Genomic DNA, 111,420 nt, shown 5'->3' on the forward strand with positions numbered 1-111,420 from the left:
GGACGTTCATCTGGTCTCTCCTTGGAACACTGAAGCTTCGCAACCTCAGCTTCCTCGGTTCAGACCAGATGGACAACCTCCTGACAGACCACAGCTAGGCCGTTCTTACCCTCCCCTGGAGGGGCCCTCCAGGGGAGGATGGGCACCTTTGATGCGGCATCGGTCCGGTCTACTCTCATAAGGAAACAGGGAGGCACATGACCGCCGTCAAACCATTCCGCATCGCCATCAGCGACGACGTCCTCACTGACCTCAAATCGCGCCTCGCTCGCACGCGCTGGCCGGAGGCCGAGCTGGTCGACGACTGGAGCCAGGGCGCGCCGCTGAAGTGGATCCGGGAGATCTGCGCCTATTGGGCCAACGACTACGACTGGCGCGCCCACGAGGCGAAGCTCAACCGCTTCGCGCAGTTCACCACCGAGATCGACGGGCTCGACATCCACTTCATCCACGTGCGCTCCAAGGAGCCGTCGGCGCTGCCGCTGATCATCACCCATGGCTGGCCCGGCTCGATCGTCGAATTCCAGAAGGTGATCGCGCCGCTGGTCGACCCCGCCGCGCATGGCGGCAATTCCGCCGATGCGTTCCACGTCGTCTGTCCCTCGCTGCCGGGCTTCGGCTTCTCGGCCAAACCCAAAGAGATCGGCTGGGGCGTCGACCGCATCGCCGCGGCCTGGGCGAAGCTGATGGAGCGGCTCGGCTATACCAGCTACGGCGCGCAAGGCGGCGACTGGGGCTCGGCGGTGACGACATCGCTCGGCGCGCAGGACCCGGCGCATTGCGCCGGCATCCACATCACGCTGTCCTTCAACTCGCCGCCGCGGATCGAGGGCGAGCCGACGGCCGAAGAGAAGCGCGCGCTGGCCGGCCTCAAGCATTATGTCGATCTCGACTCCGGCTATTCCAAGCAGCAATCGACGCGCCCGCAGACGCTCGGCTATGGCCTTACGGATTCGCCGAGCGGGCAGGCGGCCTGGATCCTGGAAAAATTCTGGGCCTGGACCGATTGCAACGGCCATCCCGAGAACATCTTCAGCAAGGACGAGCTGCTCGACAACGTCATGCTCTATTGGGCGACGGAGACGGCGACCTCCTCGGGGCGGCTCTACTGGGAGAGTTTCGGCAAGCGCCGCACCACGCCTGTCGTCAAGGTGCCGACCGGCGTTGCCGCGTTCCCCAAGGAGATCATCACGCCGGTGCGGCGCTGGATGGAGCCGAACTTCCCCAACATCACCCATTGGAGCGAGATGGAGAAGGGCGGCCACTTTGCCGCGTTCGAGCAGCCGGAGCTGTTCGTGCGTGACGTCAGGAAGTTCTTTGCGACGGTGCGGTAGCCTCCATCGTCATGCCCGGGCTTGTCCCGGGCATCCATGGCCTTAAACTGACTGACCAAGCAAGAAGAACGTGGATGGCCGGGACGAGCCCGGCCATGACGGAGTTGCTGGGAAACGCCAAGCCATGCTGACCGAAGCCAAGACCTACGACGAACTCGTCCGCAACTTCCGCTGGGACATTCCCGCGCGCTTCAACATTGCGGAAGCGTGCTGTGATCGCCATGCTGACGGCACCGGCCGGCTCGCGCTGATCTATGTCGACGACAACGGCGCGACCAGCCGCACTTCTTTCGACGAGGTTGCGGACATGTCGCGTCGCTTCGCCAATGTGCTGAAGGCGGATGGCCTTTTGCGTGGCGACCGTGTCGCGGTGTTCCTGTCGCAATCGCTGGAACTGCCGATTGCGCATATGGCGGCGTTCCGCTCCGGCCTGATCTCGATCCCGCTGTTCGCGCTGTTTGGCGAGGATGCGCTGGAATTCCGTCTGTCGAATTCGCAAGCGAGAGCCATCATCACCGATGAGGCGGGCTGGGAGAAGCTCACGAAGATCCGCGATCGGTTGCCCTATTTGCAGGACATCTATGTCACGAGCAGCGCCGTCCACGCCGGCGCAAAGCCGTTCTGGTCAGCGATCGAAGCCGCATCCGAGGACTTCGCGACCGTCGACACCTCCGCGGATGACCCCGCGCTGATCATCTACACCTCGGGCACGACAGGTAACCCGAAGGGTGCGCTGCATGCGCATCGCGTCGTGCTCGGCCATCTGCCGAACGTCGAGATGTGTCACAACTTCCTGCCGCGGCCCGGCGATCTCATGTGGACGCCGGCGGATTGGGCGTGGATCGGCGGCCTCGTCAACGGCCTGCTCGCGTTCTGGTATCACGGCATCCCGCTGGTCGGCCATCGTGCGCGAAAGTTCGAGCCGCAGGCAGCGATGCAGATGATGGCCGATCTCGGCGTCCGCAACGTCTTCCTGCCGCCGACCGCGCTCAAGCTGATGCGGCAGGCCGGCGTGAAGCACGCGGGCGTCAAGCTGCGCAGCATCTTCACCGGCGGGGAATCGCTCGGCGGCGAGCTGCTCGGCTGGGTGCGCGAGACCTTCGGCATCGACGCGCATGAAGTGTTCGGCCAGACCGAGTGCAATCTCGTGATCGGCAGCAACTCCAATTTGTTTCCGATCCGCCCGGGTTCGATGGGCAAGGCGACGCCGGGCTTCGACGTCCGCATCGTCAACGACAAGGGCGAGGAATTGCCGCGCGGCCAGCGCGGCATCATCGGCGTGCGCCAGCCATGCCCCGTCACCATGCTCGAATATTGGCGCAATCCGGAGGCGACGGCGAAGAAATATGCCGGCGCGTTTCTGCTGACCGGCGATCTCGGCGTGCAGGACGAAGACGGCTATTTCTGGTACGTCAGTCGCGAGGACGACGTCATCACCACCGCCGGCTATCGCGTCGGTCCCTCCGAGATCGAGCACACGCTGATGAAGCATCCGTCGGTGGCGATGGCGGCGGTGGTCGGCATCCCCGATCCGATCCGCACCGAATCGATCAAGGCCTGGATCGTGCTGCGGCCCGACTTTACCGGCACCGACGCGCTCGCCCGCGAGATCCAGGAGTTCGTCAAGGTCCAGCTCGCCGCGCACGAATATCCGCGTTTCGTCGAATTCGCCGAGACGCTGCCGATGACGGCGACGGGCAAGGTGCTGCGGCGCGAGCTGCGCGCGAGAGGTTAGCTTCCTGACCATGGCAAAGGCATCTCAAGCCGCGGGACTTCACCGCGCCGCGCTCGACCAGCTGCACGACCTCGATGCGGCGCTCGAGCTCATGTATTACGGCTGGCGCGGGATGACGCTGGAAGCCGACGAATACCTTGCGAAACAGGGCCTGTCGCGTCCGCACCACCGCATCCTCTACGTGGTGGCGCGCCGGCCCGATATCGCGATCGGCTCGCTGCTCGAGGTCCTCGGCATTTCCAAGCAGGCACTGAACCGGCCGCTCAATCTGCTGCTGGAGCGCAAGCTCGTCGTGTCAAAGCGCTCGCCCGAGCAGCATCGCTCGAAGCTGCTGCGCCTGACGGCTGCCGGGCAGCGCATCGAGCACCGCGCATCCGATTACGAACGCAACGTCATGCGCAAGGCGTTCGATCGCGCCGGGGCGTCGGGTGCAGCGGCTTGGATGGCCGTCATGGAGGCGATCGCCGACCACAATTGACGAGTCTCAAGTCAACATAGTTGACATGAAAGCCTGGCTTTGCCATTCTCGTCGTCGACGAGCGAGGGGAGGACCGCGTCATGGGCGGGCAGACGATGAATCGCGCGGCCGCCGGACCCTTTGTCGCGGCATGGTGCGCGAGCTGGCGCAAGGTCGATATCGATGCGGTCGTCGCGCATTTTGCCGAGGACGCGCAGATGCGCAGCCCTTTGGCGTTGACGCTGACCGGGTCTCCGGTCGTGACCGGTGCCGAGAACATCCGCGCCTACTGGCGGAAAGCCTATGGTCACATCGAAAGCGCCGACCTCAAGATATTGAGCTGGAGCTGGGACGATACGATCGCGCGGCTGATCGTATGGTGGCAGCTCGGCGACACGCGCGCCAGCGAGTTCATGGATTTCGACGATGCCGGCCGCGTCGTGCGCAGCGAAGCCTTTTACGGAAAATGACCATGCGTCTTTCGGATATCGTCCTGCTCCTCAACACGCTCTGGTTCGTCGGTGCCTTCGTCCAGTTCAGCATCGCGCAAACCAACACGCTGAAGATCTTGCTGCCGCGGGAAGAGCGGAGCAATCCGATCGCGCCGACCCTGGCGGCCAGCGTTGCGTTCCTGGGCGGAATGAACCTGCCGATCGGGCTGTTGTCGTTCTACCTCTTGGCGGCACGTCCGTCCTTCTTCCAGCCGGTCGAGGCGCAGCTCGTGCTGTTCCTGTTTTTTGCCGCCTGCCATCTCAGCCAGTTCGCCTACAACCTTCCGGTGCTGATGCGCGGCGGCCGGGTCGGGGTGGCGTACTGGCCGGTGCTGAAGGGCCCGATGCTGCGGATCTTCGTCATCGACGCGGGTCTGTTCGCGGCCAATCTCGCAGTGGCGCTTCTGCTCGCGTCGCGTTTCTAATTATCGCGACGGCGCTGCCAGGGCCGACCGCAGCATCGCGGCAAGCTGCTGCCTTCGGAACGGCTTTGTCAGAATGCGGGCGTTGATCCCGTCCGGCGTCTTGACCGGATCCTGGCTGTAGCCCGAGGTGAAGAGCACCTTGAGATCGGGCTGCAGCGCCGTTGCCTGTCTTGCGAGTTCCGGCCCGAACATGCCGCCGGGCATCACGACGTCGGTGAGCAGCAACCGGACGTCGCCGCTCTGGTGCAGCAATTCCAGCGCTGCGGGCCCGTTCGATGACGTGATGACGCGGTAGCCGAGCGTCCTGAGCTCGTTCTCGACATAAGCGCGCACCATGTCGTCGTCTTCGACGAGGAGAATGGTCTCGTGTTCCGCTTGTGTGACGATCTGCTCCGCGGGCGGCAGATCTTCGCTTGGCTGGGTTGCGAGACGGGGAAAGAACAGCCTGACGACACTGCCTTGTCCCGGCTCGGACTGCATTTGCACGAGTCCGCCGGATTGTTGTGCAAACCCGTACACCATGCTGAGGCCAAGGCCGGTCCCTTTGCCGACCTCCTTGGTCGTGAAGAACGGCTCGAAAGCGCGGCTCGCCACGTCGGGGCTCATGCCGCTGCCGGTATCCCTGACAGCCACCATGACGTAGTCTCCGGGCCGCGGCTCGCCGTTGACGTCGAGGTCGGATTCACCGAGCGAGCTGTTGCGGACCTCGACCGTCAGCTTGCCGCCTTCCGGCATCGCGTCGCGCGCGTTGAGCACGAGGTTGAGCACGGCGGTTGCCAATTGGCCGGGATCGACGCTGGCCAGCCACAGATCCGGCGCGAACGTGAAGCTGCACTCGATGTGCTCGCCCAGGGTCCGGCGCAACAGCTGCTCCATGCCGAGAATCTTTTCGGCGATGTCGATCTCTCTCGGCCGGAGCGGCTGCTTGCGCGCGAAGGCGAGCAGGCTGCGTGTCAGGTCAGAACCGCGCTCGGCGGCGGTCGCGATGTCGCCGGCGATCCGCTGCAATTCGCTATTGCCCGCCAGCCTGTCGGCAAGATGCTCCGAATTGCCGAGAATGACGGTCAACAGATTGTTGAAGTCATGCGCCACGCCACCGGTGAGCTGGCCCATGGCTTCCATCTTCTGGGACTGGCTGAGCTTGTGGCTGAGGTCCGCGATGGCGGCGCGTTGCTGCTCGAGCGACTCGGCGGTAGCGTTGAGCAGGGTCATCAATCCGCCGAGTTCGCCGCGTGGATGGGGCGTTGGAATTCGTGCGTTGAGATCGCCGCGCCCGAGCCTTTTCGCCATGACGGCGAGACGCCCGACCTGCCGCCCGATGCTCACGGTCGTGAGGATCCATAAGCCGCCCAGGAGCAGCAGCGAGGCCACCGCGAGAATCGCCATGTCCTCGTAAAGCCGGCGGTTGGCCGCCGCGACCAGTCCGTCCTTGGATCGGCCGACCAGGATGTAGAGGCCGGCCTTGCGGATCGACGGCGAGCGGGCAACCCCCCAGATCTGCGTGTGGCCCCGGCGGTCAGTGACCTCCCGAAACGGCTCGCCATCGGGCGCTACCGCGAAGCGGAACAGGTCGGAGCCCGCAATGGATCCGCCGACGGGCTCGCTCCAGCCGCCGCCCTTGGGGGCGACGACAACCGTGCCCTTGGCGTCGACGAAGAGGATATCCTTCTCGGCGAGCAGTCGCTTGTCGTGAAATTCTGCGAATTTGTTCAGGTTGAAGGACGCGAGCAGCACGAACTTCAGCGCGCCCGTCTCTGATCGCACGGGATAGGCGATCTGGAGCACCGAGAGTCCGGTGAGGCGGCCGAACACCGGTTCGACCGCGACGACGCCTTGAAGGCCCTTGACCTCTTTGAAATAGCCGCGGTCGTTCAGGTCGAGCGTGCGGTTGGTCCGCAGCGAGTCGCAGAACAGGTGGCCGTCGGGATCGATCGTCAGGATACCCGTGAACTGCGGATATTCCTCGCGGACATCCGACAGAAACGCCGAGCACGCTGCCTTGTCGCGGGTGTCGAGGTCGCGGGCACGGGCCAGCCCGTAATGAAGCTGGGCGGTGCCCTGGATCTTCTCGCTTAAGTCGCTCGCGATGTCGTCGGCGGATGCGGCCAGATTGGCCAGCGCCGCGTCGATCTCGCTGGCCCGGTTCTGCATGAACCGCAGCCCGACCAGGATCGCCGGCACGAGCATGGCCGCGATGACGAGGATCAGTAACCGGGTACGCAGGCTCATCTGTTGGGCGGTCCGTCCTGATCGTCACGCGCGCTGGTTCGAAGGTAAAACTTGCGGACGATTGCCTGCTCAGTCCATAGAAATCTGCTCGAAAATCGCACAGAAGACTAAAGAATTCGAGGCGCCGCCTTGACACCTCCGGGGGCTGGCGCCGCTCTCTTCCGTCATCCGGTATCAAGTTGCGCCTGCGCGCGGCCACGCTAATATCGTGCTCAATCTGCGCGCGACGAAAGATCGCGCCGATCTGCGGAGGATGCTGATGTCCATCTCGGGCAAGGTCGATCCGGTGGTGCGTCCCGTCGCGGCGACCGACATCGCCGAGGCGCTGGTCGAGGGGCTGCGCGATTTCCAGGCGCTGCCACTTTACGGTCTCTGCTTCGGCGCGCTCTATGCCGCCGGCGGCATCGCCATCATGCTGTGCTTCACCGCCTTCGGCATGGTCTATCTCGTCTATCCCCTGGCGGCAGGCTTCGCGCTGATCGGACCGTTCGTGGCGATCGGCCTCTACGAGGTCAGCCGCCGCCGCGAGCGCGGCGAGCCGGTCTCCTTCGGCGCGATCTGGTCCGCCGTGCGGTCGCGCAGCGAGATCGGCTGGATGGCGTTCGTCACGCTGTTCGTGTTCGTGGTCTGGATGTACCAGGTGCGGCTGCTGATCGCGCTGCTGCTCGGCCTGCACGCCTCGTTCTCCAGCCTTCAGGAATTCATGACCGTGGTTCTGACCACGAATGAGGGCCTGCTGTTCCTCGGCATCGGCAACGCGGTCGGTGCCGTGCTGTCGCTGATCCTGTTCTCGCTGACCGTGGTGTCGTTTCCGCTGCTGCTCGACCGCGAGGTGGATTTTGTCACGGCGATGGTGACGAGCGTGCGCGCGGTGGTGACGAGCCCGCTGCCGATGATCTCGTGGGCCGCCGTGATCGTGATGCTGCTCATCGTCTCGGCGCTGCCCTACTTTCTCGGGCTGATCGTGACGCTGCCGGTGCTCGGGCACGCGACCTGGCATCTCTACAGGCGGCTGGTGGCGCCGGTGCCGTAACCTCGATGTCGTCCCGGCGAACGCCGGGACCCATACCGCGTGATCTATCCATTGGAGTTGGCAGAAGTACCGAACGACGAATCTTCGCCAAACCTCTCCCTGTGGTTATGGGTCCCGGATCGGCGCTTCGCTTCGCTGCGCTTGTCCGGGACGACAGCTGGCTTTGTAGCGTCTACGGCGTCTTGATCCCCATCGCCTTCAATGCTTCCAGCATCTTCACCGGCGGAGACATCTTGATTTGGGGCGCCTTGCCTGTCTCCAGCAGGCTCTTCAATCCAGAGAGGATCGCGGGCCAGCCGGTGCGGCCGCCGGAAAGGATGTCGTCGCTGAGCTCGCGGTCGTGGCGTTCGCTCATGGTGAGGCGGACGGCTTCGCCGGCTGGCTCGATCTCGTAGGTGACGAGCGTGGTACCGAGCTTTGCGACGAGGCCCGGCCAATTGACGTTCCAGCTCACTGTGAGCTTCCTCGGCGGATCGTATTCGAACACTTCGCCGGAGATATGCTCGGAGCCGTCGGGTGCGCGCACGATGAAAGTGCCGCCGAGCCTCGGCTCCATCTCCACCGCAAAGCCGGAGAAATACTTTCGGCTGAACTCGGCCGAGGTCAGCGCCTCCCATACTTTCTCCGGCGTGGAGGCGATGTAGATGGTGTAGAGGGTCAGCGGCTTGAATTGATCGAACTTCATCACGCAAATCCTTCGATGCCGAGCGCGGCGGGCGGGATCGTCGGCGCCTTGCCGGTTTCCAGCAGGCTCTTGAGCCCGGAGAGAATGGCGGGCCAGCCCTTGGAGATGCCGTCGAGCAGCTTGCTGCCCGTGGTGAAGCCTTCGTGCGTCACCGTCAGCTTCACGAGATTGCCGTAGGGCGCCAAAGTGAAGACGACTTTGGTCGCAGCCTCGTTCCGCATCTCCTCCATCAATTCGTGCTTGAACGTGTAGGAAAGCCGCCGCGGCCGATCGGCCTCGAGGATCTCGCCGGTGTCCGTGACCTTGCCGCCCATCACGAGGGCAAAGGGCGAGCCGACCTTCCAGTCGGATCTGACTTCGGTGTCGAACCAGTATTGGCGCGTGAACGCGCTTGACGTCAGCGCCTCCCACAGCTTTTCCGGCGTGGTCTCGATATAGGTCACGTAGACGAATTCCGGCTTACTCATCGCGCTTCTCCAACTGGCGTTTCAGCTCGCCGAGCGCGGCGAGCTTGCCGCGCTCGAATTTCTTGATCCAGCGTTCGCCGATCTGATGGATCGGCACCGGGTTGAGGTAGTGCAGCTTTTCCCGGCCATGCCTGATGGTCGTGACGAGGTTGGCCTCCTCCAGAACAGCAAGGTGCTTGGTCACGGCCTGGCGCGTCATCGCAAGGCCCTCGCAGAGTTCGTTGAGCGTCTGCCCGTTCCTGGCGTGAAGCCGGTCCAAGAGCGAGCGTCGTGATGCATCGGCGAGCGCTTTGAAGACCTCATCCATGGCAACGATAATAGGCAACCAAATGGTTGCATGTCAAGATGGTGTCTTTGGCGCGCGCGAGCGGCCGTGCTAGCCTTTCATCTCAGCCAACGCAGATTGGTTCCGGGAGAACTTTCATGTTCCGTCGCGTTTCACTTGCTGCCGCCCTTGTCCTTTTCGCTTGCAGCACCGCGGCCGAGGCTCAGAAGCAAACCGTCGGCGCGCCGCCTGAAGCGTCCAACATGAAGCTCGTCGGCACCAGCGACCTCCAGGCCCGCAGCGCCTATCAGCCGACCATCCATCACCAGGGCGATCGCTGGATCGCCTATATCGGCCATCACGGCGGCACCGACGACGTGCCCGCTCCCGTCAACCCGATGACGGGTAAGGCCGAGTCGAACGGAACCTCGATCGTCGACGTCACCGATCCCGCGCGCCCGAAATATCTGCGGCATCTGCCGGGGCAGGAGGGCAAGTATGAATCCGGCGGCGCGCAGATGGTGCGGATCTGCGACGGCAAGGGGCTATCGAAGGGCGATCCCAACGCGGTCTACATGCTCAGGACCTTCGGCAGCGAGGCGCATGAGATCTGGAACGTCACCGACCCCGCCAGTCCGGTGCTCATCGCGCGCATTGGCGGGTTGAAGGACACGCACAAGAGCTGGTGGGAATGCGACACCGGCATTGCCTATCTCGTTTCGGGCGCGCCGGATTGGCGCACGCGACGCATGACGCAGATCTATGATCTCTCCGATCCCGCGCATCCGCAGAAGATCCGCGACTTTGGTCTGCCGGGCCAGGAGCCCGGTTCGACCGGCGCGGTGCCGACCGAGTTGCACGGGCCGATCTCGACCGGGCCCGATGGCAACCGCGTCTATTTCGGTTACGGCACCAACAAGGGCGGCATTTTGCAGATCGTCGACCGCGACAAGCTCCTGAACGGGGCGAAGGAGCCGACGCCGGACAATCTGCGCTATCCCGAGATTTCGCGTCTGCCAATGTCCGCCTTCAATGGCGCGCACACCACGTTCCCGATGCTCGACATGCCCATCGCCGAATTCGCCGAGGACAAGGACGGCAAGACCCGCGACATCGTCATGATCGTGGACGAGGCGATCCTCAACGAATGCGGCGAGGCGCGGCAGATGGTGTGGTTCGCCGACGTCACCACCGAGACGCGGCCGACGATGATCTCGAGCTACACCGTGCCGGAGGCGAGCGGGCAGTTCTGCCAGCGCGGCGGCCGGTTCGGCTCGCATTCCTCCAACGAGAGCATGGCGCCGGTCTATTACAAGAAGATGGCCTTCATCGCCTTCTTCAATGCCGGCGTGCGCGCGCTCGACATCCGCGATCCCTATCATCCGAAGGAAGTCGGCTACTTCATTCCGTCGATCACCAGTGCGACCGACAAGCGCTGCATTCCCATCGAAGGCGGCGAACGCTGCAAGGTGGCGATCCAGACCAACAATGTCGAGACCGACGACCGTGGCTACATCTATATCGTCGACCGCGCCAATACCGGCCTGCACATCCTCGAGCTGACGGGACCCGCGCGCGCAGTTGCCGGCCTGCCGAAGGGCTGACGATGCGGCGCGTGGCGATGATCGCAGGCCTGGCCATTGCGTTCGGTGCGTCCGCCGTCGGCGCCTATCAACTTGCACCGCCAGCGCAGGAATCGGCGCATTGGCGCGAGATCGCGTGGCCGTTTCCCCGAGACGGATGGCCCGGGGGCCGGGCATTCCGCTGCGACGGCGTCTGCGTGGGTGCCGAGCTCTACGTCCGCGCCAAGCGCGGCTTCTGCAATTGCGACACGGGCGTCGCCGATGACGACGAGGTCGATCGTGTCGCCGACATCGACCTCATCAGCCCGCGCTTTGCGGCGGTGGCAGCCGGCGCGATTGTGAGGGTGAGCGCCATGCAGGGCCGCATCAGGCATTATGGCCTCGTCATGCCTGATGGCACCCGCCACGCCGCCGCCGGGATCGCGCTGTCGCGTCGCTGCGACCTGCTCGTCGCGGTAGCCCAAGGCGCGGGCGATGCGAACACCGTGCAACGCGAGGCGCTGCTGTTTCTGGAAACGCCGGAGATGAGGACATGGGCGACGGCGGCATTGGATGGAAGGTGAGGGGACGCACGATCTCCCTACGTCTCCGCTGTCATCGCCCGCGAAAGCGGGTGATCCAGTCCTCCGCGGCGGACTCGGGAATACGGAAAGGCCGCGGCGTACTGGATACCCGCCTTCGCGGGTATGACACCGGTGGTGAGACAGAGAGATTGCGCTCATCCGGCTTCCGTTCCCGCCTCCGCCATGCATTAATATCCCAAACCGCTCTCAGCCGAGTCCTCCCATGATGTCCATGCAAGCCTATTTCGCCTTCGTCGCCGCCTGCATTGCGCTGGCGCTGCTGCCGGGGCCGATCGTCACCCTCGTCATCGCCAACGGCCTGCGCCACGGCACGCGTGCCGCGCTGACCAACGTTGCCGGTGCGCAAGCCGGCCTTGCCATCGTCATCGGCATCGTCGCGGTCGGCCTGACCTCGCTGATGGCGACCATGGGCTACTGGTTCGACTGGGTGCGCTTTGCCGGCGCCGCCTATCTGGTCTGGCTCGGCATCAGGCTGATCTGGGCGCCGGTCGAAGGCGTCAATGTCGACGAGCCGCCGGTGCCGCCGCGCGGCGGCTTCTTCCTGCAAGGTTTTCTGGTGCTGCTGTCGAACCCGAAGGTGCTGGTGTTCTTCGGCGCCTTCATCCCGCAGTTCATGGACATGAACCAACCGCACGTTCCGCAAGTCGCGCTGCTGGGCGCCACCTTCATGGTCACCGCCGTGATGACGGATGCGCTCTACGCCATCGCCGCCGGCCGCGCGCGAAAGTTCTTCTCGGCGCGCCGCACGCGGATGATGTCGCGGATCTCCGGCGGCTTCATGATCGGCGGCGGCATCTGGCTGGCGCTGACGCGGGCGAAATAACCGCTTCCGGGCCGGTTTGGGTTGAACCCCTCGCCGCGGCGATGCGTCCAATCGGGCATTGCCGCTGACGAAGGATTTTTGCCGTGCCCGATTTGCCCTGGTCCGTCTATGCGATGCTGCTCGCGCCACTTGGACTTCTCCTGGTCGCAGCCATCGTCAAGACCTGGCAGGCCCGCGAGGCGCGAAGCTGGCCGCAGGCGCCGGGCAAGGTCGTCACCTCGGTTGCGGAGGTGCGCGAGGTCAGGGTCTCCGACGACGACCGCGAGGAAGGCTATCGCCTCGAGAAACGCAATTTTGCAAATGTGACGTATGAGTATGCGGTCGGCGGCCGCAAGCTGCGCTGCAACCGCATTTCGATCGGCGAGGACCTCGGTAATTTCCAAGTCGCCGAGAAGCTGGCGAAATATCCCGCCGGCAGCATCGTCACCGTCTACTACAATCCCCGCCATCCCGATCAGGCCGTGCTCGAGCGCGATCTGCCCAAGGGCCTGTGGGGCTGCCTCGGTACCGGCACGGCGATCGTGCTGGTCATCGTGTTCGGCTCTGCGTTCGGTTTCAAGCAGAGCTACGACTTCCTCGCTCACCATATCGGGCGGCCGGATCTTGCAGGCCTCGTCGTCGGCTTCGGAGCGTTTGGGCTCGCTATCGCGCTGATGGGACTTGCCGTGCGGCGGCAGGCCTCGCTGGCCAAGCGCTGGCCGGTAGTGCCGGGCACGATTAAAGTGTCCGCGATGGAGCAATATTACGAGGCGAGCGAACCCGGCGAAAGTCGCGGCCACGAGATGTTCGGCAAGCGGGTGACTTACAGTTACAGCTATCAGAACGTCAGCTACACCAACGAATGCGCGCGTGTTGCGACCGCATTGACGTCGGATCGCGACAAGATGCTGGACAAGCTCCTGTCGCGCTACAAGGACGGCGCGAACGTCCGCGTCAGCGTCAATCCCGACAACCCGGCCGAAGCAACGCTCGACGCGCGCGGCGATGGCCGTGTCGCCTGGGTGCTGTGGGGCATCGCCGCCGTCTTTGCCGCGCTCGCGCTATTCGTAGCGACGCGAGGCGCCTAATCGACCAGCGACGCTGCTCTCAATTCGACCTCGATCTCGGCAAAAATCCGCGCCAGCCGCTCGGCCCATTGCTGTTGGCCGGATTGATCGGCAATCAGATCCTGGCGGATCTCGATGCCCGTGTTGACGAGGCCACGGCCTTCGCCGTGGACGGGAATGGTGTAGTCGGTGTGATCGTTCACCGCATAGGGCTCGTTGTCGCCGACGACGAGATCGCTTTCGGCACGTAAGTGTTTGAGCAGCAGCTGCGGCAGCACGGTGTCGCGGTTATACAGGGCGCCGATGTGCCAGGGCCGCGCGACGCCGGCATAAACAGGGGTAAAACTGTGCAGCGACACCAGCACGGTCGGCCGCTCGTCGTGCAGGCGGCGGTTGATCGCGGCTTCGATGCGGTGATGATAGGGCTCGAAAATCTCGCGCCGCCGCGCCGCGCGCTCCTCGTCCGAGATGCCCTCGTTGCGCGGGATCGCGGTGGCCTCTGAGATCACGGGGATCGAGCTCACGGCGCCGGCGGGGCGGTTGCAGTCGATCACGAGCCGCGAATAGCGCTGCGCGATCAGATGCGCGTCCAGCATCTCGGCGAGCCGCTCGGCGACGCCGGCAATGCCGATGTCCCAGGCGATGTGCCGCGTCAGCTCGGCCTCGGCGACGCCGAGGTCGCCGAGCGCGCGCGGCAGCACCCGCCCGTAATGATCCGAGGTGAGCAGAAACGGCGATGTTCCCACCGCATTCACCTCATGCACGGGCGGAATGTCGTCCTCGCCGAGCAGTTGATCGGTCGCCTCGGCCGTATGCAGGTCCATCCTGATTGCCTATGAAACGATTACGTGTCTAAACGGAGTATCGATATTGCAACGACGTCGCAACGTTAGAACAGCATGACCTCCGATCGCCTCTTCGTCTACGGCACCCTGATGCGCGGCTTCGACCATCCGATGGCGCGGCTGCTGGCGGGACACGCGGATTTTCTGGGTGAAGCGACCTGCCGCGGCCGGCTCGTTCTGGTGAAGCATTATCCGGGATTGCTGCTGTCGGAGGCGGCCTCCGATCTCGTCCATGGCGAACTCTTTCGGATGCGCGTGCCTGACGAGCTGCTGCGCGAGCTCGACATGTACGAAGCCTGCGGCGAAGGCTTTCCCGAGCCGACCGAATATCTGCGCCGGCTGGTCGAGGTGACATTGCCCGACGGCACCACGGAGAAGGCCTGGACTTACGTCTATAACTGGCCCGTCACCGATCTGCCGCGCATCGAGTCCGGCCGCTTTCTCGAGCATTAAGCCGACAGCACTTCCTTCACCGCGCGCATGTCGACCTCGCGCTCGACGTAGCTCCACTCCTCGGTCCGCCTGAGCATCGCAACCAGCTCCTCGAACAGCGAGGCATGCGCGGGGGCGAATTCGAACCAGGTGAGGAAATCGAAGGGCTCGCCGAGGTCGCGGCAATGATAGAGCTGGCGCGCGATCGCGGGCAGGAAGCGAAGACTGCTCGCGATATGGTGCGATCTGTCCTCGAAAATCTTGCGCCGCTCTTCCTGCGTCAGCTCCCACCAGGCCTGCGACTTGCGGATCGGGATCAGCGCCGCGGAGGTCGCCTCGGGACGGCCGAGCCCGGCCTGCACGGCGACAAGCTGTTGCTTCTCGGCCCGCTCGGTGTAGCGCAAGCTGCTGGCAACGCCGACCAGCCGCCAGGCATTGCGCGAGGGCACCAGCGGCAACGACACGGCCTCGCTGTCGGTCACCGACAACGCAGGGACGAAGGGCAGGGGCTCGCCCGTCACTGCTACAATCGAGTTCACCCGCCAGCCCCCGCTCTGGCCGCCTCGAAACGTCCTGAACATGGGGATATGGAAGCGTGGAACCGGGCGCGGTTCAAGCTTTTCCGCTTCCCAACCCGTCATCCTGAGGTGCGAGTGGCGCGATGCCCGGCATCGCGCCGGGAGCCTCGAAGGATGAATCGGCCCGGATGCCGCCGGGCCGCCGCCCTTCGAGGCTCGCCGAAGAGGCGAGCACCTCAGGGTGACGGATCGAGGGCCTGTGAACAGCGCGCATAATCCTCACAAACCTGACTTTTAGGCCCGTCGTCCCTATATCCCTGATCCTTCGCCCGACTCAAACGCTCGGCTAGACTCACCCCATGCGCTTCACGCCCCAGTTCCTCGACGAGCTTCGTGCCCGGCTTTCGGTCTCCGAAGTCGTGGGTAAGCGCGTCAAGCTGAAGAAGGCGGGGCGGGAGTGGAAGGGGCTGTCGCCGTTCCAGCAGGAGAAGACGCCGTCCTTCTACGTCAACGACCAGAAGGGTTTTTACCACGACTTCTCCTCCGGCAAGCACGGCGACATCATCAGCTTCGTGATGGAGACCGACGGCCTGCCGTTCGCGGAGGCCGTGGAGCGGCTCGCGGGCATGGCGGGCCTGGCGCTGCCCGCGGTGACGCCGGATGCGGCCCGGCACGAGCAGCGGCGCCGCACGCTGCATGACGTCATGGATCTCGCCGCGACCTATTTCGCGGAGACGCTGGCCTCGCGCGTCGGTGCCAAGGCTCGCGGCTATCTCGCCGACCGCGCGATCTCGCCGGCGACGCAATTGCAGTTCCGCCTCGGCTATGCCTCGCCCGATCGCTTCGCGCTGAAGGAGCACCTCGGCAAGCTCGGCATCTCCGTCGACGACATGGTCGAGACCGGCCTGTTGATCGGCGGTGACGACATTCCCGTGCCTTACGACCGCTTCCGCGATCGGGTGATGTTTCCGATCACGGATCTGCGCGGCCGCGTCATCGCCTTCGGCGGGCGCGCGCTGGAGAAGGACGTTCCGGCCAAATACCTGAACTCGCCGGAGACGCCGCTCTTCCACAAGGGCGACAACCTCTACAACCACCAGACCGCGCGCAAGGCGACGCATGATGGCGCATCGCTGATCGTGGTCGAAGGCTATGTCGACGTCATCGCCATGGTCACTGCGGGTTTTGCAGGCAGCGTCGCGCCGCTCGGCACGGCGCTGACCGAGAGCCAGCTCGCGCTGCTCTGGAAGATGGCGGACGAGCCGATCCTCTGCTTCGACGGCGACCGCGCCGGCCAGAAGGCGGCCTATCGTGCCGCGGACCTCGCGCTGCCTTTCCTCGCGCCTGGCAAGAGCCTTCGCTTCGCGCTGCTGCCGGAGGGGCAGGACCCCGACGATCTCGCCCGCTCCGGTGGTCGCGCCGCGATTGAGGAAGTGATTGGAGCGGCCCGTCCGCTCGCCGACATGATCTGGTCGCGCGAGCTCGAAGGCGGCAACTTTGCTACGCCCGAGCGCCGCGCCGCGCTGGAGGCGCGCATCAAGGAGCTCACCAACGGCATCCGCGACGAGGTGGTGCGGCGCTATTATCGCGACGAGTTCGTCGAGCGGCTGCAGCGCACCTTTGCTCCCGAAGGCGGGCGCGGCGGCTTCGGCGGCCGGGGCAATTTCCGCCAAGGCCAAGGCGGTGGCGGCCGTCCCTTCCAGCAGAGGGGCGGGGGGGCGAATCGATTCGGCGGCCAAGGATATGGTGGAGGCTTCGGTGGCGGGCGCCGCGGGCCGCCTGGCCCCACTCCGCTACCGTCAGGCCCCTACCAGGCAGCCAGCCCCCAGCTGGCGGCCAGTCCGATCATGAAGGGTCAGCGCAGCGCCATCTCCCGCCGGGAGGCCCTGATCCTGCAATGCCTGATCAACCACCCCTGGCTGCTGCACGACCACCTCGAGGAGGTCGCCGCCCTGGAGCTGGCCCATCCCGAGGCCCACAAGCTCAGGGCGGGCGTCATCGCCGCCTTCGCCAACGACCATCACCACTCGCCTGACCCCGAGGAGCAGGCCGAGAAGATGCGAGGCGATCTCGCGAAGGGGGGATTTTCGCAAGTTCTTCAAAGGGTTGAAAACGGAATCACCACCGCCGCGGTATGGGGCGCGCGCGAGGGCGCGGCGCGGGACGATGTTCTTGCGACCTGGCATCAGCTGGTTGCCTTGCATCGGCAATGGCATTCACTACTTAGAGAGCTGAAGGACGCCGAGCTGGCCTTGGGGGAGGACCCCAGCGAGGCCAATCTGGCATGGCTGCGTGACGTCAAGGCTCGGATAGGCGAAGTCGACGGCACCGAAGCCCTGATCGAGGGTTTTGGCGAGCTGTCTGGTCGGTTCCAGAAGAGTATGTGATGAAAGAATCATGCGGACGGCCGGGGCCGGAACCGCTAAAAGACTCGCCAAATCCTGGGTTTGGCGGCAAAAACAGGGTTAATCGAGGCTTAACGGTCTTGTAGCACTTTGGCCACCAGGCGGCCGCAGGCAGAACAGACGCGTCAGGACAGAATCCGCGCAATCGCTGTTGGCACTACACCTGCATCCGCTGCGACAAAGAGGCTGACGAAGCGTTAGGCAATTCCGGCGAGAGAAAGTTGGGGGTGGCGAGAGACATGTGCGCCGCCCTTTCCGTGTCGAGAGCTGCCGAAGCGAGAGCGTCGAGCAACAGGTTCATGTGAATTCAGGCAGGCGCTGCGAAGCGCCTCGCATGAAGCGCGTTTAGGAGCAATGGATGGCCACCAAGGCAAAGACGCTGCAGGCGAAGGACAAGGAAAAAGACGACAAGGCAGCGGACGCGCCGGAGAAGGATTCCCAGGACGCGCCCTCGCCGTTGCTCGATCTGTCCGACGCGGCCGTGAAGAAGATGATCAAGCAGGCCAAGAAGCGCGGCTTCGTGACCTTCGATCAGCTCAACGAAGTCTTGCCGTCGGACCAGACCTCGCCCGAACAGATCGAGGACATCATGTCGATGCTCTCGGACATGGGCATCAACGTCACCGAAGCCGACGACAGCGAAGGCGAGGAAGAGAAGGACGAGGGCGAGGACGAGACCGATAACGAGCTCGTCGAAGTTACCCAGAAGGCCGTCACCGAGGTCAAGAAGAGCGAGCCGGGCGAGCGCACCGACGATCCCGTGCGCATGTATCTGCGCGAGATGGGCACGGTCGAGCTCTTGTCCCGCGAAGGCGAAATCGCGATCGCCAAGCGCATCGAGGCCGGCCGCGAGGCGATGATCGCAGGGCTGTGCGAAAGCCCGCTGACCTTCCAGGCCATCATCATCTGGCGCGACGAGCTCAACGAAGGCAAGATCTTCCTCCGCGACATCATCGATCTCGAAGCCACCTATGCCGGCCCCGACGCCAAGGGCGGCATGAACAATGCGATGATCGCCGGCCCCACCGGCGAGGCCGGCGAAGCCCCGGCCGAGGGTGGTGACGCCGCCTCCGCCGCTGCGCCCGCGCATGTCGCCCCGCCGGCCGCACCGCCGTCGCCGACCCCGTTCCGTGCCGCAGCTGCGCCAGGCGCCGCCGAAGGCGAGGAGAAGGATCCGGGCGAGGCCGCCGCCGAGTCCGACATGGACGACGACGAGTTCGAGAACCAGATGTCGCTCGCGGCGATCGAGGCCGAGCTCAAGCCGAAGGTGGTCGAGATCTTCGACAAGATCGCCGACAGCTACAAGAAGCTGCGCAAGCTTCAGGAGCAGGACATCCAGAACCAGCTCCAGAACGAGTCGCTCTCGCCGCACCAGGAGCGCAAGTACAAGAAGCTGAAGGACGAGATCATCGTCGAGGTGAAGTCGCTCCGCCTCAACCAGGCGCGTATCGATTCACTCGTCGAGCAGCTCTACGACATCAACAAGCGCCTCGTCTCGCATGAGGGCCGCCTGATGCGCCTTGCCGACAGCCACGGCGTCGCGCGTGAAGACTTCCTGCGCAACTACACCGGCTCGGAGCTCGATCCGCGCTGGCTCAACCGTGTCTCGAAGCTTTCTGCAAAAGGCTGGAAGAACTTCGTCCACCACGAGAAGGACCGCATCAAGGACCTCCGTCACGAGGTGCATCAGCTCGCAGCCCTAACCGGCCTCGAGATCGTCGAGTTCCGCAAGATCGTGCACTCGGTGCAGAAGGGCGAGCGCGAAGCCCGCCAGGCCAAGAAGGAGATGGTGGAAGCCAACCTCCGTCTGGTGATCTCGATCGCCAAGAAGTACACCAACCGCGGCCTGCAGTTCCTCGACCTGATCCAGGAAGGCAACATCGGCCTGATGAAGGCGGTCGACAAGTTCGAGTACCGCCGCGGCTACAAGTTCTCGACCTACGCGACGTGGTGGATCCGGCAGGCGATCACCCGCTCGATCGCCGACCAGGCCCGCACCATCCGCATCCCCGTGCACATGATCGAGACGATCAACAAGATCGTGCGCACCTCGCGCCAGATGCTCAACGAGATCGGCCGCGAGCCGACCCCGGAAGAGCTCGCCGAGAAGCTCGGCATGCCCTTGGAGAAGGTCCGCAAGGTCCTCAAGATCGCCAAGGAGCCGCTGTCGCTCGAGACGCCGGTCGGTGACGAAGAGGATTCACACCTCGGCGATTTCATCGAGGACAAGAACGCGATCCTGCCCATCGACGCCGCGATCCAGTCCAACCTGCGCGAGACCACCACGCGCGTGCTCGCCTCGCTCACCCCGCGCGAAGAACGCGTCCTGCGCATGCGCTTCGGCATCGGCATGAACACCGACCACACGCTGGAAGAAGTCGGTCAGCAGTTCTCGGTGACCCGCGAGCGTATTCGCCAGATCGAAGCGAAGGCGCTAAGGAAGTTGAAGCATCCGTCAAGGAGCAGGAAGCTGCGGAGCTTCTTGGACAACTGAGCGCGGACATCGATTCCAAGCAAAACGGCGGGCCAAGGCCCGCCGTTTTTGCTTTAACCCTCATTCTCGCTCCGTCATTGCGAGCGAAGCGAAGCAATCCAGAATCTTTCAACGGACTCAGTCTGGATTTGCTTCGCTACGCTCTCAATGACGTGGATAGGGCTGCCGCCCTACTTCTTCTTCACCCCGACCCGCTCGATCCGCTTGATCTCCAGCGCCGGGCGGCCGCTCTTTTCGGCGATCTCGCGGTCCTGCTCCATGATGAAGGCGCGGGCGGGTTCGTCGCCGTCGAGGCCGCCGAGGAGTTCAGCGGGCACGCGGCGGTTGGAGCGCTGGGAATCGTCTTCATAGACGACGTTGAAGAAGGCGAATTCGCCTTTGGGATTGGTTCCGGGTTTCTTGGCCATGGCGGCTTGTCGTCGATAGATGCGCCATAGTCAAATGACTTTGCGTGGCCCCGGGGGCCGGGGCGGAGCCGTGGCCGCGGACCGCTGCATCAGAGACCCTTGTCTCAACAACCGCTCGCTTCAATAAACGGCGGGCCGAAGCCCGCCGTTTATTTTTGGTCTTTAGCGTCGCCCGGGGCTGGTGGGGCGACAACCTAAAATAGAAGACTATAGAAGGCGCCCTGCGATGGCAAGGCAAATCGTGGCGGCGTTGATGTCGCAGCGAGCGCATCAGATATGCGTCGGCTGCGATGTGTGATGTGAAAGCACATCGAAGCAATTGTTTGGATTGTCAAACCACTTGGTTCATCTTCGCGCCCTCGCGCCGCGCGCGTGTGGGGCGCGCTGTCGTCGGAACGTGCGCTGGCCTGCGACGTGCTCCCGCTTGCATGCAGATGATGTGATCCAACGCGCGAAAGCGAGTTCCATTGCGGTGCGTATCTCATTGCGAGCGCGTGCGCCGCGCCATCTCCTGCACGGCGAGCCGCGATCCGTGGCCGCCGCCTCTGCCGCTATCCTCCTTGCGCCCCTGCGCCATGATCGCGCTGCCCATCGCGACCGAGCCGAAGGTGACGAGGAAGGAGGCCAGCAGCAGCGCGAGCGCGATGCCGGGCGAGGTATCGGCGAAGATCAGCTCGCGCAGATGTCCGGGATTGAGCCAGAGCAGGCCGCCGACGAGAATCGTCGCGGCGCAGGCGCCGATCGCAAGGTTGATAGCGAGCAGGCGGAACAGGGGGATGCGGAGGAGGGAGCGGGTTGGTTGACGGTTGGACATGGCTGATTGCTTCATGCGGGCTCAACACAGTGACCGATCGCGCGGCGGCGCGGCGCAAGCAACGATATCATAGCCGCAATTCTCTCATCCGTCATTCCGGGGCGCGACGAAGTCGCGAGCTAGGATGCGCAATTGCGCATCATAGTTCGCGCTTCCGCCTTCGCTCTGCGAGCTACGGCGGACGAGCCGCGCGCCCCGGAATGACGAGAGGAAAGTGCGGCGATACCATCCGCCCTCACGCCGCCGGCGCCGTCCGGCCGGCAGCCTCGCGCTCCTGCGCCGCCTGCTGGCGCTCCATCATGGTCTGCCAGAGCGTTGCGATGCTCACTTGCGTCTGCGGCGCGATCAGGCAGTGGCCTTCATTGTCGAAGCCGCAGAACCGCACCGATGGGTCCTTTTTCACCTCCGTCAGCGCCTGGTTGATCATCTCGAGACATGTGATGACCCCATTGATGTCGGGCAGGCGGGTGTGATGCAGGATGTCCATCAGGCGGAACGTCATCACCGCGGGCTGGCCGAAGCTGATTCCGGGACGGCCGAGCTCGAGCAGCACGTTGACCGCCGGAAGCACGCCCCTGATGTGCTCGAGCACGCCGGCGACGTCCTCCACGCTGCAGGCGACGAGATGGGAAGCCTGGGGCGGGATCGTCACGGGCGCGCGCGGCGCAAGACCGAGCGAACTGATCACCTCCTGCTCGATCCATTGCCGCACCGCTGCGGGCGCATTGCGGATCTGCTCGGCGGTCAAGGTAATTCCGGTCATGGGACACTTCTCCTGGCGGCGGCTCTCCTGTCCGGTGCAATCTAGGAAGGGTAGCGTGAGACAGTTTGATGCGGATCAAGCCTCGCCCTTCAAGCCTTGTCCTTCAAGCCTTGCCCTCCAAGCTTTGCGCTTCAAGCTTTGCGCTTTGACCCTCGCTGCTTTCCCGGGCATGATCCGCGCGCGGCTTCGCGCCGGTTTTTTCAGGGGATTGCTCCATATGCTGAGACTGCTTCTCGCCGCCGCGTCCGTCCTTTGTCTGGCCGGCGGCTCGGCGCAGGCCGCGCGCTGCGGCGGTGACTTCAACAGCTTCGTCGCCACCATGGCCCAGGAAGCGCAAAGCGCCGGCGTCTCGGCGAACGTGACCAACGCCGCGCTCAGCGGTGTCACCCCCGACGGTGCGGTGCTCGCCTTCGACCGCCGCCAGCGCCACACCTTCAACAAGACTTTCGAGCAGTACGTCTCGACCCGTGTCGGGTCCAGCCGCATCAATGGCGGCCGCGCGCTTCTGCAGCGCCACGCCGCGCTGCTTTCGCGCATCGAGCAGCAGTTCGGCGTGCCCCGGTATATCCTGGTTGCGATCTGGGGCCTGGAGAGCGATTTCGGCAAAGGTGACATGGGCAAGATGCCGGTGATCCGTACGCTGGCGACGCTAGCGCATGATTGCCGCCGCACCGATCTGTTCCAGGGCGAGCTGCTCGCCGCCCTCAAGATCGTGCAGCGTGGCGACCTGCCGCTGCGCGACCTCATCGGCGCCTTCGCCGGCGAGATCGGCCAGACCCAGTTCCTGCCGTCGTCCTACATCAAATACGGCGTAGATTTCGACGGCGACGGCCATGTCGACCTCCGCCACAGCGTCCCCGACGTGCTCGCCTCGACCGCGAACCTGCTCCACACCAGCGGCTTCAAGATGGGCCAGCCCTACGGCGAAGGCACCGCCAATTTCGAGGCAATGCGCGAGTGGAACAGGGCGGTGATCTACCGCAAGACAATCGGCTATTTCGCCGATCGGCTGGCGGGGCAGTGAGGCGGGCGCTGAACTCGTAGGGTGGGCAAAGGCGCACTTGCGCCGTGCCCACCGTTCCGGAAGTGGTGGGCACGCTTTCGCTTTGCCCACCCTACGACAGCACCGAACGCGGCGACGCCGTCGCGTCCCTCACTCACGTTCCCTTCGCCATCTTCTCCAGCCGCCGCTGCAACGGCGCCCAATACGTCCCCGGGCGGAAGCGCTGCAAGAGGTCCATGAAGCGGGCGTCGTTGCCGATCAGGATGCGCGGCTCGTTGTTTTCGATGCCCTTGATGATGCGCAGCGCGGCGTCTTTCGGCGTGGTCTTCGCTGCGTTCTCGAACCGCTCGATCGACTGCGCGCGGCGCGCATTGTCGGTGACGCCGACGCCGGTACGGGAGTTGCGCGCGATCGCGGTGGCGACACCGCCGGGATGCACCACCGACAGCCTGACCGGGCTTCCCGCGACGCTGAGCTCATGCCGCACGCTCTCGGAAAAGCCCCGCACCGCGAACTTCGCCGCCGCATAGGCCGACTGTCCCGGCGGCGCGATGATGCCGAAGAGCGAGGAGAGGTTGACGATGTGCGCCTCAGGCCTCGTCTTCAGATGCGGCAGGAAGGCGCGCGTGCCGTGCACCACGCCCCAGAAATTGATGTCGAACAGCCAGTCCATCTGCGCCTGGTCGATCTCCTCGAACGAGCCCATCAGCGCCACGCCGGCATTGTTCACGACGATGCCGAGCTCCGGATGCGCGGAAGTCGCCTCGGCCGCGAACCGCGCGATGTCGGCGGGCTCGGCGACATCGACGCGATGGACGCTGACCTTGCGGTCTGGTCCGATCTCCGCAGCCAGCGTCTTCAGCCCGGCCTCGTCGCGATCGGCGAGCGCAAGATCGCAGCCGCGCCGCGCAAGCTCGATGGCGAGCGCCCGGCCGATGCCGCTGGCGGCTCCCGTGATGGCGGCGGCCCCGCGAATCGCTGTCATGATGTGCCCCGTCAAGTTTCCACAGATGGAACTATGCTTTACATTTTTTCAGAATGGAACCGAACCACACGCGAATTTGCTCCTTAACTTACGTTAGGCAAGCGAGCATTGGAGACGCCGATGGGACAAGCGCAACCATTCCGTGCCACCGCGCTGATCGTGGAAGACGACGTCATGCAGCGCGAGATGCTATGTCTCCTGCTGGAAGAGAGCGGCTACCGGGTGATCCAGTGCGAGAGCGCCGAGGCCGCGGAGCGCGTGCTCGAGAAGAGCGCCGGCGCACTCTGCCTGATGCTGACCGACGTGCAACTCGCCGGCCGCATGAACGGGGTCGAGCTCGCCCATGTCGCCAAGGACCGCAATCCCAGGCTCGACGTCGTCGTCACCTCCGGCCGCCCGCTGATGCAGCCGCTGCCCCAGGGCGCCAAGTTCTGGGCAAAGCCCTGGGCGCCGCTCGACGTGCTGCGCGAAGCCGAACTCGCGCAACTGTCCTGACTATTCTCAATCCGTCATCCTGAGGTGCGCGCGCTGCGGCGCGATAGGGTCGTAGCGCAAGCCTCGAAGGATGCACGGCCGAGCGGCAGCTACAGCCGGGCCGTCGCCCTTGCAGCTACACCCGGGCCGTCGCCCTTCGAGACTCGCCGAAGAGGCGAGCACCTCAGAGTGACGGTCTGAGACTGAAGGCTTGAGGCCTGGCTTTCTCAGCGCGGGGCGGGCTGCTAAGGTCCGCCCATGTCCTGGTCCTTCCTGCTCACCTCGCTCATCGTCGTCGCCTCGCCCGGCACCGGCGTGCTCTACACGCTGGCTGCGGCGCTGACGCGCGGCTCGCGCGCCAGCCTGGCCGCCGCCTTGGGCTGCACGCTCGGGATCGTGCCGCATATGTGTGCTGCGATGCTGGGGCTCGCCGCCGTGCTGCACACCAGCGCGCTCGCCTTCTCCGCGCTGAAATGGGGCGGTGTCGCTTATCTGCTCTACATGTCCTGGCAGGCGCTGCGCGAGAGCGGGGCGCTGGCGGTCGAGGGCGGCATCAGCGAGCGTTCCAGCGGCCGCGTCATCGTCACAGGCTTTCTGATCAACATCCTCAATCCAAAGCTGTCGATCTTCTTCCTCGCCTTCCTGCCGCAATTCATCGCCGCGGACGAGGCCCATGTGCTGGCGCGCATGCTGGAATTGAGCGGTGCCTTCATGGCGATGACGTTCGCGGTGTTCGTCGTCTACGGTCTCTGTGCGGCCTCGGTACGCGAGCACGTCATCTCCCGCCCCCGCGTCATGGCCTGGCTGCGCGCAGTTTTGCGGCAGGTTTTGCCGCGCTCGGCGCCAAGCTGGCGTTTGCGGAGCGGTAGTCTCCGGCCAATAAAAAAGCGGGCCTCATGCCCGCCACAACCCTCTTCCCGACGCCCGGGCGGAGCGAGGCTCCACCCGGGCAAAGAACAAGCCTCGTTACTTCTTCTTCGCCTTCTTGGCCTTTTTCGCCTTCTTCTTCGTCGCCTTCTTCGCTTTCTTAGCCATAGGATCCTCTTAAGGGTTAATGGTGAAACGCGACACGAGGGATGCTCGGCGGAGGGCCAGCCTCGCAACATCCTCGACGACAAACTCAGCAGATTCGCAGCTTCCTGCCCCGCACTGTCACATCGGCGTCATCGCGTTATCCACAGCTCAGATGCATTTTCGGGTGATTTTGACGCGCGAATCCGCTTTCGCCGCGGATCCGCTGGCAGAAGTGTTTGCTTAACGATGCCGGAATCCGTTCGCGGGATTCATCAATCCAAAACCAACGCCCGAGTTTGCGCGATTGCGGTGAGACTCCATTAAGCGCGTCGCGCGCATGGTCCTCCGCAAGACACGGGGGCGGGTATGTACGGACGTTTGCCAAACGAAGAGGGCGGGACCAGGCGCGTCCCGCAGTCGCCATGCTGAGCGTGCCGACACTCTGGACCGTCATCGTCATCAATTTCCTGGCGCTCGGCCTGGTCTGGGCCTATGTGGCGCGCGCCTATCCCAAATTCGAGGCGGCGCGGTACTGGACGGCGGCCGCGGTGCTGGCCGCAGCGGGCGCGGCGATCTCGATGCTGCGCGACGTGATGGACCCGCGCTTTCCGCTGATCGGCGGCGGCGGCGTGATGATCTTTTCGTCGTGGCTCGCCTGCATGGGTGTGGCGCGGTTCTATCACCGGCCGGTATCCTGGGCGGCGGCGATCACCAATTCGCTGTTCTGCACCGCCGGTCTTGCGTTCTTTCTGGTCGTCGCCGACAACATGCCGATGCGGGTCGTGATCTACTCGCTGGCTCAATCGACGCCGATCGTGCTGACGCTGCCGCTGCTGCTCGGCCAGCAGAACGGGCGGGAAAATCCCGGCGCCCGGCTCGCCGCGATCGTGGGATTTCTGCTTCTGTCCATTCACGCCGTCCGCTCCGGCGCGGCACTGTTCGGCTATGGCGGCGCCATCACGGCGATCAACTTCAACGGCTTGCAGTCGCTGATGATCCTGCTCCTGGTGTTTCTGGCCATGGGCTGGAATTTCGCCTGCCTGCTGATGGCGATCGAGCGGCTGCGCAACGAGGTCGCCGATCTCGCGCTGCTCGACGATCTCACCGGCGTCGCCAATCGGCGGCATCTGTTGCAGCGCCTGACCGAGGAATGCGCCCGCTCCGAGCGCAGCGGCGCGCCGTTCTCGCTGCTGGTGATCGATCTCGACGGCTTCAAGGCCATCAACGACACCCACGGCCATGCCGCCGGCGATGCCTGCCTGAAGCACTTCACCCTGATGGCGCAGACCCGCCTGCGGCCCGGCGACATGCTCGCCCGCACCGGCGGCGACGAGTTCTGCGTCGTGCTGCCGTCCTCGTCCTTGCGCGAGGCCGCCGCGATCGCCCGCCGCGTGCTCGAGGTCTGCCGCCAGGATGCCGAGGCCTGCACCGGCAGCGAGATCCCGATCGCGATCTCGATCGGCGTCGCGCAGTGGGATCGCGGCATCGGCGCATTCCCGGACCGCCTGATGGCCAATGCCGACCACGCCCTCTATGCCGCCAAGAAGAACGGCAAGAACGACTTTGCCGTCTACGATCCGGTGCCGCCGCTGTCGCCTGAGCCGATCGGCCGGGACCAGAGCCAGCGCACGTTCGCGTAAGGCCGTGCTACATCAGCGGCGGTGATGGGATATCGCATGATGATTGCTCGCCTGCCCGCGGTCGCCCTGGCCGCCCTCCTTTTGATCGCCCCTGCCACTGCCGAGGACGCCGAGCTCGCAAAGCTGGCGCGTGCCTCCGGTTCGCCCGAGATAGCCGGCCTGAAGATGGTCTGGCTGGCGCCATGGGGTGACGTCAGCAATGCAAGACCCTGGCGCAACATCATCGTGCACCAGACCGAAGGACCGGCGGGCTCGGCGCGCGGCGGCGCGGCGGAGCAGGCGAAGAACCCGACCCGCCGCGGCGTCACGGTGTGGGTCGAGACCGACGGCACGGTCTATTGGGCGGTCGCGGAAAACCTGGTGCCGACCCATGGCGACGGCGCCAACCGCAACGACAACAAGTACATCGACAACGGCGCGACCTATCGGCAGGTGGTGCGCGACAATTCGATCGGCGTCGAGTTCGCCGGCAATTATCCCGACGTCGCCGCAGGTCCAACCGAGGCGCAGGTCGCAGCCTGGAAGATCCTCGTGAAGGTGCTGCGCACGCGCTACGACATCCCCCTCGACCGCGTCTACGCCCACAACTGGATCGATTACAAGGACGCGCGCTATTGCGAAGGCTGCTGGCTCGCGACCCTGGCGCGGATGTGGGGGGAGTAGACGGCATTCGGGCAACCGGTGGCCGAAGCCGCCGGCGCCGAATGACCGACGTGAACGAGACACCCTCCGTTCAGGATCGCAAGTTCACACCGGCTGCGACATCCAGCCGAACAGTCGCCGCATCAGGCCCGGCCGCCCCGGCAATTCCGGCGGCTCGTCCGCGGCCAGCACGCGTTTGAAGAAGTAGTCCAGGAACACCATGTCGTTCGGCTCGGTGACGGTGAAGGACTCCTCGCCGAAGAACACGCTGTAGCTATAGAAGAACGGCCCCATCAGCGGGATCGTCGCTGTACCTGCATAGTCCTTGGAGATCACGAACTCCGACGGCTCGAGCCCGTGCTCGCGCATCGCCTGCTCGACCAGCGGCAGCTTGCGCATGAACTGGGCTGAGAAGCCGCCGACGGTGGATTGCAGGATGATCGACACGGTGTCCGTCCTATCGATGCTGTCGGTCCCATCATTTACGTCGGTCGACCGGCAGCGTGGGTTCATGGTGGGCTGGTTCTACGTCGGACGAGGGACGGGGATTGTGATGTCGCGCATGACAGCCACGACCAAAGCTGTCATCGCCCGGCAACCGGGCGATCCAGTATTCCAGAGGCGGGCAGGCGGGCGTTGAAGATCTCGCTCTTGCCATGAGCGCCGCGGCGTACTGGATGCCCCGCGCCCGTGCGCAATTGCGCACCAGGCGGGGCATGACACCGAGAGGGGGCCGCGCCGTGCCTTATTCGAACAGAACATCGCCTAGCCAACAAAAAAGCCGGCGTTGCCGCCGGCTTTCTGTCTTTCGATCCGCCAATCTCTCTTCGCGGCGAAGCCCGCTTAGTGCGCGGCTTCTAGCGCGGCCTGTTCGGCCCTTGCGATCGTGCCCTTGACCGCGGACTGCACCTTCTCGAAGGCGCGGACCTCGATCTGGCGGACGCGCTCGCGCGACACGCCGAACTCGGCGGCGAGGTCTTCCAGCGTCATCGGCTCATCGGCGAGGCGGCGGGCCTCGAAGATGCGGCGTTCGCGCGGGTTGAGCACGCCCATCGCGCCATTCAGCGCGTCACGGCGTTCGTCATATTCCTCGTGCTCGGCCAGCATGGCTTCCTGGTTCGGCGTGTTGTCGACCAGCCAGTCCTGCCATTCGCCGGCTTCGCCGTCGTCGCGGATCGGTGCGTTGAGCGACGCGTCGCCACCGAGGCGGCGGTTCATGTCGATCACGTCCTGATCGGTGACGCCGAGGCGCTTGGCAATGATCTTGACCTGGTCGGGGCGCAGATCGCCTTCGTCCAGCGCGTTGATCTTGCTCTTCGCCTTGCGCAGGTTGAAGAACAGCTTCTTCTGGTTCGCGGTGGTGCCCATCTTCACGAGCGACCAGGAACGCAGGATGTACTCTTGAATCGACGCCTTGATCCACCACATGGCGTAGGTGGCGAGACGAAAGCCCTTCTCGGGTTCGAAACGCTTCACCGCCTGCATCAGGCCGACATTGCCTTCCGAGACGACCTCGGAGATCGGCAGGCCGTAGCCGCGATAGCCCATGGCGATCTTGGCCACGAGGCGGAGATGGCTGGTGACGAGTTGGTGCGCCGCGTCGCGATCGTCATGCTCGCGCCAACGCTTGGCGAGCATGTATTCCTGCTGGGGTTCCAGCATCGGGAACTTGCGGATCTCGGCGAGGTAGCGAGATAGGCCGGATTCTCCATTGAGGACCGGCAAAGCAACGGTACGGGCCATAGTGCGCCCTCCAAAGGTTCAGGCCCCCGATAGCGGCGGGCCAGGCAGACGACCGCTGTGTCAAAGCCGGTCGGGCTGCGATGTTCCGCGTTGGTCATTTCCAACGCAGGCGCAATATACCCTATCGGGGGGCAAAAAGGGAAGGATTGCTGACGTCACGTCCCCGTGTGGCAGCTATAATCTTTTGTAATGTAACGCTTTTCTTAAAGGGCCTGCGTCATAGCGCCGCCTTCAGGGCGCTTTGAAGGAGAAGCAAATCCTCCGGCAGAGGCGCCTCCCAGTGCAGTAATTCTCCTGTCCGCGGATGCTCCAATACCAGCAGGTAAGCATGTAAAGCCTGCCGTCCGAGCGCGGCGAGGGCGGCTTGCGACTTGGGGCCGAGCTGGTTGGCCTTGGTCTTGAAATGCGGGCCATAGACGGCATCGCCCATCAGGGGATGGCCGATATGGGCGAGGTGGACCCGGATCTGGTGGGTGCGCCCGGTCTCGAGCTCGCAGGCGAGCAGCGTCGCGATCGGCTTGCCGTCGCGGCCGTTAAAACTTTCCAGAATCTCCCAATGCGTCACGGCCTCGCGGCCGCCCTGACGTACCGCCATCTTCTCGCGCGCATACGGATGGCGGTCGATCGGCGCATCGACGGTGCCGCGATGCCGGCCCGGCACACCCCAGGCAAAGGCCATGTAGCCGCGCCGCATCTCGCCGGTGCGGCCGTGATCGGCGAATTGCGCGGATAGCGAGGCGTGGGCCATGTCGTTCTTGGCGACCACCATCAGCCCTGTCGTGTCCTTGTCGAGCCGGTGCACGATGCCGGGCCGGCGCACCCCGCCGATGCCCGACAGCGAAGAACCGCAATGGGCGATCAACGCATTCACCAGCGTGCCGGTCTCGTGGCCGGCGGCAGGATGCACCACCAGCCCCTTCGGCTTGTTGAGAACGACGATGTCGTCGTCCTCGAACACGATGTCGAGGGCGATCTCCTCCCCCTTCGGCTCCGGCGCAGCCGCCTCCGGCACGTCGATTATGATCGTATCGCCGGGACTTACATGATAAGCGGGATCGCGGACCGCGGAGGCCTTCAGGTGTACTGCGCCCGCCAGGATCAGGGCTTTCAGCCTCGATCGCGAAAGGTCGGTGAGGCGCGCCGCCAGCACGCGGTCGAGCCGGGCCGAGCCCTCGTCACCGGCGACGACAACCTCCAACCTTTGCGCAGAGCCAAGACTTTCCATGACGACGTCTGATACCGCTGTTCCCGAACCGACCCCCGAGCAGGCCGCGCTGTTCGCGCGGGTGCGGCGGATGATGCTGATCGCGGGGTTGACCACGGCGCTGGCGATCTGCGCCGTTTTGATCGCGGTGGGCTACCGCCTTTTCAAGTCGGAGGGAAGGGCGGCTGAACCCGGCGGCGACGTCACCGCCACCTTGCCCAAGGGCGCCAGGATCGTCTCGACCGGGGTCGCCGGCGACCGCCTCGTGGTCACGCTGGATCTCGGCGGGGTCATCGAGATCCGGACCTTCGACGCCCATACCCTGAAGCCGGCCGGACGGCTGAAATTCGCCAATGAGCCGTAAAAGGCCCGTCGGGGTCCTTGCGGCGGACAAATTTCGAGGCTATTGGCTAGCCCTCACGCTCCCTTCGTCTAGCGGTTAGGACGCGGCCCTCTCAAGGCTGAAACAGGGGTTCGATTCCCCTAGGGAGCGCCAGATCCGCGATATTCCACGACTTTTTTCTGCGACCCCATCCGACGGCCTCCCCGTCGGGCCGCGCGATCTCGCTCGGTCATAGGTTGCGCCGCCGCAGCGTCGACGCTGATGCTGCGATCGAGTGCACCCACCCTATCGTTCACTCCGGCGCAAAGTAAGCCACATCGCGCCGTCGCCGCCGCGCGATGGTTGCATGACAAGCGCGTGGCTCGGGCTCCCCCCACGCCTGTTTGAGCGGCGATCCCGAGAGGAGCCCTGGCCGCAAGTTCAGTGATGCGCCGAAACGCTCCTCACCGTCTCGGTGAGCATATCACCGGACGCGGAACGGCTGACGTCACCCAGGCTGATGATGCCGACCATCCGCTTGCTCTTGTTGATTACCGGCAGCCTGCGGACCTGCAGCTTCTCCATGTGATGCATCGCCTTGGCGAGGTCATCGTCCTCGCGGCAGCAATGGATGCCCTCGGTCATCACGTCGCGCGCCGTCGTGCGGCCGGCATCGAAGCTGTGGCTCGCGAGCCCTTTGCAGACGATATCGCGGTCGGTCACCATTCCGACCAGCTTGTCATCCTCGCCGATCGGAATGCAGCCGATGTCATGCGCCCGCATCAGTTTGGCAAGCTCGGTGATTGGGGTGTTGGGGCTGACCCAGTCGACACCCTTGTGCATCACGTCTTTGACTTTCATGGCGAGCCTCCGTTCTTGGGTTTCAAGTGCGTTGATGCAATGCAGCGGCACCCCCAATCGAACTCCGACTAGACAAGCGCAAACACTCTCGCCGCCACCCTGTGGAACAAGTATGACGGAGACCTCGCGGTCAGAGTTCCCGCCCAAGGTCGCAACGGCAATGGGCGGCCTACAGATCCTCAGTCATGCGCGCTGAAGCGTCCGTGCGGTGCGTTGGCCGTCAGGCGCGCAAACTGCGCGTGACCCATATGGAGCAGCGTTTCATGATCGCCGGCTTCCATATAGATGTCTGGCTGTGCCTCGATGCTGTCGTCGACGATCATTTCCAATCCGTAGCATTTGCCGACGGCGGGAACCGCACCGTGTGCACAGTCGCTGAACAGCCGATTGACCTCGGTCTCATTGGCCATGTGGACATTGTCGCCGAGGCTCGTCCTCAGGTCCGACAGGCGGAGGTGATGCGATGCGGGCAAGATGGCCAGCATATATCCGCCGTCGCGCCGCAACACGATGCCCTTGGCGAGGCGGTCGCCCGAGATATGGCAGGCCTCGGCCGTTCGAGCGGATGTCATGCTGAGTTCGTGCGGGATCACCTCGTACTGGATGTTCTCAGCGGCGAAGTATTTCTGGAGCGTGGGAGCAATGGCCATGGCATCACCTCCGATGCGGAATGCGAACCATCCACCGTGAGGTCGACCACTCTCGCCATACGATGGGCGGCTGCCTGATTATAGGCCCAACATAAGTCTTCCATCAGCAAGCTGCAATTCGTCGTCGTTGACCAACTCCATGGCGAGATAGTCGGTATGCGCGTGCTGTCGGTGGTAGAGAGTACGCGCCGCAATGCGCTTCTTCTTCCGAATGGGTTCTGGCTGCTCTTCGTCCGAGCATATGCGAGGATCGCATGAGGTGGAGAGGTGCCGTTGAAGTTATATAGCGATTTCAATTACATAAAAGCTCTCAATCTATTCTGAGTGGCCCGCCAAGTCTGACCATGTCGTTCGATCGCTGATTTAGCGCCGGCTGCATCAGCCGAGCTTGCCGCCTTGAGCTGTTTCGAATTGCCCCTTTGCGCCGTCCTGCGATCTTTTTGACCGAGTTTCGAGCGTCCGCGTCCCCCACTTTGAGGCGGAGTCGCGACCGCGAATCAAGCGGCGGGCGCCCCTCATTTCCACTATAATCAAGCCATGACGATCGGGATTACCGGACCCGAACGGAAGGTACCAAGGCAAAGTGCCGTGGTCGGGCTCATTGTTGCGGCCGTCCTCATCGGGATTTGCCTGTTCCTGCTCGGGCTCGCGAGCGACTTCCTGGTCGACTGGCTGTGGTTTTCCTCGATCGGTTATCTGCAGGTTTTTTGGACGACGATCGGCGCCAAAGCTGTCGTCTTTCTTGTGGTCTGGACCGGAACCACCGTCGTACTTTGGTTGAACGGATGGTTTGCCCTGCGCTTTGCCCGACGGCAGTCGACACAGCTTGTCGCCGCGTCGGTGTGGGACTTCGCGGGCAGCGCGCCGCCAGATCTGCGTGCGCTTGTACGCGATCGACTGCCGTGGCCCCGGTCGATCGCAGGCGGGGCAGCTTTGCTCGCTCTGCTTGTCGCCGCCGCAAAAGTCGGCAATTGGGGCGTCCTCTTGCGGTTTGTCTATCAGGTGCCCTATGGCGCAGACGATCCGCTCTACAACAAGGACATCGGCTTCTATCTCTTCTCGCTGCCCGCCTACATCCTCATCAAGAACTGGATGATGCTCGCGCTCGTTCTAAGCGCGCTTTTCGCCGCGGCGATCTACTGGGTGCACGGCGATATCGAATACGGCAGTCATCGCCGATCAATGTCTTCGACGGTGATTGCCCACGGCTCGGCGCTGCTCGGTCTTCTCTTTGCGGTAAAGGCCTGGTCCTACGGTCTTGATCGCTATCTACTGCTCTACGGCGATAACGGCGTGGTCGTCGGCGCAAGCTACACCGATGTCCACGTGGGGCTGCCGGCCTTGTGGTTGATGATCGGACTTTCGGTCATCGCGGCGTTCGCCGCGGGGGCAAACCTGCGGGTGCGCACCTACCGGCTTCCTGCCGTCGCGTTCCTGCTTGTCGTGATCGGGTCTTTCGCGCTGTCAGGTGTAATCCCCTTGCTGTTCGAGCAGTTCTTCGTCAAGCCCAGCGAATTGGAGCTGGAAAGGCCCTATATCCAACGCAACATCGCGCTTACCCGGCAGGCATACAATCTCGATCAGATCGCAGCCAAGCCGTTTGCCGCCGAACAGAAGCTTAGCTTCAAGACGCTCGACGCCAACAAGGCGACGATCGACAATATCAGGTTGTGGGACTGGCTGCCCTTGTCGGACACCTACGCGCAGTTGCAGGAGATCCGCACTTACTACAAATTCCACGATCTTGACGTCGATCGCTACTGGCTCGATGGCTCCTACCAAAGCGTAATGCTCTCGGCTCGCGAACTGCGGCCCTCCTTGCTGCCGCCGAATGCCCAGACGTGGGTCAATCGACACGTGCTGTTTACGCACGGCACCGGCGCGGTGATGAGTCCGGTCACGCGCAAGAACTCCGAAGGGCTGCCCTTCTTCTATTTGCGCGACATACCTCCTGTGGCGGACGGAGGCCCCCAGATCCATGAACCGCGCATCTACTACGGCGAGGAGCCCGACAGCTACGTCATCGTCAAGGGGAGCGCACCTGAGTTCGATTATCCGAAGGGGAAAGACAATTCCTACGCGGCTTATGAGGGTACCGGTGGCGTTCCGATAGGAGCGATGGTGTGGAGAGGCCTATTTGCTTACTACTTCAACGATCCTAACCTGCTGCTCTCAAGCTACATCACCACCGACAGCCGGATCATGATCCGCCGCAATATCCAGGAAAGGGTACGAACGATCGCTCCGTTCCTGAGGCTCGATCACGATCCTTATCTGGTCATCAGCAATGGGCGGATGTTCTGGATGCAGGACGCCTACACGGTGAGTTCCTACTTCCCCTCCGCGCAGCCGGCGCAAGCCCAAGATATCAACTACATTCGCAATTCAGTGAAGGTCATCATCGATGCCTATAACGGGACCGTCGACTTCTATCTGATGGACACTGGCGATCCGGTTGCCGCGACCTACCGGCGTATCTTTCCGAATTTGTTAAAGCCATTCTCGGCCATGCCGACGGATCTGCGGAGGCACATTCGCTATCCGGAGGACCTGTTCCTGATTCAGGCGCAGCTCTATCAGAGCTATCACATGGAGGCGGCCGACGTTTTCTATAACCGGGAAGATCTCTGGCAGTTCCCGCGCCAGCCGGGCGGCGGCGGCGTTGCGACGATGGCCCCATATTACATCATCATGCGGCTGCCCGGCGAGCCGCAGGCCGAGTTCTTCCTCATGCTTCCCATGGTGCCTAGCCGCCGCGACAATATGATCGCGTGGCTCGCCGCGCGTTGCGACGCGCCCGACTATGGCAAGCTGATCGTCTACGAGTTTCCCAAGGAGAAGCTCGTCTATGGACCGTTCCAGATCGAAGCGCGGATCAACCAGAGCACCGAGATATCCCAACAAATCACGCTGTGGAACCAGATGGGTTCGCGGGTGATACGCGGTGCGAACTTGCTTGTGATCCCGATCGAGAACTCGATCCTTTATGTAACGCCGCTCTATCTGCGAGCGGAGCAAGGGCACCTGCCGGAGCTGAAACGTGTTATCGCGGCCTACGGTGAACATGTGGTGATGAAGGAGACGCTCGGCGAGGCCTTGTCGGCACTCTTCATCGAGCCTAGCGCGGTGGGGCCGGTCTCGAGCCCGAAGGAGGAAATGCCTGTCACTCGCCCGTCGGCAAGTCAGGCCCGGGAGACGCTCGACCGCTATAATCAGGCCGTTGAACGATTGAGGTCCGGCGACTGGAAAGGCTTTGGCACGCAGTTCGACGCAATGCGCGAGCTCCTGGAGGAAATGAACCGACACTCCGTCGACCGCTAGGGCCTCAACGACTTGAGTTTAGCCCGGTCTCCAACCCGGAAATTGCGTACGCGGCACGGCGCGTGAGCTCCGCTCAAAATCAGATCGCGACTTCAACAACATAAGAGTTCGCAGTTCTATTCTGAGTGCTGCGCCATTTGCGTACAAAACCACGAACCCTCTTTTCCGGCTGACAGCTGGCGATAACGGCTTGCTCAAGCGCCGTTTTTGAGCCGTGAATGCGGATGACGCGGTCATCAACCTCGACGGCATCAATTAGCGAGGGTCATATGGCAGAACTCGTGCCATTGTTTCCAAGGCAGGCCGTTCCACCTCTTCACGTTGACCTCGCCGGCGACGGCGCCTTTGAGGGTTATCTCGTCCCAGGCAACGTCATGCTTGCTCAAAAAATTGCCATGGAGACGGATGAGCTTGGCGCACTGGCGGTCGCGCATCGAGTTGTGCCGGTGGTGAGGCGCGTTGGTCCGGCGCAGTCGTGGACCTGATCGCGGTAAGGGCAGGAATGGCTATGTGCCGAATGTTACCAGCCATTTTGTCAGCGGTACTCGCCGGCATTGCTGTCGCGAATGGGTCGATCGCTTCAGGCGCCGAAGCCCCGCCGCTGCAGCTTGAAGACAAGATCCCGCTTGGCGATGTGCGCGGCCGGATCGATCACATGGCAGTCGATCTAGCCCGACATCGCCTGTTCATCGCAGCGCTCGGCAACGACAGCTTGGCCGTGGTTGATCTGGCCTCCAAACGGCTGGATCGCCTCATCGGCGGACTTCCGGAGCCCCAAGGCGTCGCTTACGACAGGGCAACTGACACGCTCTACGTTGCAAATGCGGGCGACGGATCGGTGAGGTTCTTCAACAATGGTGATCTCTCAGCTGTCGGACAGATCGAGCTTGGCAGCGATGCAGACAATATACGTATCGACTCGAGGGCAGGGCTGGTATTCGTCGGCCACGGCGACGGGGCACTGGCTGTCATCGATGCTCCCACGCGCAGCAGGACCGCAGATGTGCCATTGAAGGCTCATCCGGAGAGCTTCCAGCTCGACGCCGCGCGAATCTTCGTCAATGTGCCCAGGGCTGGCACCATCGACGTCATTGACCGTATCTCGCGTCAGAAGATCGCATCTTGGCCCACGGAAGGCCGGAGTGCGAATTTCGCGATGGTGCTCGATGAAGCCCGTCAGCATCTTCTTGTTGCGTTTCGGCGGCCTGCAGAGCTTGGAGTGTTCTCTTTGAACGATGGAGCTCTTGTCGGGACAGTGTCCACCTGCGGCGACGTTGATGATCTATTCCTCGATTCCAAGCGCAATCGGATCTACATCAGTTGCGGTGATGGCTTTGTCGACGTGCTCGCCGTGGATGGCGACACCTATCGGCAAATTGATCGCATACCGACCGCGGCTGGTGCAAGAACGTCACTTTTTGTGCCTGAACTTGATCGTCTGCTGGTGGCCGCTCCGGCCAAAGCGGATAGCGGAGCTGCAATCTTTGTCTTTCGCCCGTCGCCATGAGGAGGGCACTGACCATGCTTGCCGGAGATTCGGCGTTGGTGCGATACGTCGCGGTATCCTTAATCGCTCTTGCCGGCAGTGTGTACTCTGGACCAGCTCTCGCATATCGGCCTTTTGACGGCACCGATGCGGCTGTCGCCGCACCGGGCGAGCTTGAGGTCGAATTGCAGCCAGCGGGCGTTCAACGTGAGCAAGGTACGCACACGCTCATTGCGCCATGGACCGTCCTGAACATCGGATTGAGCGAAGGATGGGAGGCGGTCTTCGAAGGACGAGGTGAAACGCCTCTCTCACCGTCCGGTCCGACCGAACTCATCGATGCCGGCGCGTTCCTCAAGCATGTCGTGGTACCCGGGAGCCTTCAGGAAAAGACCGGGCCGAGCGTGGCGACGGAATTCGGCGTGCTTCTGCCGGACAGCACGGGCAATAGCGGGGCTGGCCTGAGTTGGGCGGGGATCGTCTCGCAGCGCTGGGATTGGGGCACGGTTCACTTCAACGTGGAAACCTTGCTGACGCGGGAGCACCGCGCCGATGTGTTCGTTGGGACCATCATCGAAGGGCCGACGAAATGGAAGGTGCGACCGGTCGCAGAAGTCTTTTACGAGAAGGAGTTCGGCTTGGAGGAGACCGTCTCGGGATTGGTCGGCTTAATCTGGCAGGTTAGCGACAAGCTATCCTTCGATGTGGCGTACCGCCACGCAGTCATCAACGCTCATCCGCTCAACGAAATTCGTGCCGGGCTGACCTTCGCTGTTCCTCTTCGGTTCGAAGGAGCCCACAACCGGTGATCGATCGAGGCCACGCACTCGAGTGGCTACGAATCCACGGCGTCCTGCTTCAGGACGACGTGATGCCTTGTGCATGCTGGTGCTGATCGGTGCGGCGCCGGAAGGCAGGAGCTACACCGCGGCTGACGATTGCAACCAGACTGCAGGCCGTCGAAGTTGCCGCGGCTCTCGATGCAACAAATGAGCGGAGGCGCGTCATTCGGCGCGGTTCGGGGCAATGGCGATGAAACGCCCCCGCTATGCAAACATCGCCTTGGCCAGCACAACGATGCCAATGATGCATGCGAAGACGATGAGGTGAATAGCCTTGAAGATAGCCGGCTTCATCTTATTCAGAAAATGCAGCGTCATCGCGGTGATGAAGCAAACGAGAACAATGGCGGCGAGCACAATCTTGACCAGCAACAGGCGCCCGAAGCTGCTTTCTGGCATCGTCGAAAGGTTCGGGAAATGGGCCCGCAACATGAGGACGCCAGTTGCATAGAGCAAGACGATCACGACCGGCATGAATGTCCGGGCGCGCTCAATGATGCCGGCTTCAATTTCCATCATCACCTTGCTTGACAGGCGCTTGTGCAGGGATTCGAGGATCAGCACCTCGAAGATCACGACCCCGCCAAAGGTCACGGCACTCAGAAGGTGGATGGTCTGGATGACGAGATAATACTCGTTCGAGAAGGCGCTCATCCTTGTCCCTACTCTGGGTTTCAAGCTGCCGTCGCATCTCGAACCGGGCAGCCCCAAGGCGTCCCTATCGGGAGTCACGCGCGCTTGTGGTCCCGCGTGACCCAGACGGCGGCACTCGATCAGGCCGCTCCGTGGCGCTCGAACCTCGGGAACAGCACGTTGTTCTCAAGATGGATATGCTCCATGACATCATCAACCAACTTGGCCGTCCCGCCATAGAGCGCCGTCCACGAGCGACATGCGCCCTTGGGCAGCGCGAAGCCCTTCGCAAGCTCTCCAGGCGGCGCAGGAGTTCGCCATGCCGATCGTGATCATCCCGCATTTGCGAGATCGGGAGCTGATTGCCGGCAGCATCCTGTTGCTGCATCAACGGGAAGAGTTCTGCCTCTTCCTTCTGCATGTGCTCCTCCAGCTCGGCCTGGATGGCCTCCAGCGTGTCGGCAAGTCCCTGCGGCACCTCGGGATGACCGGCGTGGACAGCCTCGACTTTCCGGGCCAGGCGCGCAAGCTCCGGCAGTTCGCGCCGATGCGTCTCGTGATAGCGGGTCAGGATGTGATCGATCAGCGCGCTGGTTGCTTCGGGCGCCGAACCGGATTTCCGTGGATCGAGCGCGTCGAGCGCCTCCTCTACGGCTGCAATGTCCAGAGCGCGCTTGCGGACGGCTTCGGCCAAGAGCACGTCGCCGCCGCAACAGAAGTCGAGCTTGAACCGCCGGAACACCGCGGTCGCACCGGGCAATGTCGCGGCGATTTCTCCGACGGTACGATTTCGAAGCGAGGCTTCAGTCGTCATTGTTCAGGTCCTTTCCGATCCCGATACGGCGCTTCCGGACGGAGGCGTTCTCGCTTCCCGAACGCGAAGTCCCGCTTGCTGCGGTTGTATTGACGAGATCCGTCATACAGCTCGTCCGTCACGTCCGCCGATAAGATGTATTTTATATCGATGTTAATCGAGGGCAACAGAAACATAATGCCTCGGTCCGGACGTCATGAGTTGTGTCGGCGTGCAAAGACTTGCGAGGCGCAAGTAGTTGTGCACGCCATTTCACGAGACTTTCGGCTACGGGGACCTGACCGCGGCAAGGCCGCGCTCCAGATCGGCGATCAGATCGGCCTCCGCTTCAAGACCGACCGAGAGGCGGATCAGGCTGTCGCTGATGCCGGCAGCCCGCCGCGCCTCCGGGCCCATACCGGCATGCGTCATCGTTGCCGGGTGCGCAACCAGGCTCTCGACGCCGCCGAGCGACTCGGCCAGCGTGAAGACATCAACTGCCTCGACGAAGCGGCGCACGGCGTACGTGCCGCCCGCCAGTTCAAAGCTCAACATGGCGCCGAAACCGCTTTGCTGGACCGACGCGATGGCGTGCGCTGGATCGGAGTCGAGGCCCGGATAGTGGACCGCTGCAACAAGCGGATGTCGGGCCAAGAACTGTGCCACGGCCATGGCGTTGGCTTGCTGGCGCTCGATCCGTGGAAAGAGCGTCCGCAGGCCGCGTAGCGTCAGGTGCGCATCGAATGGCGATCCCGTCGTGCCAGCGATGTTGGCCCAGGCGGACAGCGCCTCCACATCGGACGAGGCAGCGGCAATGACCGCGCCTCCGACCACGTCGGAATGTCCATTGAGATATTTTGTCGTCGAATGAATGACGAAATCCGCACCAAGCGCGATGGGTTGCTGCAGGGCGGGAGACAGGAATGTGTTGTCGACCGCGATCTTAGCGCCTGTTTCCCTGGCGCGTGCGGCGATCGCGCGAATATCGACCACCCGCATTAGCGGATTGCTCGGGGTCTCGATCAGCACGAGCTTCGGCTTCCGGCGGAGCGCGGTTGTAAGCGCCGGCTCGTTACCCTGGTCGACAAATGCGAGATCGAACTGCTTGCGGTCGCGCCGCGCGGAAAGCAGCCGATAGGTTCCACCGTAGCAGTCGTGCGGCGCGACCACAAGATCACCCGGCCGCAGTAGCGACAGCACGAGATCGACCGCTGCCATCCCGGAGGATGTCACGACCGCGCCGGCGCCGCCCTCGAGCTTGGCAATCGTTTCAGCCAACAGATCGCGGGTCGGATTGGCGGTTCGCGTGTACTCGTAGCCAAGGTTCCGCTCGAATCCCTCAAACGCAAAGGTGCTCGTCAGATAGAGCGGGGGCGCGACGGCCCTGAACGCGCGATCTGCGGCGACGCCGTTCGCCGCCGCCACGGTGCGCGGATCCTTTGTCTTTCCCACCGTCGACATCTCCAGAAGCCTCGTTGGCTATCACTACTGCAGTTGGCCGCGCGAAGGTAGGGCACCATCACTTGTTCCGCGCCGCTCGCGGCCTGTCACCTTCTCGCCGAGGCATCGCTCACAAGCGTTCGCCCCTTGCTCGAGCCGTCCATGCGTGTCTGTGCGGATCCGTCAGGCCGCCAGGCCCTGGGCGTCGAACACTCCCTCGAATAGAACCGTCGACAGACAGCGTTCGCCGGAATCGGGCAGCACCACGACGATGGTCTTACCGGCATTCTCCGCACGCTGCGCCAGACGCGCTGCGACGGCGGTTGCGGCGCCGCTGGAAATCCCCGACAGAAGACCCTCTTCACGCGCCAGGCGCAGTGCGAACTCGATGGCCTCCTCGTTCGAGACCTGCTCGATCGCATCCACGAGCGACAGGTCGAGTACGTCGGGAACGAAGCCGGCGCCGAGCCCTTGGATCTTGTGAGGCCCAGGCTTGAGCGGCTGGTTGGCCAGCGTCTGGCTCAGCACCGGGCTGCCGGACGGCTCCACGGCCACCGACAGGATGCTCTTGCCACGGGTGCGCTTGATGTAGCGCGACACTCCGGTGATGGTGCCGCCGGTCCCGACACCGGAAACAAAAATGTCGATCGATCCTTCGGTGTCGTTCCAGATTTCAGGACCCGTCGTCTCCTCGTGGATTGAAGGATTGGCAGGATTATTGAACTGCTGCAGCAGCACATAGCGATCGGGATCCAACGCCACTAGCTCTTCGGCCCTAGCGATGGCGCCCGGCATGCCGCGCCCTCCGTCGGTGAGTATGAGTTTCGCACCGAAGGTCCTCAGCAATTTGCGACGTTCGATGCTCATGGTCTCGGGCATGGTCAATGTCAGCGGAATTCCGTGCGACGCTGCAACGAAGGCCAGCGCGATCCCGGTGTTGCCGCTGGTCGGCTCGATCAGCTCTTTGCCGGGACCGAGCAGGTTACGCCTTTCGGCATCCAGAACCATCGCCGCACCGATCCGGCACTTCACGGAATAGGCCGGGTTGCGCCCCTCGATTTTGGCGAGGACCGTGGCCTTGGCGTTGCCCACGACGTGATTGAGTCGAACCAGCGGGGTCCGGCCGATCGACCGCGCGTTATCCTCGAACCATCCAGCCATATGTCACTCCTTGTCTCACGGCGCCGATCCGTCCTCGTCAGCGGCCTTGCGCGGAATTACCCATGAATGGAGAAGCGGTGACATGACCGCGGCATCAGGCTCATTGCTCTCGAACAACCAGTGAGGTCACTTGGAATGGAGGCACTGTCGAAAGCCGTTGCGGGAGAATTCTGCATCCGCAGCGGGTGCTCTCGCTAGAATGGAATTCGATGACGAAGCGGCCGGAGCATCAAAGCCTGCGCGATCGCGATTCATGTCTTTGCGCTGAGACAACGATTTGAAGCCCTGACTTCATCTAGAGCATTGGCGCGCTCGCTTGTGGTCTGGCGGAGAAATCATGATGAAGAGTAAGGCTGAGCTGCCCCTTGTTTATTCATGCTCAGGCTGTTCGAGCGTTGCCCAAATGGCAAATGACGTCGCGGTACGTCTGGACCGAGCGGAAGAGGCGGAGATGTCCTGCATTGCCGGTGTTGGCGGCGACGTCGGCCCACTCGTAAGGATCGCAAAATCAGGCAGGCCGATTCTGGCGCTTGACGGCTGTTCTCTCCGTTGCGCCGCGCAATGCCTTGAGCGGCAAGGGGTGAGCCCGACCGCCCATCTCGTGCTGACGGACATCGGCATCAAAAAACGCTTTCACGCAGGATTTGATGAGGCCGAAGCGAGCGCGATCTATCACAGGGCAGTCGCCGAGCTGAGGTCAATCGGGACGAGTTCGCTTTCAGATGCGGAAGCATCAGCGAAAAGGGGCGGCCCGGGACAGGATATCCCAGTCCGTGACGGTCCCCCGACATCGAAAGGCGTTCGGCACGTCATGGCGAAATAATCGCCTGCGCACCCGCAATAGTCGAAGGCGGCCTTCCGCCAGCCACCAGTGCGACTAGACTAGCCCCCGCGTATTTGGCGATCTCCTCGTATCCTGCCTCGGGTCGTCATGCCGTCAGCCGCCCGGACGGCGCAGCGCACTGGGGATCGGGCGATCACCGAAATCGATAGCGGACCTGCGAAGGACGCGCCCCGTCACATCCGTGCTCAGCCGCGCGCGGCGGCTGCGGTGGAAAAATGTGAGCCTAAATTCGCCGTCATGATCATCGATCCCGCGTTCGCAGACGCTCGTAATCGCGCCTTCGTGCATCAGGACCGGTACGGCGGCGGCCGAAACATTCAGGAGTTCGCCGATCAACTCAGCATCGACGTAGAACGTGGTATCGCTCCGCTGGACCATGCTGCGGGAGGGCGCAGGCGGATTCGCTTGATGGGGCCTATCCATCATCAGTATCTCCTTGCCGAGGTGCCCAATAAGATATATTACTAATATATCTTATTGTAGCGAGGTCAACCCATGACCATTCTGGCCCAACTGGAAAGCGGAGCGGAAGTGTGGCCCGTGCCGGCCGGACTTCCCAGCGCAAGGCTTCCTCCGAAGACCATGGCCAAACGCGCGGCCAAGACGCGGATAGCGCTCTCCACCGCCGAGCTCTCGTTCCGGATCTTCGCTATTTTTCGCGCGCATCCGCATATCAATAACGTACTGACGCACATTTCACGTGCGGATTGGGCGCAAGTCGAGCGAGCGCTCAATTCCATTCTCGATCCGGCGGCCGCAACCGGGCAGCTTTCACCGCTGGCGCAGAACATCATCGATCTGATGTGCGCCGAGCGCGGCATCACCGGGAAGATTCTCAAGCCCTGTTTCCACGCCGCCCTGGGCAAACTGCTCGAGCCGAAACGTGCAGAGCGGCTGATCGAACATATCGAGGCGCTGTATCGCGATCTCGAACGGAGAGCAGAACAGCCAGCGCCCGCGTCGCACGAGCTACCTAAGGAGCCGTCCATGACCGAACCAAACGCCGACGAACGCGTGATCAACGTTGCCGACATCGATCCAAAGTACCGTCACGCGATCCTCTTTCGCTTGTTCGAGCATCTTGCTTCGGATCAATCGCTTCAGATCGTCGTGGATCATGATCCCAGACGGCTCCGCCTGCAGCTTGAGGCGCAGCATGGCTCACGTTGCAACTGGTCGTATCTGGAGCGGGGACCGGACTTCTGGCGCGTGCGCCTGCGGCTGCTCCCACCCGAGGGAAAGGAGGCTTCGCGTTGAGCGATTCACATCACTATGTGCAGCCCGTCAATGAGGCGGAGCAGGTCTATCTTGAGTCGCTGATCCGCGAGGATTTCGCGCGGTGTCATCCGGGCGAGACGCTGGAAGACGTCAAGCGCCGCGCTGTCTTCTCGAAGGAGGACAAGGGGCTGCTTCGGGATTGGATGGCGGTCGCTGCCGGCCGTGCCGCAGCCGATCGAGCCCACCCGCCGTTTCTGCAAGCTGCCGAATAGCGGATCGACCCATCAGGCCGCGGGCCGCACCCCAAAATCCCTCGGCCTGAGCATCAAGTCGGCGAGCGTGTACTTGTCGAGCACGGCATTGAACGCGTCCAGGCCCTCATGCAGAACGCCGCGCAAGCGGCAGCAGCGGGTGATAACACACGCGTTGTCGGCGCCGAAGCATTCGACCAGAGCAAAATCGGGCTCGGTGGCGCGAATCACCTCGCCCAGCTTGATCTTGTGCGGTGGTTTCGCCAGCGCGAGGCCGCCCGAGCGGCCTCGCACCGCGTTCAGATACCCGGCCCTGGTGAGCGTATTGGCGACCTTCATCAGATGAGCGCGGGAGATATTGTAAACGCCGGATACCTCTTCGATCGTGATCAAACGATCCTGCCTTGCCGCAGCGTACATCAGCAGCCGGAGGCAATAATCGGAAAAATTGGTCAAGCGCATGATTTGCTCCGGAGCATTGGCACAGGCGCACGTACAGAGATCGCAGCCCGACAGTCACGCACAAAGATATATTGAATGTCCATGTTTCTCAAGTCGAGCCAACCGGCCATGCGATCACCCGAGGCTGCGCGTCAGGCGATGGAGCAACGCATTGAACCGTCGCTCGCCGCCTGGCGCGCTTCGTCGCAAGACGACGCAGGCTTTGCCTGCTATGCGGCAGGCCGCGTCGACTTCGCCCGCATCGGCAAGCTTTTGCAGAGCGTCGAGCAGCAGCAGGGCGACCTCCTGCTGCTCCTTGACGCTCTTGGCTTGGGCCGCGGTGGCGCCGGAAACGGGCAATTCTCGTATCATTGGAAGCCCAGATATTCCTTGGCGGTCGAACTCATCATGTCCGGCGTCCAAGGCGGATCATAGGTCAAGCTCACGTCAGCCCAATGGACGCCATCGACCGCCTCCTCGATAGGGTAGCTCGGAAACCCAAAGCCCACGGTCATAAGCACCTCTGCCGCGATCAGTGCCGTTAGCGCAGTGGCGAAATAGCTCAGGGTCCATCGGGACAGGGATGCGCCGATCATGGCTGTGTGCCCACGCCTCCCGGATCGGAGGGAGCGACTGGCCGCTCCCTCCGAGGGGATCTTCAGGAAGGGATATTCAGGCTGCCTTGGCGAGCTTTCCGATCTCGACGCGCCATACCGTCGGACCGCTCTCAAGATATTTCCAGGAGAACTGCTTCGGATATTCGGCCTCCAACTGGTAGTACAGCGGCTTGGGGTCGTGATCGTTCACCAGAATGAACGCGCGGCCGACTACCAGCTCATTGACGAGCTGGAAAATCTTCTGGTGCCGTTGAGCCGGCGGTAGTGTGCGTACATCGACGATCGATGCGTCTCCGTTCGAGCTGGACATTCGTAAATTTCTCCTTCTGTCGCTCGCGAGCTTGATCGATCCATCGCCCGCGACCCGGCGGAAGATCGAAGGGCGGACGAACCACCCGTAAGAGAGCAAGTCGCCTTAGCCGTCACCAGGCTTAGAACTGAAGTGCTTGGCAAACTTGTTAGGCGCGCCATTCCACGCGTCAGCGTCGCCGGGTGGCTCACCCTTCTTGGTGATGTTCGGCCAGAGACCCGCGAATTTGCGATTGAGCTCGAACCAGTGGGATTCGGATGGAATGTCAGAGTCCGGGAAGATCGCCACGGCGGGACATTCGGGCACGCATACGCCGCAGTCGATGCACTCGTCGGGGTGGATGACCAGCATGTTCTCGCCGACGTAGAAGCAGTCAACGGGACAGACCTCAACACAGTCCTTGTACTTGCATTTGATGCAATTGTCGGTGACGACGTGAGTCATCGCCCAGTCCTTCGCTCGCACCCGAACCTCGTGCCCGGCTGATTAGATGTATGATGGATATATCTTTAAGGGCGTGCCGCTGCCAAAGCAATATATAAAATATATCTTTTCGCAGCGGTGTTCGATCCGAGCTGGTTCGGAGCACCGTGGTCCCGCAGATCCAAGGACCAAACACCGCAAGCGGACCAAAGTGCGTCAAATCGGGCTGCGCGCTTTCTCAAGCGATCTTCAAGGCCGTCGTTTCCTTGATCTGCTTCACCGGTATGATCGTGCGAGTGTTGGCAACTCCGACGATGCGAGTCAGGATCTGGGTGAGAAAGCGATGAAATTCATCGAGGTCGGCGACCGCCACCTTGAGCAGATAGTCGAAATCGCCGGTGACGAAACAGCAGTCGATCACCTCGGGACGTCCCCGCATCGCCGTCTCGAAACGCCTTGAATAGGCTTCGGCCTGCTTTTCCAGCCGCACCTCGATGAAGGCGACGAAACCCGCGCCCACTGTCTTGCCATCGACCAGCGCCACGTAACGACGAATGATCCCGGCGGCCTCCAGCGCCTTCACCCGACGTAGACAGGGCGAGGGCGAGAGTCCCACGCGGGCCGCCAAGTCCTGGTTCGGGAGGGTGGCGTCCTCCTGAAGAAGCCGCAGAATCTTGCGATCGATATCGTCCATACGCAATCTCATACCATGCTTTTGTATTTTGAAGATATCAGATGCCAAAATGGGACGCGAGGCGTCGCCAAATCGCCTCCCGCTGCCGTCATCGCGCCGCTAGGCTCGTTGCGAGACCAAGGGGGCGAGGAGATTGTGATGACGCGACGGGCCAGCGACGTTCTGCTCGAGATCCTGCGCGACGAAGGGATTTCTCATGTCTTCGGCAACCCCGGATCGACCGAGATGCCGTTGATGGACGCGCTCGTCGATGCGTCCGATATCACCTATGTGCTCGGACTTCAGGAAGCGACGGCCGTCGGCATGGCGGATGGTTGGGCGCTGACGTCCGGCAGGACCGGATTCGTCAACCTTCATGCCATGGGCGGGCTCGGCAACGCCATGGGAGTGCTGGTCGCCTCCAAGGCGAGCGAGACCCCGCTCGTCGTCACGGCCGGCCAGCAGGATACCCGTCATCTGATGACCGAGCCGTGGCTCTCCGGCGATCTTGTCGCGCTCGCCGAACCTGTCACCAAATGGGCCAAGGAAGTCCGACGTGGCGAGGACCTCGGTGCCGCATTGCGTCGCGCCTTCGAAATCGCCCGCACGCCGCCGTGCGGCCCGGTCTTCCTTTCACTGCCGATGGACGTGCTCGACCAGCCGATCAGCGGATCAACGCCGGCGGCCTCGGCGGCGCCGCGTCTCGGCGCATCCCCCGATTCCGATGCCCTCGCCGATACGCTGGCCGGGTTCGATCCCGAAAAGGTCATCATTCTGCTTGGCGACGATCTGCCGGCCTCCGCAGCTCCCGGCATTGTCGCGATTGCAGAGGCCGGTGGCTACGCGGTCTGGGGCACGCAACTTACCTCGCGCTCCGCCTTTCCCTCGGCTCATCCATGCTGGGCCGGAGTCTTCAAGCCCGACTTCGCGGTGATGCGCGAACATCTGGAAACGGCGCAGGCTCTGGTGCTAGTGGGCGGTCGCGCCTTCGTCGCCTATCCCTATCGCGATGTGAGGCCGATACCTGAGGGGTTCAAGGTCCTTCATGTGGCGGATAATGCCGAGGCGTTGGGCCGCGAGCACCCTGCCGACGCAGCGCTGCTGGGCAACATCGGCGCAACGCTCCAGGCCGCCGCGATCCGTCTCAGCGGCCTCGTCAAGGGCCCGGAGGTCGCCGCGCGATTGGCACGCAGAGCCGCGACCAAGCGCGATTACGAGGCGGCGATACGTGCGCAAATCATGAGCGACATGACGGAATTGCCGCTGAGCCCCGATGCGGCCGTGCTGACCGTGTCGGACGCATTGCCAGCCAACACCTTGCTCGCGAATGACTCAGCCGCCACGTTCGGCAAGGTCCAGGACATCTTGACGACTCGGCCCGGTCGCTACTTCTTCGCTCGTGGTGGCGTCCTCGGGTGCAACATGCCCGCGGCCGTCGGCGCAGCGCTGCTCCATGACGGTCCGGTTGCGTCCTTCGTTGGAGACGGCGGCGCGATGTATTCACCGCAAGCGCTGTGGAGCGCCGCGCGCTATCGGGCCAACGTCCTGTTCTTCATCTTCAACAATCGACGCTACGGGGTGCTGCAAAATATCGCGCGCCAGCTGGGCTGCACGAATGCCGTCGCCGGGCGATTCGTCGGCATGGACGTCAACGATCCCCCGATCGATTTCCAGGCTTTGGCCGCATCGATGGGCGTCCCGGCGGTACGGGCCGACGCTCCCGATGCCATTCGAGCCGCGATCGTTGACGCGCTTGGGCGCAGTGGCCCTACACTGATCGAAATCGCGGTGAAGTAACCCGGATGCTGCCAGCGCACCGCTCGAATCTGTCCGCAGCAGGGGTGGCTCAGCGAATCTCCGTGATGGCTTGACCATTTGGCATAGCTGGATATCGCGGCGGTCCAACCACAGTCACCGCTCCAAGAGGTGCGACTGAGAACTATTGCGGCTTCTTAGGGCGCCAGTTCATCGATCAGCCGATCATGTTGTACTCGAGCGCGAAACAAGATACGCGTCGACAGACGGCCCCATGACGCTTGCGAACTCACACCTCTCCAACTCGTCGCGGACTTACGACGTCGTGGTCGTGGGGGGCGGAAACGCGGGACTTTGCGCGGCGATTTCTGCGCGTCAGGCAGGAGCGTCGGTGCTTCTGCTCGAGCAGGCGCCAAGAGCTCTAAGGGGCGGAAGCACCCGCCATGCTCGCAATTTGCGAGTCAAGTGCGACCCACCAAGTGTCCTTCCAGATCAAGCTTATTGCGGGGACGAATACTGGGCCGACTTGGCGCAAGCGACTGCTGGGCATACCGATGAAAACCTCGCGCGCCTCATGATCGAGGGGTCAGCCCACATAGTCCGCTGGATGGAGCAATGTGGCATCCAATTCGAGAAGTCGCGCATCGGAAATCGCCCATCGCGGAAAACAGCCTTTCTTCTCGGAGGAGGCAAGGCCTTGCTGAACGCATATTACCGGAAGGCAGAGCGGATCGGCGTTGATATCGCCTACGACACTGAAGTCCTTTCCGTGCCACTCGATCACGGCGTGGCTTGCGAGATACATGCCATTAGCAATTGTGCCCTGACGAGAGTCCGAACCAGAGCGGTTGTTGTTTCGTGCGGCGGATCACAGGCGAACACGGATTGGCTCCAGCATTACTGGGGAGACGCGGCAAATCGCTTTGTCATTCGGGGCGCGCGCCAGGCGAAGGGGCGCGTTCTCGCGAGTTTGCTCGATCAGAACGTGGTGCCGATCGGTGAGCCCGGGCAGTGCCACATGGTTGCGGTCGATGCGCGGGCGCCGAAGTTCGACGGTGGCATCGTCACGCGGTTGGACTGCGTGCCTTACAGTGTTGTCGTCGATCGTAACGGTCAAAGGTTCCATGATGAAGGTGAGGAGGTCGGACCAAGAAGATTTGCAGTCTGGGGCAAGCTCGTTGCGCGATGTCCGGACCAGATTGCATACGCGATTCTCGACTCAAAGGCCGAAGGTCTCTTCCGACCATCCTTCTATCCGCCGATCCGGACGCAAACGATCTCCGAATTGGCAGTGGAGCTTAAGCTGAATCCAGCGGATCTGGCGACAACGATCCACGCTTTCAATGCCGCGATCACAGACGCATCCGATCGAAAAGCAGGTCGTTTGGCGCGAGCCGAGGACATTGTACCGCCGAAGTCAAAGTGGGCGATGTCGATCGACACGCCTCCGTTCAGTGGCTATCCGCTTCGACCCGGCGTGACCTTCAGTTATCTCGGCGTGAAGGTGGACGATCATGCGCGCGTGATCATGGCAAGCGGTCGACCCGCGGCGAACGTGTTTGCCGCGGGCCAGATCATGTTGGCGAATATCTTGGCGAGCGGATATCTTGCCGGGGTCGGAATGACCCTTGGGACGGTCTTTGGGCAAATCGCGGGACGCTGTGCCGTGCGTGCTGCACGCTCCTGGTCCCCCAGATGAGCGTGCAGCGTTGATCGCACGGGGCAGGGTGCTGCGGGTCGCGATCAGTGCGCGCCATTGATCGGCCTGCGGAATGCCTAGAGGCACCATGCCGTTGTACTCTCAACGCAAACGAGCGGGCCGCCGCAGACCTATGGCGCAGGAATTCGCTTGAGATATTTGCCGTCTGCCAATCTCGGACTTCCATGTGGTGCTATTGCCGACATAGAGAAATTGCGCCAAGTGGGCCACTCCACATGAGCGCACGGCAGCATTGAACAAGGCTGGCGCCGGCATCCAAGCGATTGCGCATGTCGCGACGGCGATGAATCCCCCCAACCGCCACAACCGGCATCAGGAAATGAAGATGCGCGATAAGGGTGGCATCGGCGCCCTCGACAACGATTCCGTCGTAACCTTCTGTCCTGGCAGCTTCGGCCAGATCACCGAGATGCGGTTCGGTCGGGACCTTGAGCAGCAATGGCACTGAACGGACACCTTGAGCGGTCCGGCGCATGAGAGCCAGGCTTTCGCGCAGCGGCCAGCGCAATGAACCGCCCTTACCGCACAAGCTAAGACTGACGTAATCCGCCAGCGGAGCCAAGGCTTCAAGGCACTCGGCCACATCGTTCATTGCTTGGACGGAAGGGCTTCCGTCGTCCGGGCCGATCACGATGCCAAGCCTGGCCGGGCCGGGACGGCCGGCCGCGACCAAGGCCTGGGACAACGATGGACGCCCAACCGCGCCTCTCAGGCAGACGGTTCCGATCTCGGCGAACCCGAAGCCGAGACGACCAAATCGGCGACCGATGTGTCCGAAGGAATCGAATCCCGCCGCGACCCCGATGGGCGAGGCGAACCGCAGGCCGAAGGCGCTGGTCGCCATGAAGCCGCGCTGCGCAAGTGGCAGGCGACAGGCCAGATCGCTGGCGACGAGCGCAAGGCGATGGACGCGCGCCTTCAATCGAGCAGCAAGCCGTGCGCTCCCGCTACCATCAGGAACAGGAGCGGAATCGATAGCAGGGTGTTGACCCTCGCCGACAGGAACGTCACCCGCGAGCATTGCACCCTCTCTTTGTAGGAAGCAGGGACAAAGCCCAGAACCTTCTTCTGGTGCGGCCAAAGGACGAGCCAAAGGTTGAGCACCATCATGGTGCCAATCCAAAATCCCATGCCGATGGGAGCAGCAGTCCCCGACAGCGTCACGGCATCCATCAGCATTCCATTTCGGTGCAGCATGGCGAGGCCTGTCGACCAGACCACCACCGAGGCCCAGCGGAAGGCGCCATGTTCGCGTCGAAGCCGAGACTGAAAGTCATTCCCGGTCGCGGCCGCCGGTTCAGTATCGTCTGCAAACGGAATGAAGTCAGGCCGGGAAATGAAATTGGCGTAGTTGTGGCCGATCCAGATCAGCGCACCGCCGACGTGCAGCCAGCGCAAGACGAGATCGATCAACCCGGCATGCATCACGGATGTCCAAGGACAAGAAGGCGGATTGCGAGCGCAAGAGCAATAGTCAGCGCCAAACCGCAACCGACAGTGCCCCCGAACGAGTCGAGGATCGTCTTGCGAAAGGGAGGCGGCGGCGCCATGAGCATCCAAATAAATAGGCGGAAAAGGGACCCGAAGGTCCCTCTCCCGTCCCGACTTAGCGGACGAAGACGTAAGCGGTGACTTCGAAGCCCATACGCAGGTCGCAATAGGCAGGCTTTTCCCACTTCATGGCGCACTTCTCCCTTTGAGTGAACGTACACGCTTGAAACGTTAGGGGCCACCGACTGCCGAAAGTATCGGCAATAAGTAGTATCTACTGTGTCGAGGAAGCTACGCCGACCTCGCGCATCACCAGCGGGCGCGAATTGCGCTGCGGCCGATGTGCTTCGACGATTGCCTCCTCGACCAGATGATGGAATGGCGACTTCGAGCAGGCCGGATCGGGGTTGGCGCCATCACCGGTCAGCAAATAGGCCTGGCAGCGGCAGCCTCCGAAATCCTTCTCCCGTTCACTGCAACTCCGGCATGGCTCCTTCATCCAGGCGTCGCCGCGATAGGTGCGGAATGCCGGCGACTCTTTCCATATCCATTCCACCGAATGCTCCCGCACCGAGGGGAAGTTGAGACCCTTGAGCAGGCGCGCCTCCTGGCAGGGTAGGGCGACGCCGTCGGGGGCGATGGTCATGATGATGCTACCCCACCCGTTCATGCACGCCTTGGGGCGTCCGTTGAAATAGTCTGGAATGACGAAGTAGATGACCATCTTCTTGCCGATCCTCTGACGAAAGGAGTTGATGGCCTCTTCGGATGCCTTCAGCTCCTCGAGCGACGGCATCAGTTCGTCACGGTTGACCAGCGCCCAGTTGTAATATTGGACGTTGGCGAATTCGACATAATCAACACCGAGGTCCAGCGCCATCTCGAGATAGGCGCCGGTGTGGGCAATATTTTGCCGGACGACAGGGATGTTCAGAACGACCGGGAAGCCCTGCGCCTTGATCTCGCGGATCATAGCGATCTTGTGGTCGTGGACCGACGCGCCCACCAAAGCGTTGGTGGTCGCAGCATCGTGGGATTGCAGACTGACCTGGATCTGCTTCAGGCCGGCGGCTTTGAGACGGGACAGCCGCTTGGCACTCATGCCGACCGTCGAGGTGATCAGGTTAGTGTAGTAGCCGAGGCGATCTGCCTCGGCCACCAAATCCTCGAGGTCGCGGCGCATCAATGGCTCACCGCCAGTGAAACCCAATTGCAGGCTGCCAAGCGTCCGGCTCTCGCGCATGACCCGCTTCCACTCCTCGGTGGACAGCTCATTTTGATAGGCGTCAAGATCGAGCGGGTTGCTGCACCACGGGCATTTAAGCGGGCAACCATAGGTCAGCTCGCACACCAGCCACAATGGCCGGCCCTGCCCATCAAGTCTTAACGCGGGTCCAGCCTTTGTCATTGGCAATCTCCAGAAATGCGAGGATGTCGGCAGAAATATCCTGCCCGTCACACAGGGCCGTCAATTCTGCGACCACATCATCGATGCGGCGACCGCCGACGACCCGCTTCAGAATCTCTGCGGCGGATGAGTTGAGCTTCACGATTCCCTCGGGATAGAGAAGGACGTGAGCTTGCTCGGCCTCCTCCCACCGCAACAGATACATCGGATGGAGTTCGACGATGTCATTTGGGTCAAGCCGGGCGGCTTCAGTCATGCATCCTCCCAATTGCCGATTTGTCTTTGTTGCTTTTTCTGTTGTTGATGCCCGAGGCGGTCATCCGTTGGACTGCCGCGCGGTTATTGTGTTGGCCGCGATCGCGAAGCAGCAATAGTCCTTAGGTACTAGTCTGGAAGCCGAACATGATCGGATTGCTGTCCACCACGATCGCGGGATTGGCGCTCGGTGTGGCGGCGATCGAGATCTGGATTGCTCGCCGTGGATTGGCTTGGCTCGGACGACGGACAGAAGGCGCGGTGCTTGTCCGTGAATCCGAGCGAATCCGGCGGCTGGCGTTGCGAGGAGGCGCGCGATCGCTCCTTGCGCTGACTGCGGCATTGGGAGGGGTGAGTGCTCTGTCTCAGCTTAGCGGTCCGCTGCTGTTGTTGCCGATCGCGGTAGCGGTGCCGACATTGCTTGATGTTTCAGTGGCGGCGTGGATCCAGCGCAGGGGGCGAACTCGGGAGTGGCGCGCTTTTTTTCGGGAGCGCTTACGGCTCTTCTACGCGGAGGGGCGGCAAAGCGTTCCAGTCGCTGCCGTGGTGGGATGGGCGATGCCGGAGACCGGGTGGTGGCTGGTGGCTTGGGTGGGATTCGCGATCACACTTGTCTTGCGGGAGGCAGTTCCGCCGTCCGGCCGCGTCCTGTCCGCGATCGAGTCAGGGTCGTTGGCGACAGAGATCGAGGCGGTGATGCGACGGTCCGGACTGGAAGGAACGACGGTCCGAATTGCAAACGACCTACAACGGCCGAGCCAGATGAACGCGCGCGCCCAAGGGATCGTCGCGCGACGGTGTATTCTTCTTGATGCCACGCTGGTTGCCGGAATGCCAACCGAGCAGGTACTTGCTGTGGTGGCCCATGAGGCTGGTCACCTCGCGGGCTATCATCGCGAGTGGTTCACCGTCTGGCGCCTGACGATCGGATTGGCAACGGTGCTTGGGATCGCACAGCTGGGTGGCGGATGTGCACCACGGGAGAGCGTGGCGATCTTGCTATTGGCGTTGCCTGCGCTGGGATTGCTGGTGCGGCCGGTGGAGACTTGTTTGATCCGCAGGTGGGAGGCTGCCGCAGACCGCCACGCGGCTAATCTCGCCGGAGCGACGCTCTTTGCAGAAGCGCTGGCACGGCTATTCGGCGCCAACTTGGCGGCCCCGGAACCGGAGCCGGTATGGGCGAGCTTCCATCATCCGCACCCGCCGCCGGTAAGGCGTCTCGATCGCCTCGCAGGGCCGCCAGGCGGTCCTTGAACCATGCCGCGGTGAAATAGGCGATGTGCCGCTCGGTCTCCTCCAGGCTGTGTCGGCGAGCGATGCCAGCCGCCCTCTCACGCCGCCGTGCCGTCGATCGAGCGGCGGATCACCTGCTGCACTTCCGCATTCGACAGGAACAGGTCGTGGTTGATGATGCCCCAACCTTCCTGGGACGCATCGACCACGCGCACTCCGAGCCGCGCGATCGCGGCTTTCTCGGCGGCGCCGACCCTGGTCATGCCGCCTGCGAGCTGTCCCGACAGCGCCAGTGCACGGTCGTTGGTCGAGGCGATCACGGTGATCTTGCCGGCCAGCGGACCGATGCGCTGGATCGCCGACGAGAACACGTCCATGTCGATGTCGGGCGCGGCAAACACCACCGCGCCGATCTTGCCGGTGACCGTGTCGCCGTATCGCGCATAGAGCTGGCGCAGGCTTTCGAGCGTCAGCATGGTTCCCATGCTGTGCGCAACGATGTGGACGCGGCCAGCGCTTGGCGCGGACACGAGCGCAGAGAGCACGCGCTCGAAATCGTCGCGCGACCACATCGCACTGTCGCGGTCATAGGCATAGTCGAACAGTCCTGCCTTGGAGGGCCAGGCGAACACCATGGTCCGGCCGCGGAACTTGATCGCATCGGAGAGATAGGCGCCATCCAGCACCGCCGTCTCGAACGTCTGCTTGAAGCCGTGCACATAGATCAGCACGTCTCCGCCGCCGGCCTGCGTCGCGAGATCGGCGGCGTCGGCGGTGGCGTCGATCCGATCAAGACGCCAACTGCCAAGTCCAACCGAGGCGAGAGACAGGCGGCTCTCGTCGGGCGCCACCAGCTTGGCCCGCGCGACCGTCATGCTCGTTGCGCGCTCCGGCCCGAACCAGGGTTTGGCGCGAGCACCATTCACGGGCTTGCGCGTGGTGGCGACAAGCAATGTGGAATCGACAGAGAGTGACGAGGCATCGTAGCGCGCGCCGGTCGCACCCAGGCCGGCGCATCCGCCGAGCGCGAGCGCACTTCCTGCCGACACGAGTCCGCCGAGCAGGGCGCGACGCGAAACGGAATGATGGGAGGCTTGTTGCAGATGACGTTGGACGATCAAACGGAACCCTCGGGAACTTTGCCCCCGGTAACGCCGCCCCACCTAGCTCCCTGAATGACAATGGGGGCGAGAAGACGGCGGAGCTGCTTTGCGGCCGGTTCAAGTCGCGGCGTTCGCACGAGCGCCGGATCAGTCCGTGATTTCGATCGAATGGAGCGTGGCCACGCCGGTCAGGCCGACTGACGCCAAGCATCCGCCGTCAATAGTTCCAGCTGGGCCAAATAAGCCTTATTCGGGTTCTGATCGGGCTTCGCATCGACATTCTCGTCGCCCGATTTGGTCTCGCGCATCAGGTCGTTCATGTGTTCGGCTAGCACCGAGCCGATCGCATGGATGGCTTCGTGACGATCGAGTCCTTCGGACATCAGCCGCCCCGCGACGCGTCGCACCGGCAGCGTGGGATCGGCAATTTGGCTCTCCACGATCACATGAAAAACAGCGTGCACTTTCTCCCGCGGAAGGCGGATTCTGGCGCGCCTATGGTACGCCATCACGAGATCGATCCGTTCCTCCTCGTCCAGCGCGGCCCACACATCCGGCTCTGGCTCTATGAATGGATCATACGCCAGGGGCGTTACTTCGCCTTGCCGCGCCGACCGAACAACCTTCGGCGTCTGCGTGATCTGGAGCGAACAATATACCAAAGCAGCCTGATCTAACGAAGCGACGCCGCAAGGTCGGCGATCGATCTGTGGAGAACGAGCGCATCGTCCTTCGAGGCAATGAACCCGCGCCGTTTCCAGAACGCAGCAGCATCGGCGTCGACTGCATTGACGACCAGCGCGTCCTCCGATCAGGCCTGCGGCCGTGACGCAGCGCCGGAGTGCATGCTTGAGCAGGCCGGTGCCGATCCCCTTGCCGATCCAATTCTCGTCGGTCGCGAGCTGTCCCAGCAAGAGGCAGGGAACGGGGTCAGGCGGCTGACCGGTTCGTATCGACCGCGGCAGGGACGAGGGAACGATGGCCGTCGGTGCAAGGCCATAATGACCGACCACCCGGTTCATCTCGTGCACCACCATGACGGCGGTAAGACCCTTTTCCTGGTTGGACAGCGCTCGCGTTTTCAGCCAGCGGTCGAGCGATGGCTTGCCGCAGGAGAACTCGTCGAGTTGGTGCGCTGGCGTCAACGGTGAGCGAAACACCCCAATCCGCTGTCAACCCGGCTCAACAAAAATATTCCACTTTACCGAAATTCGGATTTGTCGTATGTGTCGGCCATCCCAGCCCACCAAAGGGGCGGTCGTACGTCGTTTCGAGCGCGGGCTGGGAGTTGCGGTGGACGCGGGCGGCGTTAAAGGCGGAGCTTGCGCGTGCAGGGCGAGATCATCTCGTGAGCACGCGTGACCCGCGAAGACGAACGGCGTCCTCGCGTACGGCGAAACCGTGTGGTCCTGGCCGTCGTTGCTACGGTCAAGCCTTTCGCGGAGATGCGAGCGAGCCCAACCGGGCAGACTGCATCATCCAATTCGCGGGGCGAGGGAGGCCAGAAGGAAAGTTCGGCTCCCAGGAGAGCGCGGCATAGGCCGTCAAACCATCGCGCAGGGAAGGCCTGGTTTCGGCTGCCCTGTGTCTCCCCTGTGCATTGCGTGTGCATCTGTTCAGCACGGGGGTCTTTACGGGTGCCAGCCGGCGCCCGGCCTTCCCTGCGCCCTTTCCTTCGAGAGGGTGTGAAGAGAAGCACAGCTCGGGCAAGTCATGCCGCGAGGATGCAAACGCATGTCTGCGATTTGCCTGCCAAATGACCTTCCTTGTGAGCATGCTGCGTCGGCTTCAGTGGAGGTGGTCGTCGCTCGCGGAATCTGCCTTGATGCGATATCGAGGTGGAGGAGTGACGATATGAGCGGCTTGGTGATCTCTGGCGGCCGGGTGGTGGATCCCGCGAGTGGGATGGATGCCGTCGGCGATGTGGCGGTGGTGGATGGCAAGATCGCTGCCGTCGGCACGGGTCTCGGCGGCGCTGAACGGGTGATCGACGCGACCGGGCTCGTAGTCGCCCCCGGCTTCATCGACTTGCACGCGCACGGCCAGTCGATCCCGGCCGACCGCATGCAGGCGTTCGACGGCGTCACGACCACGCTCGATCTCGAGGCTGGCGTGCTGCCGGTCGGGTCCTGGTATGAGCGCCAGGCCAGGAAGGGGCGCGTGCTGAACTACGGCGCCGCCACCAACTGGGCCTTTGCGCGGATCGGCGCGATGACGGGCTCCAACGCCGAGAGCTCGCTGGAGGCGTTCGGCAACGCTATGCGCGACCGCCGCTGGATGGACAACGTCGCGACCGACGCCGAGGTCGCGGGCATTCTCGAACGTCTTTCGCGCGGCCTCAACGAAGGCGGCATCGGCATCGGCATCCTCAATGCCTACGCGCCGGGCGCCGGCGTGCAGGAGCTGACCGCGGTCTGCCAGCTGGCTGCGGCCAAGAACGTGCCGACCTTCACCCATGTCGCCTTCATGTCGCGGATCGACCCCGAAAGCGCGGTGGAAGCCTATATCCGCCTGATCGGCTATGCCGGCGCCACCGGCGCGCACATGCACATTTGCCATTTCAACTCGTCGAGCAAGACCGACGTCGAGCGTTGCCGCGTGCTGATCGCAAAAGCACAGGCCCAGGGCCTGCCGATCACGGTGGAAGCCTATCCCTACGGCACCGGCTCGACCGTGCTGGCCGCCGCCTTCTTCAGCGACCCCGAATTCGTCGAGCGCAACGGCACCGGCTACGATTCCGTGCAGCGCGTCACCGACGGCTATCGCTTCCACGACCGCGAGGAGCTGTTGAAGGCGCAGGCGGAAGAGCCGTCCTCGCTGGTGCTCTGGCACATCCTCGACACCGAACACAATGCGCATCACCGCGACCTGCTCGACATGTCGGTGCTGTATCCCGGCGGCGCGATCGCCTCCGACGCGATGCCGTGGACGACGTCGGACGGCAAGACCTACACCGGTGATGCCTGGCCGCTGCCCGACGATGCCACCTCGCATCCGCGCTCGGCCGGCTGCTTCACGAAGTTCATCCGCGAATGGGTGCGCGAGCGCAAGACGGTGTCGCTGCTGGAAGGCGTGCGCAAATGCGCACTGATTCCGGCGGAAATTCTGTCGCAGAGCACGCCCGCGATGCGCGCCAAGGGCAGGCTCGCGAAAGACGCCGATGCCGACATCGTCGTGTTCGATTACGAAAGACTCTCGGACCGCGCCACCTTCACGGCGATGAACCGTCCGTCCGAGGGCGTACGGCACCTCGTCGTCAGCGGCCAGGTGCTGATCGGCGACGGCATTCTCGATGTCACGGCGCGGCCGGGCAAACCCGTGCGCCGTCCGGTCGTCGAGGGCTGACCCATGCCGGTCCCCATTCTCCTGGTCACGGGCTTTCTGGGGGCGGGCAAGACCACGGTTGTGAACCATCTGCTGGTGCACGCGGAGGGACGGCGCATTGCCGCAATCGTCAACGATTTCGGCGCCATCAACATCGATGCGGAGCTGATCGCGGGCGCCAGCGACGGCGTGGTGAGCCTTGCCAATGGCTGCATCTGCTGCTCGCTCGAAGGCGACCTGCTCCGCACGCTCTCGACGCTGCTGCGGCGCGATCCGAGGCCCGACTACATCGTCATCGAGACCAGCGGCGTCGCCGATCCCGCCGACATCGTCCGCAATCTGATGGATCCCGTGATCCTGCGCGAGGCGCCGCTGGAGACGGTGCTCTGCGTGATGGACGCTGGCACGTCGCCGGCCGCCCTCGACGATGCGCTCCAGCGCTCGCAATTGCGCGTCGCCGACATCGTGGCGCTCAGCAAGCTCGATCTGGCGGGCGAGGGCGCGGGGATGCGGATGCGCGCGGCCATTCGCGCCCAGCGCGTTCCTGCAATGGTCGTCGATGCGCCGCACGGCGAGATTCCATCCGCGCTGCTATTTCCAGCGCATGTCGATCGCGCGCCAGCGCCGCGCGAGCCAGGCCCGAAGCGGCCGGCAGAGGACCGCTTCGAAACGCTGAGCTGGACCTCGGAGCGCCCGCTCTCGCTGCCGCGCCTGCAACAGGCGATCGGCCGGCTTGCTCCGAAACTTGCGCGCGCAAAAGGCTTGTTCGAGACGGTCGAGCAGCCCGGCCGCCAGATGGTGTTTCAATTCGCCGCCGGCCGCGCCACGCTGGCCCCGGGCGATGCGCCCGCGCCGGGCCTGCCGCGCGCGCGGATCGTCTTCATCGCCGAGCTCGGGGTGCTCTCGCAGGCGGAGCTCAACGGCATCATGGAAGCCTGCGTTGCTCGTGCATGAGGCAAGCGCGATGCTTCAATCCTCGACCGGCAACCCATCCCCGTGCACATACCAGTCCGCGCGCGATGCCCAATGCACGTGGCGGTCGGGCGCCGCATCCAGTTTCTCGTCGAACGCGCCGGCATGGATGATCGCCTCGCGCCCGCTGCGTGTGAGGTGCGGCATCGGGCTACCGCAAAGCTTGCAGAACGCGGTCGCAAAGCTGCGCGCGTTGGGCAGGTCGAAGCGCGCGACGGATGCCTCACCGCGCAGCCAGCGCAGCGCCTCGGCCCTCACGATCACCTCGCAGGAATGCGCCGTCCCGGTCGCCTTGCGACAGCGCGAGCAATGGCAATTGAGGAAGCGGTCGAGCGGACCCTCGACCTCGAACGCGATCTCGCCGCACAGGCAGCTCCCCCGGAATGCGGCCATCTCACTCGCCCTCCGGCTCGATCGGCTTCTCAGTCGTCTCTTCGCCGTGAACGGGCGGAGCGCCGTGCGCGCCGCGGAGCCGGATCATGGTGTCGATCACGTCGACGTCGATCTTCAGCATATCGAGGTCGCGCGTCATCTCGCGCACCTCCTGGCCCTTGCGCGCCAGCTCCTCGGAGACGTCGACCGCCATCTTGCGTTCGGTCACGTTGCCTTGCGTGTTGACGAACAGCTTTGCGCGCATCCATTCGAGCCTCGCCCGCTGGGTGTCGCGCTCGAACTTCTTCTCCGCGTAGCGGCGTCGCGCCTCCGCATAGGCGCCGACCAGCGCGGTTTCCGGCAGGCTCCACAATTGCTCGGCCGACATGGTCATGCCGTTCAGGTTCCGAGTTCAGCTCGGCGGAGGCTTGCTCCGCAGCCTATCAGACCCTTCCGGCCGGAAATTCTCAAGAGGGGGAAATGCGCCCGGTACCCGTCAAAGCCTCAGCACAGTGCAAGCGCGTTGACCGCCCGTGTCGCCGCGTCCTCCTTGCCGGAGCCGACCAGCTGGCCGACGATGGATTCGAGTTCGCCCGGCTGCTTGCGGCGCGCGACCGCCAGCAATTGCATCAATCCGGCCTCGTCCTTCGACAGGCGCCGGCAGGATGGTGGCATGAAGCACAGCTCGCATGGGCGGCCGCTGCGCAGGATTCTGACCAGCGCGGCAGCGCGTGCCACCAGCAGCGGGCTGTCGGAGATGCCCGGCGCCTCGTCGGCAAAGCGATAGGCCGCTTCCCAGCAATCGGACGCGCCGGTCGTATAGGCCGCCCCGATGAACCGGAACAAGGACAGCGCGACGCGGCAGAAATCATCGTAGCTTTCGACGCAGGGACGCGCCGCAAGCGCGGCCTGGAGCGGACAGAGCCGCGGCTGGCCGGCGTCCGGGATCGTCACAGAACCGCAAATATCGGGGGGCATGAACGATCTCGTCAGTGCAAGGTCGGGCTTCCGACCAGCCAGCTCTTCATCGCCATGGTCCGTCCATGGTCGAAGGACCGCACCTGCCGGTCGGGCAGGATGAGACCTGCCATGCGGAAGATCGTCGCCAGGCCCCGCACGGGCGCGAGCGCCCAATCGGCGCCGACCGGCGGCAGCCAGCTCTCGAACCGTTCGCGTACGATGTCGATGCGATCCTGCTGTGCCGCGGCGATGGCGTGCAGAATTTCCTGCTCGCTGTCAGACACGCGCGGACAAGTCGGGCAGTGCACCTCGATGGCCGTATGGGCCGTGCAGGCGAAGATCTCGATGATGGATTCCAGCGAGGCCACGGCATCGCCCACGCGAAAATGGTCGTACACCTCCTGGATATCGGCTGCGGTCGGAACAGCACCTCCGCTGCGTGCCTTGGCCCGGAATCCCCAGATGAAGAGCCGTTCCGCCGCGCTGAGCGCCGGAAGGTCGAGAGACCCTCGTGATGTCGATGGATGCATGGAGCCTCTGGCCCTTGGCCGATTTCACGCCACAGCGGGCGCTGATTGTCTGCATCGATCGTTCGGCCAGAGCCCCGTCCAAGTCAACGCGCGGAAGGGCGATATCGAGGTGTTCTAGATTTGAAGAGGTTTACATTCGGATGCGGGGTCATGTCGTTGGAATACGAAAACGGTGCGCCGCCTTCGGCGGCCGCCTGGCGGAACCGGAATGATTAAAGCTTTGCTAAGGGGAGCCGGGATAACTTGGCATATCTGAACTGCCAATTTTGCGAGCTCCGATGATTTTCTCCCGCATCAGTTTCAAGCTGGTCCTCATTGTCGGCATCAGCCTGCTTGGCATGATCGCGCTGGCACCGATTGCGCTGTCGACCCTGCGCACCCAGATGGTCGCCGATCGCCAGGCCAAGACGCAACAGATGGTCGACGTCGGCTACGGCATCCTCGCCCATTATCAGAAGCTCGAGAGCGAGGGAAAACTCCCGCGCGAACAGGCTCAGGCGGCTGCCATGGCCGAGATCAAGAGCCTGCGCTACGACAAGGTGGAGTATTTCTGGATCAACGACATGACCCCCAAGATGGTCATGCATCCGATCAAGCCCGAGCTCGACGGCAAGGATTTGTCCGGCATGAAGGACCCCGCCGGCAACGCGCTGTTCATGGGCTTCGTTGACGTCGTCAAGAAGCAGGGTGCGGGCTTCTATGGCTACCTCTGGCCGAAGCCCGGCTTCGACCAGCCGGTCGGGAAAATCTCCTATGTGAAGGGCTTTGCGCCCTGGGGCTGGATCATCGGCACCGGCATCTATCTCGACGACGTCGACGCCGTCTTCCGCCAGGCCGCGATGACGTTCGGCTACGTCTGTCTGGCCGTGCTGGTCCTCGTGCTCGGCGCCTCCTTCCTGATCGGCCGCAGCGTCACCCGCCCGCTGGCCCGGATCACCGCGCTGACCGATCGCCTCGCCGCCGGCGACAGCGCCTTCGAGGTGCCCTACACCGATCGCAGAGACGAGGTCGGCGGGCTGGCCAAGGCACTCGCCGTGTTCAAGGACAATGCGTCGGCCGTTCGCCAGATGCATACCGAACAGGAAGAGATGAAGCGCAAAGCCGATGACGAGAAGCGCAAGGCGATGACCGACCTCGCCGGCAAGTTCGAGGCGAGCGTCCAGGCAGTCGTCCGCGATGTTTTCAACGAAGCGCGTGCGATGCAGCAGGCCGCGCAGGGCATGTCGGAGACCGCGAACAAGGCGAGCGACCGCGCGAGCTTCGTCGCATCCGCCTGCCAGCAGGCTTCGACCAACGTCCAGACGGTGGCTTCCGCGGCCAGCCAATTGTCGTCGTCGATCTCGGAGATCAGCCAGCGCGTCGCACAGGCCGCAACGGTAGCCGACAAGGCGGCCGCCGACGGTCAGCGCACCAACGACACCGTGCAGGGGCTGGCTGCGGCCGCGCACAAGATCGGCGAGGTCATCGACCTCATCAACCAGATCGCCTCGCAGACCAATCTGCTCGCGCTCAACGCCACCATCGAGGCGGCGCGGGCCGGCGAAGCCGGCAAGGGTTTTGCGGTGGTCGCGAGCGAAGTGAAGTCGCTGGCGAGCCAGACCGCGAAGGCGACCGACGAGATCGGCGCGCAGATCACCGCGATCCAGGCCGAGACCAATCAGGTCGTCGGCAACATCGAGAGCATCCGCGCCACCATCATGGAGGTCAACGAGATCTCCTCGTCGATCGCCGCCGCCGTCGAGGAGCAGGGCGCGGCCACGCAGGCGATCGCCCACAGCGTGCAGGAGGCGGCCTCCGGCACCGACCAGGTCTCGCAAAATATCTCCGGCGTGACCGATGCCACCGCGGCGACCGGCCAGGCCGCCGGGCTCGTGCTGCAATCGAGCGGCCGGCTGACGCAGAAGCTGCAATCCCTCGAAAACGAGGTCAGCACCTTCGTCGCGGGCGTGCGCGCCGCGTAACGAAGAAGCGCCGCGTGACGTCTGATTTTTCCGCGTCGCGGCATCGGCCGTGATGCGGAAAACTGTTTTCCTTGACATGACCTCTGCCGTGCTCGACGTGTAACGATGTCGATCGACGGCACGCGCGTGCTTTCGCGAGAAGAAAAGCAACACGGGAAGGACGTCATGAACGCGGGCCTCGACGAGAAGGATTACCTCGCCACCTTGCGCGGCCTGTGGGACAAGGCCTGGCCGAAGGGCATGCCGCGATCTCCGAACTATCTGCACGGCGAAGTTCCCTTGACGGAATATCTGCGCGCCTGGGCGAAGCGCAGTCCCGAGCGTGCCGCGGTGATCTTCTATGGCCACATCACCACCTACGCGGATCTCGACCGGCAGAGCGACCGCTTCGCGGCGCTGCTGGCGGCCAAGGGCGTGGGCAAGGACGACCGCGTCGCGGTGTTCCTGCCGAACTGTCCGCAATTCCATATCGTGTTCTTCGGCATCCTGAAGCTCGGTGCGATCCACGTTCCGGTCAGCCCGCTGTCGCGCGCGTTCGAGCTGTCCTATGAGCTCAACGACACCCAGGCCGAGGTCATCGTCGCGCTCGACCAGCTCATGCCGGTCGTCGAACAGGTCCGCAGCGAGGTGCGCCTGCGCGAAATCATCGTCACCAGCTTTGCCGATGTCGTTCCGGCAATGCCTGCCTTTCCCGCACCGGACTCGATCCGCACGCCACGCATTGCGGTCCCGGGCGCGACCGATCTGTTGCCCGCGCTCGCGGCACTGCCGACACCTATGCCGCTGCCGCCGCCCGGGCTCGACGACGTCGCCGCGCTCAACTACACCGGCGGCACCACCGGCATGCCCAAGGGTTGCGTCCATACTCATCGCGACATGGTCTACACCGCCGCCGCCAACTACGGCATCTCGGTGCTCTCGGACGAGAGCAGCGTGTTCCTGTCGTTCTTTCCCGAGTTCTGGATCGCGGGCGAGAACTTTGGCCTGATTTTTCCGCTGTTCTCCGGCGCGACGCTGGTTCTGCTGGCGCGCTGGGATGCCGTCGGCGCGATGGCGGCGATCGACAAATACAAGGTCACGATCACCGCGATGCCGGTCGACGGCGCGGTCGAGCTGATGGACCATCCGCGCTGGCGCGAGTTCGACCTGTCGTCGTTGAAGCAGGTCCGCGTCGTCTCCTTCGTCAAGAAGCTCAACGCCGATTATCGCAAGCGCTGGAAGGATCTCACCGGCACGATCCTGATGGAGGCGGCCTGGGGCATGACGGAGACCCACACCTCCAACACCTTCACATCAGGCTTCCAGGACGACGATTTCGATCTCAACAACCAGCCGATCTTCGTCGGCCTGCCGGTGCCCGGCGCCGAATTCAAGATCACCGATTTCGAGACCGGCGCGCTGCTGCCGCTCGGCGCCGAAGGCGAGATCCGCGTGCGCACGCCATCGCTGCTCAAGAGCTATTGGAACAAGCCGGAGGCGACCGCGGAGTCGCTCGTCGACGGCTGGCTGCGCACCGGCGATATCGGCACCATCGACAAGGACGGCTTCCTGCATTTCCTCGGCCGCCGCAAGGAGATGCTGAAGGTCAAGGGCATGAGCGTGTTTCCACCGGAGATCGAGGCGCTGCTCGGACAGCATCCGAAGGTGCTGGGCTCCGGCGTGGTCGGGCGCGACGATCCTGACAAGGGCCAGGTGCCGGTGGCCTATATCCAGCTCAAGCCGGAGGCGGTCGGCACTGTTACCGCGGAGGATCTGCGCGCCTGGTGCGCCGAGCGCATGGCCGTCTACAAGGTCCCGGAAGTGCGTATGATCGATGCCCTGCCGCTGACGGCGACGGGCAAGGTGAAGAAGCAGGACCTCGATCCCAATCGTTCTGCTGCGGTCTGAGTGAGAGAGACGATGTCGTTCAAGAAACTCCTGATCGCCAATCGCGGCGAGATCGCCATCCGCATCGCGCGTGCTGCGGCCGATGCCGGCATCGCGACCGTTGCGGTCCATCCCGCCGACGATGCGCTGTCGCTGCACGTGCGTGTTGCCGATGACGCCATCGAAATTCCTGGCCGCGGCGCTCGGGCCTATCTCGACATCGACGCGGTGGTGAAGGCGGCGAAAGGCGCCGGCTGCGACGCCGTGCATCCCGGCTATGGCTTCCTCAGCGAGAACGCGGCGTTTGCAAGAGCCTGCGCCAATGCAGGTCTCACCTTCGTCGGCCCAAAGCCGGAGGCGCTCGAACCGTTCGGTGACAAGGTTGCGGCCCGGCAGCTGGCAAAACGCTACGGCGTCCCCATCATCGCGGGCACCAGCGGGCCTTCCAGCCTCGAGGAGGTCACGGCGTTCTTCACCTCGCTCGGCAGCAATGCGGCCATCGTGATCAAGGCGATGGCCGGCGGCGGCGGGCGCGGAATGCGCGTGGTCGAGAATGCCTCCGATCTCGCGGAAGCCCATGCGCGCTGCCAGTCCGAGGCCAAGGCGGCCTTCGGCTTCGACGGCGTCTACGCCGAGCGGCTGATCCGGCAGGCGCGCCATATCGAGGTGCAGATCATCGGCGACAGGCATGGCGCAATCTCTCATCTCTGGGAGCGCGAATGCACTATCCAGCGCCGGCACCAGAAGCTGGTCGAGGTCGCGCCCAGCCCGTCGCTGAGCGATCCCTTGCGCGGCCGCATCATCGATGCTGCGAGGCAGCTTGCGACGGCGGCGTCTTACGACAATCTCGGCACCTTCGAGTTCCTGGTCGATGGCACCGCTGAGGACAGCTTTGCCTTCATCGAGGCCAATCCGCGGCTCCAGGTCGAGCACACCGTCACCGAAGAGGTGCTCGGGCTCGATCTCGTCCGCGCCCAGCTCGCCGTTGCTGCGGGCGCGACACTCGCCTCGCTCGGTCTTGCGCAAGGCGCGATCCCGAAGCCGCGCGGCTATGCCATGCAGCTCCGCGTCAACATGGAAACCTTGGACGAGACTGGCGCGACACATCCGACCGGCGGCGTGCTCGCCGTGTTCGAGCCACCGTCAGGCCCCGGCGTGCGCGTCGATAGCTTTGGCTACGCCGGCTACAAGACCAGCGCGGCCTTCGACTCGCTGCTCGCCAAGGTCATCGTGCACACGCCGGGCGAAGCCTGGCACGACGTCGTCGCCAAGGCTTCGCGCGCCTTGCGCGAATTCCGGATCGATGGCGTCGTCACCAACATCGCCTTCCTCCAGGCCGTGCTGGCGCACCCGGATTTCAGGACCAACCGCATCGCGACCGACTTCATCGACCGCAATATCGCAAAGCTTGTCGAAGCCGCCGATGGTGCAGCCAAGCCGCTTTACTTTGCCGCGGCGGAACGAAGCGGAACGCACGGCACTGAATCGCATGTCGCGCAAGTCGTGCCTGAAGGTACGGTGATGGTCGCGGCCCCCCTGCAAGGCACCATTGTCACCATCCAGGTCAGAGAAGGCGAGATCGTGCGTCCGGGCCAGCAGCTTGCCGTGATCGAGTCCATGAAGATGGAACATTTGGTCATGGCCGAGCAGGGCGGCCGGGTCATGAAGGTCCTTGCCGGCGACGGCGTCACGCTGCTGCATGGCGAAGCGATCATGTATCTCGAGCCGCTCGACGTCGCGGCTGATCACACGGCCGCGGAAGCCGACATCGATCTCGACCACATCCGTCCCGATCTTGCCGAGCTGATCGCGCGCCAGGCCAACACGCTTGATGCGAGCCGCCCCGCCTCGGTCGAGCGCCGCCGCAACACCAACCAGCGCACCGCGCGCGAGAACGTCGCCCAGCTCGTCGACCAAGGCTCGTTCATGGAATATGGCAGCCTTGCGATCGCGGCGCAGCGGCGCCGCCGCAAGCTCGACGATCTCATCAGGAACACACCGGCCGACGGCCTCGTCATGGGCGTCGCCACGGTGAATGGCGAGAAGTTCGGACCCGAGGGCGCGCGCTGCATCGTCGTGGCCTACGACTACACCGTGCTCGCGGGCACGCAGGGTCACATGAACCACAAGAAGATCGACCGCATGCTGACGCTGGCCGAGGACTGGCGCGTGCCGCTGGTGTTCTACGCCGAAGGCGGCGGTGGCCGACCTGGCGATACCGACCGGCTCGGCATGACCGGGCTCGACGGCCCGTCCTTCGTGCAGTTCGCAAGGCTGTCCGGCCTCGTCCCCGTCGTCGGCGTCGTCTCCGGCTATTGCTTCGCCGGCAACGCCGCGATGCTCGGCTGCTGCGATGTCATCATCGCCACCAAGAACGCCTCGATCGGCATGGGCGGTCCGGCCATGATCGAGGGCGGCGGCCTCGGCGTCTATCATCCGGCCGAGGTCGGCCCTGTCTCGTTCCAGTCGCCGAACGGCGTCATCGACATCCTGGTCGAGGACGAGGAGGAGGCGACAAGGGTCGCGCAAAAGTACCTGTCCTATTTCCAGGGCGCGGTGACGGCTTGGGAAGCTGCCGACCAGCGCCTCTTGCGCCGCGCCATCCCCGAGAACCGCTTACGGGTCTACGACATCCGCAGCGTGATCGACCTCGTCGCCGACGAGGACAGCGTGCTGGAGCTGCGCCGCGACTACGGCGTCGGCATGATCACCGCGCTGATCCGGATCGAGGGCAGACCGTTCGGCCTGATCGCCAACAATCCGCGCCATCTTGGCGGCGCGATCGATGCCGATGCCGGCGACAAGGCCGCGCGCTTTCTCCAGCTTTGCGACGCCTTCGATCTTCCGATCGTCTCGCTATGCGACACACCCGGCTTCATGGTCGGCCCGGAAGCGGAGAAGACCGCGATCGTCCGCCACGTCTCGCGCATGTTCGTGACCGGCGCGAGCCTCACCGTGCCGCTGTTCGGCATCGTGCTGCGCAAGGGCTATGGTCTCGGCGCGCAGTCGATGATCGGCGGCGGCTTTCACGCCTCGTTCTTCACCGCGGCCTGGCCGACCGGCGAGTTCGGCGGCATGGGGTTAGAGGGCTATGTCCGCCTCGGCTTCCGCAAGGAGATGGAGGCGATCGCCGACCCCGAGGAGCGCGAGACCTATTACCGCAACAAGGTCGCCGAGCTCTATGCCAACGGCAAGGCGGTCTCGATCGCCTCGGTGTTCGAGATCGACAACGTCATCGACCCCGCCAAGACGCGGCGTTGGATTATGGCCGGCCTCCGTTCGGTGCCAAAGCCGCCGGCCCGGACGGCGAAGAAGCGGCCGTGTATCGATACGTGGTGAGGGCAGTGCAGCAACAGATGAGCCCGTCATTCCGGGGCGATGCGGAGCATCCAACCCGGAATCTCGAGATTCCGGGTTCGGCTCTTCCGAGCCGCCCCGGATGACAACCGAGAGAGGCGCGCTACTCCCCGTTCCCGGTTCCCGATTGACATCCCCGCCTGTGGTGCCAGACTTTGCACAATAATACAGGGTGGAGACGTCTGCGATGGCCAGCCTTTCGGCCTCGAACCATGTCGCCCGTGTCTTGTCCGTCGCCAACCATGTGGCCGACGTCGATGCCTCTTCGCGCATCGCCAATTCCTGGCGGCGCTCCCTGATCAGCCACAAGCTCGATCCCGCCCGCCGGGGACCGCCGCAGACGTTGACCGAAGCCGAGGTCCGGCATGTCGCCGAACCGATGGAAGAGACGATCCGACTCGCAACGGCCGAGCTCGAGGATCTCGCCCGCGTGCTGCGGGACGCCGGCTATTGCGTCAATCTCGCTGATGCCAACGCGATCATGCTGTTCAGCCGCTTGCCGGGCGCAGCCGACACCGAGATCTTCCTGCGCTGGAAGGTCTATACCGGCTCGAATTTCTCGGAGGCCCATGAAGGAACCAATGGGCTAGGCACCTGCCTTGCGGAACAAAAGCCGATCCTGGTGCACCGCGACGAGCATTTTCGCGAGCAATGGGGCATCTTCTCCTGTGCGGTGGCGCCGCTGTTCGACCCCCTGGGCCGCATCGCAGGCGCCGTCAACATCACCTCTTGTCGTGACGACCTCAGCCGCGCCGCGCACCAGCTTGCGCTCGCGGTCACGATGCAGGCGGCGCGCCGCATTGAGGGCGCGATCTTCCGCGACCATTTCCGTAACGCCTGGATCGCCACCGTGCCGGGCGATGGCGGCAGCGGCCTGCTCGCCTATGACGAGGATCGACGCGTCGTCGGCGCCTGCCGCTCGGCGCGCGCACTGCTGGGCCTCACCGACGGCCTGATCGCTTCCGGCATCGACTTGTCGCGCTACATCAAGTTCGATCACCACGCTGCGCGTGGTGCGGAGGACATCGTCCAGCTGCGCCGCGCCGACGGCAGTCCGTTGGGGCGGAGCCAGATCGCGCCGCCGCAGCGCGCGCGGCCGCTCACCAAGCGCCGCGATCCGCCTGTTGATCGTTTCGATGCGCTGCATCGGCTCGCCGGCGGCGATCCCGGCATGGTCAAAAGCGTGAAGCGGCTCGGCGCCGTCATTGATCACGATCTGCCGGTGCTACTGCACGGCGAGACCGGCGTCGGCAAGGATTTGTTCGCGCGCGCCATTCACGCCGCCAGCAACCGGGCGCGCAACAATTATGTCGCGCTGAATTGCGCGGCGATGCCCGAGAGCCTGATCGACGCCGAACTGTTCGGCTACGAGGCCGGCGCTTTCACCGGCGCGCGCCGCGACGGCTCCAAGGGTCTGATCGTGCAGGCCCATGGCGGCACGCTGTTCCTCGACGAGATCGGCGACATGCCGATCGCGCTGCAGACGCGCCTGCTGCGCGTTCTGGAAAACCGCGAGGTCTGGCCGCTCGGCGCGCTCAAGCCGGTGGCCGTCGACATCCGCCTGATCAGCGCCACCCACCGCGATCTCGGCCCCATGGCGGAGCAGGGTGCCTTCCGCGCCGATCTCTATTTCCGTCTGCGCGGCATGGAGGTGCGGCTGCCGGCCTTGCGCGACCGCGCCGACCGTGACGATATCATCCGCCAAATCGCGCGCGAGGAAGCGCCGAGCTGCAGGCTCTCGAGCGAGGCCTGGTCGCAGCTTGCGGCCTATCCGTTCCCCGGCAACATGCGCCAGCTCCGCCACGTGCTGCGGCTTGCCGGCTGCACCGCGGAGAACGGCGTCATCACCGATGCGGACCTCGATCTGCCGCCGTTCGGTGGACGGGTTGAGCCGGATCTCGAAGCAGCCGAGCGCGCCACGATCGCCGAGGCGCTGCGCAAGCACGGCGGCCGTGTCACGGAAGCAGCACGGGCGCTGAAGCTGAGCCGCGCGACGTTGTATCGCAAGATCAAGGCGATGAAGATCGAGACGGCGCAGTAGCGTCGAGGAGCGAGCCTGGGCTTCGCCTCTCCCCGCGCGCGGCAGCGCACTTGCGCGCCTGAGCGCGGCGGGTGAGGGGGACTCTCCGCGAGTCCAACTGTCACCGTCCTTGCGGAAGCAGCCCCTCACCCCAACCCTTTCCCCGTAAGAATGGGGAGAGGGAGAAGAGGGAGTTTACGAAAAATCCGTCCAGCTCAAACGGCGTGAATCGAGGTCGCCGACCGTCACCGTCTCGCGCATCTCATGTGGCGTATGAAAACTGCTGCGCAGATAGACGAGCGGCCTCGCCGCATCCGAATGCGAGGCGCTGCGGACCTCGCCGACGAAGATCGAATGCGTTGTCGTCTCGAACTCCTGCGCCAGCACGCAGTCGAACGCGGCGACCGCGTCCGTCAAGACCGGTGCGCCGGTCACACCACGCGTCCACTGCCCGAAGGCGAAACGGTCGTCGCCGTTGATCCCCTTCTGGCCGCTGAAGGTGAGCGCGAGCAGCGCGTGATCCTCGTGCAGGAAGTTGATCGCAAACGCACCTTCCTCGCGGATTCGCGCATGGGCGCTGGCGTTGCGGTTGACGCAGACGATCAGCGATGGAGGATTGTCGGAGAGCGAGCAGGCCGAGGTCACCGTCAATCCCGTGCGCTTGCCGTGCTCGGCGCCCACGGTGACCAGCGCGACGGCCCCGGCGCATTGGCGCATCGCCTGCTTGAAATCCTTTGCGTCCACGCTCACGCGATGACCTCCGAAAAAAAGCGGGTGCGGCACGATCGCGCCGCACCCACTGAGCGTCAAGCCGCCTTCTTCGCGGAGCCGAGATGCGCAAGACGCGGCATCACCTCGTTCTTCAAGAGCGAGAGCGAGTGATGCCAGGCCTCGGCCTTGTGCTTGTAGTCGAAGCCGAACACCAGCAGTACGCCGAAGCCGCCGACCTCGTCGTAGATCTTCTCGATCTTCTCGGCGACGGTCGCGGGCGAGCCGACGATCCAGTTCCGCTTGGCGCAATATTCGACGGTGACGTCACTGTCGGGCACGTCGGGCGCGTGCTTCAGATAGTCCTTGAAGCCGAAATGGCCGAGCAGCGGCAGGAAGTACTCGCTCATCATCCGGCCCATCATGTCGCCGGTCGAGAGCCTCCAGGCCTCCTCGTCGGTGTCGGCGACGAACACCTCGCGCACCAGACGCCAGTCCTGCCGGCTCGGCTTGCGCCCGGTCTTGGCGGCGCCAATCTCGACGGAATCCCAATGGCTGGAGACATAGGCCGGGTTGAGGTTGAGGCTCATCGGGATGAAGCCCCGCTCGCCCGCGAGCTTCAGCGTGTCCGAGTTCTTGGAAAGGCCCGCAACGCCGATCGGCGGATGCGGTGCCTGCAACGGTTTGATGTGGGGCTTGAGGAAGTCGAACATCGTGTCCGGCTTGGTCACCGTCCAGAACTTGCCTTTGTAGGTGAAGGGTGCAGGATCGCTCCACAGTTTCAGGATGATTTCCAGCGCCTCGCGGGTCATGTCGCGGTTCTGCCCGCTCATGCCGTCGACGTTGAACATCGCCCAGTCGCTCGGCAGCCCCGAGGCGGCGACGCCGAAATTGAGCCGGCCCTCGGAGAGATGGTCGAGCATCGCGACGCGGTTGGCGAGCTCGGCCGGATGGTGATAGGGCAAGAGGAAGCCGCCCGGCCCGATGCGCAAGCGCTTGGTCTGCATCAGCGCCTGCGCGATCAGAAGGTCCGGCGTGGGATTGGGTTCCCAGGGCGCGGTGTGGTGCTCGCCGACCCAGGCCTCCTGATAGCCGAGCTCGTCGAGCCAGCGCATGACCTGCAGGTCCCAGTCGTTCCCTTCCTTCAGGCCGCACTCCGGCGGATGCGAAGGCATCGTGAAATAGCCGATCTCCATGGGTTTCCTCATCTGATGTTGACGCGTCTTGTCGCGCGTTGACGGCGTTGAGTGGGGAGGGTTCAGCAAGCGGTGTGCCAGCGCCATGGAGCCTCAAATTGGCGAGAAAAGGCTGGTTTGCCCGCGCAATAGCCGGTATCTCGACGAGGGCCCGCAAGAGATCGTCTCATTGTCGCGAGACGGCGTCTTGGTGGTGAGACAAGAACTTGGCCGTGAGACGAGGGCAGTTTCGAATGACCGAACCCGCTTATGTCGCGGTGGACTGGGGCACCAGCAGTTTTCGCCTGTGGCTGGTCGATCGTGCCGGCGAGGTGCTGGCCGAACGCCGCAGCGATGAAGGCATGCTCGCCGCCGCCAAGACCGGCTTTCCCGCCGTGCTGCAATCGCATCTTGCGGCGGTCGAGGCGCCGGATCATCTGCCGGTTCTCGTCTGCGGCATGGCGGGCGCGAAGACCGGCTGGGTCGAGGCCGGCTATGTCGATACGCCGGCGCCGCTCTCCGCGATTCTGAACCAGGCCGTGCGCGTCCCCGGGCAAGCGCGCGACATTCGAATCCTGCCGGGCATCGCGCAGCGCGACGCAAGCGCGCCGGACGTCATGCGCGGCGAGGAAACGCAGCTGCTCGGCGCGCTCGGCTTTGAAGCCGCCGGCGAGGCGCTGGTCTGCATGCCCGGCACGCATTCGAAATGGGTGCGCGTCCGGAGCGGCATTGTCGAACGTTTCTCCACCTTCATGACCGGCGAGCTCTTCAGCGTGGTCTCGCGCGAGACCATCCTGTCATTCGCGGTCGCGGGCGCCGACGAGGCCGAGGATGTCGCGAGCTTCAAGGCGGCGGTCAAGGCAGCGTACGCGGCGCCGGCCTTCGCCGCCAATCTGTTGTTCGGTGCGCGCTCGCGCCAGCTGTTGTTCGGCGGCACGCCGGCCGCGGCGCGCGAAACGCTGTCGGGCACGTTGATCGGCGTCGAGCTGGCGGCCGGGCTGTCCGGCGCCGTGCCGCAAGCGGGTGTCGCGTTGATTGCCTCGGGGCGGCTCGCGATGCTGTATCGGCTGGCTTTCGAGGCGCTGTCGGTGACGATCAGGCCGGTCGATGCGGATGAAGCCGTCCGCCGCGGCCTGTCGATGGCGGCTGCCGCGATCTGGACGAAGTAGAAGGATTCTTGAGATGAGCGTTCCCTTTCCCTCGATGAAGCGGCCGCTGGTCGCGATTCTGCGCGGCGTCAAGCCGGAGGAGACCGAAGCCATCGTCGGCGTGCTGATCGAAGCCGGCATGACCGCGATCGAGATCCCCCTGAACTCGCCCGATCCTTTCCGCTCCATCGCAATGGCCGTGAAGCAGGCGCCGCCAGGCGTGCTGATCGGCGCGGGCACGGTGCTGACCACCGCGGACGTCGATCGTCTCAACGACGTCGGCGGCAGGCTGATGGTCTCGCCGAATGTAGACGCGCAGGTGCTCGTGCGTGCACATCAATACGCCATGGTCACGCTGCCCGGCGTGTTTTCGCCGACCGAGGCGCTGCTTGCCGCGCGCTCCGGCGCATCGGGCCTGAAATTCTTTCCGGCGAGCGTGTTAGGTGCCTCCGGTATCGCCGCGATTCGCGCCGTGCTGCCGTCAGGCGTGGTGATCGCCGCCGTCGGCGGGGTCTCCGATCAGAATTTTGCGGAGTACATCAAAGGCGGCGTGACTGCGTTCGGGCTCGGCTCCAGCCTTTACAAGCCCGGTATGACAGCAGCCGATGTCGCGGTGCGCGCGAAGGCGACGGTCGAAGCCTATGATCGGGCGATTGCGAAAGGCTGAGCCGGCAATAATCTAGCCGTGAACTCTCATGGCCAGTCGTGCCTCATATCGCTGCGATGCTGGGGCCCACGATGCGGCTCGGTTCACCTCTCCGCGTCGGGAGAGGTGAGCGATCGCGCTAACTCCGCTTCGCCGACGGCGCCGGCAGCTGCTCGTGGCGGCGCTGGAAGCGCTGCCAGTACAGCACGCTGCCGATCAGCAGGGCAGGCACGAAGCCAAGCACGATCAGGAAATGCGGCAGCTCCTTCGGGGAGACGAAGGCGATCGCGATGTCCGAGATCAACCAGAGTGCCGCGAACATCACGGCAAAATCCGTTCGCGGGCAGCGAAGGTAGTAGAACACGGCGGTGATGATGATCGCGGGGCCGATCGCAACGGCAATCATGACCGCGGTCAGCTCCTTCGGCGTCACCGCGTCGAGCATCATCGAGGCCAGCAGCCAGAGTGCGGCGAACATGGCGACGATGTCGAGCGGATGCCGCAATCCAATACCTTTCGCGGGGACGCGCTATCGTTGTGGCCGGAGCCGCGGCCGTCAAGTCAAAATGCGCTTATTCCTCGTCACTTCCCGGCGTCGGGCGCAGCATGAAATGACCGAAGGCGGTGGCGATCGGCTTCTCCGCATCGTCCTGCCAGGCGCGCGCCTCGAAGGCGACGATGCGACGGCCCTGCTTCACGATCGAGACGTTGGCAAACGTATCGAGCGCGCGGCCGGAGCGTAAATAGTTAACGGTGAGGCCGATCGGCTTCGGCGGGGCGGCTGTGCCGAGCTCGCGCGCGACGCCCATGACGGCCGTGGTCTCGAGAAAGGCGCCGGTCATGCCGCCGTGGATCGCGGGCAGGATCGGGTTGCCGATGATTTTTGGCGAGAACGGCATCGTCAGCGTGCCGTCGTCGTTGACGCGGATGCCGAGCCAGCGCGCGAACGGGCTGCGCACGAACGGCCCATCGGGATCCTCCGGCGCCTCCAGCGCCGCTATGCCCAGCGCATCCATCCTGCGATCGGCGAGCATGTTGGTGCGGTTGGCGCCGATCATGAAGCAGGCGGTCGCGGTCGCCACCGGATCGTCCTCGGACTCCTGATAGGCGGTGGCGCGCACGAAGGCGATCGAGCGCGTGGTGCGGTAGCAGACCGAATGCGCCTTGATGTCGAGCCCCGGCGTTGCCGGCTTCTGGTAGTCGATGCGCAGATCGAGGGTCGCGATCGCGCGCGTGCCGTCGAGCGCAAGCTGCACCGCCATGCCGCAACTCTCGTCCAGCATAGCGGTGACGACGCCGCCATGCAGCACGCCGGTCTCGGTGTCGCCGACGAAGACCGGGCGATAGGGCAGGCTCGACCAGGCCTCGGCGGGCGCAAAGCGGTCGAGCTGCAGCCCGCTGATATGGCCGTAATCGGAGCGGCGGCCCTTGATCGCCTCGGCGAGTTCCTCGAACGGGAGCGTGGTCGATATGGTGCTCATGGGGACGTTCTAGACCAGTGTCGGGCGCCGCGCAAAACCCCCGGATAGATCCCCGCACGGCAGGCGGTTTGGCCTCGACAGAGCGGGCCGAAGCGCCGATGGTGGGCGCTTCGTTCGTCGATGAACTGTAAGGAGCGCCCATGGCCGACCCCGAAACGCCCGCCGCCAATCAGGGGCCCGTCACCATTTCGAGCTCCAGCTCTGAGCGGGCGCCGATCATCTATTTCGACGGCGCGTCCTGCTTCGGCCATCACAACGGCGCGATCCAGATCGAGCTTGCCGCGAACCTCTTGATGCCGGTCGGTGCCGCCGTCAGGGTCGACGTGGTCCAGACCGCGCACTTGCGTTGCAGCGTCGCCGCGGCGCTGGCATTGCGCGAAGCGCTCGACAAGGCGCTGGCTATGTACCAGCAAGGCCAGAAGCAGCCGGTGGCGGAGGAGATACCGGCGGTGAAGAACTGAGATCGGCGTTTCGGAGCTGGTGTTCGGTCTTCATGGTTCGAGACGACCGCTTCGCGGTCTCCTCACCATGAGGGTCTGACATCTCGCCGCGAAACCAGACCTCATCCTGAGGAGTCTGCCAAAGCGGGCGTCTCGAAGGATGGCCGCAAGCGTGGGGCCTTACGAAATCGACAGGCCCGCCTCAGCCCACATGCACCTTCGGTTTCTTGCCGCCGTTCCACTTGCCGTCGAGCGCGCGCTCGATCTGGGCGGCGAGTTGCAGCAGCAGGCCGTCATTGGCCTGCTTGGCGATCGCTTGGATGCCGAGCGGCAGGCCGTGGTCCTGCGTGGCCATTGGTATCGAGATCGCGGGCATGCCGCAGAGGTTGGCGAGCGGCGTGAAGGCGAAGAAGCGCCAGAGATTGCCGAACCAGTCGAGCACATCGGGATTGTCGGAGATGGTGAGGTATTCCCTGGTGCCGACCTTCGGCGTCGGCAGCGCGGTGATCGGCGTCAGGATCACGTCCCACTGCTCGAAGAAGGCACCGAAGCCGCGCGAGGTGGTGTTGAACACGCCCTGCATCTTCGCCCGCTCGGCGAAGCTGGTGTGCCGGCCGGCTTCCCAGATGCGGATGTTCATCGGCTCGATCAGATCTTCCGGCGGCTTTTCCAACCCGCGCGCGGCGAGCATGTTGGAGATCACCACCGCGAAATTCGAGATGTAGCAGGTGGTCTGCGCGGCGAAGGCGGCGGGCAGGTCAATCTCGGGCAGGGCGTAGTCGACGTGATGGCCGAGGCCTTCGAGGAAGCGGCCGGCCTTCGCCAGCTCGGCGGCGATCTCGGGCGTTGCCGTGTAGTCGCCCCAGGTATGGGACAGCGCGATGCGCAGCTTGCCGGGATCGCGCTTGATCATCTCGGAATAGGGCTGCGCCGTGGTCCAGAACGGCATGAACTCGCCGGGCGCAGGTCCCCTCGCATGATCGACGAAGGCGGCGGTGTCGCGCACGCTGCGCGACTGACAGCCCTGGATTGAGACGAGGCCGGTGAGGTCGGACATGTGCGGCGCGAGCGAGAAGACGCCGCGCGAAACCTTCAGCCCGATGTTGCCGTTGACGCCGGCGGGAATGCGGATCGAGCCGCCGCCGTCGGTCGCGTGTGCGATCGGCACCACGCCGGCTGCTACCATCGCGGCGCTGCCCGCCGACGAGCCGCAGGTGGTGTAGTCGGTGTTCCAGGGATTGCGGGTGACGTAGACGGCGGGATTATCGGCGGAACTGCACACGCCGAATTCCGGGGTCGTGGTGCGGCCGATCAGGTTCAGCCCGGCCTGGCGGAATTTGCCGGTCAGGAAGGTGTCGGCGCCGGCGCGATTGCCGCGCATCAAGAGCGAGCCCATTTCCTGCAGCCGGCCCTTCATGGTCGGCCCGAGGTCCTTCATCAGGAACGGCAGGCCGGCGAAGGAACCTGCGAGATTGGCGCCGTCCTTGGCGGGGTCGGCGATCACGTCCTCGAATAGTTCGACCACGCCCGACAGCGCCGGATTGACCTTGGCGACGCCCGCGGCAGCCTGCCGCGCCAGCTCCTTCGCCGTCAGCTCGCCCTTGCGGACGCGCCCCGCCAACGCGACGCCATCGTGCTGCGCCCATTCCGTCCAGCTCATCGGCAAAGTCATGACGTCAAAATCCCCTTAAGGTGCTGCCCCACCTTTTTCGCAAGGGACCGCCTGAATCAACCGAGCCGGCGCGAGGGGCAGGGTTGCGCGGGGCGGACAGGTCGGAAGACCCCCGAAATGCCGCTCGTCTCAATCCGACAGTCGCGCGATCGCCGCAACCGGGCCGCCGCCCGGCGGGCCCTGGTGCTCGGCGCCGCCGGACACGTAGACAGCCCCGGTACCGGCAAGGCCAGCGATCAGGCCGCCGACCGCGGCGCGGGCATGGCGTGTCGCGCTGATGTCGGTATCTTCGAGCATGATATGGCGAAAGCCACGCACGCTGCCGTCAGGCGAGGCCTCCGCCTTGGCGAAGATGTTGACGAGTTCGCGGCCCTTCTTTGCTTGCGGCGCGAAACCGAGTCCGACGCTTTCCAGCGCTGCGATCACCGCGGCGGCGTCGATGGCATCGCTCATCACGGCATGCCCGATCTCGAACGCGCTCACTGAGGATGCCGAATTGCCGAGCACGATGACGACGTTGTGCATCAGCTCGATGCCGGACGATGTGGAGGCGACCTTCGAGAACAGGTCGTCGCGCCGCAGCACGTCCTCGTCGCGGACGTCAGGCGCGATCTCGCCGAGCGCGACGGCGACGCCGAGCGCGGAGGCACCGCGGGAATAGGCCATCGAGGCGTAGGCGCTTGTCGTCGCCGTTTTGTTGCCGCGCGCACCGGCGGCTTCGACGCGATCACTGGTGAGCAGCGGGCATTTGATCTGCACGAAATGGACGTCGGCAGGACCAGGGATGCCGGCATCCGCCATCGCGGCCTTTACCGCTTTCGCGGTCTGCGCGATCTGTGGCGAGCGACCGAGCTCCTCGGGCGGGAAGTCGCGTGTCTGCGCTATGCCGATGCTCAGGCGCTTGCCGCTCATGCCCGCCGGCCGCCCCTCAACCTCGCGCCGCGTGAATACCGTGATGTGCGGGCTGAGCACGCCCTCGGTGCCGCCGGACATCACGAAGGCGATGCGTTGCTCGACCTCCTCCGGGGACAGACCGAGCCGCGGTGCCAGCGCAGCACACAGTGCAGCAACGGCATATTCCCTCGTGAAATCGTTGACGCCGCCATTTCCCTCGGTCTTGCCGAGGATGGCGAGGATCGATTTGGGATCGATCGCGCCGGAGCCGATCATGCTCATGAGGCCGGAGACGTCGCCGGGGCCGGTGGTAGCGACCTTGAAGACGCCGACTGATGTTGTCCGCATGAATGGTCCTCGTGTGGAGTTCAGTGGCCCGGCGGTGCAAACAGCCGTTGAACTGGCGTGTATGTCAATCCCTACCGTCGTCCTGACATCCGCCAGAAGGACAAGAGGAAAGAGCCTTCGCACCAGAACGTCCGCCGCCCCCACGAATGTGGCGAGATCGCATCGGTTCAATAAAAAAATCCTCTGTCGACGGTCCCCCGCCGCACCTTGATGAATCAACCCCGGTTGGTCCATAAGCGGCGTCCCGTGGCCGGTGCTTCGCTGCCGCACGGCGGGCTTGGATAGAGGGATTCTCGCGTGGCAAATATCAACCAGAAAATTGCGCAGGAGCTTGGGGTTCGGGCCGAGCAGGTCGAGGCGGCGGTGACGCTGCTCGACGGCGGCGCCACGGTTCCCTTCATCGCGCGCTACCGCAAGGAAGCGACCGGTGCGCTCGACGACGCGCAATTGCGCACCCTGGAGGAGCGCCTGGGCTACCTGCGTGAGCTCGAGGACCGCCGCAAGGCCATCCTCGAATCGGTCCGCGAGCAGGGCAAGCTCGATGCCGCCCTCGAAGCCTCCATTCTCGCCGCCGACAGCAAGGCGCGCCTCGAAGACATCTATCTGCCGTTCAAGCCGAAGCGCCGCACCAAGGCGGAGATTGCCAAGGAGGCCGGCCTCGAGCCGCTCGCCAACCAGCTGATGGCGGAGCCCACCAACGATCCGAAAGTCGTGGCCGAAGGCTTCGTCAATGCCGAGAAGGGCGTTGCGGATGTCGCCGCGGCGCTCGACGGCGCCCGCGCCATCCTGGTCGAGCGTTTCGACGAGGACGCCGATTTGATCGGCGCATTGCGCGAGGAGATGTGGACCAATGCGCGGATGGCCTCCACCGTGCGTCAGGGTAAGAAGACCGAAGGCGAAAAGTTCGCCGACTATTTCGATTTCTCGGAGCCGCTGACCAAGCTGCCGTCGCACCGCATTCTCGCGATGTTCCGCGGCGAGAAGGAAGAGATCCTCGACCTGCAGATCCAGGCGGAGGAGGCGCCGCCCCCGGGCGTGCCCGGCGCCTATGAATTGAAGATCATGAAGCGGTTCGGCATCGCCGACCTCAAGCGCGCCGGCGACCGTTGGCTGATCGACACCGTGCGCTGGGCCTGGCGCACCAAGATCCAGGTGCATCTCAACATCGACCTGCGCATGCGGCTATGGAATGCGGCCGAGACCGAGGCGGTGCGGGTGTTCGCCTCCAACCTGCGCGACCTCTTGCTGGCCGCGCCCGCCGGCACCCGGGTCACCATGGGGCTCGATCCTGGCTACCGCACCGGCGTCAAGGTCGCCGTCACCGACGCGACCGGCAAGGTGGTCGATACCGCCGTGATCTATCCGCACGAGCCGCAGCGGCAGTGGAACGAGTCGCTGGCGACGCTCGGCCGGCTGGCGATGAAGCACCGCGTCGAACTGATCGCGATCGGCAACGGCACCGCCTCGCGCGAGACCGACAAGCTCGCGGCCGACCTCGTCAAGGGCCTGGCCGAGCTGAAGATGTCCAAGATCGTGGTGTCGGAAGCCGGCGCCTCGGTCTATTCGGCCTCCGCCTTCGCCTCGGAGGAATTGCCCGGCCTCGACGTCACCCTGCGCGGCGCGGTCTCGATCGCGCGCCGGCTGCAGGATCCGCTTGCCGAGCTCGTCAAGATCGAGCCCAAGGCGATCGGCGTCGGCCAGTACCAGCATGACCTCGGCCAGGCCAAGCTCGCCAAGTCGCTCGATGCCGTGGTCGAAGATTGCGTGAACGCCGTCGGCGTCGACGTCAACACCGCATCCGCACCGCTGCTCGCCCGCGTGTCGGGCGTCGGCTCCGGCCTTGCGCAGAGCATCGTGGCGCACCGCGACGCCAACGGCCCGTTCAAGTCGCGCAAGGCGCTGAAGGACGTGCCGCGGCTTGGCCCGAAGGCGTTCGAGCAGTGCGCTGGCTTCCTGCGCATTCTCGGCGGCGAGGATCCGCTCGATGCCTCCGGCGTGCATCCCGAGGCCTATCCGGTGGTCCGCCGCATCCTCGCGGCCACCAAGAGCGACATCAAGGCGCTGATCGGCTCTAGCGAGATCGTGCGCACCTTGAAGCCGAAGGATTTCGTCGACGAGACCTTCGGTCTGCCGACCGTCACCGACATTCTGCGCGAGCTCGAAAAGCCCGGTCGCGACCCGCGTCCGGCGTTCAAGGCCGCGGTGTTCAAGGAGGGCGTCGAGGAGATCAAGCACCTCCAGAAGGGCATGATCCTCGAGGGCACCGTGACCAATGTTGCCGCGTTCGGCGCCTTCGTCGACATCGGCGTGCACCAGGACGGCCTCGTACACATCTCGGCGATGTCCAAGACCTACATCAAGGATCCGCGCGAGGTGGTGAAGCCCGGCGACATCGTCAAGGTGAAGGTGCTGGACTTCGAGGTCGCGCGCAAGCGGATCTCGCTGACGCTGCGCCTCGACGACGAGGTCGGGCCCAAGAAGGACGCCCCCGGCATGCAGCGCGACAACACGCGCAACAGCGCGCGGATGACATCGTCAGCGCCGCGCAAGCAGGAATCGTCCGGCGGCGGCGGGGCGCTCGCCGAGGCGATGCGCCGCGCTGCCGAGAAGAACGGCGGCAAGCGGGCGTAGTCTTCTTAACCTCTCCCCGCCCTTCTGCGGGGAGAGGTAGAATTCGCGCATAGCGCGAATTCCGGGTGATGGGAAGTCTCCGCGCGCCGGGCTGCCCGACGGACGCGAAATTCCATCCACGTCGTCATTACGAGCGCAGCGAAGCAATCCAGGAATCTCTCCGCGGAAACATCTCTGGATTGCTTTGCTGCGCTCGCAATGACGAGGAGAGAGCGAGGGGCCGCCTCCCTGACACCCGCGTCAGAAACTGGCGCATTTGTAAGTTGATGGAGACGGCTTAGGCGCTTCTCCTGATCCTCCTCGTGCAGCGGGACTAGCGCTGCACTGCAAGGAGGATATTCCGATGAAGAATAGGCTTCTCACAGGGCTTGTCGCAGCAGCAGTTGCTGCGATGCTCGCGGCTGCGGCCCCCGCTCTCGCGCGCGGTGGTTTTGGCGGTGGCGGCCACGGCGGCTTCGGCGGCGGGCATTTCGGTGGTGGTGGCATGCACGTCGGCGGCATGGGTGGCGGGATGCACGGCATGGGCGGCGGTATGCATGTCGGCGGCATGGGCGGAGCTCATTTCGGTGGCGCCCGCTTCGCCGGTTCCCCGATGGCCGCTCACGCGGCGATCGGGCCGCGCTTTGCCGGTACGCCAATCGCGACCCGCGCCGCCTTCGGCCCGCGGTTTGCCGGCACGAGCTGGCATGGCCGGCCCTTCATTGGCCGGCATGCCTTCTTCTTCCGGCATCATCGCTTCCATCGGTTCGCCTTCTTTGGCGCGCCCTTCGTCTACGCCAGCTATTATAACGACGGCTGCTGGCGCAGGAGCTGGACGCCCTACGGATGGCAATGGGTCAATGTGTGCGGAGACTATTGGTAGTCGCATCGCCGTACCGCACCATTGTCGCGGTCGCCACCGGGCGGTTCCGTCCAGCCCCGGAACGGGATAGTCTGGTGGCGATCGTCGCGCGGAGTTCGTCATGACCGGAGGTCACCGTCGCATCCTGGTCGTCGAGGACGATCCGGAAACCGCAGGCCAGCTCGTCGAGGAATTGACGACCTCCGGCTACGAGGTCGATCTTGCGGCAACGGGGCGCGAAGCCCTGAGCCACGGCGCCGCGCGCGATTATGCCGTGATCACGATCGACCGGATGCTGCCCGATATCGACGGCATCAGCGTGATGCGGCAGTTGCGCGACGACGGCGTTGCCGCGCCGTTCCTGATCATTTCCGCGCTCGGCGAGGTCGATGACCGCGTGCGCGGCTTGCGCGCGGGCGGCGACGACTATCTCGTCAAGCCGTTCTCGTTCATCGAATTGCTGGCGCGGCTCGAGGCGCTTGGCCGCCGCAGCGAGACCATCGCCAAGGAGACGCTGCTGCGGGTCGGCGATCTCGCCATCGACCTGATCGCGCGGGCTGCCTTCCGCCGCGGCCGCAAGATTTCGTTGCTGCCGCGCGAATTCCAGCTGCTTGAATATCTCGCCCGCAACGAGGGCAGAGTCATCTCGCGTGCGATGCTGCTCCAGCACGTCTGGGACCTGCATTTCGATCCCTCCACCAACATCATCGACGTCTATGTCGGTCGCGTCCGCCGCAAGGTCGACGATGCCCAGGCCTATCCGTTGATCCACACCATCCGCGGCATCGGATATTGCCTCCGTGCTCCTGGCTAAGACGCTCCGCTCCTCGACCTTCCGTCTGGCGCTGATCGCGATTGCGGCATTCGGGCTGATCGTCGCGGCGATCATGGCCTATGTCTATCTCGGGACGCTGGCCTATGTGGAGAGCCGGCTCGGCACCGCCGCCGATCACGACGGCTTTACCGGCACGATCGAACTCGCGATGGCGGCGGTCGCAGGCCTGCTGCTGGTGCTCGCTGGCCTTGCGGCCGTACTGGTGACGCGGCGTACGGTGGGGCGGATCGAACAGATCAATGCCACCAGCCGCGCCATCATGCTCTCCGGCCTCGATCAGCGCATTCCCTTGCGCGGCAGCAACGACGAGTGGGACCGCGTCGCCGAGAACCTCAACCAGATGCTGGATCGCATCGAGACGCTGATGGGCGAGGTCAAGCAGGTCAGCGACAACGTCGCCCACGATCTGCGCACGCCGCTGACGCGGATGCGCGGCCGGCTGGAAAAGGCCTATCACGCGCCGCGTAACAGCGACGCCGATGCCGCACTGATCGGCGACACCATCGCCGATCTCGATGCCGTGCTCGGCATGTTCGCATCCATCACCCGGATCTCCGAGATCGAGACCCGCGCCCGCACCGGCGCGTTCCGCGCGCTCGACCTCGCCGAGATCGCGGGCGAAGTGGTCGAGCTCTACGATGCCGCCGCCGAGCAGGTTGCGACAAAGCTCAGCCTTGCCGGAGACCGGCAGGTGGCGATCACGGGCGATCGCGACCTGTTGTTCGATGCCATCGCCAATCTCGTCGACAATTCGATCAAGCACGGTTGCAAAGGCGGGCAGGTGACCGTGACCTGCCGGAGCACCGATGGCGGCGCGGTGATCGCCATCGTCGACGATGGTCCGGGCATTCCCCCTGAGGAGCGCGATCACGTCTTCAAGCGCTTCTATCGGCTCGAACAGAGTCGCTACACGCCGGGCAACGGACTTGGTCTCAGCCTCGTCGCCGCGGTCGCGCGTCTCCATGGCGCGGAGATCGCGCTACGCGACAATGCCCCGGGCCTGACGGTCGAGCTTCGGTTTCCGCGCGCTCTGTAGAGGTGCTTGGATGCCGACCGGCGTTTCCCTAGCGCGGGATCATTGAGCCACCTCAATCTGGACGATGGCGGGTTCGCCTAGGTTTGGTTCGCTGACCAAATTCCATTAGCACGGATGGGGCGATGATAGTGAAATTTCCAGGAGCCCGGTGGACCCGAGGCGCCGCGATCGTCGTCGCGACAATCCTGCTTGCGTCGCCCGCGAGGGCGGGATGCAACTTCGGCGATATTGCAGACGCCGTCAAAGAATCGGTGTCGGCAACATTGGTTTGTGAGACGGCGTGCAAGGACGAGGCCAGCTGCGCTGCGGCGATTTACATGGTTGCAGTCCTGAGCATGCTCGCGGCCGAAGGTGGGCAGTCCAAAGTCAATTCGTTCTGCAGCGGAGTGCCGAATACCCTCGACGAGGTGGTAAGCAAGCTAAACACCGTATTCGGAAACTCGACCGTACAGAGCGTAGTCGGCGACGTTTCGAGCGAGTTGGCAAGCGTCGGCTCGCTTGCTGATGTCTTGAAATGCGCATGCGCGACCGAGCATTCCAATGCGGCGTCGGAGAACAGCATCGGCGTCTGTCTGGTGGACGCGCTGTGTACGCTTCAAGAATGGGTTGGTTTCGAAGCCTGCAATTGCCAGCCGCCGCCGCCCAAGATTGCCAATTGCGCGGCGACCAACGTGGCATGCGGCCAATGGAACAATCCTGATCCGGTGTGTCAGGGCAGCGGCAGCGACCCGATCTTCAGTTGGTATCCGGACGGTCAGACCCAGGCGCACTATTATCCATACAACGACGACTACCGCGATTGGACGAGCGTGACGACGACGCCGGAAGGCGCTCTCGTCACGTTGACGCCGTCGCCTGGCAACCAATGTGGACAGACTCTGTATTGCTACTGTCCGTCGCCGATGAAACCGACTTGGACGAAGGTCAACTGGGTCGGGCACGATGTAAGTCCGTACATCTTCTCTTGCACCTGCCCAGAAGGAACGCACGCTGGCGCAATGATGCCGAACGGGGTTTCGAGCTGCCTGTGCGACAACACGAATGAGGCGGCGAAGTTCTCTAACCTCGGCCCAGGGGGCATGTGTCCGCCGCCGGCATGCCCGGCCGGCCAGACACGCCTGGGCCAGGACGGCGAGTGCGTGACGCCGTGTTCCGATCCGAGCCAAGGCATGGCGTTCGACGGCAGCTGCTGCAATCCGGCGCAGATGACGTCCTGCGGGCAATGTTGTCCGGCGGGGACGATACCCGATTCGAACAGCGGCACCTGCGTGCCGAAGCCGATCGTGAAATGAGGCCGCAGTCATGACGCCTCGCCGATGCATGTCGATCGCAACCGCCGTCCGCCCGATGCGGCGCATCATCCTCGCATCGAGCCTGGCTCTCGTGCTCGGCAACACCGCCTCGGCTCAGGCGCCGCGTGGCATCTACGCGCCGGGTCAGGCCGTGGTCACCGGATTCTCCGGCGGTCTCCGCCCGTTCGAGATCGAGCCGGGCCAGGACGCCGATGCGCGCTCCTTCATCAATCCCGACGGGCCGTCGCTGCGCGTCGTCGATCTCAGCCGCATGGGCGGCCCGCCGGAAGCGCAGCTCGTCGGCGCGCCAAAACCATTCACGGTGAGCGCAAAGTGGATCGGGCAGGTATTCGGCGTCGCTCTGGACGACGGCTCGCCCGCCAGCATCTATGTGGCGGCGACGTCGGCCTACGGCCTCTCGATCGTCGCGCGCGGTCCCGATGACAAGCCACTTCGTGTTCGGGTCGGAACCGGGAGTGCGGCCTTCATGGCGGCGCAGTGGGGACCAGGAGGCGGCCCGGGTTCGATCTGGAAGATCAACGGTCTCACCGGCGAAGTGAAGCTGTTTGCAAATGTTGCCACCGCGGGAAAGGCGAACTCGGGCGCCGCCCTCGGCGGGCTGGCCTACGATGCCGCCACGAAATCGTTGTTTGCCGCCGACCGCGAGACCGGCCTCATTCATCGCTTCGGCATGAATGGCGCTGATCTCGGCGTCTACGATCATGGCGCTTCCGGCACGGCCGCCGTCGGGCTCGCGCCGGTGCCCGCCGCGGTGTCCGGCGTGGATCTCACCAGTCCGCAATTCGACAGCGCGCAGCCCGAGACCTGGGGCTACGCGGCGCGGGGGCGGCGCGTGTTCGCCCTCGCGGTGCAAGATCATCGGCTTTATTACGCAGTCGCCGAAGGATTGCGCGTCTGGTCTGTCGGCCTCAATGCGGATGGCTCGTTCGGCTCGGACATCAGGATCGAGCTCGCGGTACCGCCCGCAGCCGGCCCCACTGAAATCTCGCGAATTACGTTCGACGACGCTGGACGGATGTATCTCGCGGAGCGGCCCGCGCCGACCGGGACACAGGATTTCGAAGCGCTGTCGGTGCCCTCGATCGGCCGCGTGCTGCGCTATACGGTGATCGGCATGACCGAGGCAAAGCAGCCGGTCTGGCAGGCCGGGTCCGATGAGTATGCGGTAGGGTTCCCCGAGACCTTCCGCAACGATAATGGTGGCGTTGCAATCGGCTACGGCTATGACGAACGCGGCAACATCAATCCGCACTCCTGCGGCGGCTTCATCTGGACGACCGGAGAGCAGTTGCGCCACGCCACCGATTCCAAGCTCGCCGCACAGCTTGGCCAGGCCGACTTGCTCGCCATCGACGGGTTGCAGGGAAATCCTGTCTGGCGCATCCGCCGCGACGACGAGCCGCCGCGGCTCAGCTATTTCATCGACTATGCCGACGCGCCGCCGGACCTCGCCGCACGAGGACATCTCGGCGATATCGCCATCCAGCGCACCTGCGCCGGCCGGCCGGCGCAACTCCCGCCGGCCATGCTTCCGGTCGGACTACCGCTGCCGCCGCCGAGTTTTCGGACCTGTCAGACGCATGTCTGCGGTCCAGGAGGCAAGCCCGTATGCCCGGTCAATCAAGTGTGGAGCAAGGATGGCTGCGCCTCTGGCTGCGCTCAGTCGGAGATTCTGGTCAACGGCAAGTGCTGTTCAGCGGTCGATCTTCGGCCCGGTGGTGCCTGCGGCAACCCCTCGACCGACATCAGCAAGCCAAAGTGCGGAACGACGCAAACGGCGATCGGCCCCAATCACGAGTGCTGCGACAACGATCACATTTACTCCGGATCGGGCGGTGCGCAGCTTTGCTGCGCGGGCGCTCTGGTCAACGGTAAGTGCCAGCAATTCATTCCCAAGGTTCCGGGCGGGATATGTCTCGATTGCTGCTCGCCCGGTTACGTAAAGATCGCGGGCAAATGCTGCCTGAACAGCCAAGCCACCTCGAAAGGCGTTTGTTGCCCGATCGGGCAGACCCCCAGTGCCGACGGGACGCAGTGCAAGCCGACATTCAAGATTCCGAAGGTGTCGCTCTGCTGCGCCGCCGGCTATGTCCCGACCGCGGACCGCAAGTGTTGCGCGGCCGCGAACCTGACGACGAGCGGCGAGTGCTGTCCTGCTCCGGTCAATCCGAAGGATCGCTCAAAATGCGTTGCGCAAAGCGGGATGAAGTTCTCGCCGCAGCAGCCCTGCGCGGCGGGCGAAATGCGCGACGACAAGGGCACGTGCGTGGAGCGCAAGCCGGCGCCGCTGCCGGTCCCGCCTGCGCCACGACAGCCATCGACGCGCACAGCTCCGGAAAAACGCGCGCCGTCCGCCACGGTCCCGATCGCCTGTCCCCCTGGAATGGTCCCGGGGCCGCTTGGCAAGCGCTGCTGGCCGGCCCAGCGTGGTCGCATTGCGCCGCTCGCGCCTCGGCGGGTTGCGCCGCCGCCGCTCGGGAGGGAACGCTAGCCTAGAGCTTCGTCCGGTGGCTCCGGTGATGACGAACCGGCTGCCGTTGGACGATGAAGGACACGAGTGGAGGAACTAAGCGATGATTGGATGGACTGACATGCCGGAGCTCGCACTCTTCCGCATGCGCGCAGTCGCGGCGGGCGCGCTCGTGGCCGCAGCGCTCGCGATGCCGGGCGCGGCGAACGCGCAGATGCAGCGCGCTGACGTGGATGAAGCCGTCCAGCGATATCTCATCGCGCATCCTGAAGCGCTCGGTCCGGCGATCGAGAAATATCTCGTCGATCACCCGGAGGCGTTGCGCGCTGCGCTGCTGGCGCTCGTCGCCAAGCGCGCCGCATCGCAGCCGGCCCCCGCGGCCGCGGCGGTCGATGCCAGGCAGGCGATCGCGGACAATGCCAAGGCATTGTATGCTGCGCCATTGCAGACGACGGTCGGCACCGCTGACGGTACTCGCACCGTGGTCGAATTCTACGACTTCAACTGCGGCTATTGCCGCAAGGCGCTCGGCGATACGCTAGCGTTGATCGCCGAGGAGCCGAACTTGCGCGTCGTGCTCAAGGAGCTCCCGATCCTGGGGCCCGACTCCGTCGAAGCCGCGAAGGTCGCGATCGCTCTGCAGATGCATCATCCCAGCGCCGCCGAATCGCTCGAGTTTCATCGCCGCCTGCTGGCGACGCAAGGCCGGGTCGACCGCGCTAAGGCGCTCAAGGTCGCCGCCGATCTCGGCTTCAATGCAGGCGAGCTCGAAAAGGACGCGGCGAGCGCCGAGGTGAACGAGGCATTGCAGCAGAACATGCGTCTGGCTTCGGCATTGGGCATCAATGGCACGCCCGGCTACGTCGTCGGCGACAGCGTCATCCCCGGCGCAGTCGGCGCTGCGGCTCTGAAGGCGCGCATTGCGGCTCCGAAACAGCCATGATCGCATGATCTCGCCCTGACGTCACAGCTCGATCACGCCGCGGCGCGCCGCATGTGCTACCGCGTCGGTGCGGCCGGTGGCGTCCAGCTTGTCGAGCAGCGAGCCGACGTGGAATTTGACGGTATGTACGGAGATGCCGAGCCGGCGGGCGATCATCTTGTTGGAGGCGCCCTCGGCCATCAGCGCCAGCACGTCGAGCTCGCGCTGCGTCAGCGCGATGTCGTCGGGCATGACGCGCGGGTCCCGCGCGACGATTGTCGCGGCGGCTTGCTCGCCGGGCGCGGCAAGGCGAAGCCCGGCGACATTGCCGAGCAGCGCAGCCAGGCGATCGGCGAGGGCGGGGTCGTCGATCTCCAGAGCCAGCACGATCTCCGGCGTCTTGTCCTCGCTCACGCCTCCGGCCTCTCGCCGATTGTGACCTTGAAGCTAACCGGCTCGCCGCCGCGTCGCGCCGCGACATCGACCACCGCGCCGACGCTCGAAGGGCCCAACGTCCGCGATAGCGCGCGCACGCCGGACAGCTTCTGGTCGTTGACGGCAATGATCACGTCGCCCTGCCGGATGCCGGCCGCGGCAGACGGCCCGGCCTTGTCGACGTTCATCACCATCGCGCCGACGCCGTCGTCGAGCCGGACCGGCTGGAGCCCGAGGCCGAGATAGCCGCGGGCGATACGGCCGCGCGTCTCGAGCTGGGCCGCGACGCGCTCGATCGTCGCCGTCGGAATCACCAGCACGCGCCGCGGGCCGAGCACGGCCATGCCGAAGGCGTCGCCCGATGCGTCGAGCGCGACACCACCCTGCTGGGCGGGACGCACGCGGACGTCGAGTTCGATCCGCGCATCGATCTCGCCGCCCCGCAAGGAGCGCCAGCCGTTGCCGGAGGCGGACACCATCCCCAGCGCCGCGCTCGGCGTCTCGTGGTTAGTGGCGACCACGATCGCCAATGCGCCCAGCGGCGGGACGGTTGCGGCGAGCTTGACCGGGACCACCGCAATGTCGGCGCGGAGCAGCGCGATATCGGTCGTGTGGTCGCGGCCGGCGATCGTGGCGGTCAGCCGGCTGCCGTCGGGGAGGCCGATCTCGACCTCGCCCTCGTCGGCCAGCGCCTCGTCGGCGGTGACGATCAGGCCGCTCTTCCAGACGAAGCCGGTCGCGCGGGAGCGATGCGAATGCACGGAGACAATTGAGGGCGCGGTGCGCGCCACCACGTCCGCGAGCGCGGACGACAGTGAAGACAGGGGAGTTGGGTCGGTCATGCAAGACTCCTGTAAACCGTTAAGGCTCCTGTAAGCTGTCCTCAATCTGGGATGTCGCGGGCGATTGCGAAACTGGCCGGGTGGCCAGGGCAGGAATAAGCCTTCTCGACGATTCCGAAGGCAACGGCATCGATCCCTGGCGCACGCGGGTGCGGCTGATCAGGGTTTGATCGCAGGCCCGGGCGTTGCTAAGACCCGTCAGGTCAGCCAGCGCTCCGGGATCCTCACCGACATGTCCGAATTCCACGGCGTCTTTCCCTATCTCGTCTCGCCCGTCGATGCCGACGGCATCGTGCGCACCGAAGTCCTTGGCAAGCTCTGCGACGATCTGATCGGCGCCGGGGTGCACGGGCTGACCCCGCTGGGCTCGACCGGCGAATTCGCATATCTGAATGCCGCGCAACGCAGCGCCGTCGTCCAGACCACGATCGAGGCCGCGAAGGGCCGCGTGCCTGTTATCGCCGGCGTCGCCTCGACCTCGACGGCGGATGCGGTGGCGCAGGCGAAAGCCTACCAGAAGCTCGGCGCCGACGGCATCCTGGCGATCTTGGAGGCGTATTTCCCGCTTGCCGATGCCCAGGTCGAATCCTACTTCCGCGCCATCGCGGATGCGGTCGACATCCCCGTCGTCATCTACACCAACCCGCAATTCCAGCGTTCCGATCTCACGCTCGATATCATCGCGCGCCTCGCCGAGCATCCGCGCATCGGCTACATCAAGGATGCCTCGACCAACACCGGCCGGCTGCTCTCGATCATGAACCGCTGCGGCGATTCCTTGCGGGTGTTCTCGGCCTCCGCTCATATCCCGGCCGCGGTGATGCTGATCGGCGGGCTCGGCTGGATGGCGGGCCCGGCCTGCATCATCCCGCGCCAGAGCGTTATGCTCTACGAGCTCTGCAAGGCCGGCCGCTGGGACGAAGCCATGGCGCTGCAACGCAGGCTGTGGCGCATCAACGAGGCCTTTGCCCGCTTCAACCTCGCCGCCTGCATCAAGGCCGGGCTTGCGATCCAGGGCTACGACGTCGGCGATCCCGTCCCGCCGCAGGCCGCGCTGACGGCCGAGGCGCGCAAGGTCGTGGAGGCGGCGCTGCGGGCGCTGGGCTAGCTGTCATTCCGGGGCGTCCGAAGGACGAACCCGGAATCTCGAGATTCTCGGGTGCGCAAGGGGCGCACCTGAGTTCGATGCTGCGCGTCGCTCCGGAATGACGATTGCCTCAGGGCATGCCGAAATCGTGGATATCCTGCCCAAAACCGCGGCTGGTCTCGCATGCCTCGATCCGCTAAAAGGCGGCCGCATTTCAAGAGACTTCGAGGACCCCACGGAATGAACATTCTTCCCGGCAATTTGCGTTTCGGAGCGGGGCAGCCCGTCAAGCGTTTGGAAGACCTTAGGCTGCTCACCGGGAAGGGACAGTTCATCGACGACAAGCCGGCCGACGGCGCGCTGTGGCTGCACGTGCTGCGCTCGCCGCACGCGCACGCCAAGATTGTCTCGATCGACACCAGCGCCGCGGCCGCGGTGCCCGGCGTCGCTGCGGTCTACACCGGCGCCGACCTCGTCAAGGACGACATCGGCGCCATCCCGACCTTGAACATCTTCAAGCGCCCCGACGGCAAGCCGATGACGGTGCCGCCGCGCCGGCTGCTCGCTCATGAGGTCGTGCGCTATGCCGGCGAGGCCGTGGCCGCGGTGGTGGCGTCTTCGCGCGTGGAGGCACAGAACGCGGCCGAAGCGATCGTCGTCGAATACGACGTGCAGCCCGCAGTGGTCGATCCGGTCGAGGCCGTCAAGCCCGGCGCGCCGGTGGTGTGGCCGGAGGCGCCGGATAACATCGTCGGCGCGATGTCTTACGGCGATGCCGCCAAGGTGGACGAGGCGTTCGCCAAGGCGGCGCACACGGTCGAGCTCGACCTCGTCAGCCAGCGCCTCGTTCCCTCCGCGATGGAGCCGCGCTCGACCATTGCCGAGATCGACAAGAAGTCCGACCGTCTCCTGCTGCACGTGCAGTCGCAGACGCCGGCCTCGACCCGCGACGTGCTGGCGGAAGCCGTGCTCAAGCGTCCCAAGGACAGCGTCCGCGTCCTGGTCGGCGACATCGGCGGCGGCTTTGGCCAGAAGACCAATCTCTATCCGGAAGACGGCATCGTCGCTTACGCGGCAACCAAGCTGAACAAGAAGATCCGCTGGCGCGGCGACCGCACCGACGAATTCGTCGGCGGCACCCACGGCCGCGATCTGACCTCGACCGCCTCCTTCGCGCTCGACGAGAAGGGCAAGGTGCTGGCCTATCGCGTCAAGTCGATCGGCTGCACCGGCGCCTATTCTTCGGGCGCGGCCAACATCATCCCGCTGGTGCTCGGCCCGTTCGTGCAGACCGGCGTCTACGATCTGCCGCTCGTGCATTTCGAGGTGAAGTCGGTGATGACCCACACCGCGCCGGTCGGAGCCTATCGCGGCGCCGGCCGTCCCGAGGCGGTGTTCATCGTCGAACGGTTGTTCGACGCTGCCGCGCGAAAGATCGGCATGGACCCGCGCGCCATCCGCAAAGCCAATTACATCCAGCCGGCGCAGCTGCCCTACACCAATGCGGCCGGACAGGTCTACGATTCCGGCGCCTTCGCCCACATGCTCGACCGCGCCGTGAAGCTGGCGGATTGGGACGGCTTTGCCGCGCGCAGGAAGGCGGCGAAGAAGAAGGGCCTGCTCTACGGCCGCGGGCTCACCTCCTACATCGAATGGACCGGCGGCCGCGCCCACACCGAGAAGGTCAGCCTGCACGCGACCTCGCAAGGGCGCGTCGTGCTGCATTCCGGCACCATGGCGATGGGGCAGGGGCTGCAGACCACCTATACCCAGATGATCTCCGACACGCTCGGCATCGCCATGGACAAGATCGACGTCGTGCAGGGCGACACGGATCTCGCGATGGGTTTCGGCAGCGTCGGCTCGCGCTCGCTGTTCGTCGGCGGCACGGCGGTCGCGGTCTCCTCCAACGATCTGATCCAGAAGGCGCGCGAGAAGGCGGCCAACGTGCTGGAGACCTCGATCGAGGACATCGAGTATCAGGGTGGCATGCTCACCGTGGTCGGCACCGACCGCCGCATCAGCCTGTTCGATCTCGCCGAGAAAGAAAGCGGCGCCAAGCTCAGCGTCGATTCCGAAGGCGAGGTCGACGGTCCGAGCTGGCCGAACGGCACTCATATCTGCGAGGTCGAGATCGACCCCGAGACCGGCGTCTCCAAGGTGGTGCGCTACACCACGGTCGACGACGTCGGCGTCGCCGTCAACCCGATGCTGGTCACCGGACAGATCCATGGCGGCGTCGCGCAGGGCATCGGCCAGGCGCTGTATGAAGGCGTCTCCTACGATGCCGACGGCCAGCTCCTCACCGCGAGCTATCAGGATTATTGCATCCCGCGTGCCGACGACGTGCCGCCGATCGTGGTGACGCTCGACGACACCGCGCCCTGCCGCACCAATCCGCTCGGCGCCAAGGGCTGCGGCGAATCCGGCGCCATCGGCGGCCCGCCTTGCGTCACCAACGGCGTGATGGACGCGCTCGCCGAGCTCGGCATCACCCAGCTGAACACCCCGCTGACGCCGCAGAAGATCTGGCAGGCGATCCGGGACGCGAAGGCGGGAGTGCCGCAACCGTAAACCTGCGCTTCGCGCAACTGTCGCCTCAAACTCCGCCGTCGTCCCGGACAAGCGCGCCCAAGCGCGCGCCGATCCGGGACCCATAGCCACAGGGAGCAGTTTGGCGCGAAACTGGTAACTCCGAGTCCCCGTAACCGCATCTGCCTGTGGTTATGGGTCCCGGATCTGCGCGCGCTTGGCCGGGACGACAGTGGAGGACGTGGCGCGTTTGCACGCTCGACGTCGGCTCGCGAAGCTAGATTCAAATTCCCAACATCATCTTTGCAATAATGTCGCGCTGGATCTCCGAGGTGCCGCCGAAGATGGTGTAGGCGCGGCCGTTGAGATATTCCGGCACCATTGTCAGCATCTCCTCAGGGACCGCCGGTTCGTGGTTGAGCCTGTAGAGCGGGCGCATCGGCTCGACGGCAAGCGCGTCGTGGCCGATCACGTCGACACCGAGCCGCGTCACGGCCTGGCGGATCTCGCTGTTGCGCAGCTTCAGGATCGACGACACCGCGCCCGGATTTTGCCCGGTCTGGAGCGCCGAGAGCACGCGCAGCTCGGTCATCTCCAGCGCGTCGATGTCGATCTCGACTTCGGAGATGCGCGTTGCGATATCGGGGCTGTCGATGGCGCGTCCCGTCAGGTCCGATTCGGCAAGGTCCGCGATCGCCTTCAGCCCCTCGCGCAGCTTCGCTGACGCGATGCCCGAGCCGCGCTCGAACTCGAGCAGATATTTGCCGTAGGTCCACCCCTTGCCTTCCTCTCCGACGCGGTTGGCGACGGGCACGCGGACGTCGTCGAAGAACACTTGGTTGACCTCGTGATCGCCGCCGATGGTGAGGATGGGGCGTGTGGTGATGCCCGGCGTCTTCATGTCGATCAAAATGAAGCTGATTCCGTCCTGCTGCCGCGGGCCGTCGCTGGTGCGCACCAGCGCGAACATGCGGTTGGCGTGGTGGGCATGCGTGGTCCAGATCTTGGTGCCGTTGATGATGTAGTCGTCGCCGTCGCGCACCGCGCGCGTCTTCAGCGAGGAGAGGTCGGAGCCGGAGCCCGGTTCGGAATAGCCCTGGCACCAATAATCCTCGCCGGAGAGAATCCGTGGCAGATAGAAGTTCTTCTGCTCGGGCGAGCCGAAGCCGATGATGACGGGCCCGACCATCTTCACGCCCATCACGTTGACATTGGGCACGCCGGCGCGCGCGCATTCGGTCTCGAAGATCCAGCGTTGCGCCGGCGTCCAGGGTGGCCCGCCGTATTCGACCGGCCAGCCCGGCGCGCCCCAGCCGTTGGCGTGCAGCGCGCGCTGCCAGGCCGTGCCGATGTCGGGATCGGAGAACACCGACGGCGTCAGCGCGGTCGCCCGCTTCATCTCCTCGGTGAGGTTCTTGGCGATGAAGCCGCGCACCTCGCTCTGGAAGGCGCGCTCCTCGGCATTGAACGACAGGTCCATGATGCTCTCCCGGTGTCAGGCCTTGCGGCCAAGCTCGGCGTGGCGGGCATAGTGGTGGGCGCTGCCGCCGAACAGCGTGTCGAAGGCGATCAGCCGCTTGAAATAGGCACCGACCTCGAGCTCCTCGGTGACGCCCATGCCGCCGTGAAGCTGGATCGACTGCTCCCCGACGAAGCGCGCGCATTTACCGATCTTCGCCTTCGCGCCCGACGCCGCCCGGGCCCGCTCGACCGGCGGGCTCGCGGCCTTCAACGCTGCGCGTAGCGCGATCGAGCGCGCCTCGTCGACCTGCATCGCCATGTCGGCGAGGCGATGGCGGATCACCTGGTTGGCCGAGAGCGGCCGGCCGAATTGTTTCCGGATCTTGGTGTAGTCGAGCGTGGTGTCGAGCAGCGTCTGCATGATGCCGACGGCTTCCGCCCCGAGCGCGGCCATGGCGCGATCGACGGCCCATTCGATTGCCGGCAGCGCGTCGTGGCCGTCGCCGAGCAGGGCGTCCTCGGGCAGGTGTAGGTCAGCCAGCTCGATGTTGCAGGCGCGCCCGCCGCCGAGGCGGGCGTAGTCGGACAATGCGAGGCCCGGCGCGGTCGCTGGCGCCACGAACAAGCCGATCCGCCCCGAAGGGCCATGATGGTCGTGCACGAGCGCGGAGACGATGATGTCATCGGCGGCGTGGCCGTCGAGCACGGCGATTTTGCTGCCGGACAGGCGCCAGCCTTGCGCCGTCTTGGTCGCTGATGTCGCGACCTTGGCGAGGTCGAACCTTGCCGCGCGCTCGGAATGCGCAAACGCGAGCTTCAGCGATCCGTCCGCCACCTTGGGCAGGCTGGCCTGCTTCTGCTCATTGGTGCCACATCTGGCGATCAGTGCGGCTCCCAACACGACGGTCGCGACATAGGGCTCGGACACCAGCCCGCGCCCGAACGCTTCCATCAAAATGCCGATCTCGACCGCGCCGCCGCCGAGCCCGCCGAACTCTTCGGGAAGCGGCAGCGCCAGCCAGCCGAGCTCGGCGAATTGCTTCCACACCGCAGGGCTGAAGCCGAGCGGATCGTTCGCCATCTTGCGGCGGTGATCGGCATCGTAGCTTCCGGCCACGAAGCGCTCCGCGCTGTCGCGCAGCAGCCTTTGCTCGTCACTGAGATTGAGGTCCATGTCGTCTACTCCGCCGCCGTAGGCGGCTTGCGCACGGAGGGATGCAGGCCGGAGGGATCGACGATCATGCCGAACTCCTGAAGATTGTGGGCGTGGCAGAGCTGATGCAGCGCAAAGGCCTGATCGATCGCGGCGGGCTGACCCATCACGTCGACCGAGCGGTTGACGGCCTCCTTGGTCATCTTCAGCGCGAAGGATGGCTTTGCCGCGATCCGGCGCGCCAGCTCCAGCACGCGCGATGACAGCTCCGCGCGCGGCACGACCTGATTGACCATGCCGAGCTGGTGCGCTTCCTGCGCGCTCCAGCTGTCGGCGGTGAACAGGAACTCCTTGGCCTTGCGCGCACCGAGCTCCCAGGGATGCACGAACCATTCGACGCCACAGACGCCCATGGTGACGACGGGATCGCAGAACTGCGCGTCGTCGCTGGCGACGATGAGGTCGCAGGCCCAGGCCAGCATCAACCCGCCGGCGATGCACCTGCCGTGCACCTCGGCGATGGTCGGCTTGGCGAGGTTGCGCCAGCGGCGCGTGATCTGGAGATAAATTTCCTGCTCGCGCGCGAAGCGGCCATGGGCGTTCGGCTCGGCGAAACCGCCCCAATTTCCGATCGGTGGAAAATCGGTGCCGGCGGCGTTCTTGCCGCCCGGACGCAGATCGTGGCCGGAGGAGAAGTGCGGGCCGCTGCCGGCGAGAATGATCACCTTGACCGCATCGTCCTGCACCGCCGCGTCGAAGGCGGCGTTGAGGTCGTAGGTCATTTGCAGGTTCTGCGCGTTACGCGCCTTGGGCCGGTTCATCACGATCCGGGTGATCGCCGGCTCGGGCCGCTCCACGAGGATGGTCTCGAACGAGGTCATCGCGTTTCTCCCCGAGGTTCTGTCTTATTGTTTCGTCAAGTTGACTATGTCGGTCAGGGATAGGCAAGAGGCTTGCGTCAGTCGGCTGCTTTTCGCGCCGCGAGAGGGGACGCAAGACGTCTGGCGTCTTGCGGGTCTCATCTGGTAGTTTGCGCCAGATTCCACCGGGAGAAATTTAATGCGCAAGATCCTGACCGTGCTGGCGGCGCTGGCCTCGCTGAGCCTCACCAATTGCGGCTACAACGCGATCCAGAGCGAGGACGAGCAGATCAAGGCCAACTGGTCCGAGGTCGTGAACCAGTATCAGCGCCGCGCCGACCTCGTGCCCAACCTCGTCAACTCGGTGAAGGGTTTTGCCCAGCAGGAGAAGGATGTGCTGCTCGGCGTCACCAATGCGCGCGCCAAGGTCGGCAGCATCCAGGCAACGCCCGAGGTGCTGAACGATCCAGCCGCCTTCCAGAAGTTCCAGGCAGCCCAGGGCGAGCTCTCCAGCGCGCTGTCGCGGCTCCTTGTGGTCACGGAAAATTACCCGCAGCTCAAGTCCGACGCCTTGTTCAAGGATTTGATGTCGCAGCTCGAGGGTACCGAGAACCGCATCACGGTAGCGCGCAACCGCTACATCAAGGCGGTGCAGGACTATAATGTCACCATCCGCTCCTTCCCGAGCAACCTCACGGCGATGATGTTCGGCTACAAGGAGAAGCCGAACTTCACGGTCGACAACGAGAAGGCGATCTCGACCGCGCCGAAGGTCGATTTCAATCCGGCGCCTGCGCCGTCGAAGTAAGCGCGTCATTTTGCGAATGCACGTCGCCCCACCCACCGCCGTCATTCCCCGCGAAGGCGGGGAATCCAGTACGCCGCGGCTTCTCCATAGGCCGCTGGCGTCTCTGGAATACTGGATCGCCCGGTCAAGCCGGGCGATGACAGTGAGGTTGTGGTGGGCGATAGCCGTAGCCGCACTCGTCCTCGCCTTCGCCTTCCCCGCTTCCGCCGACGTCGCCGTCCCCCAGCTCACCGGCCGCGTGGTCGATCAGACCGGCACGCTGTCGAGCGGCGACATCGCCTCGCTGTCGCAAAAGCTGCGTGACTTCGAGGCGCGCAAGGGCAGTCAGATCGCCGTCCTGATCGTGCCCACCACGCAACCGGAGACGATCGAGCAGTTCTCGATCCGCGTCGCGGAGGCCTGGAAGATCGGTCGCAAGAAGATCGACGACGGCGCGATTCTCGTCGTCGCCAAGAACGACCGGCATTTGCGCATCGAGGTCGGCTATGGCCTCGAAGGCGCGCTCACCGACGTCACCGCGCGGCGGATCATCGACGAGGTCATCACGCCCAAATTCAGGAGCGGCGATTTCGCCGGCGGCATCGCCGACGGCGTCGAGCGCATGATGCGGGTGATCGACGGCGAACCCTTGCCGGTTCCGACGCCCACCGTGAACTTCGGCAGTCTCGACGATCTCGCACCGCTCTTCATCGTCACGCTGTTTGTCTCGGTCGGCCTGGGCGGCGCCTTCCGCGCCGTGCTGGGGCGGTTGCTCGGATCGCTCGTGACCGGAGGCATCATTGCGACGCTGACTTGGTTCGTTCTCGGGTCGTTCGCGATGGCCCTCGCGCTGGGCGGTCTCGGATTCATCATCGGCTTCATCGCCGATCTGTTCTCGGCGATCACGCCGGGCACGGGCCGCTCGCGCGGCGGCTCGTGGTCGAGCAGTTCATCCGGAAGCGGTTGGAGCAGCGGATCGTCAGGCAGTAGCGACAGCGGTGGCTTCAGCGGCGGTGGCGGCAGTTTTGGCGGCGGCGGCGCCTCGGGGAGCTGGTAGCGGTCATGAGCATCAAGCGCATTGCCAGACATCTCGTGCAACATCATTGGCGGGCAAAGCAGATCTTTCCGCCAAACGTGCTCGCCCGTATCGAGCAGGCGATCCAGCGCGGCGAAGCCACCCATTCCGGCCAGGTCCGCTTCGTCGTCGAAGGTGCGCTCGATGGCCGCCCCCTGTTCCGCAACCAGCCGGCGCGAGCGCGTGCGCTCGACGTGTTCTCGCACCTGCGCATCTGGGACACCGCGCACAACAACGGCGTGCTGATCTATCTCCTGCTCGCCGATCGCGACGTCGAGATCATTGCCGATCGCGGCATCGACGCAAAGGTGGGCGCTGCGGGCTGGGAGAGCATCTGTCGCGCCATGGAGGCCGAATTCGCTTCTGGCCAATTCGAGCGCGGCGTCATCGGCGGCATCGAAGCGGTGTCGCGCGAGCTGGCGCGGCATTTCCCGCCGCAGGGTCCGCATGCGAACGAGCTGCCCGACGCGCCGCTCGTGATGTAACGGACTGTGATGTGAGAGGTAGGCGCTGCCTCCACCTCGTCATTGCGAGGAGCCCATGCGACGAAGCAATCCAGGCTGTCCCTGCGGATTCTGGATTGCTTCGCTACGCTCGCAATGACGCTGTAGAGGCGGCGCTCTAAATTCTCTCGCGGTCACCCGAAGGCCGGCCTATTCCGCGGCCGTTCATCTTGGCCCGGTTACAAATTGTTTCATGCCCGCCACACCGGTTCCATCTTCCCGGCTCAATTCGGCCCCGGATAACTTCCTAAAATTTCGGTAAGCGGGTCCCAAGGTAAGGATTTCGCAAGCAATGAAAGTTACCAAAAGGTCAATCCAGAGCGGAGTATTTGAACTGTGAGCGAACCAATGGCTGAGCAGGCTGCCCAGGATAAGAGCGTCGTCGGAGCCGGGATGACAACGCCGCACACTGTCGAGGCCGAAGCCGGGATCGACGCCCCCTCGATTGCCCCCGACCACGAGGCGCCGCCCAAGCCGGATCCGGTGAATGTCGAGCCGCCGAAGATCGATCCGCCGAAGGTTGAGGTGCCGAAGCTCGAAGCCAGAATCGAGAAGGCCGAGATCAAGCCTGAGCCGAAGCCCGGCAAGCTCATCGTCATGGCGCCTGCGGAGCGGTCGTGGAATGGCTCTTGGGACCGCGAGGATTTTGCCCCGCATGTGAAGGCGGACGAGCCGCGCGAGGCCGCTGGCAAGCGGCGCCTCTCGGCGATGGCCGCGGTCGTGGCGATCGCGGCGAGCGTCGGCGCGATCAGCGGCGCGCTCGCGACCGCCGGCATGATGCATTTCGTCAGCCCGGCCCAGGCGCCGGTCCAGGTCGCCGACACCAGCGCGCTCGATGCTTCGGTCGCGCGGATCGATGCCGATCTCGTCGCGCTCAAGGCCAGTGTCGAGCACAGCACGAAAACCGGCGCCAGCCAGGTCAATCGCGCCAATGACCGCCTCGACAAGCTGGAGAAGGCCCAGGCCGAGCCGCTGGCCAAGATCGCAAAGCTGTCGGAGGCCGTCGATAAGCTCCGCGCCACGCCGCCCGCCGCTCCCGCGCAGCAGGCTGCCGCTGCCGCGCCCGCCAAGGAGACGACCGGCTCGATCGCGCCGACCCAGGTTGCGACCGCCGCCGCGCCGGCCCCGGTGGCCGCTAGCCCCAAGCCTGAGGTTGGCCGTCTGCCGACGATCGAAGGCTGGAGGCTGCGCAATGCCGCCAATGGGGGTGCGCTGATCGAGGGCCGTGACGGGCTCTACGAGGTCTATCCCGGCGATCCGATTCCGGGCGTCGGCCGCGTCGATGCGATCCGCCGCCAGGACGGCCGCTGGGTCGTTGTCACCAGCAAGGGGCTGATCGTCGCACGTTGAGCGTTCGATATCCGACTTTCGAAGAGGCGCTTCACCACTGTGTGAGGCGCCTTTTTGCTTGAATAGGCATCCCGGCGCGGTGTTACCTAAGGCATGAGCCGCGCATTGCGAATTCTCGTTGCTGCCGCCGTGTTGTTTGGCGGCGCCGCTTCGCTGTCGGCAGCGGAGACGGCGCAGCTGATGCGCGGCACGGCGATCACCGATGCCGATCTGTTGCGCCGGCTCGATGAAGGCGACGTCCTCACGATTTCGCGCCTGCTGGCGCCGGAGCGCAACGCGGATGGTTCGTTGACGACCGACCGGCTGTTCGCGTCGCTGCCGCAGCTCAAGGACATCCTGCCAGCGATCGACGCAGAGTTCGAACGCTACATCATCAGGCGGAAGGAAGCCTATCCGACTGAGACCATCGGCGTCGGCGAAGGTTTTGACGTGCAGCTGTTCGATCGGGCCAATCTGACGTCCCGCGACACGCGCTTCGTGCTGGCCGGCATCGTCAATCGCATGGACCGCGGCTATGTTTCAGAGGAGTCCTGCGGCGAGATCCGGCTGATCTATCGCCTGGCGCGGTTCGACGGCAAGCCCGACGGCGGCAAGGCCGCGACGCGCCTGCCAATGACGTTCAATCTGGTCATGAAGGCGCGCGATCCGCGCCAGACGGACGGGAACGGCAAGCCGATCGCCTGCGCCGACATCGCGCGGCGCTGGCTCGACAACGGCAATTGGCAGGAGCTGATCGGCAGCCCTGACGATGCCATGCTCGATCGCATCGAGACCAACATCCAGATCTCCGTCGCACCGAAATCGGCCCTGCACGATTTCCGCTCCGACTATCTGCTCAAGGTGTTCAAGTACGACGCTGCTTTGAAGACGTTCGCGGAAGCGGTGCTGGAGAACCAGATCGACCGCGACCGCCTGCTCGCCGACGGCGCGCTCCGGCGCGATTTCAAAGACTGGCTGCTCGCACCCGAGAACTTGCGCGAATTCGACCGCGGCACGGTGCTGATCCCGGAGAAATTCCTGGCCAAGGCTGCGGTCGTGCCGACGCCCGCGGGCCTTGACGCTTCCGCGCTGCAGCCGGAGTTCGGCATGATGCAAGGCGAGGGAAAAGGCGAGGGCAATAGCGATCCGGTCTTCACCGATCAGGACGTGGTCGGCGCGTTGAAGCAGGCGACCGCGCGGGGCATCGACATGCAGAGCGTCCGCTCGGTCGCGGGCTTCCAGCGTCGTCTCAACGACGTCACCTGCTCAGGGTGCCACCAGACCCGCGGCATCGGCGGCTTCCATTTCCCCGGCGTCGACTGGCTCGCGGACAGGCCGTCCAATTCCACCATCGTGCCAGCCTCGCCGCATTTCATCGGCGACCAGCCTCGTCGCCGCGATATCCTGGCCGCCTTCGCCACAGGCAAACGGCCTGATTTCTCACGCGGATTTGCCAGCCGGCCGCAGACCCGGGGCAGCCGGGAGCTCGCCGGCACGGAATACTGGGATGGCTGGGGCGCGCATTGTTCCCTGCAAGATGCGGGATTGGGAACGCCAGACAAGAGTTTTACGTCATGGAACTGTGCTAACGGTCTCAGCTGTCAGGCCGCCGCGGCTTCGCGCCGCATCGGCATGTGCTTCATCAAGACGCGTTAGCGTGATCCAGGAAAAGTGTGTAGCGGTTTTCCGAAGGATCACGCGCAAGATAAAGTCTCAAGCGGTTTGGATGACCCATGACGGACTCCAGCGAAGCCAACAAGGAGCGCAATCGCGAGATCGCGCGCAATGAGGAAGTCAAGCAGGTCACCGGCAGCGCCCGCGTCAGCATCTGGGCGGTCGCGATGGCTGTCCTCATCGGCGGCATCTTGTTCACCCTCGGCTGGCTGGCGCTGCGGTAGCTTCCCTTCGCCTCTCGCCGCTTGCGGGAGACGGGGAAGAGAGAGCGTCCTCACTTCGCGTAATTCGTCATCCGCTTGCCCGGCAGCAGCTCGTAGGCCGGCTTCCAGCCGGGCAGCGCGGCCATGCGGCCGAGCCAGGCGTGGATGGCGGGATGGCTCGCCGCAAAGTCAAAACCGTGCTCGTCGCTCGGATAATGCAGATAGGCCATCATCGAGATATCGGCGATGGTCGGCTTTGCGCCGATCGCGAATTCATTGTGCTGGAGATGCCCGTCGAGAATGCCGAGGAAGTCCTCGAGCCGGCGACGAAAATGCTTCAGCACCTGCGGGTCGTTCTTCTCGGTGAAGGCGCGCATGAAGCGATAGGTCGCCATGTAGCCGGTGAGCTTGTGGTTGTCCCAGAACAGCCAGCGCAGCAGCTCGAACTTTTCCTCCTCCGTCTCGGCGCCGAACCGGCCATATTGCTCGGCGAGCTTGAGCAGCAGCGGTGCGGTTTGCGTCATCTTCACGCCGTCGACCTCGAGCACGGGGATCTCGCCCATCTCGTTGACCGCCTTGCGCCATTCCGCCGTGCGCGTGACGCCGCCGCCAAAATCGGTCCAGACCGGCTCGAAGCTCTCGCCGCACAGCGTCAGCATCAGCGCCAGCTTGTAGCTGTTGCCGGATTCGGGGAAGTAGTGCAGGCGGTAGAGGGGCATGGGACCTCGCGAGGCGTGATGTCTTGCTGATTATTATACCGAGATGGTCCTGCGCCGTCATTGCGCGCGCAGCGAAGCAATCCAGCAATGCATCTGCGATGGGGTTCTGGATTGCTTCGCTACGCGCGCAATGACGGGGGCAGAGACGAGCCATCTCCTCCGCGTCGTCCCGAATCTGCGCTGACGCTTGTCCGGGACGACGGCGGAATGTGTCGCGCCGCCTTACCCGACAGCCCCCGAATCCCTCAGCTGCCTGATCGCCGCCTCGTCGTATCCCGCCCCGCGCAAAATCTCGTCACTGTGCTCGCCCACGGCGGGCGGCTTGCGCGGCTGGACTTTCCTGGCGCCGTCGATCCAGATCGGGCTGTTGATGGTGAGCATGGTGTCGTTCTCGAACGGCACCAGCACCTCGTTGTCGAGCATCTGCTTGTCGTTCGGGATGTCGTCCAAAATGGCGACGACGCCGAACACGAGGCCATTGCCGTCGAGTATCTTGCGCCATTCGGCGAGATCCCTGGTCGCAAAGGTCTCGTCCAAAATCTTGATCAGCTCGACCGAGCGGGCGTGACGATCGGTCTTGGTGGCGAAGCGGGGGTCGTTGATCAGATCCTCGCGCCCCAGGCACTTGGCCAGCGTCGGAAACTGCTTCTCCTCGCTCAGCAGCGACAGGATCAGCCAGCGGCCGTCCTTGCATTGGTAGTGGTTGGCGACCGCGTTGAGCGCGCGCTCGCGCGGGCGACGCTCGCCGAACTTGGCGCCGCAGAGCTTGGCCTGCGCCAGCACACTCGCCGCCCACACGCCGTTCGCCATCAAATTGGAGGCGACATGCGAGCCCTTGCCGGTCTTCTCGCGCTGATACAGCGCGGTGACGATGGCGCCGTAAAACGCCATGGCGCAGGGGTGGTCGCCCATGCCGGCGACCGAGCGGGCCGGCGTGGTGTCGGTGTCGGCGCGGACCAGGTCCATCAAGCCTGAACGCGCCCAATAGGCGTTGCTGTCGAAGCCGGGCTTGTTGGCTTCCTCGCCCTTCTCACCATAGCCGGTGAAGGAGGCATAGATCAGCCGGTCGTTGAGATGGGCGAGATGGTCGTAGGTGATGCCGAGCTTGGCGCGCACCGGCGGCGGCATGTTGGTGATGAAGACGTCGGCCTCTTCGACCAGCTTGTAGAGCACCGCCTGCGCCTCCGGCTTGGCCAGGTCGAGCGCGATGCTCTTCTTGTTGCGCGCTTCCAGCAGCCAGGCGAAATTGTGCTCGCCGGTGGGATAGCCCGGCAGGTTCGGCAGATTGCGATAGGGATCGCCAGCGCCGGGCGGCTCGATCTTGATGATTTCGGCGCCGAAATCCGACAGCACGGTCGCGGCCGCGGGCGCTGCGATGAAGCTCGCGCAGTCCAGAACCTTCAGGCCTGCAAAAATGCCCTTATCCATCGCAGCGTTGCTCCCTCGCTGTTGTCGTTTCCCGCGCGCTGGAATTGGCGCGGGCCACCATCGCAGCATTAGACCGATGTTTTGCGGGGATGCAACGGCGCCTGGCGCAGGGCGTTATTCCTCGCCCGCCAGCAGTGCCGCATTGCCGCCTGCCGCCGCCGTGTTGATGGTCACGGTCTGCTCGGTGGCGAAGCGCGCGAGGTAGTGCGGGCCGCCGGCCTTGGGGCCGGTTCCGGACAGGCCGTTGCCGCCGAACGGCTGTACGCCGACCACGGCGCCGATCATGTTGCGGTTGACGTAGATGTTGCCGATCTCAGCGCGATCGATGATGGCTTCGATCGTGTCGTCGATGCGCGAATGAATGCCGAGGGTGAGCCCGTAGCCGGTGCGTTCGATGACCTGCAACACGCGTTCGAGATTCTCCGCACGATAGCGGACGACATGCAGGATCGGGCCAAAGACCTCCTCGGTGAGCTGGCCGGCCTCCCCGAGCTCGAAGATGTGCGGCGCGACAAAGCAGCCCTCCGGTGCGTCGCCTGCAAAGTGCAGTCGCGCTTCGCTCTTCATCCGCGCGATATGCGCATCCAGGCGCTGCTTGGCCTCCATGTCGATGACAGGGCCGATATGGGTCGCGACATCGGAGGGATCGCCGATCTTGAGCTCGCGCGCTGCGCCCGCGATCATCTCGATCATGCGGTCGGCGACGTCCTCCTGCACGAACAAAAGCCGCAGCGCCGAGCAGCGCTGGCCGGCGGAACGAAATGCCGAGGTCACGACATCGTCGGCGACCTGCTCGGGCAGCGCGGTGGCATCCGCGATCATGGCGTTGATGCCGCCGGTCTCGGCGATCAGCGGTACGATCGGCCCATCCTTGGCGGCGAGTGTGCGGTTGATGCTGCGGGCGACCTCGGTCGAGCCGGTGAAGACGACGCCGGCGATGTCAGGATGTGCCGTCAGCATCGCACCGATCTTGCCGTCGCCGGTGACGAGATGCAGCGCGCTTCGGGGGATGCCGGCCTCGTGCAGCAGGGCCACGGCTTCGCGCGCGATGCGCGGCGTCTGCTCGGCGGGCTTTGCCACCACGCTGTTGCCGGCCATCAGCGCGGCCGTGACCTGGCCCAGGAAGATCGCCAGCGGGAAATTCCATGGCGAGATCGCGATGAAGACGCCGCGGCCGCGCATCGCGAGCGCATTGCTCTCGCCGGTCGGGCCGGGCATCGCCGTCTCGCTGCCGAACAGCTTGCGGCCTTGCGCGGCATAATAGCGGCAGAAGTCGGCGGCCTCGCGCAGCTCCGAGAGCGCATCGTCGAGCGTCTTGCCGCCCTCGGCTTGCAGGAGTGCAATGAAATGGGCGCTGCGGCTCTCCAGCAGATGCGCGGCCTGTTCCAGGGCCGCCGCGCGCGTGCCCGCCGGCGTCCGAGTCCAGGCGGCAAAGCCGGCGCGTGCCGCGGCGACCGCTGCATTGGCCTGATCCGGGGTGGCGTCGGCGACCGGCTTGAGGTCGGCCGTCTCGGCTTTGACATTCGTCATCAATTGGTGGAGTGCGGCCCGTTCGCCGAATTCGACGCCGCGCGAGTTGCGCCGCCCCGGAGCAAACAGGTCGCCCGGCAACGGAATTTTGGGATGCGCCGCCGCTTGCGGCCGGACAATGGCATCCGCCGGACGTTGCAGCAGCGCCGTAACAGGCACGCGGTAGTCGGCGCCCTGCGCCACGAAGGAGGAGTTGGCGCCGTTCTCCAAGAGCCGGCGCACGAGGTAGGCCAGCAGGTCGCGATGGCTGCCGACCGGCGCATAGGTGCGGGAGGCGATCTCAGGATGGTCCTTGGCGAGCTGCTCGTACAGCGCCTCGCCCATGCCGTGCAGGCGTTGGAATTCGAAGCCGCCCCCAGCTTGCGCGAGCTCCAGCACGGTCGCGACCGTCAGCGCGTTGTGGGTAGCGAATTGCGGGAAGATGCGCGGCCGCAAGGCCAGCAGCTTCGTCGCGCAGGCCACGTAGTTCAGGTCCGTCATCGCCTTGCGCGTGAACACGGGATAGCCGTCGAGCCCGCGCTCCTGCGCGCGCTTGATCTCGGTGTCCCAATAGGCGCCCTTGACGAGGCGCACCATCAGCTTGCGGTCATGCGCGCGGGCCAGCGCATCGACATAGTCGATCACAGCGCTGGCGCGCTTCTGATAGGCCTGGATCGCGAGGCCAAATCCGTCCCAGCCGGCAAGCGAGGGATCGGCGAGCGTTGCCGCGATCATGTCGAGCGACAGCTCCAGCCGGTCGGCTTCCTCGGCATCGACGGTGAAGTTGAGGTCATGGGCCTTGGCGCGCCGCGCCAGATCGAGCAGCAGCGGCACCAACTCGGCCATCACGCGGTCGCGGCTGATCGCCTCGAAGCGCGGATGCAGTGCCGAGAGCTTGACCGAGATGCCCGGCCGGTCGGGCAGGGGATGGTTGCCTGCCGCCTTGCCGATGGTCTCGATCGCGCTGGCATAGGCATCGAAATAGCGTTTTGCGTCCGCCGCCGTGCGCGCGCCTTCGCCGAGCATGTCGAAGGAATAACGCGGCTTCTGGCCGGAGCGTGGCCGGCCCCGCTCCAGCGCCTGCTCGATGGTTTCACCCAGCACGAAATGGTTGCCCATCAGCCGCATCGCCTGACGCGTCGCGGTGCGTACCGCCGGCGCGCCCAGTCGCTTCACGAGGCGGCCGATGGTGCCGTCGGGCGTCTCACCGGGCTGGATCACCCGTGCCGACAGGCCGAGGGCCCAGGCCGAGGCATTGACCAGGAACGCGGTGGACTTGGTCTCGTGATGGATGAAGTCGCCCTCGCCGAGCTTGTCCTCGATGAACTGGTCGGCGGTGCGCGCGTCGGGCACGCGCAGCAGCGCCTCGGCCAGCACCATCAAGGCGAGGCCCTCCTTGGTCGAGAGCGCGAACTCCCGCAACATGTCCTCGACCCCGCCAAGACCACCTGCAAGCCGGTCGTCGCGCTTGCGGATCGCCTCGATCAGCCGCGTCGCGGTACGGTCAATCCGTGCCTCCTGCGGCGAACTGAGATGGGAGGCCGGTAACAGCCGTGCGGCGATCTCGGCATCGTCAGGCGCGTAGGGGGCGCTAAAGGGAGGCGGGATGTTCGGCATGGCGTGTCCTGTGGCTGAGATTCAGGATAATGCCCGCATGACCGTAGTTCGATAGACAATCTAAGTGGTTTGCCTTAGAAAATGAAGACTGAATGGAAATTGACCGTATAGAATATGGAACTCGATCGCATCGACCGGAAAATCCTCTCGATTTTGCAGGAGGATGGGCGAATCGCCAATGTCGAGCTCGCCGAGCGCATCGGGCTGTCGCCGACCTCGATCGGCGAGCGGCTGAAGCGCTTGCAGCGCGAGGGCTTCGTCGAAGGCTATGGCGCGCGCCTCAACCCGCATCGGCTCGGCCTTGGCCTTCTGGTGTTCGTCGAAGTGCTGCTCGACAAGACCACGCCCGACAATTTCGAGCGGTTTGCCCGCGCAGTGAAGCTCGCGCCTGAGGTGCTGGAGTGTCACATGGTTGCCGGCGGCTTCGACTATCTTGTGAAGGCGAGGCTTGCGGACATGGCCGCCTATCGACGCTTTCTCGGCGAGACCCTGCTGTCGATGCCGGGCGTGCGCGAGACCCGGACCTATGCGGTGATGGAAGAGATCAAGCGCGACGCGCCGTTGCCGGTGGGCTGACGAGATGTCGTCGCGATTGTCATTGCTGCGGCGTTGAATGAGCGGTCTTCGCAGGAAAAATAGCTATCCTCGTGCAATCGCAACGCCTGTCGTCGAATGCACTGGCCGTCTTCTGAAATCTTCTTGGCCCGCTCCCGGAAGGTGATCCGGGAGGCAGCAAAGGCTGGCGGGCTTATACTTTGAGGTTCTCTGCGGAAGTCTTGCCCCGGTTTGCGATCTCTTCGTATTCCACCGTCTGTCCCTCGTTCAGGGTCGACAGACCGGCTTTCTGCACTGCCGAGATATGCACGAACACATCCTTACCCCCCGACGCAGGCTGGATAAATCCATAACCCTTCGTCGGGTTGAACCACTTGACCGTACCTTTAGCCATCACGACTTCTCCGCGGGTCTTCCTCCGAGATCGCGAACCGCCAGTCCCCGCCAACCGGCCGGTTCGGTCCTAACAGGATACGCGGAATGTGGCGGGCTTGGTAGCTCAAACCACATCGGCATTTTGCCGAATTCCGCTCAACTTCGCGGCGCTTTTGGCGGTTTTGCCCGTTTCGCGGTCAAATGGCCGGCGTGCTGCGCGCTCTCAGTCAATAGGTCGCGGCCAGGTAATCGACGATCTTGCCGACGTCGGCATCATTGATCGGCGCGCCGTAGACCTTGATCATCTTGGTTACCTCGGCCTGCCAGAAGCCCTTCTTGTCCTTCATCGGCGGCTGCGTCTTGATGTAGTCGGCCGAGTGGCAGGCGCTGCAATTGCCCTTGACGATCTCGAGATCGGGGCCCGGCTTGAACGCTGCGACCTCATCAGGGGTCTTGTAATTGATCGGCGCTGCGAGTGCCGACCCCAAAGCTGCGGCGAGGCCGAACGAGACGGCAAGGAGAACGGTGCGCTGCATGATCATTCTCCTTCAGGCGGCCGTCACGCGGACGGTTTCGACGACGTTGCGCAAATAACCCGCCGGGTTCCAGCGCGGCGTGTCCGGCTGCGTCTCGCCGCCATTTCCGGTGGCGCGCACCTTGAGCTCATGGCTGCCGGCCGCAAGCTTCACCGGCAGCTTCCATTCGCGGAAGGCGTATTTGCCGAGGTCCTTGCCGAGCTTGGCGCTCATCCAAGTCTTGCCGCCGTCGGTGGAGACCTGGACCTCCCTGACGCCCTTGCCGCCGTCGAAGGCGATGCCGCGCAGGGTGGTCGCGCCGGCCTTCAGCTTGGCGCCGTCAGGCACGCTGGTGATGAAGGAGCGGATGGTGAAGCGGTTGATCGGGATCGTCGCCTTCGGCGTGGTGCCGGGCTCGATCGAGTTGTCAGGCGTGTCGGGAATGCGATAGGCCGACTTCATCCAGAAGCCGTCAAAGACATTGTCGATGACATTGATCTCGTTGAGGTGCTTGACCCAGTAGGTGCCGTAATAGCCGGGCACGATCAGGCGCAGCGGGAAGCCGTTGAGGAACGGCAGGTCCTCGCCGTTCATGCCGTAGGCCAGCATCACCTCGCCATCGCGCGCGTGATCGACGTCGAGCGCCTTGACGAAATCAGGCGTCTTGTCGCTGACCGGCCCGTCCATGCCGTTGAAAGTGACCTGCTTGGCGCCGCTCTGAATGCCGGCCATCTCCAGCACCGCTTTCAGCGGCACACCGCGCCAGCGCGCGCAGCCCATGGCGCCGTTGGCGAGCTGGCCGCCGGCGACGCGCGGCTCGAAGAAGCCGCGGCTGTTGCCGGAGCATTGCGCCACCGCGACGATCTCCGTCGCCTTCATCTTCCGGATGTCCTTCAGCGACAGCTTGAGCGGCTTGTCGACCTTGCCCTTGACCTCCAGCGTGAATGTGTCGGGATCGAGATTGTAGGGCAGGTCGGAGAGGTGATAGCGCACGAAGAACGCGTTGTTCGGCGTGATCGGGCCGTCGTTGAAGATCGCAAACGGCGTC

107 protein-coding genes, 1 tRNA gene and 1 pseudogene (1 of these 109 only partly in view) are annotated in these 111,420 nt (G+C 64.4%); 55 read left to right on the forward strand and 54 right to left on the reverse strand.

Annotated elements, in window-relative coordinates:
• The first annotated feature begins 197 nt into the window (after nt 1-197).
• From XH84_RS20770 to XH84_RS20790, 5 genes are all read left to right on the forward strand, one after another.
• Nucleotides 198-1,334: an epoxide hydrolase family protein gene (locus tag XH84_RS20770; protein ID WP_128920058.1), complete on the forward strand. Its 1,137-nt coding sequence runs from the start codon at nt 198-200 to the stop codon at nt 1,332-1,334.
• Nucleotides 1,335-1,458: 124 nt separating this feature from the next.
• Nucleotides 1,459-3,069, forward strand: a complete 1,611-nt coding sequence (locus tag XH84_RS20775) for an acyl-CoA synthetase (protein WP_128920057.1) — start codon at nt 1,459-1,461, stop codon at nt 3,067-3,069.
• A gap of 10 nt (nt 3,070-3,079) precedes the next feature.
• Nucleotides 3,080-3,547, forward strand: coding sequence for a MarR family winged helix-turn-helix transcriptional regulator (locus tag XH84_RS20780; RefSeq protein WP_128920056.1), 468 nt, complete (start codon nt 3,080-3,082; stop codon nt 3,545-3,547).
• Between the two features lie 80 nt (nt 3,548-3,627).
• A complete protein-coding gene (locus tag XH84_RS20785) occupies nt 3,628-3,996 on the forward strand; it encodes a nuclear transport factor 2 family protein (protein ID WP_128920055.1) in 369 nt (122 codons plus the stop codon).
• Nucleotides 3,997-3,998: 2 nt separating this feature from the next.
• A complete protein-coding gene (locus XH84_RS20790; RefSeq protein ID WP_128920054.1) occupies nt 3,999-4,442 on the forward strand; it encodes a hypothetical protein in 444 nt (147 codons plus the stop codon).
• On the opposite strand, the gene XH84_RS20795 is transcribed toward XH84_RS20790, so the two are convergent.
• Nucleotides 4,443-6,671 carry an ATP-binding protein gene (locus XH84_RS20795; protein ID WP_128920053.1) on the reverse strand — a complete coding sequence of 743 codons (2,229 nt, stop codon included), beginning with the start codon at nt 6,669-6,671 and terminating at the stop codon, nt 4,443-4,445.
• 259 nt (nt 6,672-6,930) lie between these two features.
• Between XH84_RS20795 and XH84_RS20800 the strand changes: the two genes are divergently transcribed.
• The gene (locus tag XH84_RS20800; protein ID WP_128920052.1) at nt 6,931-7,704 is read left to right on the forward strand and encodes a DUF2189 domain-containing protein; all 774 of its coding nucleotides are present in this window, start codon (nt 6,931-6,933) and stop codon (nt 7,702-7,704) included.
• A gap of 172 nt (nt 7,705-7,876) precedes the next feature.
• Here XH84_RS20800 and XH84_RS20810 read toward each other — a convergent pair whose 3' ends face one another.
• The 3 genes from XH84_RS20810 to XH84_RS20820 are packed head-to-tail and all read right to left on the reverse strand — an operon-like array spanning nt 7,877 to nt 9,163.
• Nucleotides 7,877-8,389, reverse strand: a complete 513-nt coding sequence (locus XH84_RS20810; RefSeq protein WP_128920051.1) for an SRPBCC family protein — start codon at nt 8,387-8,389, stop codon at nt 7,877-7,879.
• Entirely contained in the window at nt 8,389-8,856 is a 468-nt protein-coding gene (locus XH84_RS20815; protein WP_128920050.1) for an SRPBCC family protein, read from the reverse strand. The genes XH84_RS20810 and XH84_RS20815 overlap by 1 nt, the downstream gene beginning before the upstream one ends.
• The gene (locus XH84_RS20820; RefSeq protein ID WP_128920049.1) at nt 8,849-9,163 is read right to left on the reverse strand and encodes an ArsR/SmtB family transcription factor; all 315 of its coding nucleotides are present in this window, start codon (nt 9,161-9,163) and stop codon (nt 8,849-8,851) included. Before XH84_RS20820 ends, XH84_RS20815 begins: the two co-directional genes overlap by 8 nt.
• A gap of 116 nt (nt 9,164-9,279) precedes the next feature.
• Between XH84_RS20820 and XH84_RS20825 the strand changes: the two genes are divergently transcribed.
• The 4 genes from XH84_RS20825 to XH84_RS20840 all read left to right on the forward strand — a co-directional run bounded on the left by XH84_RS20825 (nt 9,280) and on the right by XH84_RS20840 (nt 13,178).
• Nucleotides 9,280-10,725, forward strand: a complete 1,446-nt coding sequence (locus XH84_RS20825) for an LVIVD repeat-containing protein (RefSeq protein ID WP_128920048.1) — start codon at nt 9,280-9,282, stop codon at nt 10,723-10,725.
• A 17-nt stretch (nt 10,726-10,742) separates the two neighbouring features.
• Entirely contained in the window at nt 10,743-11,267 is a 525-nt protein-coding gene (locus XH84_RS20830) for a hypothetical protein (protein ID WP_430641930.1), read from the forward strand.
• Between the two features lie 223 nt (nt 11,268-11,490).
• A complete protein-coding gene (locus tag XH84_RS20835; protein ID WP_181769618.1) occupies nt 11,491-12,111 on the forward strand; it encodes a LysE family translocator in 621 nt (206 codons plus the stop codon).
• Between the two features lie 83 nt (nt 12,112-12,194).
• Nucleotides 12,195-13,178 (forward strand): DUF3592 domain-containing protein, encoded by a 984-nt coding sequence (locus tag XH84_RS20840; RefSeq protein ID WP_128920046.1) that lies wholly within the window; start codon nt 12,195-12,197, stop codon nt 13,176-13,178.
• On the opposite strand, the gene XH84_RS20845 is transcribed toward XH84_RS20840, so the two are convergent.
• Nucleotides 13,175-13,981, reverse strand: a complete 807-nt coding sequence (locus XH84_RS20845) for an N-formylglutamate amidohydrolase (RefSeq protein WP_128920045.1) — start codon at nt 13,979-13,981, stop codon at nt 13,175-13,177. The two genes, XH84_RS20840 and XH84_RS20845, sit on opposite strands and share 4 nt — an antisense overlap.
• Nucleotides 13,982-14,056: 75 nt before the next feature.
• On the opposite strand from XH84_RS20845, the gene XH84_RS20850 reads away from it, so the two are divergent.
• Nucleotides 14,057-14,455 carry a gamma-glutamylcyclotransferase family protein gene (locus XH84_RS20850; RefSeq protein WP_128920044.1) on the forward strand — a complete coding sequence of 133 codons (399 nt, stop codon included), beginning with the start codon at nt 14,057-14,059 and terminating at the stop codon, nt 14,453-14,455.
• On the opposite strand, the gene XH84_RS20855 is transcribed toward XH84_RS20850, so the two are convergent.
• On the reverse strand, nt 14,452-15,015 hold the full coding sequence (locus tag XH84_RS20855) for a chlorite dismutase family protein (RefSeq protein WP_128920043.1): 564 nt from the start codon (nt 15,013-15,015) through the stop codon (nt 14,452-14,454). The genes XH84_RS20850 and XH84_RS20855 overlap by 4 nt on opposite strands.
• 296 nt (nt 15,016-15,311) lie before the next feature.
• Here XH84_RS20855 and dnaG point away from each other — a divergent pair, with 296 nt between their 5' ends.
• Both dnaG and rpoD read left to right on the forward strand, forming a co-directional pair.
• Nucleotides 15,312-17,339 carry a DNA primase gene (dnaG, locus tag XH84_RS20860; RefSeq protein WP_128920042.1) on the forward strand — a complete coding sequence of 676 codons (2,028 nt, stop codon included), beginning with the start codon at nt 15,312-15,314 and terminating at the stop codon, nt 17,337-17,339.
• 376 nt (nt 17,340-17,715) lie between these two features.
• Nucleotides 17,716-19,851, forward strand: a complete 2,136-nt coding sequence (gene rpoD / locus XH84_RS20865; RefSeq protein WP_128920041.1) for an RNA polymerase sigma factor RpoD — start codon at nt 17,716-17,718, stop codon at nt 19,849-19,851.
• Nucleotides 19,852-20,021: 170 nt separating this feature from the next.
• Here rpoD and XH84_RS20870 read toward each other — a convergent pair whose 3' ends face one another.
• From XH84_RS20870 to XH84_RS20880, 3 genes are all read right to left on the reverse strand, one after another.
• The gene (locus tag XH84_RS20870; protein ID WP_128920040.1) at nt 20,022-20,258 is read right to left on the reverse strand and encodes a hypothetical protein; all 237 of its coding nucleotides are present in this window, start codon (nt 20,256-20,258) and stop codon (nt 20,022-20,024) included.
• 481 nt (nt 20,259-20,739) lie between these two features.
• Nucleotides 20,740-21,072 carry a hypothetical protein gene (locus XH84_RS20875; protein WP_128920039.1) on the reverse strand — a complete coding sequence of 111 codons (333 nt, stop codon included), beginning with the start codon at nt 21,070-21,072 and terminating at the stop codon, nt 20,740-20,742.
• Nucleotides 21,073-21,307: 235 nt separating this feature from the next.
• The gene (locus XH84_RS20880; protein WP_128920038.1) at nt 21,308-21,835 is read right to left on the reverse strand and encodes a hypothetical protein; all 528 of its coding nucleotides are present in this window, start codon (nt 21,833-21,835) and stop codon (nt 21,308-21,310) included.
• A 217-nt stretch (nt 21,836-22,052) separates the two neighbouring features.
• Here XH84_RS20880 and XH84_RS20885 point away from each other — a divergent pair, with 217 nt between their 5' ends.
• On the forward strand, nt 22,053-22,859 hold the full coding sequence (locus tag XH84_RS20885) for a lytic murein transglycosylase (RefSeq protein WP_128920037.1): 807 nt from the start codon (nt 22,053-22,055) through the stop codon (nt 22,857-22,859).
• Between the two features lie 133 nt (nt 22,860-22,992).
• On the opposite strand, the gene XH84_RS20890 is transcribed toward XH84_RS20885, so the two are convergent.
• On the reverse strand, nt 22,993-23,823 hold the full coding sequence (locus XH84_RS20890; RefSeq protein ID WP_128920036.1) for an SDR family NAD(P)-dependent oxidoreductase: 831 nt from the start codon (nt 23,821-23,823) through the stop codon (nt 22,993-22,995).
• A 120-nt stretch (nt 23,824-23,943) separates the two neighbouring features.
• On the opposite strand from XH84_RS20890, the gene XH84_RS20895 reads away from it, so the two are divergent.
• From XH84_RS20895 to XH84_RS20910, 4 genes and pseudogenes are all read left to right on the forward strand, one after another.
• Nucleotides 23,944-24,318 carry a response regulator gene (locus XH84_RS20895; protein ID WP_128920035.1) on the forward strand — a complete coding sequence of 125 codons (375 nt, stop codon included), beginning with the start codon at nt 23,944-23,946 and terminating at the stop codon, nt 24,316-24,318.
• Nucleotides 24,319-24,555: 237 nt separating this feature from the next.
• Nucleotides 24,556-25,166 (forward strand): annotated as a pseudogene (locus XH84_RS20900) (LysE family translocator).
• A gap of 567 nt (nt 25,167-25,733) precedes the next feature.
• Complete coding sequence (locus XH84_RS20905) at nt 25,734-26,951, forward strand: GGDEF domain-containing protein (RefSeq protein WP_128920034.1); 1,218 nt, start codon at nt 25,734-25,736, stop codon at nt 26,949-26,951.
• Nucleotides 26,952-26,987: 36 nt separating this feature from the next.
• On the forward strand, nt 26,988-27,614 hold the full coding sequence (locus XH84_RS20910) for a peptidoglycan recognition protein family protein (protein ID WP_128920033.1): 627 nt from the start codon (nt 26,988-26,990) through the stop codon (nt 27,612-27,614).
• Between the two features lie 84 nt (nt 27,615-27,698).
• On the opposite strand, the gene XH84_RS20915 is transcribed toward XH84_RS20910, so the two are convergent.
• The 3 genes from XH84_RS20915 to XH84_RS20925 form a co-directional block, all read right to left on the reverse strand.
• The gene (locus XH84_RS20915) at nt 27,699-28,040 is read right to left on the reverse strand and encodes a hypothetical protein (protein ID WP_128920032.1); all 342 of its coding nucleotides are present in this window, start codon (nt 28,038-28,040) and stop codon (nt 27,699-27,701) included.
• Between the two features lie 396 nt (nt 28,041-28,436).
• Nucleotides 28,437-29,336 carry an RNA polymerase sigma factor RpoH gene (rpoH, locus tag XH84_RS20920; RefSeq protein ID WP_128920031.1) on the reverse strand — a complete coding sequence of 300 codons (900 nt, stop codon included), beginning with the start codon at nt 29,334-29,336 and terminating at the stop codon, nt 28,437-28,439.
• A gap of 217 nt (nt 29,337-29,553) precedes the next feature.
• The gene (locus XH84_RS20925; protein ID WP_128920030.1) at nt 29,554-30,561 is read right to left on the reverse strand and encodes an RluA family pseudouridine synthase; all 1,008 of its coding nucleotides are present in this window, start codon (nt 30,559-30,561) and stop codon (nt 29,554-29,556) included.
• Between XH84_RS20925 and XH84_RS20930 the strand changes: the two genes are divergently transcribed.
• On the forward strand, nt 30,560-30,904 hold the full coding sequence (locus tag XH84_RS20930; RefSeq protein WP_128920029.1) for a hypothetical protein: 345 nt from the start codon (nt 30,560-30,562) through the stop codon (nt 30,902-30,904). The genes XH84_RS20925 and XH84_RS20930 overlap by 2 nt on opposite strands.
• Nucleotides 30,905-30,961: 57 nt before the next feature.
• Nucleotides 30,962-31,036: transfer RNA gene (locus XH84_RS20935), tRNA-Glu, on the forward strand.
• A 267-nt stretch (nt 31,037-31,303) separates the two neighbouring features.
• On the opposite strand, the gene XH84_RS20940 is transcribed toward XH84_RS20935, so the two are convergent.
• On the reverse strand, nt 31,304-31,723 hold the full coding sequence (locus XH84_RS20940) for a CBS domain-containing protein (protein ID WP_164936338.1): 420 nt from the start codon (nt 31,721-31,723) through the stop codon (nt 31,304-31,306).
• Nucleotides 31,724-31,902: 179 nt separating this feature from the next.
• Nucleotides 31,903-32,373 carry an aminoacyl-tRNA deacylase gene (locus XH84_RS20945; RefSeq protein WP_128920028.1) on the reverse strand — a complete coding sequence of 157 codons (471 nt, stop codon included), beginning with the start codon at nt 32,371-32,373 and terminating at the stop codon, nt 31,903-31,905.
• A 537-nt stretch (nt 32,374-32,910) separates the two neighbouring features.
• Between XH84_RS20945 and XH84_RS20950 the strand changes: the two genes are divergently transcribed.
• From XH84_RS20950 to XH84_RS20965, 4 genes are all read left to right on the forward strand, one after another.
• Nucleotides 32,911-35,694 (forward strand): UPF0182 family membrane protein, encoded by a 2,784-nt coding sequence (locus XH84_RS20950; protein ID WP_128920027.1) that lies wholly within the window; start codon nt 32,911-32,913, stop codon nt 35,692-35,694.
• Nucleotides 35,695-35,963: 269 nt separating this feature from the next.
• The gene (locus tag XH84_RS20955) at nt 35,964-36,179 is read left to right on the forward strand and encodes a hypothetical protein (protein ID WP_128920026.1); all 216 of its coding nucleotides are present in this window, start codon (nt 35,964-35,966) and stop codon (nt 36,177-36,179) included.
• A gap of 32 nt (nt 36,180-36,211) precedes the next feature.
• Nucleotides 36,212-37,201 carry a YncE family protein gene (locus XH84_RS20960; protein ID WP_245471782.1) on the forward strand — a complete coding sequence of 330 codons (990 nt, stop codon included), beginning with the start codon at nt 36,212-36,214 and terminating at the stop codon, nt 37,199-37,201.
• Between the two features lie 14 nt (nt 37,202-37,215).
• Entirely contained in the window at nt 37,216-37,989 is a 774-nt protein-coding gene (locus tag XH84_RS20965; RefSeq protein ID WP_128920025.1) for a hypothetical protein, read from the forward strand.
• Nucleotides 37,990-38,226: 237 nt separating this feature from the next.
• Here XH84_RS20965 and XH84_RS20970 read toward each other — a convergent pair whose 3' ends face one another.
• The 4 genes from XH84_RS20970 to cysK all read right to left on the reverse strand — a co-directional run bounded on the left by XH84_RS20970 (nt 38,227) and on the right by cysK (nt 42,049).
• Nucleotides 38,227-38,676, reverse strand: a complete 450-nt coding sequence (locus XH84_RS20970) for a hypothetical protein (protein ID WP_128920024.1) — start codon at nt 38,674-38,676, stop codon at nt 38,227-38,229.
• A 64-nt stretch (nt 38,677-38,740) separates the two neighbouring features.
• Nucleotides 38,741-39,469: a DUF542 domain-containing protein gene (locus XH84_RS20975; RefSeq protein ID WP_245471783.1), complete on the reverse strand. Its 729-nt coding sequence runs from the start codon at nt 39,467-39,469 to the stop codon at nt 38,741-38,743.
• A gap of 267 nt (nt 39,470-39,736) precedes the next feature.
• The gene (metB, locus tag XH84_RS20980) at nt 39,737-40,909 is read right to left on the reverse strand and encodes a cystathionine gamma-synthase (RefSeq protein WP_128920023.1); all 1,173 of its coding nucleotides are present in this window, start codon (nt 40,907-40,909) and stop codon (nt 39,737-39,739) included.
• A 162-nt stretch (nt 40,910-41,071) separates the two neighbouring features.
• Nucleotides 41,072-42,049 (reverse strand): cysteine synthase A, encoded by a 978-nt coding sequence (gene cysK / locus XH84_RS20985; RefSeq protein ID WP_128920022.1) that lies wholly within the window; start codon nt 42,047-42,049, stop codon nt 41,072-41,074.
• A gap of 337 nt (nt 42,050-42,386) precedes the next feature.
• Between cysK and XH84_RS41410 the strand changes: the two genes are divergently transcribed.
• Nucleotides 42,387-42,872, forward strand: coding sequence for a putative zinc-binding protein (locus tag XH84_RS41410; RefSeq protein ID WP_128920021.1), 486 nt, complete (start codon nt 42,387-42,389; stop codon nt 42,870-42,872).
• Nucleotides 42,873-42,986: 114 nt separating this feature from the next.
• Here the strand turns inward: XH84_RS41410 and XH84_RS20995 are convergent, their stop codons facing one another.
• Complete coding sequence (locus XH84_RS20995; protein WP_245471784.1) at nt 42,987-43,319, reverse strand: DUF6522 family protein; 333 nt, start codon at nt 43,317-43,319, stop codon at nt 42,987-42,989.
• A gap of 69 nt (nt 43,320-43,388) precedes the next feature.
• On the opposite strand from XH84_RS20995, the gene XH84_RS40855 reads away from it, so the two are divergent.
• Together XH84_RS40855 and XH84_RS21005 are read left to right on the forward strand one after the other, a co-directional pair.
• Nucleotides 43,389-44,150: a DUF2249 domain-containing protein gene (locus tag XH84_RS40855; RefSeq protein WP_245471785.1), complete on the forward strand. Its 762-nt coding sequence runs from the start codon at nt 43,389-43,391 to the stop codon at nt 44,148-44,150.
• Nucleotides 44,147-44,383 (forward strand): hypothetical protein, encoded by a 237-nt coding sequence (locus XH84_RS21005; protein WP_164936329.1) that lies wholly within the window; start codon nt 44,147-44,149, stop codon nt 44,381-44,383. Before XH84_RS40855 ends, XH84_RS21005 begins: the two co-directional genes overlap by 4 nt.
• 12 nt (nt 44,384-44,395) lie before the next feature.
• On the opposite strand, the gene XH84_RS21010 is transcribed toward XH84_RS21005, so the two are convergent.
• From XH84_RS21010 to XH84_RS21035, 6 genes are all read right to left on the reverse strand, one after another.
• Nucleotides 44,396-44,824: an RrF2 family transcriptional regulator gene (locus XH84_RS21010; protein WP_128920020.1), complete on the reverse strand. Its 429-nt coding sequence runs from the start codon at nt 44,822-44,824 to the stop codon at nt 44,396-44,398.
• Nucleotides 44,825-44,938: 114 nt separating this feature from the next.
• The gene (locus XH84_RS21015) at nt 44,939-45,175 is read right to left on the reverse strand and encodes a hypothetical protein (protein WP_128920019.1); all 237 of its coding nucleotides are present in this window, start codon (nt 45,173-45,175) and stop codon (nt 44,939-44,941) included.
• Complete coding sequence (locus tag XH84_RS21020; protein WP_128920018.1) at nt 45,172-45,399, reverse strand: hypothetical protein; 228 nt, start codon at nt 45,397-45,399, stop codon at nt 45,172-45,174. The genes XH84_RS21015 and XH84_RS21020 overlap by 4 nt, the downstream gene beginning before the upstream one ends.
• Nucleotides 45,400-45,475: 76 nt before the next feature.
• Nucleotides 45,476-45,730 (reverse strand): DUF2249 domain-containing protein, encoded by a 255-nt coding sequence (locus XH84_RS21025; RefSeq protein WP_128920017.1) that lies wholly within the window; start codon nt 45,728-45,730, stop codon nt 45,476-45,478.
• A 105-nt stretch (nt 45,731-45,835) separates the two neighbouring features.
• Nucleotides 45,836-46,174, reverse strand: a complete 339-nt coding sequence (fdxA, locus tag XH84_RS21030) for a ferredoxin FdxA (protein ID WP_128920016.1) — start codon at nt 46,172-46,174, stop codon at nt 45,836-45,838.
• Between the two features lie 217 nt (nt 46,175-46,391).
• Nucleotides 46,392-46,895: an Lrp/AsnC family transcriptional regulator gene (locus XH84_RS21035; protein ID WP_245471786.1), complete on the reverse strand. Its 504-nt coding sequence runs from the start codon at nt 46,893-46,895 to the stop codon at nt 46,392-46,394.
• Nucleotides 46,896-46,985: 90 nt separating this feature from the next.
• Between XH84_RS21035 and XH84_RS21040 the strand changes: the two genes are divergently transcribed.
• Both XH84_RS21040 and tcuA read left to right on the forward strand, forming a co-directional pair.
• Complete coding sequence (locus XH84_RS21040) at nt 46,986-48,623, forward strand: thiamine pyrophosphate-binding protein (protein ID WP_128920014.1); 1,638 nt, start codon at nt 46,986-46,988, stop codon at nt 48,621-48,623.
• 232 nt (nt 48,624-48,855) lie between these two features.
• Nucleotides 48,856-50,280 (forward strand): FAD-dependent tricarballylate dehydrogenase TcuA, encoded by a 1,425-nt coding sequence (tcuA, locus tag XH84_RS21045; protein WP_128920013.1) that lies wholly within the window; start codon nt 48,856-48,858, stop codon nt 50,278-50,280.
• 193 nt (nt 50,281-50,473) lie between these two features.
• Here tcuA and XH84_RS21050 read toward each other — a convergent pair whose 3' ends face one another.
• From XH84_RS21050 to pqqD, 5 genes are all read right to left on the reverse strand, one after another.
• The gene (locus tag XH84_RS21050; RefSeq protein ID WP_164936327.1) at nt 50,474-51,223 is read right to left on the reverse strand and encodes a dihydroorotate dehydrogenase; all 750 of its coding nucleotides are present in this window, start codon (nt 51,221-51,223) and stop codon (nt 50,474-50,476) included.
• The gene (locus XH84_RS21055) at nt 51,220-51,714 is read right to left on the reverse strand and encodes a urate hydroxylase PuuD (RefSeq protein ID WP_245471787.1); all 495 of its coding nucleotides are present in this window, start codon (nt 51,712-51,714) and stop codon (nt 51,220-51,222) included. Before XH84_RS21055 ends, XH84_RS21050 begins: the two co-directional genes overlap by 4 nt.
• A 193-nt stretch (nt 51,715-51,907) precedes the next feature.
• Nucleotides 51,908-51,982: a pyrroloquinoline quinone precursor peptide PqqA gene (pqqA, locus tag XH84_RS41905; protein WP_008618162.1), complete on the reverse strand. Its 75-nt coding sequence runs from the start codon at nt 51,980-51,982 to the stop codon at nt 51,908-51,910.
• Between the two features lie 84 nt (nt 51,983-52,066).
• Nucleotides 52,067-53,200, reverse strand: a complete 1,134-nt coding sequence (pqqE, locus tag XH84_RS21065; RefSeq protein WP_128920010.1) for a pyrroloquinoline quinone biosynthesis protein PqqE — start codon at nt 53,198-53,200, stop codon at nt 52,067-52,069.
• Nucleotides 53,169-53,456 carry a pyrroloquinoline quinone biosynthesis peptide chaperone PqqD gene (gene pqqD, locus XH84_RS21070; protein WP_128920009.1) on the reverse strand — a complete coding sequence of 96 codons (288 nt, stop codon included), beginning with the start codon at nt 53,454-53,456 and terminating at the stop codon, nt 53,169-53,171. Before pqqD ends, pqqE begins: the two co-directional genes overlap by 32 nt.
• A 146-nt stretch (nt 53,457-53,602) precedes the next feature.
• On the opposite strand from pqqD, the gene XH84_RS21075 reads away from it, so the two are divergent.
• On the forward strand, nt 53,603-54,709 hold the full coding sequence (locus XH84_RS21075; RefSeq protein WP_128920008.1) for a M48 family metalloprotease: 1,107 nt from the start codon (nt 53,603-53,605) through the stop codon (nt 54,707-54,709).
• Nucleotides 54,710-54,786: 77 nt separating this feature from the next.
• Here XH84_RS21075 and XH84_RS21080 read toward each other — a convergent pair whose 3' ends face one another.
• Nucleotides 54,787-55,737, reverse strand: coding sequence for an alpha/beta hydrolase (locus tag XH84_RS21080; protein WP_164936326.1), 951 nt, complete (start codon nt 55,735-55,737; stop codon nt 54,787-54,789).
• A 242-nt stretch (nt 55,738-55,979) separates the two neighbouring features.
• Nucleotides 55,980-56,936, reverse strand: a complete 957-nt coding sequence (locus tag XH84_RS41910) for a hypothetical protein (RefSeq protein WP_430641928.1) — start codon at nt 56,934-56,936, stop codon at nt 55,980-55,982.
• Between the two features lie 709 nt (nt 56,937-57,645).
• Between XH84_RS41910 and XH84_RS21095 the strand changes: the two genes are divergently transcribed.
• Together XH84_RS21095 and XH84_RS21100 are read left to right on the forward strand one after the other, a co-directional pair.
• Nucleotides 57,646-59,136, forward strand: a complete 1,491-nt coding sequence (locus tag XH84_RS21095) for an amidohydrolase family protein (RefSeq protein WP_245471789.1) — start codon at nt 57,646-57,648, stop codon at nt 59,134-59,136.
• 3 nt (nt 59,137-59,139) lie between these two features.
• The gene (locus XH84_RS21100; RefSeq protein ID WP_128920005.1) at nt 59,140-60,069 is read left to right on the forward strand and encodes a CobW family GTP-binding protein; all 930 of its coding nucleotides are present in this window, start codon (nt 59,140-59,142) and stop codon (nt 60,067-60,069) included.
• Nucleotides 60,070-60,084: 15 nt separating this feature from the next.
• Here XH84_RS21100 and XH84_RS21105 read toward each other — a convergent pair whose 3' ends face one another.
• From XH84_RS21105 to XH84_RS21120, 4 genes are all read right to left on the reverse strand, one after another.
• A complete protein-coding gene (locus tag XH84_RS21105; RefSeq protein WP_128920004.1) occupies nt 60,085-60,480 on the reverse strand; it encodes a GFA family protein in 396 nt (131 codons plus the stop codon).
• Between the two features lies 1 nt (nt 60,481).
• Nucleotides 60,482-60,853: a hypothetical protein gene (locus XH84_RS21110; protein WP_128920003.1), complete on the reverse strand. Its 372-nt coding sequence runs from the start codon at nt 60,851-60,853 to the stop codon at nt 60,482-60,484.
• Nucleotides 60,854-60,963: 110 nt separating this feature from the next.
• The gene (locus XH84_RS21115) at nt 60,964-61,437 is read right to left on the reverse strand and encodes a hypothetical protein (protein ID WP_128920002.1); all 474 of its coding nucleotides are present in this window, start codon (nt 61,435-61,437) and stop codon (nt 60,964-60,966) included.
• 11 nt (nt 61,438-61,448) lie between these two features.
• The gene (locus tag XH84_RS21120) at nt 61,449-61,949 is read right to left on the reverse strand and encodes a hypothetical protein (protein WP_128920001.1); all 501 of its coding nucleotides are present in this window, start codon (nt 61,947-61,949) and stop codon (nt 61,449-61,451) included.
• Nucleotides 61,950-62,227: 278 nt separating this feature from the next.
• On the opposite strand from XH84_RS21120, the gene XH84_RS21125 reads away from it, so the two are divergent.
• The 4 genes from XH84_RS21125 to XH84_RS21140 all read left to right on the forward strand — a co-directional run bounded on the left by XH84_RS21125 (nt 62,228) and on the right by XH84_RS21140 (nt 71,174).
• Nucleotides 62,228-63,910: a methyl-accepting chemotaxis protein gene (locus tag XH84_RS21125; RefSeq protein ID WP_128920000.1), complete on the forward strand. Its 1,683-nt coding sequence runs from the start codon at nt 62,228-62,230 to the stop codon at nt 63,908-63,910.
• A 165-nt stretch (nt 63,911-64,075) separates the two neighbouring features.
• On the forward strand, nt 64,076-65,797 hold the full coding sequence (locus tag XH84_RS21130) for an AMP-binding protein (protein ID WP_128919999.1): 1,722 nt from the start codon (nt 64,076-64,078) through the stop codon (nt 65,795-65,797).
• A gap of 12 nt (nt 65,798-65,809) precedes the next feature.
• Nucleotides 65,810-69,115 carry an acetyl-CoA carboxylase family protein gene (locus tag XH84_RS21135; RefSeq protein WP_164936325.1) on the forward strand — a complete coding sequence of 1,102 codons (3,306 nt, stop codon included), beginning with the start codon at nt 65,810-65,812 and terminating at the stop codon, nt 69,113-69,115.
• A gap of 205 nt (nt 69,116-69,320) precedes the next feature.
• Nucleotides 69,321-71,174 carry a sigma-54-dependent Fis family transcriptional regulator gene (locus XH84_RS21140; RefSeq protein WP_164936324.1) on the forward strand — a complete coding sequence of 618 codons (1,854 nt, stop codon included), beginning with the start codon at nt 69,321-69,323 and terminating at the stop codon, nt 71,172-71,174.
• A gap of 174 nt (nt 71,175-71,348) precedes the next feature.
• Here XH84_RS21140 and XH84_RS21145 read toward each other — a convergent pair whose 3' ends face one another.
• Nucleotides 71,349-71,903: a flavin reductase family protein gene (locus tag XH84_RS21145; protein WP_128919996.1), complete on the reverse strand. Its 555-nt coding sequence runs from the start codon at nt 71,901-71,903 to the stop codon at nt 71,349-71,351.
• A gap of 56 nt (nt 71,904-71,959) precedes the next feature.
• Nucleotides 71,960-73,057 (reverse strand): LLM class flavin-dependent oxidoreductase, encoded by a 1,098-nt coding sequence (locus tag XH84_RS21150; RefSeq protein ID WP_128920064.1) that lies wholly within the window; start codon nt 73,055-73,057, stop codon nt 71,960-71,962.
• Nucleotides 73,058-73,290: 233 nt separating this feature from the next.
• On the opposite strand from XH84_RS21150, the gene XH84_RS21155 reads away from it, so the two are divergent.
• The gene (locus tag XH84_RS21155) at nt 73,291-74,205 is read left to right on the forward strand and encodes a 2-dehydro-3-deoxygalactonokinase (RefSeq protein WP_128919995.1); all 915 of its coding nucleotides are present in this window, start codon (nt 73,291-73,293) and stop codon (nt 74,203-74,205) included.
• Nucleotides 74,206-74,218: 13 nt separating this feature from the next.
• The gene (locus XH84_RS21160) at nt 74,219-74,851 is read left to right on the forward strand and encodes a 2-dehydro-3-deoxy-6-phosphogalactonate aldolase (RefSeq protein ID WP_128919994.1); all 633 of its coding nucleotides are present in this window, start codon (nt 74,219-74,221) and stop codon (nt 74,849-74,851) included.
• A gap of 118 nt (nt 74,852-74,969) precedes the next feature.
• Here the strand turns inward: XH84_RS21160 and XH84_RS21165 are convergent, their stop codons facing one another.
• Together XH84_RS21165 and XH84_RS21170 are read right to left on the reverse strand one after the other, a co-directional pair.
• Nucleotides 74,970-75,335 (reverse strand): hypothetical protein, encoded by a 366-nt coding sequence (locus tag XH84_RS21165; RefSeq protein WP_164936323.1) that lies wholly within the window; start codon nt 75,333-75,335, stop codon nt 74,970-74,972.
• Nucleotides 75,336-75,402: 67 nt separating this feature from the next.
• Nucleotides 75,403-76,311, reverse strand: coding sequence for a PaaI family thioesterase (locus tag XH84_RS21170; RefSeq protein WP_128919993.1), 909 nt, complete (start codon nt 76,309-76,311; stop codon nt 75,403-75,405).
• A gap of 140 nt (nt 76,312-76,451) precedes the next feature.
• Between XH84_RS21170 and XH84_RS39905 the strand changes: the two genes are divergently transcribed.
• Entirely contained in the window at nt 76,452-76,772 is a 321-nt protein-coding gene (locus XH84_RS39905; RefSeq protein ID WP_164936322.1) for a hypothetical protein, read from the forward strand.
• Nucleotides 76,773-76,953: 181 nt separating this feature from the next.
• Here XH84_RS39905 and XH84_RS21180 read toward each other — a convergent pair whose 3' ends face one another.
• A complete protein-coding gene (locus tag XH84_RS21180) occupies nt 76,954-78,423 on the reverse strand; it encodes an amidase (RefSeq protein WP_164936321.1) in 1,470 nt (489 codons plus the stop codon).
• A gap of 129 nt (nt 78,424-78,552) precedes the next feature.
• The gene (gene atzD / locus XH84_RS21185; protein WP_128919992.1) at nt 78,553-79,665 is read right to left on the reverse strand and encodes a cyanuric acid amidohydrolase; all 1,113 of its coding nucleotides are present in this window, start codon (nt 79,663-79,665) and stop codon (nt 78,553-78,555) included.
• Nucleotides 79,666-79,962: 297 nt separating this feature from the next.
• On the opposite strand from atzD, the gene XH84_RS21190 reads away from it, so the two are divergent.
• From XH84_RS21190 to XH84_RS21220, 7 genes are all read left to right on the forward strand, one after another.
• A complete protein-coding gene (locus XH84_RS21190) occupies nt 79,963-82,296 on the forward strand; it encodes a Tex family protein (RefSeq protein WP_128919991.1) in 2,334 nt (777 codons plus the stop codon).
• 343 nt (nt 82,297-82,639) lie between these two features.
• Entirely contained in the window at nt 82,640-83,158 is a 519-nt protein-coding gene (locus XH84_RS21195) for a hypothetical protein (protein WP_128919990.1), read from the forward strand.
• 100 nt (nt 83,159-83,258) lie between these two features.
• Entirely contained in the window at nt 83,259-83,951 is a 693-nt protein-coding gene (locus tag XH84_RS21200) for a response regulator transcription factor (RefSeq protein WP_128919989.1), read from the forward strand.
• Nucleotides 83,938-85,008 (forward strand): sensor histidine kinase, encoded by a 1,071-nt coding sequence (locus XH84_RS21205; protein ID WP_128919988.1) that lies wholly within the window; start codon nt 83,938-83,940, stop codon nt 85,006-85,008. Before XH84_RS21200 ends, XH84_RS21205 begins: the two co-directional genes overlap by 14 nt.
• 122 nt (nt 85,009-85,130) lie before the next feature.
• Nucleotides 85,131-86,300, forward strand: coding sequence for a hypothetical protein (locus XH84_RS21210; protein WP_128919987.1), 1,170 nt, complete (start codon nt 85,131-85,133; stop codon nt 86,298-86,300).
• Between the two features lie 10 nt (nt 86,301-86,310).
• A complete protein-coding gene (locus tag XH84_RS21215; RefSeq protein WP_128919986.1) occupies nt 86,311-88,812 on the forward strand; it encodes a hypothetical protein in 2,502 nt (833 codons plus the stop codon).
• 82 nt (nt 88,813-88,894) lie between these two features.
• Nucleotides 88,895-89,734, forward strand: coding sequence for a DsbA family protein (locus XH84_RS21220; RefSeq protein WP_128919985.1), 840 nt, complete (start codon nt 88,895-88,897; stop codon nt 89,732-89,734).
• 21 nt (nt 89,735-89,755) lie between these two features.
• Here the strand turns inward: XH84_RS21220 and XH84_RS21225 are convergent, their stop codons facing one another.
• Together XH84_RS21225 and XH84_RS21230 are read right to left on the reverse strand one after the other, a co-directional pair.
• On the reverse strand, nt 89,756-90,127 hold the full coding sequence (locus XH84_RS21225) for a response regulator transcription factor (RefSeq protein ID WP_128919984.1): 372 nt from the start codon (nt 90,125-90,127) through the stop codon (nt 89,756-89,758).
• Entirely contained in the window at nt 90,124-90,990 is an 867-nt protein-coding gene (locus XH84_RS21230; protein ID WP_128919983.1) for a S1C family serine protease, read from the reverse strand. Before XH84_RS21230 ends, XH84_RS21225 begins: the two co-directional genes overlap by 4 nt.
• 232 nt (nt 90,991-91,222) lie before the next feature.
• On the opposite strand from XH84_RS21230, the gene XH84_RS21235 reads away from it, so the two are divergent.
• Both XH84_RS21235 and XH84_RS21240 read left to right on the forward strand, forming a co-directional pair.
• Nucleotides 91,223-92,098 carry a dihydrodipicolinate synthase family protein gene (locus tag XH84_RS21235; protein ID WP_128919982.1) on the forward strand — a complete coding sequence of 292 codons (876 nt, stop codon included), beginning with the start codon at nt 91,223-91,225 and terminating at the stop codon, nt 92,096-92,098.
• Nucleotides 92,099-92,317: 219 nt separating this feature from the next.
• Nucleotides 92,318-94,651 (forward strand): xanthine dehydrogenase family protein molybdopterin-binding subunit, encoded by a 2,334-nt coding sequence (locus tag XH84_RS21240; RefSeq protein WP_128919981.1) that lies wholly within the window; start codon nt 92,318-92,320, stop codon nt 94,649-94,651.
• A 241-nt stretch (nt 94,652-94,892) separates the two neighbouring features.
• Here the strand turns inward: XH84_RS21240 and XH84_RS21245 are convergent, their stop codons facing one another.
• From XH84_RS21245 to XH84_RS21255, 3 genes are read right to left on the reverse strand one after another with little or no spacing between them, the layout of a single operon-like run.
• Entirely contained in the window at nt 94,893-96,089 is a 1,197-nt protein-coding gene (locus XH84_RS21245) for an acyl-CoA dehydrogenase family protein (protein WP_128919980.1), read from the reverse strand.
• Between the two features lie 15 nt (nt 96,090-96,104).
• Nucleotides 96,105-97,244 (reverse strand): acyl-CoA dehydrogenase family protein, encoded by a 1,140-nt coding sequence (locus tag XH84_RS21250; protein ID WP_128919979.1) that lies wholly within the window; start codon nt 97,242-97,244, stop codon nt 96,105-96,107.
• 5 nt (nt 97,245-97,249) lie between these two features.
• On the reverse strand, nt 97,250-98,104 hold the full coding sequence (locus XH84_RS21255; protein WP_128919978.1) for an enoyl-CoA hydratase: 855 nt from the start codon (nt 98,102-98,104) through the stop codon (nt 97,250-97,252).
• Between the two features lie 178 nt (nt 98,105-98,282).
• Between XH84_RS21255 and XH84_RS21260 the strand changes: the two genes are divergently transcribed.
• From XH84_RS21260 to XH84_RS39910, 6 genes are all read left to right on the forward strand, one after another.
• On the forward strand, nt 98,283-98,891 hold the full coding sequence (locus XH84_RS21260; protein WP_128919977.1) for a LemA family protein: 609 nt from the start codon (nt 98,283-98,285) through the stop codon (nt 98,889-98,891).
• A gap of 136 nt (nt 98,892-99,027) precedes the next feature.
• Entirely contained in the window at nt 99,028-99,927 is a 900-nt protein-coding gene (locus XH84_RS21265; protein WP_164936320.1) for a TPM domain-containing protein, read from the forward strand.
• A gap of 5 nt (nt 99,928-99,932) precedes the next feature.
• Nucleotides 99,933-100,430, forward strand: coding sequence for a TPM domain-containing protein (locus XH84_RS21270; RefSeq protein ID WP_128919975.1), 498 nt, complete (start codon nt 99,933-99,935; stop codon nt 100,428-100,430).
• 366 nt (nt 100,431-100,796) lie between these two features.
• Nucleotides 100,797-101,798 (forward strand): hypothetical protein, encoded by a 1,002-nt coding sequence (locus tag XH84_RS21275; protein ID WP_164936319.1) that lies wholly within the window; start codon nt 100,797-100,799, stop codon nt 101,796-101,798.
• Nucleotides 101,799-101,891: 93 nt separating this feature from the next.
• The gene (locus tag XH84_RS21280) at nt 101,892-103,433 is read left to right on the forward strand and encodes a hypothetical protein (RefSeq protein ID WP_128919973.1); all 1,542 of its coding nucleotides are present in this window, start codon (nt 101,892-101,894) and stop codon (nt 103,431-103,433) included.
• 77 nt (nt 103,434-103,510) lie between these two features.
• Nucleotides 103,511-103,675, forward strand: a complete 165-nt coding sequence (locus XH84_RS39910) for a hypothetical protein (RefSeq protein WP_164936318.1) — start codon at nt 103,511-103,513, stop codon at nt 103,673-103,675.
• A gap of 50 nt (nt 103,676-103,725) precedes the next feature.
• Here XH84_RS39910 and XH84_RS21285 read toward each other — a convergent pair whose 3' ends face one another.
• The 3 genes from XH84_RS21285 to putA form a co-directional block, all read right to left on the reverse strand.
• Nucleotides 103,726-104,373 (reverse strand): glutathione S-transferase family protein, encoded by a 648-nt coding sequence (locus XH84_RS21285; RefSeq protein ID WP_128919972.1) that lies wholly within the window; start codon nt 104,371-104,373, stop codon nt 103,726-103,728.
• 222 nt (nt 104,374-104,595) lie between these two features.
• Nucleotides 104,596-105,801 carry a CaiB/BaiF CoA transferase family protein gene (locus tag XH84_RS21290; RefSeq protein WP_128919971.1) on the reverse strand — a complete coding sequence of 402 codons (1,206 nt, stop codon included), beginning with the start codon at nt 105,799-105,801 and terminating at the stop codon, nt 104,596-104,598.
• 114 nt (nt 105,802-105,915) lie between these two features.
• Nucleotides 105,916-108,927, reverse strand: coding sequence for a bifunctional proline dehydrogenase/L-glutamate gamma-semialdehyde dehydrogenase PutA (gene putA / locus XH84_RS21295; protein WP_128919970.1), 3,012 nt, complete (start codon nt 108,925-108,927; stop codon nt 105,916-105,918).
• A 114-nt stretch (nt 108,928-109,041) separates the two neighbouring features.
• On the opposite strand from putA, the gene XH84_RS21300 reads away from it, so the two are divergent.
• A complete protein-coding gene (locus tag XH84_RS21300) occupies nt 109,042-109,503 on the forward strand; it encodes an Lrp/AsnC ligand binding domain-containing protein (RefSeq protein ID WP_018317238.1) in 462 nt (153 codons plus the stop codon).
• Between the two features lie 172 nt (nt 109,504-109,675).
• Here the strand turns inward: XH84_RS21300 and XH84_RS21305 are convergent, their stop codons facing one another.
• The 3 genes from XH84_RS21305 to sorA form a co-directional block, all read right to left on the reverse strand.
• Nucleotides 109,676-109,876 carry a cold-shock protein gene (locus XH84_RS21305; RefSeq protein ID WP_008563500.1) on the reverse strand — a complete coding sequence of 67 codons (201 nt, stop codon included), beginning with the start codon at nt 109,874-109,876 and terminating at the stop codon, nt 109,676-109,678.
• A gap of 208 nt (nt 109,877-110,084) precedes the next feature.
• The gene (gene sorB, locus XH84_RS21310) at nt 110,085-110,393 is read right to left on the reverse strand and encodes a SorB family sulfite dehydrogenase c-type cytochrome subunit (protein WP_164936317.1); all 309 of its coding nucleotides are present in this window, start codon (nt 110,391-110,393) and stop codon (nt 110,085-110,087) included.
• 12 nt (nt 110,394-110,405) lie between these two features.
• Nucleotides 110,406-111,420, reverse strand: partial view of a SorA family sulfite dehydrogenase catalytic subunit gene (sorA, locus tag XH84_RS21315; RefSeq protein ID WP_128919968.1) — the 3' portion only. The gene runs 185 nt beyond the window's last position; only the last 1,015 of its 1,200 coding nucleotides appear in the window; its start codon lies beyond the right edge, outside the window — the gene reads right to left on this strand; its stop codon occupies nt 110,406-110,408.

Source organism: Bradyrhizobium nanningense, from assembly GCF_004114535.1.
In the GTDB taxonomy this organism is placed as follows: domain Bacteria; phylum Pseudomonadota; class Alphaproteobacteria; order Rhizobiales; family Xanthobacteraceae; genus Bradyrhizobium; species Bradyrhizobium nanningense.

What these genes read in the sequence shown, in the direction of transcription:
- XH84_RS21265 (WP_164936320.1), top strand. Translation starts at nt 99,028, where the DNA reads ATGACAGTGAGGTTGTGGTGGGCGATAGCCGTAGCCGCACTCGTCCTC.
- XH84_RS20835 (WP_181769618.1), top strand. Translation starts at nt 11,491, where the DNA reads ATGATGTCCATGCAAGCCTATTTCGCCTTCGTCGCCGCCTGCATTGCG.
- XH84_RS21010 (WP_128920020.1), bottom strand. Translation starts at nt 44,824, where the DNA reads ATGCGCTTGACCAATTTTTCCGATTATTGCCTCCGGCTGCTGATGTAC.
- XH84_RS20825 (WP_128920048.1), top strand. Translation starts at nt 9,280, where the DNA reads ATGTTCCGTCGCGTTTCACTTGCTGCCGCCCTTGTCCTTTTCGCTTGC.
- tcuA (WP_128920013.1), top strand. Translation starts at nt 48,856, where the DNA reads ATGACGCTTGCGAACTCACACCTCTCCAACTCGTCGCGGACTTACGAC.
- XH84_RS21095 (WP_245471789.1), top strand. Translation starts at nt 57,646, where the DNA reads ATGAGCGGCTTGGTGATCTCTGGCGGCCGGGTGGTGGATCCCGCGAGT.
- XH84_RS40855 (WP_245471785.1), top strand. Translation starts at nt 43,389, where the DNA reads ATGACCATTCTGGCCCAACTGGAAAGCGGAGCGGAAGTGTGGCCCGTG.
- XH84_RS20970 (WP_128920024.1), bottom strand. Translation starts at nt 38,676, where the DNA reads ATGAGCGCCTTCTCGAACGAGTATTATCTCGTCATCCAGACCATCCAC.
- XH84_RS21160 (WP_128919994.1), top strand. Translation starts at nt 74,219, where the DNA reads ATGAGCGTTCCCTTTCCCTCGATGAAGCGGCCGCTGGTCGCGATTCTG.
- XH84_RS20770 (WP_128920058.1), top strand. Translation starts at nt 198, where the DNA reads ATGACCGCCGTCAAACCATTCCGCATCGCCATCAGCGACGACGTCCTC.
- XH84_RS21140 (WP_164936324.1), top strand. Translation starts at nt 69,321, where the DNA reads ATGGCCAGCCTTTCGGCCTCGAACCATGTCGCCCGTGTCTTGTCCGTC.
- XH84_RS20810 (WP_128920051.1), bottom strand. Translation starts at nt 8,389, where the DNA reads ATGAAGTTCGATCAATTCAAGCCGCTGACCCTCTACACCATCTACATC.
- XH84_RS20830 (WP_430641930.1), top strand. Translation starts at nt 10,743, where the DNA reads ATGATCGCAGGCCTGGCCATTGCGTTCGGTGCGTCCGCCGTCGGCGCC.
- XH84_RS21200 (WP_128919989.1), top strand. Translation starts at nt 83,259, where the DNA reads ATGACCGGAGGTCACCGTCGCATCCTGGTCGTCGAGGACGATCCGGAA.
- XH84_RS21230 (WP_128919983.1), bottom strand. Translation starts at nt 90,990, where the DNA reads ATGACCGACCCAACTCCCCTGTCTTCACTGTCGTCCGCGCTCGCGGAC.
- XH84_RS20940 (WP_164936338.1), bottom strand. Translation starts at nt 31,723, where the DNA reads ATGAAAGTCAAAGACGTGATGCACAAGGGTGTCGACTGGGTCAGCCCC.
- XH84_RS20925 (WP_128920030.1), bottom strand. Translation starts at nt 30,561, where the DNA reads ATGGAAAGTCTTGGCTCTGCGCAAAGGTTGGAGGTTGTCGTCGCCGGT.
- XH84_RS21250 (WP_128919979.1), bottom strand. Translation starts at nt 97,244, where the DNA reads ATGGACCTCAATCTCAGTGACGAGCAAAGGCTGCTGCGCGACAGCGCG.
- XH84_RS20855 (WP_128920043.1), bottom strand. Translation starts at nt 15,015, where the DNA reads ATGTTCAGGACGTTTCGAGGCGGCCAGAGCGGGGGCTGGCGGGTGAAC.
- XH84_RS20850 (WP_128920044.1), top strand. Translation starts at nt 14,057, where the DNA reads ATGACCTCCGATCGCCTCTTCGTCTACGGCACCCTGATGCGCGGCTTC.
- XH84_RS21025 (WP_128920017.1), bottom strand. Translation starts at nt 45,730, where the DNA reads ATGTCCAGCTCGAACGGAGACGCATCGATCGTCGATGTACGCACACTA.
- XH84_RS21075 (WP_128920008.1), top strand. Translation starts at nt 53,603, where the DNA reads ATGATCGGATTGCTGTCCACCACGATCGCGGGATTGGCGCTCGGTGTG.
- XH84_RS21170 (WP_128919993.1), bottom strand. Translation starts at nt 76,311, where the DNA reads ATGAGCACCATATCGACCACGCTCCCGTTCGAGGAACTCGCCGAGGCG.
- XH84_RS21270 (WP_128919975.1), top strand. Translation starts at nt 99,933, where the DNA reads ATGAGCATCAAGCGCATTGCCAGACATCTCGTGCAACATCATTGGCGG.
- XH84_RS20775 (WP_128920057.1), top strand. Translation starts at nt 1,459, where the DNA reads ATGCTGACCGAAGCCAAGACCTACGACGAACTCGTCCGCAACTTCCGC.
- XH84_RS21105 (WP_128920004.1), bottom strand. Translation starts at nt 60,480, where the DNA reads ATGGCCGCATTCCGGGGGAGCTGCCTGTGCGGCGAGATCGCGTTCGAG.
- sorB (WP_164936317.1), bottom strand. Translation starts at nt 110,393, where the DNA reads ATGCAGCGCACCGTTCTCCTTGCCGTCTCGTTCGGCCTCGCCGCAGCT.
- XH84_RS21015 (WP_128920019.1), bottom strand. Translation starts at nt 45,175, where the DNA reads ATGATACGAGAATTGCCCGTTTCCGGCGCCACCGCGGCCCAAGCCAAG.
- XH84_RS20780 (WP_128920056.1), top strand. Translation starts at nt 3,080, where the DNA reads ATGGCAAAGGCATCTCAAGCCGCGGGACTTCACCGCGCCGCGCTCGAC.
- XH84_RS21260 (WP_128919977.1), top strand. Translation starts at nt 98,283, where the DNA reads ATGCGCAAGATCCTGACCGTGCTGGCGGCGCTGGCCTCGCTGAGCCTC.
- rpoD (WP_128920041.1), top strand. Translation starts at nt 17,716, where the DNA reads ATGGCCACCAAGGCAAAGACGCTGCAGGCGAAGGACAAGGAAAAAGAC.
- XH84_RS20790 (WP_128920054.1), top strand. Translation starts at nt 3,999, where the DNA reads ATGCGTCTTTCGGATATCGTCCTGCTCCTCAACACGCTCTGGTTCGTC.
- XH84_RS20785 (WP_128920055.1), top strand. Translation starts at nt 3,628, where the DNA reads ATGGGCGGGCAGACGATGAATCGCGCGGCCGCCGGACCCTTTGTCGCG.
- XH84_RS21100 (WP_128920005.1), top strand. Translation starts at nt 59,140, where the DNA reads ATGCCGGTCCCCATTCTCCTGGTCACGGGCTTTCTGGGGGCGGGCAAG.
- XH84_RS20995 (WP_245471784.1), bottom strand. Translation starts at nt 43,319, where the DNA reads ATGATGGATAGGCCCCATCAAGCGAATCCGCCTGCGCCCTCCCGCAGC.
- XH84_RS21280 (WP_128919973.1), top strand. Translation starts at nt 101,892, where the DNA reads ATGAGCCGCGCATTGCGAATTCTCGTTGCTGCCGCCGTGTTGTTTGGC.
- putA (WP_128919970.1), bottom strand. Translation starts at nt 108,927, where the DNA reads ATGCCGAACATCCCGCCTCCCTTTAGCGCCCCCTACGCGCCTGACGAT.
- XH84_RS20820 (WP_128920049.1), bottom strand. Translation starts at nt 9,163, where the DNA reads ATGGATGAGGTCTTCAAAGCGCTCGCCGATGCATCACGACGCTCGCTC.
- XH84_RS21155 (WP_128919995.1), top strand. Translation starts at nt 73,291, where the DNA reads ATGACCGAACCCGCTTATGTCGCGGTGGACTGGGGCACCAGCAGTTTT.
- XH84_RS21210 (WP_128919987.1), top strand. Translation starts at nt 85,131, where the DNA reads ATGATAGTGAAATTTCCAGGAGCCCGGTGGACCCGAGGCGCCGCGATC.
- XH84_RS20895 (WP_128920035.1), top strand. Translation starts at nt 23,944, where the DNA reads ATGGGACAAGCGCAACCATTCCGTGCCACCGCGCTGATCGTGGAAGAC.
- XH84_RS21180 (WP_164936321.1), bottom strand. Translation starts at nt 78,423, where the DNA reads ATGACTTTGCCGATGAGCTGGACGGAATGGGCGCAGCACGATGGCGTC.
- XH84_RS21220 (WP_128919985.1), top strand. Translation starts at nt 88,895, where the DNA reads ATGATTGGATGGACTGACATGCCGGAGCTCGCACTCTTCCGCATGCGC.
- cysK (WP_128920022.1), bottom strand. Translation starts at nt 42,049, where the DNA reads ATGGCTGGATGGTTCGAGGATAACGCGCGGTCGATCGGCCGGACCCCG.
- metB (WP_128920023.1), bottom strand. Translation starts at nt 40,909, where the DNA reads ATGTCGACGGTGGGAAAGACAAAGGATCCGCGCACCGTGGCGGCGGCG.
- XH84_RS20795 (WP_128920053.1), bottom strand. Translation starts at nt 6,671, where the DNA reads ATGAGCCTGCGTACCCGGTTACTGATCCTCGTCATCGCGGCCATGCTC.
- XH84_RS39910 (WP_164936318.1), top strand. Translation starts at nt 103,511, where the DNA reads ATGACGGACTCCAGCGAAGCCAACAAGGAGCGCAATCGCGAGATCGCG.
- XH84_RS21195 (WP_128919990.1), top strand. Translation starts at nt 82,640, where the DNA reads ATGAAGAATAGGCTTCTCACAGGGCTTGTCGCAGCAGCAGTTGCTGCG.
- XH84_RS41410 (WP_128920021.1), top strand. Translation starts at nt 42,387, where the DNA reads ATGATGAAGAGTAAGGCTGAGCTGCCCCTTGTTTATTCATGCTCAGGC.
- XH84_RS20875 (WP_128920039.1), bottom strand. Translation starts at nt 21,072, where the DNA reads ATGTCCAACCGTCAACCAACCCGCTCCCTCCTCCGCATCCCCCTGTTC.
- XH84_RS21040 (WP_128920014.1), top strand. Translation starts at nt 46,986, where the DNA reads ATGACGCGACGGGCCAGCGACGTTCTGCTCGAGATCCTGCGCGACGAA.
- XH84_RS21110 (WP_128920003.1), bottom strand. Translation starts at nt 60,853, where the DNA reads ATGACCATGTCGGCCGAGCAATTGTGGAGCCTGCCGGAAACCGCGCTG.
- atzD (WP_128919992.1), bottom strand. Translation starts at nt 79,665, where the DNA reads ATGCGGACAACATCAGTCGGCGTCTTCAAGGTCGCTACCACCGGCCCC.
- XH84_RS20965 (WP_128920025.1), top strand. Translation starts at nt 37,216, where the DNA reads ATGCTTGCCGGAGATTCGGCGTTGGTGCGATACGTCGCGGTATCCTTA.
- dnaG (WP_128920042.1), top strand. Translation starts at nt 15,312, where the DNA reads ATGCGCTTCACGCCCCAGTTCCTCGACGAGCTTCGTGCCCGGCTTTCG.
- XH84_RS20910 (WP_128920033.1), top strand. Translation starts at nt 26,988, where the DNA reads ATGATGATTGCTCGCCTGCCCGCGGTCGCCCTGGCCGCCCTCCTTTTG.
- XH84_RS39905 (WP_164936322.1), top strand. Translation starts at nt 76,452, where the DNA reads ATGGCCGACCCCGAAACGCCCGCCGCCAATCAGGGGCCCGTCACCATT.
- XH84_RS20870 (WP_128920040.1), bottom strand. Translation starts at nt 20,258, where the DNA reads ATGGCCAAGAAACCCGGAACCAATCCCAAAGGCGAATTCGCCTTCTTC.
- XH84_RS20905 (WP_128920034.1), top strand. Translation starts at nt 25,734, where the DNA reads ATGCTGAGCGTGCCGACACTCTGGACCGTCATCGTCATCAATTTCCTG.
- XH84_RS21305 (WP_008563500.1), bottom strand. Translation starts at nt 109,876, where the DNA reads ATGGCTAAAGGTACGGTCAAGTGGTTCAACCCGACGAAGGGTTATGGA.
- XH84_RS21285 (WP_128919972.1), bottom strand. Translation starts at nt 104,373, where the DNA reads ATGCCCCTCTACCGCCTGCACTACTTCCCCGAATCCGGCAACAGCTAC.
- XH84_RS21290 (WP_128919971.1), bottom strand. Translation starts at nt 105,801, where the DNA reads ATGGATAAGGGCATTTTTGCAGGCCTGAAGGTTCTGGACTGCGCGAGC.
- XH84_RS21135 (WP_164936325.1), top strand. Translation starts at nt 65,810, where the DNA reads ATGTCGTTCAAGAAACTCCTGATCGCCAATCGCGGCGAGATCGCCATC.
- pqqE (WP_128920010.1), bottom strand. Translation starts at nt 53,200, where the DNA reads ATGACAAAGGCTGGACCCGCGTTAAGACTTGATGGGCAGGGCCGGCCA.
- XH84_RS20890 (WP_128920036.1), bottom strand. Translation starts at nt 23,823, where the DNA reads ATGACAGCGATTCGCGGGGCCGCCGCCATCACGGGAGCCGCCAGCGGC.
- fdxA (WP_128920016.1), bottom strand. Translation starts at nt 46,174, where the DNA reads ATGACTCACGTCGTCACCGACAATTGCATCAAATGCAAGTACAAGGAC.
- pqqD (WP_128920009.1), bottom strand. Translation starts at nt 53,456, where the DNA reads ATGACTGAAGCCGCCCGGCTTGACCCAAATGACATCGTCGAACTCCAT.
- XH84_RS20955 (WP_128920026.1), top strand. Translation starts at nt 35,964, where the DNA reads ATGGCAGAACTCGTGCCATTGTTTCCAAGGCAGGCCGTTCCACCTCTT.
- XH84_RS20885 (WP_128920037.1), top strand. Translation starts at nt 22,053, where the DNA reads ATGCTGAGACTGCTTCTCGCCGCCGCGTCCGTCCTTTGTCTGGCCGGC.
- XH84_RS21235 (WP_128919982.1), top strand. Translation starts at nt 91,223, where the DNA reads ATGTCCGAATTCCACGGCGTCTTTCCCTATCTCGTCTCGCCCGTCGAT.
- XH84_RS21130 (WP_128919999.1), top strand. Translation starts at nt 64,076, where the DNA reads ATGAACGCGGGCCTCGACGAGAAGGATTACCTCGCCACCTTGCGCGGC.
- XH84_RS20975 (WP_245471783.1), bottom strand. Translation starts at nt 39,469, where the DNA reads ATGACGACTGAAGCCTCGCTTCGAAATCGTACCGTCGGAGAAATCGCC.
- XH84_RS21020 (WP_128920018.1), bottom strand. Translation starts at nt 45,399, where the DNA reads ATGATCGGCGCATCCCTGTCCCGATGGACCCTGAGCTATTTCGCCACT.
- XH84_RS20880 (WP_128920038.1), bottom strand. Translation starts at nt 21,835, where the DNA reads ATGACCGGAATTACCTTGACCGCCGAGCAGATCCGCAATGCGCCCGCA.
- rpoH (WP_128920031.1), bottom strand. Translation starts at nt 29,336, where the DNA reads ATGGCCCGTACCGTTGCTTTGCCGGTCCTCAATGGAGAATCCGGCCTA.
- XH84_RS21275 (WP_164936319.1), top strand. Translation starts at nt 100,797, where the DNA reads ATGGCTGAGCAGGCTGCCCAGGATAAGAGCGTCGTCGGAGCCGGGATG.
- XH84_RS21215 (WP_128919986.1), top strand. Translation starts at nt 86,311, where the DNA reads ATGACGCCTCGCCGATGCATGTCGATCGCAACCGCCGTCCGCCCGATG.
- XH84_RS21120 (WP_128920001.1), bottom strand. Translation starts at nt 61,949, where the DNA reads ATGCATCCATCGACATCACGAGGGTCTCTCGACCTTCCGGCGCTCAGC.
- XH84_RS21240 (WP_128919981.1), top strand. Translation starts at nt 92,318, where the DNA reads ATGAACATTCTTCCCGGCAATTTGCGTTTCGGAGCGGGGCAGCCCGTC.
- XH84_RS21300 (WP_018317238.1), top strand. Translation starts at nt 109,042, where the DNA reads ATGGAACTCGATCGCATCGACCGGAAAATCCTCTCGATTTTGCAGGAG.
- XH84_RS21255 (WP_128919978.1), bottom strand. Translation starts at nt 98,104, where the DNA reads ATGACCTCGTTCGAGACCATCCTCGTGGAGCGGCCCGAGCCGGCGATC.
- XH84_RS20950 (WP_128920027.1), top strand. Translation starts at nt 32,911, where the DNA reads ATGACGATCGGGATTACCGGACCCGAACGGAAGGTACCAAGGCAAAGT.
- XH84_RS20945 (WP_128920028.1), bottom strand. Translation starts at nt 32,373, where the DNA reads ATGGCCATTGCTCCCACGCTCCAGAAATACTTCGCCGCTGAGAACATC.
- XH84_RS20815 (WP_128920050.1), bottom strand. Translation starts at nt 8,856, where the DNA reads ATGAGTAAGCCGGAATTCGTCTACGTGACCTATATCGAGACCACGCCG.
- XH84_RS21125 (WP_128920000.1), top strand. Translation starts at nt 62,228, where the DNA reads ATGATTTTCTCCCGCATCAGTTTCAAGCTGGTCCTCATTGTCGGCATC.
- XH84_RS20845 (WP_128920045.1), bottom strand. Translation starts at nt 13,981, where the DNA reads ATGGACCTGCATACGGCCGAGGCGACCGATCAACTGCTCGGCGAGGAC.
- XH84_RS21150 (WP_128920064.1), bottom strand. Translation starts at nt 73,057, where the DNA reads ATGGAGATCGGCTATTTCACGATGCCTTCGCATCCGCCGGAGTGCGGC.
- XH84_RS21245 (WP_128919980.1), bottom strand. Translation starts at nt 96,089, where the DNA reads ATGGACCTGTCGTTCAATGCCGAGGAGCGCGCCTTCCAGAGCGAGGTG.
- XH84_RS20960 (WP_245471782.1), top strand. Translation starts at nt 36,212, where the DNA reads ATGTTACCAGCCATTTTGTCAGCGGTACTCGCCGGCATTGCTGTCGCG.
- XH84_RS21115 (WP_128920002.1), bottom strand. Translation starts at nt 61,437, where the DNA reads ATGCCCCCCGATATTTGCGGTTCTGTGACGATCCCGGACGCCGGCCAG.
- XH84_RS20800 (WP_128920052.1), top strand. Translation starts at nt 6,931, where the DNA reads ATGTCCATCTCGGGCAAGGTCGATCCGGTGGTGCGTCCCGTCGCGGCG.
- XH84_RS20930 (WP_128920029.1), top strand. Translation starts at nt 30,560, where the DNA reads ATGACGACGTCTGATACCGCTGTTCCCGAACCGACCCCCGAGCAGGCC.